Here is a 111270-nt window from a genome sequence, read left to right on the forward strand (position 1 = left end):
ACATAGATCATGGCCCCAGCCGCCAGGCCCAGGCCCCACGGCAGGGCGCCGGGCAGCACATCGACCACGCTGGCCCCGATCAGGCCCCCGACCGGCTCGACCAGACCAGACGCCAGCGCCGCCAGGAAGGACGGCCAACGCCCATAGCCCAGGGTCGCCATCGCCGCCGAAACCGCCAGCCCCTCGGGCATGTTCTGGATGCCGATGCCCAGTGCCGTGGACAGGCCCTGATGCATGTCGCCGCCGCCGAAGCTGACGCCCACGGCCGCGCCCTCGGGGAAGTTGTGCAGGGTGATGGCGATGATGAACAGCCAGATGCGCCGCGACAGGTCGCGCGATCCCGCCGGGCCGATGGCCAGCATGTCCACCGGCGCGAACCGGTTCATCAGGCCGATCACCGTCGCCCCGATCAGCACCGCCGCCGCCATCACTCCAGCCGCCGCCGCCTGACTGGCCCCGCCCGCCTGCAGCACGTCCACGCCGGGAATGATCAGCGAGAAGAAGGACGCCGCCAGCATGACCCCGGCGGCGAAACCCAACAGCGCGCTCTGGGTCTGAACGCCTGGCCTTTTGATGAACAGCAGGGGCGCGGCGCCGACCGCCGTCATCATGCCCGCCGCCAGACTGCCGAGACCACCCGCCGCAATGGGGGAAAGAGATTCCATCATTCGCCTGCATTGCGGCGCGATGCGGCAAGAGACAAGCCCGAATACTCGCGTTAGAGAAACCGTCATGTCCCAGGCCGTCGCCCTCCCCCCGAGCCCAAGCTGTGGAGCTGACGCTGCGTCGGCCCTGGCGGCCGCGCGGCGCGTCGTGGTCAAGATCGGTTCGTCCCTGCTGATCGACGCGGCCACGCGCCGGCCGACGCGCGACTGGCTGGCCGCCGTCGCCTCGGATCTGGCCGCGCTGAAAGCCGAAGGCCGCGAGGTCATCGTCGTCTCGTCCGGCTCCATCGCCCTGGGCCGCGGCCGACTGCCAGGCCTGGGGGCGCGGCTGGAGGACAAGCAGGCGGCGGCGTCCGTCGGGCAATCCCTGCTGATGGCCGCCTGGTCCGAAGCCCTGGCCCCGCACGGCCTGATCGCCGGCCAGGTGCTGCTGACGCGTGACGACACCGAACGGCGCCGCCGCTGGCTGAACGCCCGCGCCACGGTCGAGGCCCTGCTGGCCCACGGCGTCATTCCCATCGTCAACGAGAACGACACGGTCGCCACCGAGGAAATCCGTTACGGCGACAACGACCGGCTGGCGGCGCGCACGGCCCAGCTGGCGCGGGCCGATCTGCTGATCCTGCTGTCGGATGTGGACGGCCTCTACACCGCGGATCCGCGCCGCGACCCGAGCGCCGCCCACCTGCCCCTGATCGAGACGCTGAGCCCCGACATCCTGGCCATGGGCGGGGGCGCCAACGCCGATGCGGGCGTGGGGACCGGCGGCATGGCGACCAAGCTGGCGGCGGCCCAGATCGCGCGCTCGGCAGGCTGCGCCACCATCATCGCCTCGGGCCAATCGCTTGCACCACTGTCGGCCGTTCGCGAAGGCGCCCGCGCCACCCTGATCGCCGCGCCCGACGGGCCGATGGCCGCCTACAAGCAATGGATCGCCGGCAGCCTGTCGCCCGCCGGAACCCTGACGCTGGACGCCGGCGCGGTCACGGCGCTGAAGGCGGGTAAGAGCCTGCTGCCCGCCGGGGTCACCGGCGTGTCCGGCGGTTTCGAGAAGGGCGACTGCGTGCGCCTGACCGACCCGGACGGACGCTCGGTCGGGGTGGGTCTGGCCGCCTACGCCGCAGACGAGGCCGCGCGCATTCGCGGCCGCCGTTCCGACGAGATCGAGACCCTGCTGGGCTATCGCGGGGCCTCGGTGCTGATCCACCGCGACGACATGGTGCTGGACGACCGATGACCGATCTGAAGATCCGAATGCTCGACCCCCAAATGCTGGAGATGGGCCAGCGCGCCCGCGCCGCAGCCGCCGCCTTGCGCGAAGCGCCCGCCGCCGCCCGCACCCGCGCGCTGGAACTCCTGTCCGAAAAGCTGGCGGCGGCCGAGCCCGCCCTCCTGGCCGCCAACGCCCGTGACGTGGACGCCGCTCGCGCCAATGGCATGACCGAGGCACTGATCGACCGTCTGTCGCTGACGCCCGCCCGCGTCGTCGGCATGGCCCAGGCCGTCGCGACCATCGCCGCCGTGCCCGACCCCCTGGGCGTCGAGACCGAGCGCTGGACCCCCGCCAACGGCCTGGACATCGCCCGGGTCCGCACCCCCATCGGCGTGCTGGGCGTGATCTACGAGAGCCGGCCAAACGTCACAGCCGACGCCGCCGCCCTGTGCATCCGCTCGGGCAATGCGGCCATCCTGCGCTGCGGCTCGGACTGCCTGCAATCCTCCCTGGCCATCGCCGCCCTGATCGCCGAAGCCCTGGCCGAGGCCGGCCTGCCCGCCGACGCGGTGCAGTTGGTGGACACCCCCGACCGCGAGGCCGTGGGCCTGATGCTGACCGGGCTGGCCGGCGCCATCGACGTCATCATCCCGCGCGGCGGCAAGAGCCTGGTCGCCCGCGTCCAGGCCGAGGCCCGCACGGCGGTGCTCAGCCACCTGGAAGGCCTGAACCACACCTATCTGCACCACGCCGCCGATGTGGACGCCGCCCGCGCCATCGCCCTGAACGCCAAGATGCGGCGCGTTTCGGTCTGCGGCGCGACCGAGACCCTGCTGGTGGATCGGGCTGGGGCCGAACGCCTGCTGCCGCCAGTCGCCGCCGACCTGATCGCCGCCGGCTGCGAACTGCGCGGCGACGCCGAGGCTTGCGCCCTGGTCCCCGCCATGATCCCGGCGACCGACGCCGACTGGACCACCGAATATCTGGCGCCCATCCTGTCGGTGCGGATCGTGGACGATCTGGACGCCGCGACGGATCACATCGCCCGCTACGGCTCGGGCCACACCGAGGCCATCGTCACCACCGACACGGCCGCCGCCGAACGGTTCGCGGCGCGGGTGGACAGCGCCATCGTCCTGATCAACGCCTCGACCCAGTTCGCCGACGGCGGCGAGTTCGGCTTCGGCGGCGAAATCGGCATCTCCACCAACCGCCTGCACGCCCGAGGCCCGGTCGGCGCCGAACAGCTGACCACCTACAAATACGTCGTGCGCGGGCAAGGCCAGATCAGGCCGTAAATTTGCAGGCAGAGGGCTTTTCCATCAACCTCGACGCATGATCACCAGTCGCCTGACATCCAAGGGCAAGACTACCATCCCGCAGCCCGTGCGCGCGGCTCTTAACCTGCGAGACGGCGACGAACTGCAGTACGGACTGCAAGGCGACCAAGTCGTGCTCACCAAGGTAGAGCGGCCTCCGGAACCCTTCGCCGTCTTTAACGAATGGCACAGCGAAACTGACCGCCAGGCCTACGCCAAGCTTTGACTTCTTCCTCCCCGTTCGGGGAGGGTGGCTGAGCCGCAGGCGAAGCCGGGTGGGGGCGGCCCGGCAAAGCATCCCTGAACGAAAAGAGGCGGCTGTAGCGACCCACCTTGGCCGCATCGACGACGAGCGGCTGGCGCGGACGATGGGCATCATCCGCGCCAGACTTTGAGTCCCGCCTAGCCGCGTTGCGGCAGAGCGTAAGCGATGACGTAGTCGCCCTCCGGCGTCTCCATGAAGTGATGGCCGCCGGCCATGATGACCAGATACTGGCGGCCGTTCTGCTCATAGATCATGGGGTTGGCCTGGCCGCCTGCAGGCAGGACGTCGGACCAGACGGTCTTGCCTGTCTCGATGTCTATGGCGCGGATGAGGTCGTCGGTCGCTGCGGCGATGAAGATCAGACCGCCTGCCGTGACCACCGATCCGCCATTGTTCGGCGTGCCGATCTCCAGCGGCAGATGCGAGGCGATGCCCCACGGGCCGTTCTTGCGCGCCGTGCCGAACGGACGGTCCCACAGGGTCTTGCCCGAGCGCATGTCGATGGCGGTGATGCCACCATACGGGGGCTCCTTGCACAGCAGGCCGGTCCACTTCACCCGCCAGCCGGCGTTGACGTCGATGGCGTAGGGCACGCCGATCTGCGGGTCGCCTGCGCCTTCGCCCTTGGACAGGTTGCCGCCCCGTTCGGCCGCTTCCTTCTGCTGCAGGATGTAGCGAGGGTCGTCGCGCGGGAACCAGCCCAACTTGTCGGCCTCGGCGCGGGGCACCAGCCGGTTGTAGTTGGGCATGTCGTTGTAGTTGGCGACGATCACCCCGCGCGCCGGATCGACCGCCACGCCGCCCCAGTCCGAGCCGCCGTTGTAGCCCGGATAGTTGATGTAGTGGTTGGTCGAGGGCGGGGTGTAGTAGCCCTGATAGTTCGCCTTCTTGAAGTTGATGCGGCACATCATCTGATCGATCGGCGACATGCCCCACATGTCCGCCTCGACCAGGTTCGGCTTGCGCAGGGTGGCGAACAGCGAGAACGGCTGGGTCGGCGAACGCTGGCCCTGTTCCGTGCCGCCGGTCGTGGGAACGCGACGCTCCTCGACACCGTGCAGCAGTTGGCCGGTGGCGCGGTTGAACACATACATATCGCCCTGTTTGGAGGGCAGCAGCACGGCGGGCACGACGCCGTTGGCGGTCGGATAGTCGATCAAGGTCGCCTGCGAGCCGAGATCGAAGTCCCAGACGTCGTTATGCACCGTCTGATAATGCCAGCGCGGCTTGCCGGTGGTCACGTCCAGCGCGACCAGGGCTGTCGAATACTGTTTCTCCAGCGGACGGCGCGAGCTGGACCAGTAGTCGGCGGCCGAATTGCCCATCGGCAGATAGACCAGGCCCAAGGCCTCGTCGCCCGTCGCCGTCGTCCACATGTTGGGCGTGCCCGGCGTGTAGGTTTCACCCTCCGGCGGCAGGCCGCTGCGGTCGGGGCGCATCATGTCCCAGGCGAACCGAAGTGCGCCGGTCTCGACGTCGAAGCCCTGGATCGCGCCGGAAGCGTTCCAGCGCTTCTGGCCGTCAAGCACCTGATGTCCGGTGACGATGATCCCGCGCACGATGACGGGCGCCGAGGTGATCGACACCATGCCCGGATAGGGGTCGCCCATGCCGGTCTTGATGCTGACGGCGCCGTTCTGACCGAAGGCCGGGCACGGACGGCCTGTCCTAGCGTCGACCGCGACGATGCGCCCGTCCAGCGTGCCCTCGACGATCTTGGTCGCGCAGGGGTCGGCCGGATTGGCGTTGGCCCGCGCATGATAAGTCACGCCGCGGCAGGCGGCGGTGTAGGGAATCTGATCGTCGGCGACCTGGGGGTCGTAGGTCCAGATCTGCTTGCCGGTGGAGGCGTCCAGCGCGAACAGCTTGTTGCGGGCCGAGCAGAGATAGACGGTGTTCCCGACCTTCAGCTGCGTGGTCTCCGCACCCCACCGCTCGCCAGGCAGATCGCCGGTGCGGAAGGTCCAGGCCCGTTCCAGCTGGCCGACATTGTCCTTGTTGATCTGGTTCAGCGGCGAATAGCGCTGGGCGCTGTCGGTGCCGCCATAGGCCGGCCAGTCGGCGCCGGTCTTCAGCAGGGCCGGATCGTTGTAGCCGCCGCGCACGCCGGGAACCGGGCTCATCACCTGGGCCTGATTGGCCTGGGCGACCGCGAAACCGAAGACGACGGTCAAGACCGCAAGCCCGAGCGCCCCGAAGCCCGCCGTCTTGCCCCCGCCGCGCGACCGCAGCACCGGCAGGGTCGCCAGCACCAGGAACATCAGCACCAGCGGGCCGACCAGACGCGGCACCAGGGCCCAGCCGTTCAGGCCCTTTTCCCACAGCGCCCAGATCACCGTGGCGACGAAGACCGCCCCATAGACCCACGCCCCGCGAACGTCGCGATAGACAAGCAAGAGGCCTGCTGCGATCAGCGCCAGACCCGCGAGCAGATAGTACCACGAGCCGCCCAACATCACGAGTTGGACGCCCCCGACGGTCAGCGCCAGACCGATCATGGCCAGCAAAAGACCGAGAAGCAGCGTCAGCCACCCTCCCGGTCCGGTCGGGGTTGTCCATCGCGGCATGATCGCACTCTCTGGCTGCATATTGAGCCTCGGCAACGCTCGGGCTCCGCTCAGGTTCCTAATTGTCGCACCCAGGAACCAAAAGCCGTTGCGCTGCACACCGCTCACCAGAGCAACTTTTGACGACGAAACATCCGCAATTGGATGATTTTTTCTTTTTCAGCGCCCGAGAACCGCTCGCGGCAATAATATTTGCCTTGAACCGAGCGTTTGCGGCATATGCGCGGTATGCATAAGACCCTGAAGCAAGGCGGGACTTTCGTCGTCGAACCACGCCGCCTCTCGAAGGCCACAGCCGAACTGCGCGCGCGAGGCTTCGGCGAGATCACGATTCCGCCGTCCACCGAGACGGCCGGGAAACAGGCGTCGCGCTGCACCGACTGCGGCGTGCCCTTCTGCCAGAACGCCTGCCCGCTTCAGAACAACATCCCCGACTGGCTGCGGCTGTCGGCCGAGAACGAGCCGCGCGAGGCCTGGCGTGTAGCCTCCCTGACCTCGACCATGCCTGAGATCTGCGGTCGCATCTGCCCGCAGGACCGGCTGTGCGAGGGGGCGTGCACATTAAACCAATCCGGCTGGGACGCCGTCACCATCGGCTCGGTCGAGGCCTGGCTGGGCGATCAGGCCTTCGCCAACGGCTGGGTCGAACCGATCCGCCCGGCGGCCGAACGCGGCGAGACCGTCGGCATCGTCGGCGCCGGCCCGGCCGGCATGGCCGCGGCCGACCGCCTGCGCAGCGAAGGCTATCAGGTCACCGTCTATGACCGCCACGACCGGGCCGGCGGCCTGCTGATCTACGGCATCCCCGGCTTCAAGCTGGAGAAGCACGTCGTCCAGCGCCGCGTGGACCGCCTGATCGACGGCGGCGTCCAGTTCGTGCTGGGCTGCGAGATCGGCAAGGACGTGACCCTGACCGAGCTGCGCCAGCGCCACGATGTGGTCCTGCTGGCCATGGGGGTCTATCAGCCGCGCATCCTGTCGGCGCCGGGCCGGGGTCCGGATTCGACCGTCGCGGCCCTGTCCTATCTGACGCACCAGAACCGACGCGACCTGGGCGACGCCGAACAGGACGGCTGGCACGAGGCGCGCGGCAAGCGGGTGGTCGTGATCGGCGGCGGCGACACGGCCATGGACTGCGTCCGCACCGCCGTTCGCCAGGGCGCGGCCTCCGTCACCTGCCTGTATCGTCGCGACCGCGAGAACATGCCCGGCTCGGCCCGCGAGGTCGTCAACGCCGAGGAGGAAGGCGTCGTCTTCGAATGGCTGGGCGCGCCCAAGGCCCTGCTGTCCCAGGGCGACACCGTCACCGGCGTCCGCGCCGCGCGCATGCAACTGACCGAGGCGGCCCCCGGCCAGCGTCGCGACATCGTCCCGGTCCCCGGCGCCGACTTCGACATTCCGGCCGACATCGTCATCGAGGCCCTGGGCTTTTCGCCCGAGCCGTTCGCGGCGCATGAACCCGATCTGCGCCTGCGCGACGACGGCACGATCAAGGTCGGCTCCGTCAGCTTCGCCACCAGCCTGCCCGGCGTCTTCGCCGCCGGCGACGCGGTGCGCGGCGCCTCCCTGGTCGTCTGGGCCGTCCGCGAAGGCCAGGACGCCGCCGCCGAGATCGACCGCTACTTCAAGACCCGCACCGAGGAGGTCGCGGCATGACCGATTGGCTGAAGCAATACGAAGAGACCCGCGACCGGCTGGAAGCCGGCCACGCCTATGACCGCGCCTCCGAGCGTGACGCCTGCGGCGTGGGCCTGGTCTGCTCCATCGACGGCACGCCGCGCCGCGACGTGGTCGAATATGCGATCCGCAGCCTGAAGGCCGTGGCCCACCGCGGCGCGGTCGATCCCGACGGCCTGTCCGGCGACGGCGCCGGCATCATGTGCGAACTGCCCCAGGGCTTCTTCGCCGACCAGGTGGCCTCCATCGGCCAGTCCCTGCGTCCCGGCCCGATCTGCGTCGGCCAGGTCTTCCTGCCGCGCACCGATCTGGGCGCCCAGGACCGCGCCCGCGCCATCGTCGAGACCGAGGCCCTGCGCGCCGGCTTCTGGATCTATGGCTGGCGCCAGACGCCCATCGACCTGTCGGTGGTGGGAACCAAGGCCGGGGCGACCCGGCCCGAGATCGAACAGATCATGCTGGCCCCGCCGCTGGACGACGCCGGCCAGCCGCTGGACGGCGAGGCGCTGGAGCGCGAGCTGTATCTGTGCCGCCGCCGCATCGAGAAGACGGTCAAGACCGAGAACTTAGCCGCCGTCTATATCTGCACCCTGTCCGCGCGCTCCATCGCCTACAAGGGGATGGTGCGGGCCGAGCTGCTTGGGAACCTGTATCCAGACCTGGAGGATCCGCGCTTCGTCTCGGCCTACGCCGTCTTCCACCAGCGCTATTCGACCAACACCTTCCCCGAATGGAAGCTGGCCCAGCCCTTCCGCATGATGGCCCACAACGGCGAGATCAACACGCTGAAGGGCAATCTGAACTGGATGAAGTCGCACGAGATCCGCATGGCCGCACAGGCCTTCGGCGACCGTGACGGCGAGGTGAAGCCGGTGGTCCAGCCGGGCGGGTCGGACTCGGCCGCCCTCGACAATGTCATGGAGGTGCTGGTCCACGCCGGTCGCCCCGCGCCGATGGCCAAGGCCCTGCTGATCCCCGAGGCCTGGGCCAAGGACGACGTGGTCATGCCGCCCGAACACCGGGCCTTCTACGCCTACTGCAATGCGGTGATGGAGCCGTGGGACGGCCCGGCCGCCATCTGCGCCGCCGACGGCCGCTGGATCGTGGCGGGCAAGGACCGCAACGGCCTGCGCCCCCTGCGCGCGGTCGAGACCGTCGATGGTTTGCTGATGGCCGGGTCCGAAGCCGGCCTGGTGCCGATCCCCGAGAGCCGGGTGAAGCGCCGCCTGCACATCGGCCCCGGCAAGCTGATCGCCGTCGATATGAAGCACGGCCGTCTGTACGACGAGCACGAGGCCATCGACGCCCTGTCCGCCGCCCACCCCTATACCGAGTGGCTGGACAATATGGTCGATCTGGAGCCGATCATCGGCCCTGGACCCGAGCCGCGCTCGGCCTCGGGCGAGGCCCTGACCCGCCGTCAGATCGCCGCCGGCTACAGCCGCGAGGATCTTGACCTGCTGCTGGACGCCCTGGTGCGTGACGGCAAGGAGGCGGTCGGCTCGATGGGCGACGACGCGCCCCCGGCGGTGCTGTCGGCCCTGCCGCGCCCGCTGAGCCACTATTTCCGTCAGAACTTCAGTCAGGTCACCAACCCGCCCATCGACCCGCTGCGTGAAGCGGGCGCCATGAGCCTGAAGACCCGGTTCAAGAACCTGGGCAACATTCTGGCCGAGGAAGAGGCCCAGACCGACGTCTTCGTGCTGGACAGCCCGGTCCTGACCAACGGCATGTACGAGCGGATGGTCGAGACGGTCGGCGCCGGTTCGACCGTGGTCATCGACTGCAGCTATGACGTGCCGTCCCACGACGCCCGCTCAGGGGCCGGCCTGCGTGCGGCCCTAGACCGGATCATGGACGAGGCCGAGGCCGCCGCCCGCGACGGCGCCGCCCTGATCGTGCTGACGGATCAGGCCGGATCGGCCGAGCGCCTGGCCGCGCCGATGATCCTGGCCACGGCCGGGGTCCACGGCCGCCTGACCAAGGCGGGCCTGCGCTCCTACTGCTCCATCGTGGTGCGCACGGCCGAGACGCTGGACCCGCACGGGTTCGCGGTCCTGGTCGGGGTGGGCGCCACCACCGTCAACGCCTGGCTGGCCCAGGACCTGTTCCAGGAGCGTCTGGACCGGGGCCTGTATCCCGGCCTGACGCTGCGCGACGCCTGCCTGAACTACAAGGCCGGCATCGAGGCGGGCCTGCTCAAGACCCTGGCCCGCAAGGGGATCAGCGTCATCTCCGCCTATCGCGGCGGCTGCGAGTTCGAGGTGCTGGGCCTGTCGCGCGCCCTGACAGCCGAGTTCTTCCCCGGCGCCCCGTCGCGCATCTCCGGCATCGGTCTGGCCGGTCTGGAGCAGGCGGCGATGAAGCGGCACAAGGTGGCCTGGGGCGAGGCCCTGCCCTCCCCGGCCATCGGCGGCTTCTTCAAGATCCGTTCGGGCGGCGAGGCCCACGCCCACGAGGCCAAGACCATCCACCTGCTGCAGGACGCCTGCAACCGGGGCGACTACCGCCGCTTCAAGCAGTTTTCGGAGGCCGTCCGCGCCCAAGCCGACCTGTCCCTGCGCGACCTGCTGGACTTCCGCGAGGGCGTCGCCATTCCGGTCGATCAGGTCGAGAGCGTCTCGGACATCCGCCGCCGCTTCCTGACCCAGGCCATGTCGCTGGGCGCCTTGGGCCCCGAGGCGCACGAAACGCTGAACATCGCCATGAACCGCATCGGCGCCCGCTCGGTCTCGGGCGAAGGCGGCGAGGATCCGGAACGCTATCATCCGCGCGCCAACGGCGACGACGCCAACTCGGCGGTCAAGCAGGTGGCCTCTGGCCGGTTCGGCGTCACGGCCGAATATCTGAACCAGTGCCGCGAGATCGAGATCAAGGTGGCCCAGGGCGCCAAGCCCGGCGAGGGCGGCCAGTTGCCCGGCTTCAAGGTGACCGAGTTCATCGCCCGGATGCGCCACGCCGTGCCCGGCACCACTCTGATCAGCCCGCCGCCGCACCACGATATCTATTCGATCGAGGACCTGGCCCAGCTGATCTATGATCTGAAGGCCATCAACCCCGATGCGCGGGTGACGGTGAAACTGGTGTCCGCCTCGGGCATCGGCGCCATCGCCTCGGGCGTGGCCAAGGCTAATGCCGACGCCATCCTGATCGCCGGCCACAACGGCGGCACCGGCGCCTCGCCTCAGACCTCGATCAAACACGCCGGCCTGCCGTGGGAGATCGGCTTGGCCGAGGCTCATCAGGTGCTGACGCTGAACAATCTGCGCGGCACGGTGACGCTGCGCACCGACGGCGGGGTCCGCACCGGCCGCGACGTGGTCATCGCCGCCATGCTGGGGGCAGAGGAATACGGGATCGGCACCGCCGCCCTGATCGCCATGGGCTGTCTGATGGTGCGCCAGTGCCATTCCAACACCTGCCCCGTCGGCGTCTGTTCCCAGGACGAGCGGCTGCGCGAGAAGTTCACCGGCACGCCCGACAAGGTGGTCAACCTGTTCACCTTCATCGCCGAGGAGACGCGCGAGATCCTGGCCTCCATCGGCGCGCGGACGATGGACGAGATCATCGGCCGCACCGACCTGTTGCGTCAGGTGCGTCGCGGCGGGTCGCACCTGGACGACCTGGACCTGAACCCCCTGCTGGTTCAGGTGGACGAGGGCGCGGCCGGCAAATGGGCCGACAAGACGACGCGCAAGCCCATCGCCGACAGCCTGGACGCCCGGGTGCTGCAGGACGCGGTCCGCTTCCTGGATCGCGGCCAGACGCTGGAACTGTCCTATCCGCTGAACAACACCCAGCGCACGGTCGGCGCCGCCGTCTCGTCCGCCATCGTGCGGCGGTTCGGCCCGCAAGGTCCGGCCGGTCGGCTGAAGCTTCGTCTGGAAGGCATCGCGGGCCAGAGCTTCGGCGCCTTCGCCGCCAAGGGTCTGGAACTGCACCTGACCGGCGAGGCCAATGACTATGTCGGCAAGGGCCTGTCGGGCGCCGAGATCTCGGTCCGCACGCCGGAATGGCGCGAGGATCAGCTGATCTGCGGCAACACCACCCTGTATGGCGCGACCTCGGGCCGGCTGTTCGTGGCCGGCGCGGCGGGCGAGCGGTTCGCGGTACGCAACTCGGGCGCCGAGGCGGTGGTCGAGGGTCTGGGCGCGCACGGCTGCGAATACATGACCGGCGGCCGGGTGGTCGTGCTGGGGTCGGTCGGCTGGAACCTGGCGGCGGGCATGAGCGGCGGCGAGCTGTTCGTGCTGGACCAGCCGGGCTTTGCAGAACGGGCTCTGAACGGCGACCTGGCGGGCGTGTCCGACATCGACGCGGCGGCGGCCGAACGGCTGCGCGGCCTGGTCGAGGCGCACCTGGCGGCGACCGCATCTCCGCTGGCCCGACGTCTGCTGGGCGACTGGGACAACACGCTGCAAAGGTTCGTGCGCATCGTTCCGCTGACGGACATTGTCACCCGGTCGGAACGGCTTAAGACTTCCGCCTGACCTCGTTTTCTTCCTCTCCTCCCCGAGACGAATCCATGACCCGACACGCCGCCCTCGCCGCCACACTCGTCGCGGGGGCGGCGTCGCTGGCGTCTCCCGCCCTGGCCGCTCCCGCCTTGCTGGCGCACCAGACGCCGCTGGTCATCGACAATGCGGCGACGGCCTGGATCCTGACCTCGACGGCCCTGGTGCTGCTGATGACCCTGCCGGGCCTGGCGCTGTTCTACGGCGGCATGGTGCGCAAGAAGAACATCATCAGCGTCATCGCCCAGTCGGCGGCCGCCTTCGCCATCGTCTCGGTGCTGTGGTTCCTGGTCGGCTACAGCCTGTCGTTCGGCAAAGGACCTGACACGATCAACGGCTTCATCGGCGGGGTCCAGGCGGCCTTCCTGAACGGGGTGACGGCCCAGACCGCCCACAGCCTGCTGCCCGGCCTGCCCGAACTGCTGTTCGTCAGCTTTCAGATGACCTTCGCCATCATCACCCCGGCCCTGATCGCGGGCGCCTTCGCCGAGCGGATGAAGTTCTCGGCCAGCCTGCTGTTCTTCGCCCTGTGGCACCTGATCGTCTATGCGCCGATCTGTCACCAGGTCTGGGGCGGCGGCTATCTGGGCGGGCTGGGCGTGCTCGACTTCGCCGGCGGGGCGGTGGTCCACGTCAATGCGGGGATCGCCGGCCTGGTCTGCGCTCTGGTGCTGGGGCCGCGTCACGGCTTCGGACGCGACAACATGGCCCCTGCCAACCTGGTCTACAGCGCCATCGGCACCGGCCTGCTGCTGGTCGGATGGCTCGGCTTCAACGCCGGATCGGCCGGCGCCGCCGACGCCTTGGCCGCCACGGCCGCTTTCAACACCATTCTGGCCGCCGGCGCTGCGGCGCTCGGCTGGATGACCATCGAATGGTTCGACCGAAAGCGTCCGACCCTGCTGGGCCTCTTGTCCGGCGTCGTCGGCGGCCTGGTGGCCATCACCCCCGCCGCCGGCTTCGTCGACCCCAAGGGCGCCTTCTTCATCGGCCTGATCGCCGGCCCGGCCTGCTATGCGGGCGCGGTCTGGCTGAAGCACGCGCTGAAATATGACGACAGCCTGGACGCCTTCGGGGTTCACGGGGTCGGCGGCATCGTCGGCGCCCTGCTGACCGGCGTCTTCGCCACCACCACCGTCAACGCCCTGTCGGACGGGGCCACGGTGTGGAAACAGGCTGTCGGCCTGGGCGGCGTCATCGTCTGGAGCGCGGCCGGCACCTTCCTCGTCCTGATGATCTGCAAGTTCACCACGGGCCTGCGCGTGACTAAGGACGAAGAGGTCGAGGGGCTGGACTATACCCAGCACGGCGAGGCCATCCACTAACCGGCCCACAGGGCGCGGGAGGGGAGCGGTTGATCCCGCCCCCGTCCGCCCCCATCTTCATCTGTGACGGAAGGTCTTGCCGATTGCGGGGGACCGGCCGCTCGGTCGCTTTATTCGAGGACCCAGATGACGACGACGCGCACCATCCTGTTCGACAGCCCCTTCCTTCTGGGCTTCGATCACACCCGCGCCCTGATCGACCGCGCCGCCAAGGCGACGGCCGAAAGCTATCCGCCCTACAATGTCGAACAGATCGGCGAGGCTGGCGTGCGCATCAGTCTGGCTGTCGCCGGGTTCGCGCCCGACGAACTGGCCATCACCCTGGACGGCCGCCAACTGACCATCGCGGGCAAGCGCGACGACGCCGGCAAGGGGGAACAGGCCTTCCTGCATCGCGGCATCGCGGCGCGGGGCTTCGTGCGCAACTTCGTGCTGGCCGACGGGCTGGAGGTCGAAGGCGCCCGGCTGGAACACGGCCTGCTGCACGTCGATCTGATCCGCCCCGAGTCCGAACGCCAAGTGCGTCGAATTCCCATCACGGTCGGCTGAAAAGCATAGCCGTTCGAACCGCCCGGCGATCCGGGCGTTGTCAAACTGAAGGAGGCGGTCCTAATGACGCCGATGACGATGACCAAGGAAGATTTTGCAGGACTGGGCGCCCCCGACCTCGTCTATGTGCGAGAGATCAAGGCGGCCGACCTGCTTGAAGAAGCGGTCGAGATCAAGGACGTGGACCTCAATCCCGGCCAGTCCCTTTACGCCGTCCACAGCGCCGACGGTGAACGTCTGGCGGTCATGATCGACCGTGACACCGCCTTCGCCGCCGCCGTGGCGCACGAACTGGAGCCGGTTTCGGTTCATTGATTGTGAATGATGAGGCGGCGTGACGACCGCCGCCTCCATTAAGTTCAGGCAGCGGTCGCGGCCGTATCCTTGACGAAAAGAGCCCGGATCGCATCCGTCGTACGCGCCTGGCGCAATTGTTCGCGCAGTTCCGGCGACCGAAGTGCGCGCGACACCGCCGCCAGCGCCCGCAGATGTTCCGCACCCGCCTTGGACGGGGCGTACAGCCCAAAGATCAGGTCCACCGGACGATCGTCAACGGCGTCATAGGCCACGGGTGTATCCAACCGCACGAAGACCGCCGTCACCTGGCTGACTTCGTCCAGACGCGCGTGCGGCACGGCCACGCCGGACCCCAGCCCGGTCGATCCCAGCGCCTCGCGCTCCATCAGGGCGTCGAAAATACGGGATTCGTCGATGCCCAGGGCGTGAGACGTCGCCTCGGCCAGCGCCTGCAGCGCCTGTCGCTTTGACGACGCGCCGCCGCGCAGCACCACGCCCTTGGGCGCGAGCAGATCACCGATGTCCATCAGACAACCTCGATACACGCAGACGACAACGGCGCGGGCGCCCGTTTAGAGGCTCCCGCGCCGAAGTCAAACTTGGCTGTTCAGTTCACTGAGCCGTTGGTCTTGGTCTTGCCATTGGTCGCGCTGGCGATTTCAGGGTCGATCCAGCCCACATTGCCGTCCGGGCGACGATAGACGACCGCCAGGCCGCCATGGGCCGCATTGCGGAACAGGACGACGGGATAGCCCGTCATGTCCAGCTCCAGAACCGCCCGACCGACCGTGATGGTGCGGATTTCGTGCTCGGTCTCGGCGATGACCATGCCTACCGGCGGCGGACCGTCGTTCTCGCCGGTGTCGCCGAAGACATCGTCCTCCACGCTGTCGGGATCACGCAGCACGATGCTGCGTGCGACTTCACGGGCGGCGTTCTCGGTCTTCTCGGGCGACAGACCCTTAGGTCCGATGTGGTGGTCCTTTAGCCGGCGCTTGTAGCGACGGACCCTCTTTTCGAGCCGATCCAGCGCCTCGGTGAAGGCGGAATGGGCGTCGCCGCCCATGCCGGTCGTCACCAGGGTCTGGCCCGACGCGAGGCGGACCCAACAGTCCACCTTGAAGTTGTGGCCGTCCTTGGACACCACGACCTCGGCGTCTTCACCGCCTCGGGCGAAGTATTTTCCGACCCCGTCTTCGAGTTCCTGGGAGATGCGCGAGCCTAACGCTTCGCCGACATCCACTTGCTTGCCGCTCACTTGGACTTGCATACGCATAGAACGCTCCCGACCGGATTTGGTGTCAATCGGGATCACCGTTTTGTGGTTACGCTTCAGGCGGTCTTCATCATCCTGCGGCGCTCGACGGACGATGGAATTCTCAACGCTTCCCGATATTTGGCGACCGTCCGGCGGGCGATGTCGATGCCTGTTTCCTTCAGGATTTCCACAATCTTGTCGTCGGACAGGACGTCGCCTTCCAGGCCCTCGCCGTCGATCATCGACTTGATCCGGTGACGGACGGCCTCGGCCGAATGGGTCGACGCCCCGTCCACCGACTGGATGGCGGCGGTGAAGAAGAATTTCAGCTCAAACACGCCGCGCGGGGTGGCGATATATTTGTTCGAGGTGACGCGGCTGACCGTCGATTCGTGCATGCCGATGGCGTCGGCGACGGTCTTCAGATTCAGCGGTCTCAGGAACTCGACGCCGAAGGCCAGGAAGGCGTCCTGCTGGCGCACGATCTCCGACGACACCTTCAAAATGGTCTTGGCCCGCTGGTCCAGCGACTTGACCAGCCAGTTGGCCTGGGCGGCGCAGTCGGCGACGAAAGTCTTTTCCGTATCGGACCGCGCGCCCGCCTGAACCAGCCCATGATAGCGCTTGTCCACCAGCAGGCGCGGCAGGGTGTCGGCGTTCAGCTCGACGCGCCAACCTCCGGCCGGATCGGGCCGCACATGGACGTCGGGCACCACCGTCTGGGCCGGCTCTCCGCCGAAGCCGGCGCCGGGACGCGGCGTTAGAGCCCTCAACTCGGCGATCATGTCGGTCAGGTCTTCGCCGTCGACGTCGCAGACCTTCTTCAGGGCCGCCAGGTCACGCCTGGCCAGCAGGTCCAGATTGTCCAGCAGGGCCGCCATGGCCGGATCGAATCGATTGCGCTCGATCAGCTGCAGCTTCAGGCATTCCGGCACCGACCGCGCCATGACGCCCGTCGGCTCGAACCCGTGGCACACGGCCAGCACCGCCTCGATCCGCTCCAGCGGCACGCCCAGACGGTCGGCGAACTCGGCCAGCTCGCCGCGCAGATAGCCGCCCTCGTCCGTCGCATCGATCAGGGTCAGGGCGATCCCGTGATCGGAAGGCGAGAAGCCGGCCGAGGAGGCCTGGGCCTGAAGATGCTCCCACAGGGTGGGCTCGTGCGTGTCGGGCCGTTCGCCGTCGCCCTCGAACATCTGGCCGCCCTTGCCGGCGCTGGACCAGTCCGACAGACCCGGCTGGGCCTCGTCGGTCATCCGGTCGCTGGTGCGCTCGCCCGGCGCCGCGTCGCCATAGACATCGTCGGAGCCGGCGTCCATCGAGGCCACGGACTCATGCCCGACCCCGTCGCCGAAAGACATTTCGCCGTCGGACGCCGCCTCGACGCGCTCGACCGGCTCGGGCGTCTCGCCCTCCGGCTCCTCGCGTTGCAGCAGCGGATTGCGTTCCAGCTCGGCCTCGACGAAGTCGTCCAGCTCAAGATTCGACAGTTGCAGCAGCTTGATCGCCTGCTGCAGCTGGGGCGTGATGACCAGCCCCTGCCCCTGCCTGATCTCTAACCTTTGCCCGATCACGTTCGAAATCTTCCCGCCCGACCGCCGAGTGGCCCGGAACTTGCTGGGGCAGAATGTCGCCTAAACGGTTAACGCCAGACGAACGTCGTGCGATCGCCCTTCTCCCCTTGCGGGAGAAGGTGGTCCAAAGGGCCGGATGAGGGGTCGGTTCGGCCTCGAACATCTGCGATCAGATGACGGCGTGACCCCTCATCCGACCTCGCTGCGCTCGCCCACCTTCTCCCGCAAAGGGAGAAGGGAAATCAGATCAAATGTAGTTTTCGCCCAGATACACCCGGCGCACTTCGGCGTCGTGGACCGCCTCGTCAGAGGTGCCTTCGAACAGCACGGCGCCGTTCGAGATGATCGAGACCCGGTCGGTGATGTCCAGGGTCTCGCGCACATTGTGGTCGGTGATCAGCACGCCGATGCCCTGGCTGGCCAGATAGCGGATCACGGTGCGGATGTCGGCGATGGCCAGGGGGTCGATGCCGGCGAAGGGTTCGTCCAGCAGCATGAAGGACGGCCGCCCTGCCAGGGCGCGTGCGATCTCCACCCGCCGACGCTCGCCGCCCGACAGGGCCGTCGCCCCGGCATGGCGCAGGTGGTCGATGTGCAGTTCGTTCAGAAGCCGGTCGGTCTCGGCGCGGATCTGGTCGCGCGGATAGTTCAGCTCGACCACCGCCTTGACGTTCTGCTCCACCGTCATGCCGCGGAAGATCGAGGCTTCCTGCGCCAGATAGCCCAGGCCCATGCGGCTGCGCTGGTACATCGGCTGGCCGGTGATGTCCTCGCCGTCCAGCCAGATCGTGCCCGAGTCCGGCGGGATCAGGCCGGTGATCATGTAGAAACAGGTCGTCTTGCCCGCGCCGTTGGGACCCAGCAGGCCCGCGACCTCGCCGCGCTGCACCGTCAGGGACACATCGCGCACCACCTGACGCGGCCCGAAGGACCGGGCGAGGTTCAGCACCCGCAGACCCTTTTCCGCAGGCGAGACCACCGGCTGCGGCGTCGTCGCCGGCCGGTCGTCCAGGTTCAGGGCTGACAGTTCCTTGCGCGCCAAATGCTCAGGTCCAGACGGCCGACGGCCTCAGTTTGCGTTGGGGTAGAAGACGCCCTGCACGCGGCTTCCGGCGGCGCCGCGCGGCGCGCCGTCCATGCGGGCGGCCTCGGTGTTGATGTTGTAGACCAGGCGCGAGCCGGTCAGCACGTTCTTGCCCTGGGTCAGGACCACATTGCCCGTCACCACGATCTCGCCATTGCCCAGATTATAGACGGCGCGATCGCCGCGCATCGACTGATCCGGGGTCACGAAATAGACGGTTCCGGCGGCCTCCGCGCGCTCCAGATCGCCGCCCGCGCCGCTGACCAGGGTCAGGGTGTCGGCGCGAAAACGGTTGCCGCCCTGCGTCGCTTCGGCTCGTCCCCTGAGAATGATGCGGTTGGGGCCATATTCGACCGAGTCCGCGCCATAGGCCACGGGCTGGTTGCCCGTTTGTGATTGCGCGTCGCCGACGGCCGGCAGAGCCACGACCGTCACGGCCGCGACCGTCGCCAGAGTCTTTGAAATCTTCGTCATGATCATCCGCCAGACCCCTTGGGCGTCAGCACGCCCATCACCTTGTTGTCGCCCGCGCCGTCGAACACGACGCGCTGTCCCTGATCATAGATCGCATAGGACGATGCGTTGATGGTTCCAATAGGGCCGGAACCCTGAACGCCCTTTGAACCGGTGACGTTTCCGGTCGAGGTGTCGACCACCGCCTCGGGCGTGGTCAGGACGAAGCCGGTGCCGCCATCCGAGATCCGCACGTTCGGGCCGATCGTCACGGTCTTGGCCTGCTCGTTATAGGTGCCGCCGTCGGCGGTCAGCTCGGTCACTTTGCGCCCGCCCAGGTTCAGCTTCAGCGCCGGACCGATCAGGCGGAAATGGCCGGTGGCCGGATCGCGCACCGCCCCCTGGGCGCCGACGGTGAAGGCCCGGCCCTGGGCGTCCTGACCGTGGAACAGGGGACTGTCCAGACGGACTTCCTGGCTCTGGCTGGCCTTGCGCTCCACCCCCGACATCACGGTGCGGAACACGGTCCAGGTCAGGGCGCCGCCTGCCAGCACCAGGATGATGATCGGCAGCACCCGGCGATACAGCTTCACCCGCCGCGAGCGCGCACGCCAGCGGGCGCCGGCCAGGGCGACCCTGGCCTCGTCGGCCTCGATGCGGGACTGTTCGCCGGGTTCGGTCAAGCGCGCCTCAGCTGTGGGCGAAGATGTCGATCTCGTCCCAGCCGGCGAGGTCGAGCGCCGAACGGGTCGGCAGGAAGTCGAAACATTGGGCGGCCAGCTCGGCGCGGCCCTCGCGCGCCAACATCAGGTCCAGCTTGGCCTTGGCCGCGTGCAGATACAGGACATCCGACGCGGCGTAATCCAGCTGCGCCTGGCTCAGCGTCTCCGCGCCCCAGTCCGACGACTGCTGGGCCTTGGACAGGTCCACGCCCACCGTCTCGCGCACCACGTCCTTCAGTCCGTGGCGGTCGGTATAGGTCCGCGCCAGCTTGGAGGCGATCTTGGTGCAATAGACCGGCCGGGTCTCGACCCCGAGGTGCAGCAGGAACATGCCGATGTCGAACCGGCCGAAGTGGAAGATCTTGGTCACCCCCGGATCGGTCAGAACCCGCTTCAGGTTCGGACAGTCGTAGCCCGGCCGATTCAACCGCACGACATGGGCGTTCCCGTCGCCGGACGACAGTTGCACCACGCACAGCGGATCGCGGCGGAAGCGCAGGCCCATGGTCTCGGAATCGATGGCGACCTCGGACCCCAGGTCCAGGTCGTCGGGCAGATCGCCCTCGTGCAGGTAAACGGTCATGCTCTGGCTCTTACACGGCGAACGCGCCGCGCGAAACGGGCTACCGCATTGCCGAACCGCCTGCGTCCCCATTCGCGAAACGGCCTCAAGCAGTCGAGCGCCGCGCGCGAGACGATAGGCCACAAAAAGTGGCGCCGCGCGCGATGCGATAGGCCAAAAAGAATGAAAGCGCCGCACCGTTCGGTGCGACGCTTTCAATAATATGGTGCCCAGAAGAGGACTCGAACCTCCACGGCCGTTAAGCCACTGGCACCTGAAGCCAGCGCGTCTACCAATTCCGCCATCTGGGCCCCGTCGGCAGCGCCTTGCGGCGTTTCCATCGGGAAGGCGCGGACCTCTAAGGCAGCGAAACGACGGGGTCAACAGAGGTTTTTCGCCGCGTGTCGTTTTATTCCGCAAGCGGCGCTTCAAGCCTTGCCGCATCGCCTTTTCGATCCGCGTTCGGCGGCGACTTAACGCCTGCTAAGCCTGTTTTCTAACCCCGTCTTGAGCCCGGGCCGCCTACAACCGCCCCATGGCGGACCCCTCTCTCAGCCCCCACACGCCCGAACGCCGCGCCAAGCCGCGCGCGCCGTTTCGCCAGCGCCGCCGCGCCCACGAGCGGGTGTCCATTCTCGGTCAGCCTGTCGATCTGGTGAAGCCCGAGGAGGTGCTGCACCATGTGCAGCAGGCGGTGCTTCAGGGCGCAAAGAGCCTGATCGCCAACCATAATCTGCACAGCCTGTATCTGATCCAGAAGCGCCCGGAATTGGCCGGCTTCTACGATCGGGCCGATCTGATCGAGGTCGATTCCACCCCCCTGCTGTGGTTCTCGCGCGCGCTGGGCCTGCACAGCCGGGGCTTTCACCGCTGCACCTATCTGGACTGGCGCGATCATTTCTGGAGCGTGGCGAACCGCGAGGGCTGGCGCGTCATGTCCATCGGCGGTGCGCCCGGCGTCGGCGACGAGGCGGCCCGCAGGCTGACGGCCCGCTATCCCGGCGCCGACATCGCCATCCACCACGGCTTCTTCGACGCCCATCGCGACGGGCCCGAGAACGCGGCCGTCCTCGCCCAGATCAAAGCCTTCCAGCCGCACATCCTGTTCGTCGGCATGGGAATGCCGCGCCAGGAGCTGTGGATCGACGACAACTTCGAGCGCCTGCCCGATTGCGTCATCCTGTCGGTCGGCGCCGCCTTCGACTATGAGGCGGGCGTTCAGAGCGCGGCGCCCCGCTGGATGGGGCGGGCCGGAATCGAATGGGCCTATCGCCTGTTTCACGATCCGAAACGCCTGTTCGTCCGCTACTGCGTCGAGCCCTGGACCCTGCTGCCCCTGGCCCTGCGCGACATCCGCGACGCCCGCCGCCGCCGCGCCGAAGACCTGCCGGCCAAATCCTAATCACGTTATTCCTACTGGTCAGATAGGTTTTTATCGCCATGATCCGACCCCGCCCGCCGTGTTCTATCGACACGGACGCAAACCGGAACGGGGACGCCAGTGCCGCAGCAGAATGGACCGCATGTCGCCATCGTCGGCGCGGGTTTCAGCGGCCTTCTGACCGCCGTCAATCTGCTCAAGGCCTCGCCCGACGTGCGCGTCACCCTGATCGAACGACGCGGCGTCTTCGGTCCCGGCACCGCCTATGACACCGGCAATCCCGGCCATCTGCTGAACGTGCGGCTGGACAATATGAGCGCCTTTCCCGACCAGCCGGGTCATCTGGCCGACTGGCTGGCGGAACAGCCGTCATGGCGCGCCCAGGACGGCTTCATCACCCGCGGCGTCTATGGCGAATATCTGCGCTTTCTGCTGGACGAGGCGCTGGACGACGCGCCCGACCGGCTGACCCTGATCGGCGGCGAGGCCCGCTCCATCGATCGTCAAGGCGATACCTGGCATATCGCTGCCAGCGACGGAGAGGTCACGGCCGATCAGGTGGTGCTGGCCCTGGGCAATCTGGAACCCGCCTCGCCCCCCGGCGTCGAGGCCGAGGTTCGGAACTCTCCCGCCTATATCGAGAACCCCTGGCGGTTCGATCCCCAGTCGGTCGGCGACGCGCGCAACGTCCTGCTGATCGGTTCAGGCCTGACGATGGTGGATGCGGCCCTGACGCTGCGCCGACCGGGGCGACGGCTGACCGCCCTGTCGCGTCACGGCCTCCTGCCCCGCGCTCATGCCACCGTCCCGCCAGCGCCCTTCGTCGGCGCCTTCTCCGGCAGCCCCGCCCAGATCCTGCGACAGGTCCGCGCCGCCACGGCCGAGGCCGACTGGCGTGCGGTGTTCGACCGCCTGCGCCATTCCGCCCGCGACATCTGGCGCGGGTGGTCGCAAAGCCAGCGTAGCCGCTTCCTGCGCCATCTGCGCCCCCTGTGGGACGTGCATCGCCACCGCCTGTCGCCCGGCGCGGCCCGTGACATCCACTCCATGCTGGCCGGCGGCGAACTGACCATCCTGGCCGGCAAGCTGACCGAGCTGAAGACCACCGACGTAATCGAGGTCTCCTGGCGGCCGCGCGGGAAGAAGCGCGCCATCCGTGACCGGTTCGACCTGGTGGTCAACTGCACCGGCCCGCTGGGCGTTATCGGCAAGAGCACCGAGCCGATGATCCGCGACATCCTCGACAAGGGCTACGGCCGTCCTGATCCTCTTGGCCTAGGCTTGCAGGTGGATGACGACGGCGGTCTGCTGGACGGCGCGGGCGCACCGGCGCAGGGCCTGCACGCCATCGGCCCCCTGACGCGCGGCGCCTTCTGGGAGATGACCGCCGTGCCCGACCTGCGCGGCCAGGCCCGCGATCTGGCGCAAAGAATTCTAGGACGGGACATCCTGTCGGATCGGTCCTAGACCCAAACAACCGACGCGTTTAGCCTCCACACCCAGGCAATGGGAGGGAGGGCCGACATGCGGCGAGGACTGCGCACCGGCATGACCGGCCTGGCCCTGATGTTCGCCTTGGCGTTCGCCCTGGCCGGCTTCGCGCCTCAAACGGTCTCGGACTATCGTCTGGCCTCCGCCGACAAGGTGCGCATCGACGTCTTCGGCGAGGAGGCGCTGGGTGGCGAGTTCGTCGTCAACGCCGAAGGCAAGGTCGCCCTGCCCCTGATCGGCGAAGTCCAGGCCGCCGGCCTGACGGTCGCCCAGCTTCAGGACGCCGTCACTCAGGCCTTGAGCCAGGGCTATCTGAACCAGCCGCGCGTCATGGCCCAGGTCCTGACCTATCGGCCCATCTACATCCTGGGCGAGGTCAACCGGCCGGGCGAATACCCCTATGTCCCGGACCTGACGGTGCTGAACGCCGTGGCGACGGCCCAAGGCTTCACCTACCGCGCCAATGCGCGCCGGGTCTTCGTCCGCCGCGCAGGTTCACAGACCGAAGAGCCTCAGCCGCTGACCGCCGACACCCGCGTCTCGCCGGGCGACACCCTGAGGATCGGCGAACGCTACTTCTGAGCCGCCCTCAGATCGGCATCGCCATGATTTCCTTGTAGGCGGAAATCACCTGGTCGCGCACCGAGATCACCGTCTCCAACGACGCCTCGGCCGAGCTGAGCGCGGTCACCACGTCGATCAGATTGCCCTGCCCCTGGACCGATTTCGTCATCTGGGTCTCGGCCGCACGCGACTGCTGGGTCATGTCAGTCATGGCGTTCTTGACCAGGTCGGCGAAGCCGCCGTCGCCGGGCGCTTGCGCTGCGCCGGAAAGCCCGGTCGGCATGGCGCCGCCCTGGACGGCGGCATAGGCCTTGGCGGCCATCATCGGGTTCATGGCCTAGTCCTCAGCGTTTGATGATGTCGAGGGTGCGGCTGTCCATCGACCGCGCCGTCTCGATGACGTTCAGATTGGCCTCATAGGCGCGCTGCGCCTCGCGCATGTCCATGGCCTCGACCAGGGTGTCCACGTTCGGCCGCATCACATAGCCCTGGGCGTTCGCGGCCGGGTGCGACGGGTCGTAGTCCATCTTGAACTCACCCTGGTCGGGCCGGACCTCGGCCAGGGTAACCCCCGTCGCCCCGTCGACCTCGCGCGCCTGGAAGACGGGAATCTGGCGGCGATAGGGCTCGCCGCCCGGGGTGCGGGCCGTCGACTGGGCGTTGGCGATGTTCTCGGCGATGACGCGCATGCGCGACTGCTGGGCCTTCAGGGCCGAGGCCGCCACGGCCATGGTGCTGTTCGAGGGCGCGATGGGATCAGGCATGGGTCAGTCCTTCTTCAGCCGCCGGGCCGCTTGGCGGCCATGCGGATCATGGACATGGATTTCTGGTAGAAGCCGATGGCGGCGTCATAGGCCATGCGGCTCTCGGCCATCTTCAGCATCTGCTCCTCGACCACGACCGAGTTGCCGTCCAACGTGGTCTCCGAATCGGGCGACTTGGTCGGATCGAACCGCACAGGCGACCCCGCGGGCGCGATATGGGCGGCGTTGGTGCGCACCATCTGCAACCCCCCGCCCGACCGCATGGCGGCGGCGAAGTCGGTCGGCTGCTTCAGGTCGCGGCCGACGAAGCCCGGCGTATCGGCGTTGGCGACGTTCTCGGCGATGACGCGCTGACGCTCGTCCAGCCAGCCAAGCCGGCCCTTGATCTGCCCCAGCAGCGGTATGTCGGCGACGCCCATGGCGATCTCCCGTGCGACGCGGATGCGCGCAATGGGCAGAAAATGCCGCCTGCATGGTTAATAACCTCTTATCTCAACGCCTCGTTAACCGTGGTGGTTAACATTCGCCTTCTAAGCGCCGACTGCGCGGGGCCTCAAAGCGTCATGAATTTCCTCGATCTCGTCCGGGCGGTCTTCGGCCTGGCCTTCACCCTCGGCCTGATCGGGATCGTGGCCTGGGCCGCGCGCCGCTATGCGCCTCAGCTGCTGGCCAAGCTCAGCGCCGAACGCGGCGCCCGCCGGCTTCAGGTGGTCGAGACCCTGGTCCTGGATCCCGCCCGCCGCCTGGTCCTGGTCCGCGTCGATGACGAGGAACGGCTGATCCTGCTGGGCGAAGGTCGCGAGCTGATCGAACCGCGCCAGACCGGAGTGGGCAAGTGAGCCGCCGCAACACCCCTCTCCCTCCCCGCTCCGGGGAGGGTCGTCGCGCAGCGACGGGGTGGGGGCGGCCTGGCAAGGCCGCACTACCGGAGGCAGGACAGGTCCGTGATGCGTCGCCCTGCCGCCCCCACCCGGCCTCGCGCCGCTCGGCCACCCTCCCCCGCCGGGGGAGGGAGAGCATCTTCAACACCCCCACGGGCGCAGAGATCAAACGCGCGGCCCTGCTGTCGCTGTTCACCACCCTGGTGTGCCTGGCCTGGCCCGTCGCGGCCCTGGCCCAGCAGGCGGCTCAGAGCGGTTCGGCGCTCAACATCGACCTGGGCACCGGCGCCGGCCTGACCCAGCGCGTGGTCCAGCTGGTCGGGCTGATGACCGTGCTGTCGCTGGCGCCGTCCATCGTCATCATGACCACCAGCTTCGTGCGGATCATCGTCGTCCTGTCGCTGTTGCGCACGGCGCTGGGGATGCAGCAGTCGCCGCCGAACGCCGTCCTGGTGTCCCTGGCGCTGTTCCTCAGCGCCATCGTCATGGCCCCAACCTGGCAGGACGCCTATGATTCGGGCATCCGCCCGCTGATGGATCAGCAGATCGAACTGCCCCAGGCCTTCGATCTGGCGTCGGAACCCGTGAAAACCTTCATGCTGGCCCAGGTGGACCGCGGCGACCTCGCCCTGTTCACCCGCCTCAGCAACATCGAACCGCCCCAGAACGTCCAGGAACTGCCCCTGCGCGTGGTCACCCCGGCCTTCATGATCAGCGAGCTGAAGAAGGCGTTCGAAATCGGATTTCTCCTTTTCGTTCCGTTCCTTGTGATCGATCTGGTGGTGGCCAGCGTGCTGATGTCCATGGGTATGATGATGCTGCCTCCGGTGGTGGTGTCCCTGCCGTTCAAGTTGATCTTCTTCGTGCTGGTGGACGGCTGGCGACTGGTCGCCGGAAGCCTGGTCGAGAGCTTCCAGCGAGCGTCCGGTACCGGATAATCCCCCGGCCCATATGGCTTTCAGCGTCATAGACGCTTGCAAAGCCCGTCAAAATCCGTGTTGATCCCCCGGTCCTCGCCCTGAATCGGGCGACTAACACTGGAAACGCTTCTTATGACCACTCAAGCCGAACTGATCGCCGCCGTCGCCAAAGACGCCGGTGTCTCGCAGGCCGACGCCGGCAAGGTGCTGACCGCCATCGTCGAAAACATCCACTCGACCCTGAAGTCGGGCGGCGACATCCGCATCTCGAACCTGGGCGTCTTCGACACCGCCGCCCGCGCCGAGCGCGAAGGCCGCAACCCGGCCACCGGCGCGACCATCAAGATCGCCGCCTCCAAGGCCGTGCGCTTCCGCGTCTCCAAGCCTCTGAAGGACGCCGTCAACGGCTAAGCCCTTTCGGTCCTGCGATGCAGGATCGGCAAAGCTCGACGGGCGGGGGTCGCGATGCGATCTCCGCCCGTTTTCTTTTCAGGCGGCGGCTTTCGCTTCCGCTTCTTTTCTGAACGCCTGTTTGGCGCTGTTGACCCAGCCGACGAAGGTGTCCGCCTGGCTGGACAGGTTGGCGAAGTCGCCCGTCCCCGCCACGCCCGACAGACTGTCGTCCAGCGCGACGCGGATGGCTGGACCCGACCGCGCCCCGGCGACGAAGGGCGCATAGCGGCCGCTCAGCCTTTGCAGCGCGGCCCGGTCGCCGCTCAGCGAATAGCCCACGCCCGCCCGGATCAGCCAGCTTTCCTCGGCCGGCGTCAGCGCCCCCGCCGCCTTGTACCGTTCGCCCAGCCGCGCCTCATAGACCGGCGCCGCATCGGCCCATTTCTGCTGCTTCCAGAAGATGTCGGCCCGCACCTCGCGCGCCGGGTTCGACTGGTCGCGATCCAGCACCTCCTGCGCATGGTCGAACCGGCCCAGGTCCATCAAGGCGCGGGCCTCCAGCGCCCGGCGCTCGCTGTTCATCGCGGCGGGCAACAGGGTGGTGCGCGAGCCCCAGATGGCCTGCAGCGCCTTCTCCGGCTGGCGATCCATCAGATAGACGGTGGCCAGATTGGTGGCGACCTGGGCCTTGGCCACCCCGTCCAGCCGCTCGTCCACCTGGTGTTTCAGCAGTTCGGCGGCCTGGTCCAGCAGGTCGACGTCGATCAGGCGGCGCGACAGGCGGCGCACCATCTCGTCGCCGTCGGCCCCGATGGGCGTCAGTTCGCGGAAATCATAGAACAGCGCCAGCGCCTGCACCGGCTGCAACCCGTCCGCCGCCCCTTCCAGGAACAGGGCGCGGAAGGCGTTGGACTGGTCGGCCTGAACCTCGGCCGCGCCCGGCACGCCCGCCATCCGCTTGCCGGCCCCGCGCAACGCATCCAGCGCCTCGCGGTATCGCCCCTGTTGCAGATAGATGCCCGACAGCTTGCGCACGACCGCCATCTCGGTCGCGTCCCCGCGCCAGCGCCACTTCAACTGTTCCAGTTGCGCCGTCGCCTGATCCGGCGTGATCGCGCCCTTGTCCAGCTCCAGGCTGATGGCCCCCAGTTTGGCCGGCGTCGCGATCCCGTCCAGCGGGGCGCGCGCCACGGCCTTGTAGATCGCCAGCGCCCGGTCCTTGTCGCCGTTCAGGTCGAACATCCGCGCCTGCACCAGCCGCGCCGTCAGTTGATCGACCGCCGGGGCATCCTGGCTGAACACATAGGCCAGCAGCTGCTGGGCGGCGGGCAGGTCGTTCAACTGTATGGCCGCCATGGCGTGGGCCGCGCCGAACCGCGCGCGCCATTCCTTGGGGAAACTGTCGATTACCGAGGCCCCCGCGGCGAAGTTCCTGCGCGCCCCCTCCCAGTCGCCCATCTCCGAGGCGATATAGCCCAGCCAGACCTTGGTCGCCGGGTCGTTGGTCAGGGCGGCGCCCGAGAAATCGACCTGGGCCTCTTCCAGCCGTCCTATGCCGACGCGCGCCACGCCGCGCAGGCCCCGCACCTCCGGTTCGCCCTGCAAATTGGGCGCCTTGGCGATCAGGGCGTTCAGCACGCCGATGGCCTCATAGTTCAGGCCCGACCCGACCAGGAACCGCGCCAGCGCCATCCGCGCCTCGATCGGGGCGCGAGGATTGTCGCTCGCCGCGATGGTTTCCAGCCCCGCCGCGTCCTGCAGCCGGCGATAGCGATCGGAGAATCCCGCCTCGCCCGTTGTCGCCCAGGTTTCGTCGGTCAGCGCCGGATAGGCCGCCCGCTTCGGCGCGTCGGCCGCCTGGTCGCCGGTCTCCAGCCCCGCCGTCGGCGCCGACAGCGTCAGCCCCTTGGGCCGGCTCAGCGTCACCAGATCGCCCGCCGCCTCGATCTTCAGATCATCGGCCCCGGTCTCGACCGCCAGGCCTTGCGCCGTCGGGATCAAGGTCAGGTCGACCGTGCGGCGCCCGCCCGCATACCCCTTGCCGGGCGCCAGCGCCGTCACCGCCGCGAATCGGTCCCCGACCAGCGGATCGGTCAGCCAGATCGCCTTGGTCGCCCCGGCCATCTGCGCCACCAGCACCGGCGCGCCGTCGTCGGAACGATCCACCTCGACGCCCTCGACCGCCGCCTGGACCCCGCCGAGGGTGACGGTCCAGGTTCCGCCCTGGCCCTGCGCCGAAACGCCCAACCCTTCGGGCGCGGCGATCCGCATGGCCGTATAGCCTGGCCCCGCCGCCCAGTGCGCGTCCTTGGCCGGTCCCAGAGCCTTCGCCCCGGTCATGTCCATGCGCGCGGCCGTGTCGAACACGATCCACACCGCATCGCCCCGGCGGAAGACGGCGGCCCCCACGGGCGCCCCCCAGTCGAAGGTCAGGACGGTCTTCTGTTCGCTGGATTCGGCCCGCACCGGCACGACGGCCTTGGTCGTCTGCGGCGCGGCCGCGTCGCCGCCTTCCGGCGCCTTGCCGGGCGCATAGAGGTTCAGCCACACCGCACCGTCCGCGACGCCGGAGCGGGCGTCCGCCCCCTCCTCCAGCGTCAGGATCAGGTCCGTGCCGCCCGCCCGCGCCATGCGCGTCTCGACCGACTTCACCCCTGTGGGCGGATCGACCCTCAGGCGCGACACGTCGGGCGCGGCCGTCGTGCCCATCCGCACCACGACCTTGTCGCCCTCGCGGCTGACGCGTGAGCGCACCCCGATGACGCCGCCGAATTCGACGCGGGTGAAGGTGTCGTTCTGGCCGATGCTGATCGACAGCGGATCGCGCGACCGGCCGACTTCCTGGGCCAGCGGCGCCATGGGCGCAAACACGACGGCGCCCGCCGTGGCGGCGGCCACAGTCGTCTTCAGCATGCGCTTGGTCGGCGAGGCACCGGACATATCTCCCGACCCATGCCCCACAAGGCCTTTAATCGCGGTTAACCGACGTTGACCGTAGTTCTACGGATCTGACGCGTTTTCCTTTCGTCATCCTCCGGCGAGCGCAGCGAGACCGGGGGGCCCAGCGGCGCGCGCGAGCGCGAACCTGTCGCGGTTTTTATCTTTCGGCATGGTGCAGCGGACGCATCGCCTTCGGCGCCGCTGGGTCCCCCGGTCTGCGCCGCGAAGACGCGGCTTGCCGGAGGATGACGAAAGAAGAGGCGCCAGTGAACGATAGGACAACCGGTCCACGCGACAGGACCGCCTTCAGGGCGCATAAGGTGGTCCCATGACCGATTACCCTCGCCTCAGCACCCTCAAGACCGGCCTGGCCTGTCGTTGCCCCCGCTGTGGCAAGGGGCCTCTGTTCAAGGGTTATCTGACGCTTCAGACCGACTGCCCCGAATGCGGCCTCAGCTACGCCTTCGCCGACCCGGCGGACGGCCCGGCGTTCTTCGTCATGTCGGCGGTGGGGATCATCGGCATGATCCTGCTGATGGTGTTCGACTTCACCGTCCACCCGCCGATCTGGGTTCATCTGGTCGTCACCCTGCCGATCCTGATCGCCATGTGCCTGGGCTGCCTGCGCCCGTTCAAGGCCTGGCTGGTCGCCGAACAATACATCCACAAGGCCGCCCCGCCCGAGTTCTCCTCGAACGGCAAGCACGGCCCGTTCTAAGGGAAGCAGCCCCGCGACGCCTGGAGTTAGGCAGGCCGATCTGGAGCCACAGAGCAACGCAACTCTGTTTGTATATTCGGGCTATTTGGCCCTTAACTGCTTTCATGGTCGAAGCTGATCTCCCGCCCGCGTTACGGTCTCCTTGGGCGAGATTCGTCCTCCGCAACTGTGCACAAGAGATCCTGGGAATTGATGTAGAGCGTCGCTGGGCGGACGATCTTCTGACCCTTGGGATGACCTCGGACGCCGTTGTCGCTCTCGCCATCCTGCGCGATGAGGAGTGGCAGGAAGCTGCAACACTGGTCGATGCGATCCTTCGAGAGTTGTCCATCGACCCCACTGACAAGCCGGGCCTGCTGAGGATCATTCGATCCCAGATCGCTTTGGCCATCGAAAATGGAGCCGACCCCAAGGCGCAGGTGAGGGACGGCCTGCTGCTCGCTTCGGAGTTCTTCGATCTGCCCGGCTACAGCGGCGTGCTTGATGTCTTCTACTGGATCGATGACGAGTTCGACCTCGTGGAGTCTGGCATCAGGATCGACCCAAGCCTTCAGGAGCTTGGCCCTAAGAACTGGGCCTTAAAGCAGCTTCGCGAGCAAAAGTAGCTGCGTGCATATCAGACCTGAAGAACGGTCAACTCGGGCCAGCGTCCCTGTGCATTCTCGATGGTCCTAGCCCAACCCCTGGCCAGCGGCCGGTTCGGATTGGGCCGGATCGTCATCGCGAACACGTCCTCCAGCCCGAACGGCGCGGCGATGCTGATCGCATCGTCGGCCTCCAGCCGCACCCCGACCGCGAAGGTCGGCGCCACGAACCGCCCCAGGGCCTCGTCCGTCGATCCCAGCGCCTCATAGGGTTCGCCGAACCGATCCTGGAACCACAGATGCACCCGCGCTTGGTTGCGCACCTCGACCTGGCTGCGGAACGGTTCGTCGAAGGCGGCGGCGACGCGTTTGATGACGACGTCCTCGGCCTCGTAGGACAGGTCCGACCCGTCGAAATAGGCCAGGTCGTAATCCTTCACCCCATACCCCGCCGGCCGACCCGTCTTCACATTCCACACCGCCTGATAGACCGCCCCCGACACCAGCCGCCAATCCGGCAGATCCAGCGCCCGCACCGTCGTCAGCACATGCATCAGCCCGGCGTCGGCGCGCACGATGTCGGCCAGCCGCGCCTCCAGATCGCTCACCCCCGCACCGGCCAGCCGTGATCCAGCGGCCCGTGGCCGCCGCCCAGGCCGGGCGCGCGGCGGATGGCCTCGCCGACATAGGCCCAGGCTTCGGCCACCGCGACCTCCAGCGGCCGCCCCAGCGCCAGCCCGGCCGCGCAGGCGCTGGCCAGGGTGCAGCCGGTGCCGTGGGTGTGGCGGGTGTCGATCCGTTCGGCCTCCAGCACCGTTTCGCCGTCGCCGGTCATCAACAGGTCGATCACCGTCGGCCCCGACACATGGCCGCCCTTCATCAGCACCGCCCGCGCGCCCATCGCCAGCAGGGCCTCGCCCGCCCGCCTCTGGCCGTCCAGATCGTGGACGGCGAACCCGGTCAAGGCCTCGGCCTCGGGCGCATTGGGCGTCAGCAGGGCCGCGCGCGGGATCATCAGCGATTTCACCGCCTCGACCGCCGCATCGGGCAACAGCGGATGGCCGCCCTTGGCCACCATGACGGGATCGACCACGGCCGGGGCGTCGGCTTCGTCCAGCAGGGCGGCGACCGTCTCGACCACCTCGACAGAGCCCAGCATGCCGGTCTTGAACGCATCCGTGCCGATGTCTTCCAGCACCGCCCGCGCCTGGGCCGCGATCAGGTCCAGCGGCAACGGATAGACGCCGTGAACCCCCAATGTGTTCTGCACCGTGATGGCCGTGATGGCGGTGGCGGCGAACCCGCCCATCATGGTCACCGCCTTGATGTCGGCCTGGATGCCCGCGCCGCCGCCGCTGTCGGACCCCGCCAGGATCAGCACCCGGCCCATGTTTCTGGCGCTACCGCCGCCCGCGCGGCGGGCGTCTGCTTGAGCGCTCATGCCGCCGCTCCCGAAAACAGTTTCAGCCCGACGATGCCCGCCACGATCAGCAGGATGCACACCGCCTGCACCGCCGTCGCCGGCTCGCCATAGACCAGTATCCCTACAACGGCCGCCCCGACGGCCCCGATGCCGGTCCAGACCGCATAGGCCGTGCCGATCGGCAGCTTCTGCGTGGCGACCCACAACAGGACCATGCTGCCTGCCAAGGCGACCAGCACCCCCAGCGAGGTCCACGGCCGGCTGACGCCCACATTCTTGAGACCCGAGGCCCACAGGACCTCCAGCAGACCGGCGACGACCAGCGTCGCCCACGGATTGATCGACATCACCCAGGACATGACGACCAGATGGAACAGGCCGCCGTCATGAGCAAGCCGCGATCAGGCTCCGAGCGGCCCCTTGAAGATGAAGAAGGCGCCCAGGCCGATGAAGGCGAACCCGACCAGATGGTTCACCGTCAGCTTCTCGCCCAGATACAGCACCGAGAAGCCGGCGAAGACCAGCAGGGTGATCACCTCCTGCATCGTCTTCAGCTCCGCCGCCGAATAGACTTGATGGCCGATCCGGTTGGCCGGCACCGCCAGCCAGTATTCGAAGAAGGCGATGCCCCAACTGGCCATGACCAACAGCCACAGCGGCTTGTGATCGAACTTCAGATGTCCGTACCAGGCGAAGGTCATGAAGACGTTCGACAGGGCCAGCATGACGATGGGGGCGATGTAAGAGGTCAGGGGCATGGACGCGGACCCAGGTTGTTGCTTTCGCCGCCTCTACACCAGCCGCGACCAGACGTCGCGGGGCTTCAACCCGCCGCCATCACCGCCGCCTGGACCTTCAGCGCCTGCACCGTCTCGCGCACGTCGTGGACCCGCACCATCCGCGCGCCCCGCCGCACGCCTTCCAGCGCCAGGGCCAGCGACCCGCCCAGCCGGTCGGTCGCCAGGGTCGCCGTCTGATCGATCGCCTGGATCGTCCGCTTGCGGCTGGCGGCATACAGCACCGGGAACCCCAGATCGACCAGCGCCCCCAACCCCGCCGTCAGCGCCAGATTGTGGTCCAGCGTCTTGCCGAAGCCGATGCCGGGATCCAGCCAGATTCGCTCGCGCGCCACGCCCGCCGCCATCGCCGCCTCGGCCCGCCCGCGCAGATAGTTCCGCACCTCGGCCACCACGTCGTCATAGCGCGGGTCCGCCTGCATCGTCCGCGGTTCGCCCTTCATGTGCATCAGCACCACGTCGCACCTCAGCTCGGCCGCGACCGCCGCACTGTCGGGCGCCTGGCCCAGCGCCGTCACATCGTTCCACATCGTCGCCCCGGCCGCGACAGCGGCGCGCGCCACGGCCGGCTTCATCGTGTCGATGCTGATCACGCCGTCCCACCGCGCGCGGATCGCGGCGACCACCGGCGCGACCCGGTCGATCTCCTCGCCCTCGCCCACCGGCTCGGCGCCCGGTCGCGTGCTCTCGCCGCCGATGTCCAGCACATCCGCCCCCTCGGCGACCAGCCGCAGGGCCTGATCCACCGCGCCTTGCGTCGAGGCCCACCGCCCGCCGTCCGAGAAACTGTCGGGCGTCACGTTGACGATCCCCATCACCTGCGACAAGGCGGCCGTCCGCGCGGTTTGACTTTCATGGGCCATGGGACCAGCCTCTAGCCGTGATCACTCAGCCCGTCAGCCAGGCTCGACGCCTTTCTTACGCAGGACGCCTCGTCGCAGGCGACTGACCCGGAACGGCCGCGCGCCTTTCGCCCCGTTCCGGGCATCGATCCACCCCCTGAAAACCGCCAGCGCCCTCGCCGTCATGTCACGGCGTGCGGACGCTCGCGATCAAGCGAGAGACCTTCCATGACCCCCTCCACCGCCACATCCGCCCGTCCCGACATCTTCCTCAGCGCCGATGACTTCGACGCCCTGTCCCGCCTCGTGGGCGACATGCCCGGCGAGGGCGTCGCCGGACTGCTGCAACAAGAGCTTGAGCGCGCCATCGTCTGCACCCCCGGCGACCGCCCGTCCGGCGCCACCCCGCTTCACCGCTGGCTGCACTATATCGACAGCCGCTCGCCCGAGCCGCGCCGCATCCAGATCGTCCTGCCGCATCAGGCCGACATCGACGCCGGCAAGGTCTCGGTCCTGTCGCACGTCGGCGCAGGCCTGATCGGCCTGGTGGAAGGCCACACCATCGACTGGACCGACCCCTCGGGCGCGGAACGCCGACTGACGCCGGTCATGGTAGAGCACCCGGAAACACTCGGCGGCGACTAACGCCCGATCAGTCCGCCCAACGCCTCCAGATAGGCGGCGAAGGCCTTGCGGCCGGCGGGCGTGATCGACACGCGGGTCAGAGGCTTGTTGTTCACGAAGCTCTTGGCCACGGCGACATAGCCCGCCTCCTCCAGCTTCTTGATATGGACGGACAGATTGCCTTGCGTCGCCTCCAGCACCGTCTTCAACTCGGTGAAGTCGGCGGCCTCGGCGTCGGCTAAATAGACCATGATCCCCAGCCGCATGCGGCCGTGGATGACCTCGTCGATCCTGCCGAGATCGTTCAGCCCCATGGATCAGCCGGCGTCCGCATCGACGGCGCGCGTCTGCAAGGCCGCGCGCGTCATGATCCAGCCCGGCCCGGCGAAGAGGGCGAACAGGGCGGCGGTGCAGACATAGAGGTAGATCACCGGCTCGCGCACCAGCAGCCCCAGCGCCACGGCCGTGATCCAGCCCCCGATCGAAGCCGCCAGCATCCAGGGCTTCTTCCTGAGGTTCCAGGCCACGAACCAGGCCGCCGCCTGCAGGGCGAAGATCATCGCCGGATAATAGAGCCAGACGGCGAAATCCTTGTCCCGCGCCGCGCCGACGCCGAACACGATGATGATCGCCAGGTTCGCCATGCCCGCCCCGCTGAAGGCCGCATTCAGGGTCCGGGTCACGATGGGCCCCGCCGTCCCGATCTTGCGATCCTCTCGGATGGCCCAGGTCAGCACGATCAGGAAGGCCACGGTGATCCCGATCACGAAGGCCAGATTGGCCAGGCCCGGCCAGCGCACCCAGCCGACGGCCTGGCCGACGTGGAACAGGCACTGCAGCCCGTACAGCAGGCCGCCGGCTAAATAGGCCACGCCCAGCGTCAGGGTCGCCTTGGGATTGTTTCCGCCCTGAACGATGGCCTTCAGAAAGGCCAGGTCGGCTTCGGGCGTGCTGCGGGACTTGTCGGACATCGGCGTGATTCCTGTGCGACCGGCGCACGTTCTCGGATGAACGCCGCCGTCGGGGTTGGCAAGCTATTCGGCGGGGACCAGGGCGGGCGTCGGCTTGTTGCGCCACGGCACGCGTCGCCCGTTCAGCCAGCGGCCCATGAAACTGTGGCGGATCAGCAGTTCGTACGAGACCAGGCAGACGGCGAAGACGCCCAGCGAAACGCCGGCCAGTTTCAGCCCCCACGGGCCGGCCCAGTCCTGCACCCAGACCTGGGCCAGCATGACCAGCGGCAGGTGCACGATATAGACCCAGTAGGAGGCGTCCGAGAGGTAGCGCCGGACCGGGCTGCGTCCCGACAGGAACCGCAGGCACAGCCCCATGGCGGCCAGGGCCGAGGCATAGACCGCCAGGGCCGTCACGGCGGCGGCCAGCGCCTTGGCGCCGGTCGGCGCGGTCATCGGCGCAATGTTCGGTCCGCCCGCCAGGACATAGGCGGCGACGCCCGAGATCGCCGCCACGATCAGGAACAACGGCGACCATCTGGCGATCCGCCCCAGCAGGTCGCGCCGACGATCCAGCATGAAGCCCAGACCGAAGGCGAGGCCGAACCCGACCAGGGCCGAGGTGTGCGGGATCACGCCCGCATCCGGCGTCGGCACGGCGAAGAAGGCGATCCATTTCGGGTCCAGCCACAGGGCCAAGGCCAGCGGCGCGGCCAGCCCGACGGGCGTCCAGGGTCCGACCAGGCCCCCGGTGATCGTGTCCAATACCGGCCCCAACCGCCCCTTGCGATCCACCGCAGAGAAGACCGCGCGAAGGATCAGCACGGCGGCGTAGAACAGCGTCAGCACCCACAGGAACCACAGATGGGTCAGCGGAAAGTTGGTCCAGTCGTAGGTCGGCGGCGGGGGCGGCGGCGCGCCCGGCGTGACAAGACCGTTGGCATGGGCGTTCCAGACCAGGGCCAAGACGATCCCCGCCATGACCGGAAACCAGAAGGCCGCCAACGGCCCGGCGATCCGCATCGCCCGATCCTTGGCGAACCCGATCCAGCCCCGCCGCGCAAGCATCATATGGGCGAACAGGCCTGCGATCAGGAAGAAGGCCGTCATCCGAAACAGATGGATGGCGAAAAACAGCCACGCCGCGCCGATCGACCGACTGTCGTCCGCCACGATCCAGATCTGCTGCGGGAAGAAGGACAGGCTGGCGTGCAGCACGACGCCAAGCAACAGCGCACCGCCCCTCAACGCATCGAGCCCGTGCAGCCGCTCGGCTTGATCCCTTCCAGACACCGACATGACGCCCCCTCCTCAGATTGAGAGCACCATATGTCATAGACTTGTCTGTAATACAAACTTGTTCGTCACACCTACGCCGTCACCCTCGGGCTCGACCCGAGGGTGACGGCGTGGCCGCATTTCGTCAAAGGCGCCGCAGAGCCCGATCCGCAGCCGATCCTCGGGTCGAGCCCGAGGATGACGGCGTAGAGAGAGGGCATCGTCCCAAAGAAAAACCCGCCGGGAGATCGCTCTCCCGGCGGGCTTCTTCATTTAGACCTGAACCTCGGTTCAGTGAACCGTCGGCACGCTGGTCGCGGCGGGGGCGGCGACCGGCACCTCGATGTCGGTTCCGTCCGACACCGGCGTCACCGGCACCGAGACCGAAGGTCCGGCGTTGGGGAAGTTGTTCTCGTCGCGGTTCGGCGCGACGCCCTTCTCCAGCAGGTCCTTGATCTCCTCGCCCGACATCGTCTCGTATTCCAAGAGGGCCTGGGACAGTTTCTCGTGGTCCTCGGCCTTGGTGGTCAGGATGCGACGCGCATCGTCCCAGCCTGCGGACACCAGACGACGAACCTCTTCGTCGATGGTGCGGGCCGTCTCTTCCGAGACGTTCTGGCTGCGGGCGACCGAGTGGCCCAGGAAGACCTCTTCCTGGTTCTCGCCGTAAGCCACCGTGCCCAGCTTCTCGGAGAAGCCCCAGCGGGTGACCATGGCGCGGGCCAGTTTGGTCGCCTGTTCGATGTCCGACGAGGCGCCGGAGGTGATGTTCTCCTTGCCGAAGATCAGTTCCTCGGCCACGCGACCGCCGGCCATGATGGCGATCCGGTCGATCATCTGCTGGTATTTCATCGAATAGCGGTCGCCTTCCGGCAACTGCATGACCATGCCCAGCGCCCGGCCGCGCGGGACGATGGTCGCCTTGTGGACAGGGTCGGCCATCTTGACGTTCATGGCGACGATGGCGTGACCGGCCTCGTGATAGGCGGTCAGGCGCTTTTCTTCCTCGTTCATGGCCATGGAGCGACGCTCGGCGCCCATCAGCACCTTATCCTTGGCGTCTTCGAAGTCACGCTGGGTGACCATGCGACGATCCTTGCGGGCCGCCGTCAGCGCCGCCTCATTGACCAGATTGGCCAGGTCGGCGCCCGAGAAGCCGGGCGTGCCGCGCGCGATGGTCTTGGTGTTGACGTCGGCGGCGAGGGGCACGTCCTTCATGTGGACGCGCAGGATGCGTTCGCGGCCCGAGACGTCCGGATTCGGCACCACCACCTGACGGTCGAAACGGCCGGGACGCAGCAGGGCCGGGTCCAGCACGTCGGGACGGTTGGTGGCGGCGATCAGGATGATGTTCTCGGAGGCTTCGAAGCCGTCCATCTCGACCAGCAGCTGGTTCAGCGTCTGTTCGCGCTCGTCGTTGCCGCCGCCCAGGCCGGCGCCGCGATGACGACCGACGGCGTCGATCTCATCGATGAAGATGATGCAGGGCGCATTCTTCTTGGCCTGTTCGAACATGTCGCGAACCCGCGACGCGCCGACGCCGACGAACATCTCGACGAAGTCCGAGCCCGAGATCGAGAAGAAGGGCACGCCGGCTTCACCCGCGACCGCACGGGCCAGCAGCGTCTTGCCGGTGCCGGGAGGGCCCACCAGAAGCGCGCCCTTGGGGATCTTGCCGCCCAGGCGCTGGAACTTGCCCGGATCCTTCAGGAAGTCGACGACCTCCTGCAGTTCGTCCTTGGCCTCGTCCACGCCGGCCACGTCGTCAAAGGTTTTGCGGCCCTTGTGCTCGGTCAGCAGCTTGGCCTTGGACTTGCCGAAGCCCATGGCGCCCTTCGCCCCGCCCTGCATCTGGCGCATGAAGAAGATCCACACCCCGATCAGCAGCGCGATCGGCAGGATGCCCAGCAGCAGGCTCATCCAGATCGACTGGCCGCCCGACTTGGCGTCGATCTCGACGTTGGCCGCCAGCATCTGGGCCACCAGCTGTTCGTTGGGATAGACGGTCGTGGAGGTGAAGCGGTCGCCGTTCTTCAGCTCGCCGTTCACCTTGTCCAGACGGATGGTGACTTGCTTGACGTCGCCGGCGTTCACCCGCTGCACCAGTTCGGAATAGCTCATCACTTCGGGTTTGCCGCCGGGCGGCTGGCCCGCCACGCCATTCATGGCCCCGCCTTGGGACAGGGCGGCGTAGCCTGCCAGAAGCGCCAGGATGATCACGCCGGTGATCGCCAGATTACGCAGGTTCATTGAGGTCCTCGGTCGTCCGCGAACCCGAGTGGGTCGACGGTCTGGATGTGTCTGCCTGGGAAAATAGGAGCTTAATCAGCGTTACGCTATCGGGTGGCGGAAATCAGGTCGTCTTCGTGCGTCGTTTCGTCCAGCGCCAGCCTGAGCCGTTCCGCGACAAGCGCGCGCCGTTCGACCCCTTCGCCTGCAAGAACCGGCGCCAAGCCTGCGTCCCTGATCAACACAGGCCAGGCTCCGCGTGTCGCCGTCGGCAGGCGATTGATCCAGGCCCTGTCGGCCTCCGACAGGCTCGCCAGCCGCCCCCGCGCCGCCTCGACCGACCATCCCGCCTGTTCGGCGCGAAAGGCGAAACGCCCGTCCCACACCGCCTCGACGCCTGGCGCCAGCACCAGCGGAGCCGTCCCCCGCCGCCCCAGCTCGCCCGCCTCGCGCATCACCCGCACCCCATCACCGGCCGCCTCGACCCGCGCGCCGCACAGGGTCGCAGCGAATTCCTCGCCCGCCTTCAGCCGCGTCGTCAGAGCCTGAAGCCGCGCGCCACGCGGCGGCGTCCCCCCGCCACCGACGCAGACCAGAGCCGCCGCCAGCGCCCGCGCTCCGATGTCGCGGTCTGCGCGCACCATCGTCTCGCCGTCCATCGCCAGCCCGCGCCCCGCCTCGACACGCCCGTCATCCGACACATCCGGCGCCCGCCCCGCCAGAGCCTGCCGCGCCCGGCTGCGCCCGAACCTGGGATCGGCGTTGGCGGGGTCCTCGATCCAGTCCGCCCCATGCTGCACCAGCCAGTCCCGTAACACCCCGCGTCGCTCGCCCAGCAAGGGTCTCAGCAGCATCAACCCCCGCCCCTGCGGCCACGCCGGCGACGGCGACCATTCGCGCACCCGCCCCAGCGTCGAGCCCTGCGCCCGCATCAGATCGGCCTCGGCGATGTCGTCGGCGGTGTGGGCGAACAGCACGACCCGCGCCCCCGCCTCGCGCGCGGCATCGGCGATCAGCCCATGCCGCGCCGCCCGCGCCGCCGCCGTCAGCCCGGTCTTCGGCTTGTCCCCGTCCCAGCTCAGCGCGCGCCAGTCGGCCCCCGCCGCCTGCGCGGCCTCTCCAGCGAACGCCGTCCAGCCGCCGCTCTCCGCATTCAGCCGGTGATCCACAGTCAGGGCCAGCACGCGCCGCCCACGCGACTGCGCCCAGTCGGTCGCCAGCCGCAACAGGGCGATGGAATCCCCGCCCCCCGACAGGGCCAAGGCGACAGGCCGCTCCGTATCTCGCGTCAGTCGTGCATCCAGCCGCGCGAACGCTCGCGCCGTCAGATCATTGTCGGGCGTCAGGCGCACCCGCCCGTGGTCTTCAACTGCGCGGCCCGCGCCTTCTGCGGGTCAGAGGCGGCGGGCGCATAGCGGCGGGTGAACTCGCCCAGGGCCGCACAGCCCTGCGGTTTCCTCTGGGTCGCAAACAGGGCGTCGGCCAGTTTCAGCGTCGTGTCCGCCGCCCAGCCGATGCGCGGCCAGTCCTTCAGCGCGGCGGCGTAATAGGGCACCGCCCCCGCCTTGTCGTTGGCTGCGACCCGCAGGTCGCCCAAGCGCGAGTTGGCCTCGCGCGACTGCGGCGTATCGGGCCAGGCCGCGATCACCGTCTCCAGCGCCCGCTCCCCGCGCGGCCGGTCGCTGGACAGCAGGGCCACCGCCGCCGCCAGATCCCGCGTCGCATCGCCGGTCGGCGAGGTCGCCTCGATCGGCGCATTCAGCTCGGCCGCCGTTTCCAGCTTCTGGAGACGCGCCTCGGTCTCGGTCAGCCGTGCGGTCAGGGCCTGGTTGTCGCGCGTCGCCTCATCCAGCTGGAACGTCAGCCGCTCGTTGTCGCCGTTGATCCGGCGCACCGTGGCCTCCAGATCGCCCAGCCGCCGATCCATCAGGGCGAACTGCCCCTGCAGCGTCACCACCTCGGGGTCCGGCTCGACCAGCACGGGCTGACCGGCGGCGTTCCTCTGGGTCAGGGCGCGCTCCAGCCGGCGCACATTGCGGTCCAGCTGGTCCAGGCGGCGATTGTCCCACTCGGTCCGCTCCATGATGTTGGGCTGGGACTGTTGCGCGACGGCGGCGCCGCCGATCAGGACGACCCCACCCGAAGTAGCAAGAAGGGCGGCGGCGGCGAGAAGGTGAGCACGAGAGATCAAGAGCTTGGTCATTCGTCTAGCTTTCACCGATTTGGGGCCGCCGCAAGGCCGGTCTTCAGTGACCCAGCCCCAGATAGACGATGGCCGTCACGAACAGCCCCACCACGATGTTGCAGAACACCAACAACGCCGTCGTCCGCCACAGGGCCGAGAACCAGGACAACGAATAGGCGCACTTCATCTGGGCGAACATATGCACCGGCACGGCCAGCACCCCCAGGGTGATGACGATCTGCCCCAGCCACCCCGCCAGCGTCGCCGACAGCACCATCAGCATCAGCAGCATGGCCATGAAGGTCAGCGAATACAGGACATAGACCCCGTGGTCGTACAGGGTGAACCCGCGCTTCCACAGGAACAGCAGGGCCACGAACGGGATCGACAGCGGCACCAGCAGGAAGGCGAACTTGTACATCGTCTGCTGCAATTTATAGAACGCCAGGTCCGGGTTCTGCAGCTTCTTCAGCACCGTGGCGCCGACGCCGTGGCCTTCCTTGTTCGCGTCCTGGCCGACGACCTTCAGCTTGGTCTCGCCGGCTTCGCCGGTCGCCATATCCTTGATGCTGGCCTGCCAGCTTCCGGGCTTCAGCCCGTCGGCGCGGCCGTCACGCTGTTCGACCTCCAGCCGGGCCAGGGCTGTGCGTCGGTCGTCGACCAGCTTCTGTCCGGCGTTGATCGCCATCTGCATCGTCGGGGCAGGTTGGGCGGCGCTCTCAGCGCGCAGCTGGACCAGCGCCTTTTCGGCCTCGGCCAGACCGACCCGCTGGGCGGCGATCCGCTCGCTCATCTCCGCCGCCTCGCCGGTCTTGGATTCGGGGTGCGGCATGAAGCTGAGCGCGAAGAACATCACGAACAGGGTGAACAGGAAAATCGCCAGCGGCGACACATAGCGCGACCGTTTCCCCTCGACCCATTCGCGCGTCAGTCGGCCGGGGTTCAGCCACAGCAGCGGCAGGGTGCGCCAGATGCGGGCGTCGAAATGCATGACCCCGTGCAGCAGCTCTTCGCCCAGGTGCAGCAGGGTGCGGTGGACGTGGGTCGGCTGGCCGCACTCAGCGCAGAAATTGCCGCTGGTCTGCGCGCCGCAGTCGGAACAGACGCCGTGCGCGTGTTCCTCGCCCGCCTTGCCCGTCGGTTTCTCGATCGCCCCCGCGATCAGGCCGCCCGTGACGACGCCGCCCGCCCCTTCGATATCCATGTCCTGATCCCCCGATCCTTACGGCGACGTTCTTGCCGCCCGCCCGGCGTCAGGACAAGCGCGGAAACGAAAAGAGGCGCCGACCGGGATCGACGCCTCTCTCGATAATCAGCTGTCTTTCGCTGTTTAGCGCGGCGCGCCCGACACGATGGCGGTGTGGGCGTTGCGGTTGCGCGCGAACGAATCCTCGCTCGACCCTTCCGCGATAGGCCGCTCCTTGCCGAAGCTGATGGTGTCGATCCGACCCGCCGGAATGCCCCGGTTGATCAGATAGGTCCGCACCGACTCGGCGCGGCGCGCGCCCAGGGCCAGGTTGTATTCGCGCGTGCCGCGTTCGTCGGCATTGCCTTCGATGCGGATCGTCACCGACGGATAGCGTTGCAGCCACTGGGCCTGGGCGTCCAGGCGCGGCATGGCCTCGGGACGGACCTCATAGGAGTCCAGGTCGAAATAGATGCGGTCGCCGACGTTGACGACGAAGTCCTGCTCGGTGCCCGGCGCGGCCGAACCCATCTCGCCGCCGGTCACAGGGCCTGTCGGGGCGGTCGGATAGGCGGGGCCCGTCGGCTGCGTCGTGCCGTCGTTCGGACCAGGCACGCCGGTCTCGACCGGGGGCTTGCGGGTGCAGGCGGCCATGGCGGCGACGGCGCAGCCCACCATCGCCAGCTTGAGAATGCGGGAAGTCTTCATGAGGTCGTCTCCTGACGGTGTTTCTTATGCGAGGCCGCAGCCCTCAAGCTTGGCGATACTGTCTGCCTTGGGCAATTTTTCGGCGCCAGAGGCGATAACGCACAGTTCAGCTTTAAGGCTCCGACGTGATCGGCGTGGGGTTTACGACGGACAGGCGTCCGCCCCCTGGTTCGTGCCCAGATTGGTCGGCGGGCGGTCCAGCAGCGGCGACCAGGCGGGGTCGGTGCCGCGCCCGTTATAGCCCGCCTGCGACACCACCCGGCCCGACAGGTCCACGGTCCACAGACGCGTATCGCCGCCGCGCGTCTGACGCGCGAACATGACGTAGCGGCCGTTGGGCGCCCAGTTCGGACCTTCCTCGAAATAGCTGGACGACAGGATGCGCTCGCCCGATCCGTCCGCGTTCATAACCCCGGTCGAGAATTGGCCGCCGCCCTGTTTGGTGAAGGCGATCAGATTGCCGGTCGGGCTCCACGACGGCGCCGTATACAGGCCGCCCCCGCGCGAGATCGGCCGCTGGCCCGATCCGTCCGAGCGCATGACATACAGGCGCGCCGACCCCGAACGGTCCGAGGTGAAGACGATCTGGCTGCCGTCCGGGCTGAACGAGGGCGAGGTGTCGATGCCGGGATCGTTGGTCAGGCGCGTGATCTGACGGCTTCTCAGGTCCATCACATAGACGTCGGTGTTTCCGCCCCGGATGATCGAGAAGGCGATCTTGTTGCCGTCGTTGGAAAAGCGCGGCGCCAGCACCTGACCGTCGAACTCGCCCAGGCTCTCGCGCCGGCCGGTCGTCAGATTGTACAGATAGATGCGGCTGTAGTCCTTGCCCAGCGCCACATAGGTGATCTCGTCCGGCTGCGACAGCGAGAAGCGCGGCGACATGATCACCTCGTCGCCCTGGGTCAGATAGGTCGGGTTGAACCCGTCCTGGTCGGCGATGGTCAGGCGGTTGATCCGATTCAGCTGCGTGCCCTCTTCGGACACGAAGATCACGCGCGAATCGAAGAAGCCGCTCTCGCCCGTCATCCGCTGATAGATGACGTCCGAGATCTTGTGCGCGATCCGGCGCCACTGTTCCTGCGTCGCGGTGAACTGATAGCTGACCAGCTGGCACTGGCGGTAGGGATCATACAGGCGGAAGCCCACGTCCAGCCGCCCGTCGCCGCGCGTCGTCACCCCGCCGTACAGCACCGCCTGCGCCCCGATCTGGGTCCACTGCGAAAAGTTCGGCGCATTGGCCAGCGTCAGCCCCGTCTCGATGAAGCTGGACGGGTTCAAGGGCTCGAAGAAGCCCGACCGTTTCAGATTGCCGCTGACCACGTTCGAGATGTCCGACCCGTGCGTCCCCGCAAACGGCACGACCGCGATCTGAAGCGGCCGCAACACGCCCTGATCGATCTCGACCTCGACGGGCTGGCTCTGTTGAGGCGTCATTTGAGGCGTCTGGGCCGCCGTCGTCAGCGGTGCGGCCAAAGCCAGGGCGGCGGCGGAGGCCAGAAGAAGGTTCAGACGCATCAGATGCTCCCATAAGTCTCGAAGGATCGCCGCCCCTTATCGCCGGGCCGTTCGACTTTCGCCAGCTTCACGGGGAATAGGGCCATATTCGGGACGGCAGTCCGGGGGTTCGGCGGATCAGCGATTGCGGCACGCCCGTTCGGTGTTGAACGTCGGCCGATAGACGCCGCCGGGGAAGCCCTGGGGCACGTCGAACGGCGCGGTCTGGCGCAGGGCGCGCAGGGCGCCGTCGGCGGCGGCGCGATAGACGTTCGAGGACTGGGCGTTGATCAGGCTGGGCCCGCGCGTGATCCGCCCGTCAGCCGACAGGGTCAGCTCCACCTGGATCCGCAGCTGGTCCGCGCCGGGGATGTCGCAGGGCAGGATCCAGTTCGGATAGACCTGATTGAAGATGGCCGTGATCTGCGGTCCCGTCGCCTGGGACGCAGTCCCCGCCCCCTGCTGACCCGTCGCCGGGCGGCCGCGATTGTTGGTCGGGCGCGTCGGTCCGGCCAGGGCGTCCAGGTCCAGGCTCGGCTCGGGCCGTTGCGGCGCCGGACGGGCGGGCGCGGGCGTCGCCGGGCGCGGATTGGTCGGGGCCTTGGTCGGCGGCGCAGGCGTGGGCGGCTGGGGCCGGGGCGGCGTCGGGCGCGGCGGCGTCGGACGCGGCGTGGGGGTCGGCGTCGGAGCAGGCGTCGGCCGCGCCGGCGTGGGCCGTGGCGGCGTCGGGGTCGGACGCGGCACGGGCTGGGGCGGCGTCGGCTGGGGCGTCGGCGGAACCGGATCGGGCTGCTGCACCGGCGCGGTCGCGGCGTCATCGGGCGAGGGTTCGGGCTGCGGATTGTCGGCCGGTGCCGCCTGCACCACCTCCTCCGAGACGATGGTCACCGGCACAGAGGCCACCAGCGGCGTCTCGTCCTCGTCCACCTTGTGCGAAAACGTCACGAAGGCGAGCGCGATCACCCCGGCATGCAGGGCGAGGGATCCGAGGATCGCGGGGCTGGGACGACGCAAGGGGCTCAGGCCTCCGGCGCCGTGTCGGTGATCAGGTTCAGCTTGGTGAAGCCCGAGGCGCTCAACCGCGCCATCACCCGCGCCACCGCCTGATAGGGCGCGCGCCCATCGGCCCGCACGAACACCGGCCGTTCGGCCGCCTGTTCTGCGCCGCCGGCCTCGGTCAGCAGGCGCGCCGACAGGGCGTCGAACGCCGTCTCGCTGTCGCCGACGAAGATGGCACCCTGCTGGTCGATGCTGACCGACAGGGGTTCCGACTTGATCTCGACCGCGCTGGCCTCGGTCTTGGGCAGTTCGACCGGCACCCCGACCGTCAGCAACGGCGCCGAGATCATGAAGATGATCAGCAGCACCAGCATCACGTCCACCAGGGGCGTGACGTTGATCTCGGTCAGAGGGCCTTTACGCCCCCGCCGTCCCCGACGACCGCCGCCGCCGCTCGAACCACCGCCCAGGGCCATGGCTCAGCCGCCCCGCTTCAGGCTGAGGTCGCTGGACGCCACGGGCGGAGGCGGCGGGGCCGAGGGGCTGCCCAGGCGGCGCGCCACGGCGGCCTGCAGGTCGTCCGCAAACGCCTCCAGCCGATTCGAGAACTTGCCCGCGTCGATCGAGAACTTGTTGTAGGCGATATAGGCCGGGATGGCCGCCGCCAGGCCGATGGCCGTAGCGAACAGGGCCTCGGCGATGGCCGGCGCCACCGTCGTCAGATTGGTGTTGCCCGCCGCCGCGATACGGCCGAACGCATTCATGATGCCCCACACCGTGCCGAACAGGCCGATGAAGGGCGAGGCGGTCGCCACGACCGACAGCACGCCCAGACCGTTCTCGATGCGCTGGCTCTCGCGCGTGATCAGGCTGTTCATCGCCCGGTCGATGCGGGTCATCAGCAGGTCGCCCTGGTGTTCGTTCAGCGCCCCGCGCTGACGCGCCTCGCGCCAGTCCGACAGGGCGATCACCAGCATGCGCGGCAGGGCGTGGTCCGGCGCCGGCCCGGCCTGTGCCGCGACGTCCTCCAGCGACCGGCCCGACTGGACCGCCTTTTCGAAGTCGTCGGCCTGTTTGTTCAAAGCCGTGAACCGCACCGCCTTGTCGATGATGATGGTCCACGACCAGATCGAGGCCGCCGCCAGCCCGATCATCACCGTCTTCACCACCCAGTCGGCGGTCATGAACAGCTCGACGGGGTTCATCATCGAGGCGTCGATGGGCATTGTCATTCAGGCGCTCCGGGCGGAATCGAGTTCGTTCACGCCCTCTTCGACCCAGCGGACGTGACCATTGTGTGGCGTGCGGCCCGTTTAGCTCCGACCCGACCGCCCGTCATCTGACAGGCGCGTCATAAGGGTTAACAGAGGGTTATTCCGCGCCCGATCCACGCGTCGGATCGACCGCGACGGCCACCGGGGCGCCGACGCTGATAATCACGCCCTCGTGGCCTTCCTTGGCGATGGAATAGGTGGCGGCGTCGCGCAGCAGCTGTTCCTCGCACAGACGGTCTCCGGCTCGGCCCAGTTCGGCGCAGCCGCGCTTGGCCGCATCGGTCCAGCCCAGCACTCGGCGCGTCGCCGCCTCGGCCCGTTTGATCGCCGCCTCGTCTTCTGCGGCGGCCTGGGCGATCAGCGCCTGACGCGCGCCCTGCTGGTATTGCAGCTCGGCCTGGCCCGCCATCTTGCGTTCCCAGACCTTGTAATAGGGACAGCCCACCAGCCCGCCGCCGATCAGCAGCAGGAACAGCAGGACCGTGACGACCACCGCGCTGGTGGACATCTTGTAGGTTTCGGCAGCCATGACGTTTCCCCTCGTTTGAGCGAACTTTAATCGGCGCCCGCACTCGCCGCCAGCCACGGGGTCACCTTCTCGACCAGGCCCTTCGACGGTCGCCGCGGCCGTCCGTCCAGGTGGATGCAGACCGCCGTCACCTCGGCGCGGCACAGCACCTCGCCCGCCCGCTCGACGCTCTGGCGGATGATCAGCCGCACCCCCTTCACCTCTTCGTAGATCGTGCGCACCACCAGGGCGTCGTCGATCCGCGCGGGCTTGAGGTATTTGATGTTCATCTCGGCCACCACGAAGGCCAGCGGCTCGGCCTCCTCCAGCAGGTCGGCATGCCCCACCCCGATAGCGCGCAAGAAGTCGGACCGCCCCCGCTCGAAATAGCGCACATAGTTGGCGTGATAGACCAGGCCGGTGAAATCGGTGTCCTCGTAATAGACGCGCACCGGCAACAGGTGGTCGCGCCCCTCGAAACGGCCGGCGGTGGGTTGGTCGATGCTCATCCGTGCAGTCTAGCGCACCGGAGACGGCTGCGTAGGCCCCTGCATGAAACCGGGGCAATAGCGCTGTCGCATCTCGCGAAACTCGGTCGGCAGGGGATCGTCGCTGAACAGGATGCGGTTGGGGATCGACACGAAGCCCACCGCCGGACCGCCCGCGACCCGCCCCATATAGCCGCACACCGCCCGCCTCTGCCCCGCCTCGGCATAGCGCAGCTCGGCGCCGGGGCCCGCCTGTATGCGGATCTGGCGCGTGACCCGTGTCGAGGCCGGCTCGGGCGAGGGCGCGTTCGCCGGCCGCATGGCGACCCAGGCGGCGACGGCGCACAGGGCCAGAACGACCGCCGCCGCGATCATCGTCCACCGTTGTCGCGGGCTGCGATGCGGCGTCATCTTCATGCGGCGGGCGTATCCAAGGTGAAGTCCAGCGGCGTATCGGCGGCCGGCAGGCAGCTGCGATCCACCGGTTTCGACGGATCACGCAGGAAGTCGCGCGCCATCTTGCGGGTGCAGGGGCTGGCGTTGATGACGCCGTGGGTGGCGTTGGTCACGATCACCACCTGGCTGTGGGAATAACCCTTGGCGGCGGCCTCGGTCAGGGGCGGCGGACAGCCCGGATCGATTTCGGCGGCGACGAACAGGGTTGGGATGTCGGTCTGGACCGGCAGGTTCTCGATCGGATCGGCCGGCCGCTCGCCCACCGCCGCACAGACGTCGAACAGACGCGACAGCGACGGGACCAGCACCTCGGCCACCGGATCGCCCGCCGCGCCCGCAACCAGCCGCGCCTTGGACTCGAACGGCAGCTCCTCCTTGCACAGGTGCGCCATGTGCTGGCCCTCGAAATAATAGGTCCGGTCCTCGGCGATCTCGGCGACGGGGCTCAGGTCGCCGGCGATGATCTTGTCCAGATCGACCGGCAGCCCCCGCACCCCCGTGGCGCTATAGGTCGTGTCCATCAGAAAGGCCGCAAGGTCATCGATGGTAAACGTGCGCCCGTCCTTGCCCGTCAACGGTCCCGCCAGCCATTTGCGCGCCTCGACCTCGAACCGCGCCTGAAGGTCGGGATGCTGGGAGGCGCAAGCCGTCTGGGCCGCGCATTTGGCCAGGATGATCTTCACCGCCGCCGACACCTGTTCCGGCGTGCCGACGGCCCAGTTGCCCTCGGGCGGCCAGGGGCTGTCCATCACGGCGGCGCGCACGATCTGGGGCTGATGGGTGATCACCGCGGCCTCGATGCGCGGCCCGTACGACCCGCCCCACAGGTCGATCTTCGTCAGGCCCAGCGCCTGGACCATGTCCTTCACATCGTCGGCGATGGCGGCGGCGTTGTACTGGTTCAGATCGACGCCCTGCGCCTGATACCCCTTCAGACAGGCGATCAGCCCGTCGCGATCCGCGTCGGACGGCGGCCCGGCGTCGGTCAGTTGCACCCCCGGACAGTCCATCGACGGCCTGCTCGCCCCGCCCCCGCGCTGATCGAACAGGATCACGTCCTGATCCACGGCGAAGGCCTCGGGATTGCGGCGCAACGCCCCCAGCATCCGCCCCGCCCCAGGCGTCAACGCGCCACCCGGCCCGCCATGGAACATCACCATCGGCGGCAGCGCCTGTCCCGAAGCGTCCCTGAACGGCGCGCTGGCCTTGATGAGCACCACGGCGACGTCGATGCGCCGGTCGCTGACGCTCCCGTCACGCGCCTCGTCTACCGTCAGCATCCCGCACCGCACCTCGCGCAGACCCGTCGGCCAGTCGCTGGGGCAGGCCTTGTCGTTGAACACAGGCGCCGCAGCGCGGGCGGGCGGAGCCAGAACGGTCAGGCCGGCTGCGAGCGCCAGGACGGCCAAGGTGCGCAGGATCATGGGACGGCTCCGGTTCGCCCCCAGCAAACCCCCGCCCGCCCCGCTTGGCAACCGCCTATTGGAGATCAGGCCCCGACCGGCCCCAATCAGGCCGCATGCTTCTTGCGAGCGGCTTCCGTCAGCGCATCCGCCATCCGCTCGCGCCAATCCTCGCCCTCTTCGGCGAAGGCGCGAATGGTGTCCGGCGACAGCTTCAGCGCCACCTCCCGTTCGGCGTCGAGTTGAGCATAGAGGTCGGGCAGCACGTCCCGCAAAGGCTGCGCCTTGCCGAAATCCTCGTCCGTCCATTCCGGATTGTCTTGATCGTCAATCTCGACGTCTTCGTAATCGCTCTGATCAAGGCTGAGTTTCGGATCAGCCATAGCGTTTGTTCTCCTTGGCGTTCGCGCGCCGCAGACTGATGGCCCTCAACGTCCCGTCCCGGAAGGTAAAGGCCAGCATGTGCAGCCGCCCATCCAACATACCATAGGCCCGCCATCGTGGCTCGCCGTAATCCTGACGCTCGTCCGCAAGCACGAAGGCGGCGCGGAGATCGATTTCGCCGGCACGGGCCAACGACAATCCATGCTTCTCGCGATTGCTCGCATCCTTGCCCGGATCGAAGGCGACCTTCACTCGAACAGGTCGCCCGGCGTCGGGTTTCCGGGAACCTTGGGCGGCTCGCCCAGCCCCAGGTGGGCATAGGCCTTGGCGCAGGCCACCCGTCCGCGCGGGGTGCGCATGATGAAGCCCTGTTGCATCAGATAGGGTTCGATCACGTCCTCGACCGCGTCGCGCGCCTCGGCGATGGCGGCCGCCAAAGTGTCCATCCCCACCGGTCCACCGCCGTAGTTCTCGATCAGCGCCTTCAAGAACCGCCGGTCCAGACTGTCCAGCCCGGCCTCATCCACCTCCAGCCGCGCCAGCGCCCGCGCCGCCACCAGTTTGGAGATGGTCTCCGCCCCCTCGGCCGAGGCGAAGTCCCGCACCCGGCGCAGCAACCGCCCGGCGATCCGGGGCGTGCCGCGCGCCCGCGACGCGATCTCGCGCGCGCCGTCCTCGTCGATGGCCGCCCCCATCTTGCGCGCCGTGCCGCGCACCACCGCCGTCAGTTCTTCGGGGCTGTAGAATTCCAGCCGCAGCGGAATCCCGAACCGGTCCCTCAGCGGCGTCGCCAGCAGACCCGCCCGCGTCGTCGCCCCGACCAGCGTAAAGGGCGCCAGATCGATCCGCACCGAGCGCGCCGACGGCCCCTCGCCGATGATCAGATCCAGCACATGGTCCTCCATCGCCGGATACAGGATCTCCTCCACCAGCGGGCTCATCCGGTGGATCTCGTCGATGAACAGGACGTCGCGCGGCTCCAGATTGGTCAGGATCGCCGCCAGATCGCCCGCCTTGGCCAGGATCGGTCCGGATGTGGCCCGGAACCCCACGCCCAGCTCGCGCGCCACGATCTGCGCCAGCGTCGTCTTGCCGAGTCCCGGCGGCCCGAACAGCAGCACATGGTCCAGCGCCTCGGCCCGGCCCCGCGCGGCGTCGATGAAGACCTTCAGATTGCCCTTGGCCTGCGACTGGCCAACGAACTCCGCCAGCGTCTGCGGCCGCAGCGCGCGGTCATAGGCTTCGCCGGGGGCGGCGTCGGCGGCGACCAGTCTGTCATCGCTCATCGCACCGCTCCCCGACGCGACAGGCCTACAGCCCCTTCAGGACCACGTAGCCGACCACCATGGCGATCAGACCGACGGCGAAGACGATCACGACCTGCAGTTTCTTGTTCATTGTCAAATCCACTCTGACGTTTCGGGGGGGCGTCCGCATAGGCCGCGTCACGCACCCGGCTCAACCCCGCCGCCCTTGAACCTGGCCCGAAACCTGGGGAGCGTTCCGTTCTCACCGCCCCAACTCCTGCAAGGCCGCCCGGATCACGGCGGGCAGTTCGGCCTCGTCGCCCCCGTTTTTCGACTCAAGCCGAATCAGCGCCTGATCCACGGCCCGGCGCGCATTGACCTCGGCGACGCCCAGGCCCAGCAGGGCCGACACCGCCTCGCCGGTGATGGACGGCGCAGGCGGCGCGATCTCGACATGCATCCCCGGCGCGGTCGGCGCGAAACTGACGTCGCCCAGCGGCTTGCCCTTCAGCTCGGTCACGATCCTCAGCGCCAGTTTCGGCCCCACGCCGTTCGCCCGCGCCACGGCCGCCTTGTCCTCGCGCGCCACCGCCCCCGCCAGTTCGCCCGGCGGCAGCACGTCCAGCACCGCCAGCGCCGCCTTGGGCCCCACGCCCTGGATGGCCAGCAGGGTAGTGAAGGCCCGCCGCTCGTCGCGCGTCAGGAACCCGTACAGGCGCGGCCCCGCGTCCTCGCTCCACTGCGAATGCACATGCACCGTCGCCTCGTCGCCCGGCGCCGGCAACCGTCCCAGCGTCCGCGCCCCGCACGACACGACATAGCCCACGCCCGCACAGTCGATCAGGCAATCCGCCTCCCCGACCTCGGCCAGCACGCCCCGCAAACGCCCGATCACGCCGCCCCCCGATGCATCGCTTCCAGCAAGGCCCGTTTCCTCAGTTGCGCATGGGTGATGGCCACGGCCAACGCATCGGCGGCGTCCGCCTTCACGTCGCCCGCTGTCGGCAACAGCCGCTTCACCATGAAGGCGATCTGGCTCTTGTCCGCGTGCCCCGCGCCCACCACCGCCTTCTTGATCAGGTTCGGCGAATATTCCGCCACCGTCAGCCCCAGCTTGGCCGGCGCCAGCATCACCGCCGCCCGTGCATGGCCCAGCTTCAGGGTCGAGGACGGGTTCACGTTGACGAACACCTCCTCCACCGCCGCCTCCTCGCAGCCGTGGTCGGCGCAGATCACGCCCAGCGCCTCGAACAGATGCAGCAGCCGCTCGCTGAACGGCGCGCTCTCCGGCGGACTGACCACCCCGTGCGCCACCCACCTCAAGCGCGCGCCGTCGGACACGATTACCCCCCAGCCGGTGCGTCGCAGACCGGGGTCCAGGCCTATGATTCTGACAGGTTCGTTCGCCATCCGTTCCCCTCATGCCGCAAAGAGAGTTATCGGGCAATGAACGGTTTTCAGTCGTCGCGCGGGTCCAGGCTGTAGGCGACCACGCCGGGTATCGCGCACAGCTGCTCCGCCAGCCGCTTCAGCTGACTTTCCTCCGCCGCCCTTAACCGCCACGTCCGCCGCACGGTCCGCCCCTCGTCGATCAGTTCGAACGTGTCGTGCCGCACCTCCGCGTCTATCGCCCGCAAGGCCCCTTCGATGGCTGGCTCGGGCGACGCCTCGCGCCGCTCCCAGCACACTTCCGCGTCCACCACCGTTCGCGCCGGCAGCCGCCGGCTGATCAGCTTCAGCCCGATCAGGATCAGGGCCGTCACAACCGTCGCCGCCGCGCCCAGCGCATACAGGCCCGCGCCAAACAGAATGCCGATCGCCGATGTGATCCACAGCGACGCCGCCGTGGTCAGGCCGTGGATCGAGAAGCCGGTGCGGAAGATCACGCCCGCGCACAGGAAGCCGATCCCCGTCAGCACGCCGTGCGCCATCCGCGTCGGATCGGTGACGATGTTCTCGTCGGGCAGGGCGCGGAACGCCCAGTCCGCCTGCGACATGGCCGCAAGCATCAGCAGAGCCGAGGCCAAACTGACCAATATGTGGGTGCGCAGGCCGGCCGGTCTTCCGCGCCATTCCCGCTCGAAACCGATCACACCGCCCGCGATCACCGCGCCCAGGATCGGCGCCACCGCGCCTTCGAGACTGCCCAGATTCATCCTCGCTCAACGACGACGCGCGGCGGGATGTTCCTTGGACGGACAGTCCTGCGACACCCTGTTCGCAGGCCGGCCGTCAGCCGTGTTTTTCGATATAGGCTTCCGGGTCCTTGTTCACCGGCTTGACCCCGGTGATGTGCTCGGCCTCGAAGGCGGCGAACCTGACCGCCAGCGCATGGCGCGTCTCGATGTCCGCATTCATGCGGAAGTCGGTCAACCCCTGCCGCTCCTCCTCGCCCATGTGCTTGGAGTTGACCACGTTCGCCTCGCCCACGGCGTCGAACCAGGCCTTGGTTCCCACCTCGTGCTGCTCGACCGCCTTGACCGCATCGCGCAGCTTGTTGTGATCCTCGATGGCGTCTTCGGTCTCGCCTTCGACCGTGCCGTCCTCGGCGTCGTTGGCGCCCTCGCCCTGTTTCAGCAGCTCGGGATAGAAGAACCGCTCCTCGGCCTCGGCGTGCACGTCCAGAAACGCCGACAGCCTCAGCCACACGGCGCTCAGCGCATCCACGTCCTTGGGGTCGATCTGTTCGATGATCGCGAACAGCCGACGCTGTTCGGCGTGGTCGTCGAGGATCAGCTGGGTGATGTCCATGGGGCGCTCCAGGCGTAACGGTGAAGCCTCGTTACGCCTTCGCCGCCGCCGGGTTCCGTGCGAACGACTCGCGCCCTATTTCGGGTGATGGTCTCGCAGCGGCTCGTCGCCCAGGACCGCATTGGCTGCGGCGATCAGATCGTTCAGTTCACCATGCACGATGGCCCAGACGCGGCTTTCCGCGACGTTCTGATAGACGTGGCGAAAGACATTGCCGGAATCCTCGATCTGCCGCCATCGGATCGACGGATGATCGGCCTGCTGGGCGCCACGAAGACGCCGAGCCGCTTCCGACACGATCTCCAGACATCGCGTGACCGCATAGAAGGTCTTGCGATCCGCCGCGAACTCGGCGGCCGACAGGGTCGCGCAGAAGCTCTGCGCCAAAAGGCAGTTGTCCAGAATGGCCCGCCAGGCGAGCCTCTCCCTGCGATCCGGCTCAGAAAGCAAAGATCGCCTCGCGCTCCGCCTCACGGCGGACGGGTTCGATCAGCATCTCGCGATCCGACACGTCTGCGCGGCCCGCGAACAGGTCGCCGATGAACTGGGTGATGCCGACGTAGTCGTAGAGGTTCACGTCCGCCGCCGGGTCGATCTGGACCATGATGTCCAGATCGCTGTCAGGGCCTGCATCGCCACGTGCGACCGATCCGAACAGGGCGGCATGCGTGACGCCCTGACGACGCAGTTCGCCCTCGTGCTCGCGCAGGACGGCAATGACGGCGGCGCTGTTCATGACGACAGTTTAGCGCGAACGCCGTTTCGACGCGAGGGCGCCGGAAATCAGCCCGCGTACTTGGCCGCGTCCTCGTCCGAGACATCCTCGTTGGAATAGACCGCCGACACGTCGTCCTCGGCGTCCAGCGCGTCCAGCAGCTTGAACAGCGTCCCGACCGCGTCGCCGGTGACCGGCACTTCCGACTGCGGCTTCCAGACGATGGCCGTCGATTTCGGATCGCCCAGCACCTTGGACATGGCCTCGGCGACCTCGTTCAGGTCCTCGAAGGCGGTCCAGATCGTGTGGCCCGGCGCGTCTTCGTAGATGTCGGGCTTGACCAGGTCGCTCTCGACGTCCTGGGCGCCGGCCTCGATGGCGGCCTCCATCACGGCGTCTTCCGAACCGGCCTCGGCGGCATAGGTGATCTTGCCGACCTTGTCCCACATGAAGGCGACCGAGTTCATCTCGCTCAACGCGCCGCCGTTCTTCTTGAACGCCGCGCCGATGTTCGACGCAGCACGGTTGCGGTTGTCGGTCAGAGCCTCGACGATGATGCCCACGCCGCCCGGACCCCGGCCCTCGTAGCGGACCTCTTCCATCGTATCGACGTCGCCGCCCGAGGCCTTGTTGATGGCGCGGGTGATCACGTCCTTGGGCAGGCTCTCGGCCTTGGCGTTGTTGACCGCCAGACGCAGGCGCGGGTTCAGCGCCGGATCGGGCATGCCGTTCTTGGCCGCCACGGTGATGTCGCGCGACAGTTTGGAGAACAGCTTGGAACGCTGCGCATCGGCGCGCCCCTTGCGGTGCATGATGTTCTTGAATTTCGAGTGGCCGGCCATGGGATCGTCTTCGTGCGTTCTGGAACCTGAGCGGGCGGTCCTAAACCAACAGTGTCATCCTGTCACGATGGGTGACAGGGGTGGAACCTCGACCGTTTGCGCGTATTGATCCCCCGCAGACAGACGGAGCGCAGCCATGACCGCAGACGACACCATCTACGAAGCCCAAGGCTACATGGACGAAGACCTGCACGAGGCCGACATCGTCGAATGGTACGAGACCCGCCCCGTGACCGTCTCGACCGCCGTCGCCACCGGCGCCATCGCCACCGCCTTCACCCTAGGCGCCCTGACCGCCGTCGGCGCCCTGTTCCTGATCGGCCGCCTGGACGACTGACGGCCGGGGAGACCGGTCGCCGCAGTCAGACGGTCAGTCTTAGGGCCAAAGCCGCCAAGGTCACGGCGAGTACGGGCAAGGTCATGACCACCCCGACCCTGAAATAGTAGCCCCAGCCAATCTGCACGCCCTTCTTCGCCAGGACGTGCAGCCACAGCAAGGTGGCCAGCGATCCGATCGGCGTCATCTTGGGGCCCAGGTCGCTGCCGATGACATTGGCGTAGATCATCGCCTCCTTGACCGCGCCCGTCGCCGACGAGGCGTCGATGGACAAGGCGCCGATCAGGACGGTCGGCATGTTGTTGGCGATGGACGACAGGAAGGCGGTCAGGAACCCTGTCCCGAAGGCCGCGCCCCAGACGCCGCCTTGCGCGAACCGGTCCAGCAGCCCTGCGACATGGCGGGTGAGGCCGGCGTTCCCCAGCCCATAGACCACCAGATACATGCCCAGGGAGAAGATCACGATCTGCCAGGGCGCCTCGCGCAACACCCTGGTCGTGCTGATCACCGCACCCCGGCCGGCGACCACAAGAAGGATGGCCGCGCCCGCTGCCGCGACGGCGGAGACCGGGACGCCCCTGGGCTCCAGCACGAAGAAGCCGACCAACAGAAGAGCCAGCACGATCCACCCCGCGACGAAGGTCGCGCGGTCCTTGATCGCCGTCGCCGGAAGGGCGAGCCGGTCGATGTCATAGGCCCTGGGGATGTCGCGCCCGAAGACGATGAACAGGACGACGAGCGTCGCGGCGATGGCCGCCAGGTCCACCGGGATCATGACCGCCGCATAGCGGTCGAAGCCGATGTCGAAGAAGTCGGCCGAGACGATATTGACCAGGTTGGACACCACCAGCGGCAGGCTGGCGGCGTCGGCGATGAAGCCTGCCGCCATGACGAAGGCCAGGGTCGCTTTTGGGCCGTAGCCGAGCGCCAGCAGCATGGCGATGACGATGGGCGTCAGGATCAGCGCCGCCCCATCATTGGCGAAAAGGGCCGACACCGCCGCCCCCAGCAGGACGAACAGGACGAACAGCCTGCGCCCATAGCCGCCGCCCCAGCGACCGACATGCAGCGCGGCCCATTCGAAGAAGCCGGCCTCGTCCAGCAACAGGCTGATGACGATGATGGCGATGAAGGTCGCCGTCGCATTCCAGACGATGCCCCAGACCACGGGAATGTCGTTCAGGGTGACGACGCCCAGCAACAGCGCAACCGCCGCGCCCCCCATCGCGCTCCAGCCGATCTGCAGGCCCTTCGGCTGCCAGATCACCAGGGTGATGGTGACCGCGAAGATCAGAAGGGCGACGATCATGGGGCGGCTCCGTGGCGGCCGACCAACGACCGCAGAAACCCCTCTAGCTTGCACTCGTCGATATTTCCAGTATCTTGGAATAATGGAATCCGAACCCGCCATTCTCGCGCTCGCCGCCCTGGCGCAGCCCACACGGCTGGACGCCGTTCGGCTGCTGGTCCGCCACGAGCCGGACGGCCTGCCTGCCGGAGAGATCGCCGACCGGCTCGCCGTCCCGACCAATACGATGTCGGCGCATCTGGGCGTGCTGTCCCGCGCCGGGCTGATCACGGCGCAGAGGCGCAGCCGCTCGATCATCTATCGCGCCGATTTGGATCGGCTGCGCGAGGTCGTCCTGTTCCTGCTCAAGGACTGCTGCCAGGGCCGCGCCGAGCTTTGCAAACCCCTGCTGGCCGAACTGGCCCCCTGCTGCGACTGAGGCCCCAATGGACGTCGTCATCTATCACAATCCCGCCTGCGGGACGTCGCGCAACACCTTGGCGCTGATCCGCCATGTCGGGATCGAGCCGCACGTCATCGACTATCTGAAGACCCCGCCCAGCCGGGCGCTGGTGGCGCAACTGGTCGAACGGATGGGCGGATCGGTGCGCGACATCCTGCGCGAAAAGGGCACGCCCTATGCCGACCTCGGCCTGGAGGACGCCGCCCTGTCGGACGACCAGCTGCTGGACGCCATAGAGGCGCATCCGATCCTGATGAACCGCCCCATCGTCGTCACGCCTTTGGGTGTGAAACTGTGCCGCCCGTCCGAGGCGGTGCTGGACCTGCTGCCCCAGGAGGGGCTGAAGCCCTTCGCCAAGGAGGACGGCGAGGTCGTGGTCGACGCCGACGGGCGCCGCGTGGCCGGATGAGCCGCATTCGCGCCCTGCCCGATCCCGACCATCTGCCGGCCCTCGATCCGGCCTATCTCTCGACTACGCCCGCGCAAGGCCTGGGTCCGGGCGATCCCGCGCCGCGCATCCTGCTGCTCTACGGCTCCCTGCGTGAGCGGTCCTTCTCGCGCCTGTGCGTCGAGGAGGCGGCGCGGCTGTTGCAGCTCATGGGGTGCGAGACCCGCATCTTCGATCCGTCCGACCTGCCGCTGACCGATCAGGTGGCCGGCGACGACCATCCGGCCGTCCACGAACTGCGCGAGCAAGCCATGTGGTCAGAAGGCATGGTCTGGTGCAGCCCGGAACGCCACGGCCAGATTTCGGCGATCATGAAGCTGCAGATCGACCACCTGCCGCTCAACATGGGCGGCATGCGCCCGACGCAAGGGCGCACCCTGGCGGTCATGCAGGTCTCGGGCGGCTCGCAGAGCTTCAACGCGGTCAACACCCTGCGCCTGCTCGGCCGCTGGATGCGGATGATCACCATCCCCAACCAGTCCAGCGTCGCCAAGGCCTTCACGGAGTTCGACGACGCAGGCCGCATGAAGCCGTCGGCCTACTACGACCGGATCGTCGATGTGATGGAGGAACTGGTGCGGTTCACAGTCCTGACCCGGCCTCACGCCGCGCAGCTTGTGGACCGCTACTCCGAGCGAAAGGCCGAGCAGACGCCGATAGACCGGTCAAAGGATCTGTCCGCAATCGCCGGCGGTTCTTAGCCCCTCACCCCGCCCGCAGGTTCTCCACCACGGCCTTCAGTTTGGCCGGCAGCGGCTTGGGTCGGCGGGTTTCGGCGTCGACATAGACGTGGACGAAATGGCCGATGGCGGCGGGGACGTCGGCGCTGCGCTTGAAGACCGCAAAGCCGTAGGTGACGCTGGAGGTGCCGATCTTGTCGACCTTGATCCCGACCTCGATCACGTCGGGGAACTTCAGCGACGAGGTGTAGCGGCAGCCGGAATCCACCACCAGGCCGATGGATTCCGTCAGGGCGTCGGCGATCAGCAGATGGGCGTTCACCGCCGAGTCCACGAACTCGTAGAATTTGGCGTTGTTGATGTGCCCGTACTGGTCGTTGTCGGCCCAGCGCGTCGAGACCATGTGAAAGGCCTTGTAGGTCGCGCGGTGGGCCAGGGCGCCCTCGTCTCGTTTCGGCATCGTCATCTCCCTCGGCGACGCGAACCGTCGCTCTCGATCACGACGCTCTAGCTTGGACGACGTTGCGTCAAGCGCCTATCGGTAAAAGCCTGATCACGAACGCGCTGGTCTTTTCGGACATGAGGACAAGAGCATGAGCATCCCGACCCGCGCCGCCATCCTGTCCCGCATGGGCGCCGCGCCCCCTTACGCCGACAGCCGCCCCCTCTCCGTCGATGCCGTGACGCTGGACCCGCCCGGTCCCGGCGAAGTCCTGGTCGCGATCAAGGCGGCAGGCCTGTGCCATTCGGATCTCAGCGTCATCAACGGCGACCGCCCCCGCCCTCTGCCCATGGCCCTGGGTCACGAAGCCGCAGGCGTGGTCGAGGCCATGGGGGAGGGCGTCACGGATCTGGCCGTCGGGGACCACGTCGTCATGGTCTTCATGCCCTCGTGCGGCCATTGCGATCCCTGCGCCGGCGGCCGCCCCGCCTTGTGCGAGCCGGGCGCCGCCGCCAACGGCAAGGGCGAGTTGCTGTCCGGCGCCCGCCGCATCTTCCGCGAGGGCAAACCGGTCAACCACCACCTCGGCTGTTCCGCCTTCGCCGCCCACGCCGTCGTCTCGCGCCGCTCGCTGGTGAAGATCGACCCCGCCCTGTCGTTCGAGGAGGCGGCCCTGTTCGGCTGCGCCGTCCTGACCGGCGTCGGCGCCGTGGTGAACACCGCTGCGGTGAAGGCGGGCCAGAGCGTCGTGGTCATCGGCCTGGGCGGCGTCGGCCTGTCTAGCGTCCTCGGCGCCCTGGCCAGCGGAGCCTCTCCCGTCGTCGCCGTGGATCTGTCCGAGGACAAGCTGGCCCTGGCCCGCACCCTGGGTCCGGTCCAGACCGTCAACGGCGCCGATCCCGATGCGGTCGATCAGGTCCGCGCCCTGACGAACGGCGGCGCCGACTTCGCCTTCGAAATGGCCGGCTCGGCCCGCGCCCTCGACACCGCCTGGAGGATGACCAAACGCGGCGGAACCACCGTCACCGCCGGCCTGCCGCCCGCCGACGCGGCCCTTGCCGTCAACGTCGTCTCCCTGGTCGGCGAGGAGCGCACGCTGAAGGGCTCCTACATCGGGACCTGCGTCCCCAGCCGCGACATCCCCCGCTACGTCGCCCTCTACCGCCAGGGCCGCCTGCCGGTGGACCGGCTGATGAGCGGCGTCATCCCCCTGGACGACATCAACGCCGGCTTCGACCGCCTCCACGCCGGCGAGGTGGTGCGGCTGGTGGTGCGGCCCTGACCACCAGCCCCGTGCTCACTCCGCCGGTTTCGGCGGCGCGTTCTTCACATACTGGTCCATCCAGCGGGTCATCTCCCACAGAGTATGGCCCACCGATTCCCGTGCGCGATAGCCGTGAGCTTCGAGCGGCAGGGTGACGTAACGTGCCGTCGCCCCCAGCCCCTTCAGCGCCGCATAGAAGCGCTCGGACTGGACCGGGAAGGTGCCCGAATTGTCGTCCGCCTCGCCGTGGATCAGCAGGATCGGCTCGTTCAGCTTGTTGGCATAGGTGAAGGGCGACATCTCGGTATAGACCTCGGTCGCCTCCCAATAGTTGCGCTGCTCGGCCTGGAAGCCGAACGGCGTCAGGGTGCGGTTATAGGCGCCGGACCGCGCGATGCCGGTGCGGAACAGGTCGCTGTGCGCCAGCAGGTTGGCGGTCATGAAGGCGCCGTAGCTGTGGCCCCCGACGGCGATCCGGTCGCGATCCGCCACCCCCATGCCGACCACCGCATCCACCGCGGCTTTCGCGTCGGCGACCAGTTGTTCGACATAGGTGTCGTTCGGCTCGGCCCCGTCCTTGCCGATGATGGGCATGGAGGGGTTGTCGAAGATGGCGTAACCTTGCGTCAGCAGGAACAGGTGGCTGGACCCGCCCGGCCGCACGAACCGGTTCTGCACATCCACCGTCTGGCCCGCCACCGCCGCATCGGTGAACTCGGCCGGATAGGCCCACATCAGCATGGGCAGGGGCCCGTCGCGATCCTTGTCGTAACCCGCCGGCAGATACAGGGTCCCCGACAGCTTGACCCCGTCGGCCCGCTCATAGGTCACCAGCTGGCGCGTCGCCCCGGCCAGCTGTGGCGCCGGATCGGGGAACTGGGTCAGTTGCGTGGTCTGTCCCGTCGTCAGGTCGCGGATCTGCAGGTTCGGCGGATCCAGCCGCGTCTCGCGCTGCGTCACCACCCGCTTGCCGTCCGCATCCAGGAAGCCGACCACCGCCTCGTAATCCGTGTCGGCCGAGGTCCACAGGCGCTCGCTGCGCCCCGTCGCCGGGTCCATGGCGGCCAGGAAGGGGAACTCGCCCTGCGGCGTCGCCCCGGCGCCCGACATCAGTATCCGCCCCTGAGGATCGAAGCGGATCACCGGCCGGCCCGCCGCATTCGGCTGGGTCACCGGCTGGCCCGGATTGTCGTAGCGGGCCTGATAGTTCCGCTCCAGCAGCACACGTCCCTCGCCGGGGTTGGACGGATCGACCACGAACCGCGTCTCGTGCCGGGTGTTGAACCAGCGGCTGTTGACGATGGCCAGGTCGTCGCGACCCCACACGATCCCGCCGAACCGCTCCTTCAGATCGATCAGCTTGACCGGCGCGTCCGTGAACGGCGCCGCCTGCATGAAGACCCGGTCCCTGAACTCGGCCTCGCGCTTGATGTCGCCGCCGTCCAGCGCCTCGACCCAGGTCAGGGTCGCCGGCGCATCGGCCCGCCATCCCACCGAACGCGGCCCCGGCGCCACGGCGTCGAAGGCGGTCGGCACGTCGTCGCGCAACGGCAGATCGGCGATGGTCCGCACCACCCGCCCGTTCATATCGGTCACCACGATCTCGGTCGGGAACAGGTCGTCCGGCACCACATAGGAATAGGGCCGCTTGGCGATCTCGTGCAGCAGATATTTGCCGTCCGGCGACACGGCGCTGTCCAGATAGACCGCCGGCGCGCCAATCGTCCGTGCACGGCCGTTCAGCGGAACCAGGGTCAGCTGCGAGGTGAAATAATGATCGAACAGGGCCTCGTCGCCGGGGTTGGACAGCAGGTCCTGATAGGTCCGCACCGGCGCCACCCGCCCGGCCGTCTCCTCGATGTTCGGCCCCGTCGGCGCCGCCGTCACGTCGGGCGCAGGCCCCCGTCCGGCCGGCACCGCCTCGACCAGCAGGCCCGAACTGTCGGGCAGCCATTCATAACCGGACCCGCCCGTCATATTGACCACCGGCTCGGTCAGCTTGCGCGCCCGCGCCGAGGCCACATCCACGACCCACAGCTCCAGCCCCGTCGGCCGGTCCAGCACGAAGGCCAGAGATTTCGCATCGGGCGAGAACCGCGCCGCCGTAAACCGCGCCTCTGCCGGCAGGGCCACGACCCGCGCCTGCCCGCCATCCACGGCTTGCAAGCTAAGCCCCGTCAGCCACGACACCCGGCTCTCCGCCAGGCCGTTGTTGCGCGGATTGATCCGCGCCCCCGCCAGCCGCAGCATCGGCTCGGCCAGGGCCTTGATGCTGGGCAGGTTCGACCGATCCAGCAGCACCAGCGTCCGACGATCCGGGCTCAGCATCGGCGCCGGCGTCGGCTTGGCGTCCAGAATGTCCGCGATGGGCGAAGGCGGCTGCTGATAGACCGAAACCGCCGGGGCCGCCGTCTGGGCGCCCGAGCTTTGAGCCAAGGCCGCACCGGCCACGCCGCTCATCAACACCGTCGCCAGCACAAGGCCGGCGCCACGAACACGCATCATCATCGTCTGAAGTCCCCACAAAACCCGAACCCCAGACCTAACCCCGCCTGCGCGCCCGTGCCAACCCGTTTCAGGGTTACAGTGTCACATGGACGCTGGCGGATCATCAGATCGCGATCTTTCCGAAGGCAGACGCATGGCGCCCCCTCTGGGCACGCTCAGCTTCACGACGCCGGGATCAGTTCAATCAGGTCGAGGTTGGACTCGTACTGCGGCCAGGGCAGGACCAGGCGCCAGCGGGCCTCGCCGATGCGTTCCAGCACGGCGACCAGATCGCGGTCGGCGTTGCGACCGTAGGAGTTGGCGGCGGTTTCCTGGGCCAAAGCCATGGAGCCGAGCAGGACCATGTGGCGGTCGTCTTCGGGGAAGAACAGGCCCGAGGGGCGCTGGGAGCCGGTCAGTTTGGAGAACTTCAGCCCGCGCGGCGTCTGTTCGATGCGGCAGGCGAACCAGCCATAGACGACATAGCCCAGGCCGTCCTCGCCGCCCTGGGAGCCCAGTTTGACGGTGCGGCAGCGATAGTCGCCGGGCGGCGGCGTAACGCCGGGACGGGCGGCCTTGGGCGAAATCAGGTCGCCCAGGCCGTTCAGGTCGCCCGAGCCGGGCTGACGCTTCGCCTGCTGCAGGGCCAGGGTCCAGGCGGCGTCGACGCGGCGATAACGGTCGCGATCGGCCGAGGTGATGACGCCGCGCCAGTCCATCAGCGCGGCGGCGCCCGACGCCGTGCTGGGCGGCAGAGGCGGGGGCGGCGGGGTCGCGGCGCAGGCGGCGACGGCGCAGAGGGCGGCCAGAGAGGCCAGACGGCGGATCAACAGACGGGACGAAACGAACCGGGCGAACTGACGCATCAACGCTTCCCTTGGGGGCGACCTTGCGGGCGAAGTGGCCCTCTTAGGCCCTCTGGCGCCGGTCGGCGTCAAGGCCGGCGGAGGCGGACGCTTCCCCCAGCACGTCGTTCAGCGCGGCCGCCAGGGCGGTCAGGTCCAGCGGCTTGGCCATATAGGCGTCGAAGCCGGCGGCGGCGCCGCGCGTGCGGTCCTGGGGCGAGACGGCGGCGGTCAGGGCCAGGACCGGCACGTGGCGCGTCATTGGATCGGCGTCCAGCCGCGCCTTGACCTCATAGCCGTCCATATCCGGCAGGCCGATGTCGAGCAGGATCACGTCGGGCTGAAGCGCGCGGGCCAGCTCCAGCCCCTCCGGCCCCGTCGTCGCGGCGTGCAGCGTCAGACCCAGTCCGATCGCGGCCTGTCGCATCAGGGCGATGTTGGCGGGGTTGTCCTCGACATAGAGCACCACCGCCTGTTTCGGCGTCGCGGCGCCCATGACGCCCGCGGTGGGCAGGCTGAGCGAGAAGATCGTCCCGCCCCAAGGCTCGCGCTGCTGGGTGAGGGCGCCGCCCATCCGCTCGGCCAGCCGCTGGACCGAGGCGACGCCCAGGGCGGTGCCGCCGCGCGCATCCTGACCGTCCAAGGGGTGGAACAGGCGGTCGGACCCTTGGCCCGTCGGGGCCGCGCCGGCGTCATGGACGGCGACGATGACCTGCGCGTCGTCGCGCCTCATCTCCATGCGGACGGTCCCGCCAGCCGGCGAATGGCGCACGGCGTTCTCGGCCAGACGGCGCAGGATGCGACAGACCTGGCCGGGGTCGGCCATGACGCACAGGCCCGACGCGGGCGGCGGACAGGCCAGCGCAACGCCCGCCTCGCGCGCCTGCGGTTCGATCCCGTCGCAGACCTGGCGCAGGGCCAGGCGCATGTCGACGCGGTGGATGGAGGGCGAGGCGCCGGCGTCGCCGCAGGCCACGAAGGCGTCCGCCTCTTCGATCAAGGCCAGCAGCACTGCGCTCGCCGCCTCGATCTGGCGCACGGCCTGGGACTGGCGTGCGGTCAGGGGGTCGGCCTCGGCGTTGACGCGCAACAGTTGGGAAAAGCCCATGACGGTGGTCAGGGGGGTGCGCAGTTCGCGCCCCAGGGCCTGCATCACCTCGCCCTTGGTGCGGTCCTCGGCGGTCAGGCGCTCGACCTGCGCCTCGGCGGTCGTCAGGGCGCGACGCAGGATCTGGGTCTGTTGGACGATGCGGGTTTCGAGCCGGTCGTTCTCACGGCGCAGACGCAACGCGACCGCATGCGCCTGAAGCCAGAGCCATATTCCGGCGCAGGTCCCGGCCAAGGCCAGGGACAAGACGAGCAAGACGATATCCATGACGCCCTCCTACGCGCCAGAATGGCGCGCAGGAGTTGCATTCAGGTAAACACGCTCGCGTAAGTTGTTTCAGTCTTCCGAAGCCGCAGCCGTTTCCGGCTTGCGACGCGGGGCGCGACGACGCGGGGCCGCCTCGCCTTCGACTTCCGGGGCCGACGCGGGGGCTGCCGAGGCGGGGGCGCGGGTCAGGAAGCCCGGCAGGGCGGTCGGAGCGTCGCCCTCGTCCGCAGCGATGGCGGCGGCGGTGCGGCGCGGGCGGCGGGCGGGACGATCCTCGGCGGCAGGGGTTTCGACCTTGCTCTCGACGACGGGGGTCTCGACGGCCGGGGCCTCGCTGACGGTCTCGGCGTCGGAGGCGTCGGCGTGGACGGGGGCGCCGTCTTCCGCGCCCTCCTGATTGTCGAAGCGACGGTTGCGTTCCTCTCGGCGACGCTCCCAGCGTTCGCGACGGCTCTCGCGGCGACCGCCCTCGCCCTCGGCGCGGACTTCATCGCCCTCACGCGGCTCGCGGGGTTCACGCGGTTCACGCGGTTCGCGAGGCGGTTGGGCGTCGCGGTTCTGGGCCGGGTCGCGGTTTTGATCGCGGTTTTGATCGCGGTCACGATTTTGGTCGCGGTCACGGTCGCGATTCTGGTCACGGTCCCGATCACGGTTCTGCGTCTGATCGCGATCACGGTTGTAGTCGCGGTCACGATTTTGATCGCGGTTCTGGTTCTGCTCGGTGCGGTCGGACGCTTCCTGCGCCTGGCGGTCGGCGGCCTGTTGAGCGGCGACGAAGGCGGCGGCCTGGGCGCCGGATTCATCCTCGAAATCGATGTCGAAGCCCTGGTTCGACTGTTCGCGCGCGGCGATGTCCGAGAAGGACCGCTGCGGCTGAAGCGCGCGCAGGACGCGGTAATAGTGTTCGGCGTGCTGCTGATAGTTTTCAGCCAGCACCCGGTCGCCGCCGGACGAGGCGTCGCGGGCGAGCTGCTGATAGCGCTCATAGACGGTCTGGGCGTTGCCCCGGACCTTGATGTTTTCGGGGCCTTGCGAGTCCCAAGAACGATTCGGATTGGCGCTGTTGGCGTTTGACGCGCCCGCCTTGTTCCGATTGCGTCCGCGCTGACGCTTCATGCCCTTGAAATCTCTCATTCGCGCTACCGTGTGCAGGGATGGAGCCCAGGCCAGCGGCCGGTTCCGTCCGTTTCGTGGTTCCGTTTCGATCGGGGCCGATCCCCGATTGTCGAACTGTCGGAAGGCCTTGCCGCCCGCATGGTGCGCCGGTCCTTTCGGGACCGACCGTCATGATCGGCTCAAGCGCAAACAGCCGGATAGAGGCCCGTAAAGCTGCGTTTGAGTGGGAGACTAGCGAGACTTAACCCGTGCGCGCCGCCTTTCCAAGGGTTTTCGTCAAAGCGTCGCACCAAGGGCCTAACAGCCCCGCTTTGCCACGGCCCTGTGCTGGGCTAGGCATGACCTTTGAGACGACGACGAGGCTATCCCATGCGTGTTCTGGTTCTGGGCGGCGACGGTTTCTGCGGCTGGCCCACGGCCCTGCATCTGTCGGCCGCTGGGTGGGACGTGACCGTCGTCGACAACCTGAGCCGTCGCAACATCGACAACGAGCTGGAGGTCCAGTCCCTGACGCCGATCCGCACAATGGGCGAGCGGATCAAGGCGTGGAAGGACGTGTCCGGCCGCGACATCGGCTTCGTCAACATGACGGTGGGCAAGGAGTTCGACCGTCTGGTCGCCCTGATCCGCGACTATGCCCCCGACAGCGTCGTGCACTTCGCCGAACAGCGGGCTGCTCCCTATTCGATGAAGTCGGCGCGGCACAAGCTGTACACCGTCGACAACAACATCAACGCCACCAACCACCTGCTGGCCGCCATCGTCGAGAGCGGGCTGGACGTGCATTTGGCCCACCTGGGCACCATGGGGGTCTATGGCTACGGCACCGCGGGCCTGCGCATCCCCGAGGGCTATCTGAAGGTGACGGTGGACACCGATCACGGCCCGGCGGAACAGGAAATCCTGTTCCCGCCCAATCCGGGCAGCATCTATCACATGACCAAGACGCAGGACGCCCTGCTGTTTCAGTTCTATGCCCGCAACGACAACCTGCGCATCACCGACCTGCACCAGGGCATCGTCTGGGGGACGCAGACGGTCGAGACCAAGATGGACGAGCGGCTGATCAACCGGTTCGACTATGACGGCGACTATGGCACGGTACTGAACCGATTCCTGATGCAGGCGGCGGTGGGCTATCCGCTGACGGTCCACGGATCGGGCGGCCAGACGCGGGCCTTCATCCATATCCAGGACACGGTGCGCTGCGTCGAGCTGGCGCTGAAGAACCCGCCCAAGCGCGGCGACCGGGTCAAGATCCTGAACCAGATGACCGAGAGCCGCCGGGTGCGCGACCTGGCCGCCATGATCGCCGACAAGACCGGCGCCGTGATCCAGAACGTCGCCAATCCGCGCCAGGAGGCCGACGAGAACGACCTGATCGTCGCCAACGATCAGTTCCGCGACCTGGGGCTGAAGCCCATCACCCTGGCCCAGGGCCTGATGGACGAGGTGACGGAGATCGCCCGCCATTACGCCGACCGGGCCGACCTGACGCGTGTGCCGTGCGTGTCCGCCTGGAACCAACGCCGGGCCGAGGCGCTGGAAAATGAGGCGCGTCCACCATCCGCCGCGCCGGTTTCCAAAGTTCTGACGGCCTGAGTAACGTGATGCCCGACGCCCCCTCTTCGCTCAACCTGCTGGTCTTCGGCGGCGGCTATCTGGGACGGGCGACGGCGCTGGAGGCGATCCGGCGCGGCGGCCGGGCGACCGCCACCTCGCGCGATCCCGAACGGCGTCGCGCCTTGGCAGCCGAGAGCGTCACGGCCATCGACCCGACCGATACGACCGCGCTGAAGACGGCGCTGGAGGCGGCGACGGCCGTCCTGATCACCGCAGCGCCCGACGCCCACGGCTGCCCCGGCCTGCGCGCGCTTGGGCCGCTGGCGGGCGACGCCTGGCCCGACTGGATCGGCTATGTCTCCTCCACCTCCGTCTATGGCGACCGGGCCGGGGGCTGGGTGTTCGAGGACGGGCCGTTGAACGCCGCCAATCTGGAGGGCGCGCGCCGCGTGCGGGCCGAGCGCGACTGGCTGGACGGCGCGCAGGGCATGGGGCTGACGGTGCAGATCTTCCGCCTGCCCGGCTTCTACGGGCCGGGGCGCAGCGTGGTCGAGCGGCTGCGGGACGGCACGGCGAAACTGGTGCGTAAGCCCGGCCAGGTCTTCAACCGCATCCATGTGGACGACATCGTCTCGGGCCTGTTCGCTTCGATGGCCCGGCCGCGTCCGGGCGCGGCCTACAATCTGACCGACGACGAGCCGTCGCCGGCCGATGTGGTGATGGAATGGGCCGCCGACCGGATGCGCCTGCCCCGCCCGCCCCAGGTCGACTGGACCGACGACAGCGTCAGCGAGGCGATGCGGCGCTTCTACCTGGATTCCAAACGCGTCTCGAACGCCCTGGCCAAGGCCGAACTGGGCTGGCGGCCCGCCTACCCGACCTGGCGCGAGGGGCTGGCGACGCTGCTGGATGCGCCGCCGCCGTTGCGACTGGTGAGCTAACCCCGAGAAACGGTCGCGCGCTCAAGCCGCGAGCGACCGCGTCGCGAGCATAGCGCGCTTAAAAGGGCAGCAAATTCCGCTGACGGCTGTAGCTCATGGTCCCGACGTTGGCGCCCAGGCGCAGGCCGACGCCGGTGCGGATGGGGGCCAGGACGATGCCGTCGGCGCGCTGATAGTTCACGCCCATGCCGGCGACCAGATAGGCCGAACCCTCGACGCCTGGATAGCGGCGGTAGATCATGTCGGGGTGGTACAGGCCATAGACCAAGGTGAAGACCCGGCTGGCGTTGCCGCCCCAGTCCCAACCCACGGACGCGCCCTGCCAGAACACCTCCTGCGAGGCCGACAGGTCCTTCATGTGCAGGGCGCCGCGCCCGTAACGCGCGCCGACGACCACGGCGCCGGAGCCCTCTTCGCCCGCGATATAGGCGGTCGGGCGGTCGCCCTGGTCGGCGAAGACGCGCTCGATGGCGCCGCCCACGACCTCGGCCGCGATGCCCAGCTCGCGCGAACCGGCCGAGACCAGTTCGTCGAAGCTGTAGGCCTGGGCGTTCTGGTCCGAGCGGATCGGATAGTTGGGATCGCGCGCCGGCGCCGTGGCGCAGGCGCCGACGGCCGAGGCGCCTGCGGCTGTGGCCAGGCCGGAAAGGATCATTTGGCGACGATGCATGGGGGGACGCTCCGAGAGGCGGCGAGAGGATGGCCGGCTGGCGCGCCGGTCTTGGCTTCACCGTCCCCGACCTTTGCGGCAGCCTTGCGGCTTCAAGGTTAACGGGGGCTTACGGACAGCCTTCGATCAGGCCGCAGAGCGCTTGCAGCGGATCACCAGCCAGGCGACCCCAATCAGCACCGCGAGCGTTCCGAACGCCTTCGCGGCCGTCAGCGGATCCTCGACCACGAAGATCACGAACAGGGTCGTGTTGATCACGAGGGCGACGATGGCCGGCAGCGGATAGAGCGGCATCTTCCACGGCCGCTCCAGATTCGGCTCGCGGACGCGCATGACGATGACGGCGGCGTTCACCAGCACGCTCATCAGCGCCAGCAGGGACGTCGAGAACGTCAGCAGCGTCTCATAGACGCCGATGGTCGCCAGAAGGCCGCCCGCCAGCACCGTCGCGATCAGCGCCAGGCGCGGCGTGCCGTTGGTGGCGACGCGGGTCAGGGCGGACACCTGATATTCCCGCGCCATGGCGAACAGGACGCGCGGGAACACCATCACCATCGCATTGATGATCGTCACCAGCGACACCAGCGAAATGGCCGTGACGATGGGGCCGGCCACATCGCCGAACACCCGACCGGCTGCATCCGCCGCAACGAGATTCGACCCCGCCATCTCGGCCGGCGTCAGCACGTTCAGATAGACCAGGTTCGCCAGGACATAGATCACCGTCACCACGGCGATGCCCGAGAAGGTCGCACGCGCGATGGTCCGGCCCGGATCGACGACCTCCTCGCAGAAATAGGAGGCGCTGTTCCAGCCGTAGTAGGTGCCGGAAATGGCCCGCAAGGCCATGACGATGCCGCCGAACGTCAGCGCCGCCGCCGTCGCCGGCGCGATCTCGGTGGCGACGGGCGCGCCTCTGGGCGCCAGGAACAGGCCGATGATCAGCACGGTGAACAGGGCGGCCTTGATCGCGCTGCCGATCTCCTGCGACCGGCCGCCGACCTTGGTGCCCAGCCATTGGACGCTACCCACCGCGACGACGATCAGCAGGGCGAGGATGCCGATAGGGACAGTCGTGGCGATGCCCAGTCGGTGCAGATACTCGCCGAAGACCACGGCGATGAAGGCGATGCCGCCCATGTTGCCGAGCCAGTCGCAGACGCCGACAGCCAGCCCCGTCACAGACCCGAAGGCGCGCCGGGCGAAGATATAGGGACCGCCCGTCTTGCGGATCGAGGCGGCCAGTTCGACCGTCGACATGGCGTCGATACAGGCGACCAGGCCGGCGACGCACCACAGAGCGATGATGACCGTGGGGTTCTGCACCCCTTCGGCGACCACCCCCGGCGTGCGCAGAATCCCCTGCCCGATGACGCCGCCGACCACGACGGCGACGCCGAACGTCACGCCCAGCACGCGCAGCAGATGGCCGCGATCAGGTTGGGCCGCCTGAGGTTCCGTCGTCATCGCCTATGTCCCCCGCGCCGCCCGAAAGACGGCGCTGCGATCCTTATGCCCGCAGCTTGCCGCCCTGCTTTTCCACCGCCGCCACGACCTTGGCGGTCAGGGCTTCGATCTCGGCTTCGGTCAGGGTCGCCTCGCGGGGCTGGATGACGACTTCCAGGGCGACGGATTTGAAGCCCTCGTTCACGCCCTTGCCGCGATAGACGTCGAACACACGGACATCGGCGATCAGCGCCTTGTCGGCGCCGGCCGAAGCCCGGACCAGGTCGCCGACCGGCTTGGCGTCCTCGACCACGAAGGCGAAGTCGCGGGTCAGGGGCATCAGGGCCGACAGGTCGGCGGAACCCCGCGCCTTGCCGCCCTTGCCCCGAGGTTCAGGCACATTGTCCAGCACGATCTCGAAGCCCAGCATCGGACCGTCGGCGTCCAGGGCCTTCAGCACGCGCGGGTGCAGTTCGCCGAACTCGACCATCACATTCTTGGGGCCCAGCTGCAGCCGGGCCGAACGGCCGGGGTGCCACCAGTCGCGGTTCTGGCCCTGGGCCAGTTGCAGGGAGGCGACCGGCGCGCCGATCTCTTCCAGCAGGGTGGTCAGATCGCCCTTCATCGCGAACAGGGCGTCTTCGCCGCTTCCGGCCCAGTGACGGGCGGCGTGGGGCGCGACCAGGCCGGCGATGACGGTGCGCTGATCCTTGGGGCCGTCGGCCAGATAGATGGGGCCGATCTCGAACAGGGCGGCGTCGGCGAAGCCGCGCGCGGCGTTCCTCGCCGCCGCCTGGATCAGGTTCGGCAGGGCCGAGGGGCGCATGCAGTCCAGATCGGCCGCAATGGGGTTTTCCAGCACCAGCTTGTCGTCGCCGCCGCCGAACAGCACGGCGATCGATTGCTTGGTGAAGGACCAGGTGACGGCCTCGGCATAACCCAGGGCCGCCAACGCCCGGCGCGCCGTGCGGACGCGGGCCTGACGGGGGCTAAGCACGCCACCGGCCGGTCGCGCGACGGGCGGCAGGGGGGTGTCAGGCAGGCTGTCGAAGCCCTCGATCCGCGCCACTTCCTCGACCAGATCGGCACGGCCCTCGACGTCGCGCCGCCACGACGGCGGGGTCACGATCCAGGGCTCGGCCTGATCGGCAGGGCCGGCGGTGACCAGGAAGCCGAGCTGGCCCAGGATGGTCCCGATCCGGTCGTCGTCCAGGTCCATGCCGCTGAGCCGCTTCACATAGGCGGGGTCGAAGGCGAAGGGCGCCGGGCTAGCCGGGGGTTCGCCGACGAAGACGATCTCGGACGGCTCGCCGCCGCACAGGTCCAGGATCAGGCGGGTGGCCAGCTCCAGCCCCGGCGTGACCGAGACCGGATCGACGCCGCGCGCGAACCGGTACTGGGCGTCGGAATGGATGCCGAGCGCACGGCCGGTCTGGGCGATGACCAGCGGATCGAACCAGGCGCTTTCGATGAAGACGTCGGTCGTGGTCTCGTCGCAGCCGGTGCTCTCGCCGCCCATGACGCCGCCCAGGCCGATGGGGCGCTCGCCCCCGGCGTCGGCGATGATGCAGTCGGTGGCCGAGGCCGCATAGGTCTTGCCGTCCAGGGCGATCAGATGCTCGTGCTCTCCACCCTCGATATGGGCGGTCTCGGCCGAGACCTGCCCGGCGCGCACCACGATCTCGGTCCCGACCAGCTTGGCCACGTCATAGACGTGCAGCGGCCGGGCGCGATCGTAGGCGATCAGATTGGTCACATCGACCAGACGGTTGATCGAACGCAGGCCGATGGCGGTCAGGCGTTTCTGCAGCCAGGCCGGCGACGGGCCGTTCTTCACGCCCCGGATCACCCGACCGGCGAAGACCGGGCACATCTCGGGCGCATCCAGCCGCACGGTGATCGGCGACGGGAAGGCCCCGCGCACCATGGCGATGTCGAAATGCTTCAGCTTGCCGACGCTAGCGGCCGCCAGATCCCGTGCGATGCCGGCGACGCCCAGCCAGTCGGGACGGTTCGGCGTCACTTCGAAATCGATGACGGGTTCCGCGCCGAACAGGCCGGCGACCGGCGTCCCCACCGGGATCTCCGGCGGCAGTTCCTGAATGCCGTCGCTCTCGTCCGACAGCTCAAGCTCGGACGCCGAGCAAAGCATGCCGTTCGACACCACGCCGCGCACCGGCTTCTCGACCAGGGTCACGCCTAGGCCCGGCACATAGGCGCCGATGGGCGCATAGATGGTGGTCAGGCCCGCACGGGCGTTCGGCGCGCCGCAGACGATTTCTTTCAAGCCATCTACCGTCTCGACCTGACAGACCTGCAACCGGTCGGCGTTGGGGTGACGCTCGGCCGACAGGATTTTGGCCACGGTGAAGGGCGCCAGCTTGGCGGCGGGATCGATAACCTCCTCGACCTCCAGCCCGGCCATGGTCATGGCCTCGGCGATCTGATGGACGTCCGCCTCGGTTTCGAGGTGGTCCTTCAGCCAGGACAGGGTGAACTTCATGCTTGCGGCGCCACGACCGACGGCACGGCCGCCAGTTGCTCAAGGATTTCATCGGAACCCGTGAAGCCGACGTTGTAAAACTCGCAGCCGATGAAGGTGCAGTCATGCATCGGAACGGTCCCGAGCGCCTTGGAGCCCATCGGCTTCAGGAGCAGATTGCGCATCTCACCACGCGGATTGCCGAAGTTGGTCTCATCGAAGGTCGTGCCCGGACCGACCAGCATGATGGCAGGTCCGTCAAAGCGGCATCCGACGAAGGTGCGCCCCACCACGGCGCCTTGCGCGAGACAGGTCACGTACAGGTCGTGCAGGCTCATATCGACGTTCTCGAACGTCTTCAGGCTGAAATCGCTGGCGAGGTTGACGGGGCGGTTGATCGGAAGACGGGCCATCAAACAAAAGCCTTTTCATGCGGAGTGCGCGTAGCGGACGTTATGTCGGTCATCATTCAGCTCAGCCCGCTCGCCGGATTAGGAGCGGCGAACGCCGAGAAGCCGTAGTGCGCCAGCCAGCGCGTATCGGCGTCGAACATGGGGCGCAGGTCGGGCACGCCGTATTTCAGCATGGCCAGGCGGTCCACGCCCATGCCGAAGGCGAAGCCCTGATATTCGTCCGGATCGATGCCGCAGTTGCGCAGCACATTGGGATGCACCATCCCGCAGCCCAAAATCTCCAGCCAGTCCTCGCCGGTGTTGAACACCAGTTTTCCGCCGGATCGGTCGCAGCGGATGTCCATCTCGGCCGACGGTTCGGTGAAGGGGAAGTGGTGCGGACGAAACCGCGCCTGCACCTCGTCCAGCTCGAAGAAGCGGGCGATGAAGGTCTGAAGCGTCGTCTTCAGGTGTCCCATATGGATGTCGCGGTCGATCACCAGGCCTTCGATCTGGTGGAACATCGGCGTGTGGGTGGCGTCAGAATCCTTACGGAAGGTGCGGCCCGGCGCGATGATGCGGATCGGCGGCTTCTGGGACATCATGGTGCGGACCTGCACCGGCGAGGTGTGCGTGCGCAGCACCTTGCGCTCGCCCGTCTCGGGATCGGGCTTCAGGAAGAAGGTGTCGTGCATTTCCCGCGCCGGATGTTTGGGCGGGAAGTTCAGGGCGGTGAAGTTGTGGAAGTCGTCCTCGATGTCCGGGCCTTCGGCGACCGCAAAACCCATCTCGGCGAACAGGGCGATCATCTCGTCCATCACCTGCATGGTCGGGTGGACGCCACCCTTGCGACGCGGACGCGCCGGCAGGGTCAGGTCGACGCGCTCGGCCTGCAGCCGGGCGTCCAGTTCGGCGGCTTCCAGCTCGGTCTTCCTGGCCGTGATGGCGGCAGACACCCTGTCACGGAGCCCGTTGATCATCGGCCCCTGTTCACGGCGTTCGTCGGGGCTCATGGCCCCCATACCCTTCAGCAGTCCGGAGACGGAGCCGGACTTGCCCAGGGCGGCGACGCGCACCTCTTCGAGGGCGGCCACGGTTTCCGCGCCGCCGATGGCGTTGATCAGGTCGAGTTCGAGTGTGGCGAGATCGGTCATTTGACCCGTGCCTTAGCGGGCGAAAGCCGTTTCGTCACCCTTCAAGGGGCGGATGCGATGGCCTGAAGTTCTGACGCCGGCGCCTTGTTGGCCGCGACGATCCAGGCGGGCGGTTCCGGCTCCCAGCGGATGGGGCGGCCGTCGGTCGCCATCCAGCGGTGCAGCCACGAGATTCCGTTGGCGCGGACATAGGTATCGGCGTGGCCGTAGATCGGATGGGACAGCGCCTCCTCCAGCGGCACGAAGCGATAGCCGCGCGCTAGATACAGGGCGTGGATCTGCGGATAATAGGCCTGGTTCAGGGTGTTGGCGTGCAGCAGCAGGATCTGGGCCGGCTCGCGCCCGCCGGCGACCTCGGCGCTGTAGGGTTCGAAGAACTCCAGCACCGTGGTCATGTGCGCCACATAGGCTTGGCCGATGCACCGCATCAGGGCCTTGTCGCCCAGTTGCTCGGCCTTGCGATAGACGTCGGCGAACATCCAGTCGTTGTTATCGATGGTCACCGGCGCGACCGTATAGCCGCGCTGGGCCAGGCCTGCGGCGATGGCATCGTGCTTCTCCGGCGTCTCGCCGGTGAACAGATAGGGATGGCGGAACCAGCGCAGGCGCTGCCCCCGCGCCTCCAGCACTTCACGGACGACCGGCGACCCGGCGTCCACATCGGCCAGATAGGCCTCGGCCGTCGTGCGGTGGATGTTGATGTGGCTGAAGGTGTGGTTGCCCAGGTCCAGTCCGCCGTCTAGCCAGATGTTCAGGATGCGCGGCAGGGTCGCGTCGCGTTCGGCGTCGCACATCCGGCCCGCATTGACGAAGGCCGCGCCGTGGGTGTCCAGCGGCTTCAGCATGGCGACGAAGTCCTGGGTGATGGCCATCATCCGCGCCGGATCGCACAGGGTCGCCTCGTCCGCCTGGAACGGAAGATCGTCGAAGGTGACGGCGACGCGTCGCTCCAGCGCGACGGCGGGGTGGGCCAGGGCCAGAGCGAGAGCCAGGCTGCAGATCAGGGTGCGCATCATGGCGCGAGGCTAGCGGCGAAGCGCGCGTGGGGGAACGTTCATTCGAAATTGTGCGATTTCCATCCGCTAACGGATCGACTGTCGAAAACCCGCCGCGAAAGGTTCATGAACGGCAAAGCTGGCGTTAAATATCAGCCGCTAAGCAGGCCTCCGAACGGGTGGGGACCTTGATGCCGCGTATCGGTGACTTCGTTGATTTGATCGCGCCGGTGGCGCCGTCCACGCCCGGCGCGGATGTGTTCGAGCGGTTCCAGACCGAGCCCAACACGCTGGCTCTGGCCGTCGTGGACGACGACGGCCGCCCGGTCGGCATCATTGAGCGCAACGCCTTCACCCTGCGGATGGCGGCCGAGTTCGGGCGCGCCCTGTACGCCAGGAAACCGGCCGAAAGCCTGATGGACCGCAACGCCCCCGTGGCCGATGCGGCGACCAGCGCAGAGGCCTTCTTCCAGGCCTATGGGGCGGCGGAACTGGGCGCCCTTTTGAGCGGCTTCGTCGTGGTGGCGGACGGCCGCTACGTCGGCGTCGGCACGGCCCTGCAGGTCGTTCAGGCCGGAGCGGCGCTTCACCGCCAGCGCGCCGAGGAGATGAGCGCCCTGGCGCGCGACCTGGCCCTGGCCGAGGCCGAGGCCGTCGCCTCCAGTCGGGCGAAGTCCGAGTTCCTGGCGGTGATGAGCCACGAAATCCGCACGCCCCTGAACGGGGTGCTGGGTGTCGCCGCCCTGATGGACAAGAAGCTGGAGCAGGAAGAACTGCGCCCCTACGTCCGCACCGTCATCGATTCCGGCCAGAGCCTGCTTCGGCTGCTGACCGATGCGCTGGACATGTCGCGCGCCTCGGCCGGGATGCTGACCCTGGAGGAAGAGCCGCTGAACCTGTCGGCCGTCGCCTTCGACATCGACGCCCTGTGGCGCGCGCGCGCCGAAGAAAAGGCGCTGAGCCTGACGGTTCGCACCGACTTCGAATCCAGCCCCTGGGTCCGGGCGGACGGCATGCGGATCAAGCAACTGCTGAACAATCTGGTCGGCAACGCCCTGAAGTTCACCCAGTCCGGCGGCGTGGTCGCCACCCTGGCCAGTCGGATGACCCGCGACGGTCTAAGGGTCGAACTGACGGTGGACGACAGCGGCCCCGGCGTGCCCGAGGCGGCGGCGGCGACCATCTTCGACCCCTTCAACATCGGCAAGGCCGGGCGCGAGGGCGCCGGGGCCGGCCTGGGCCTGGCCATCTGCCGCCAGATCGCCGAGCGTATGGACGGAACCATCGGCCTCAGCATATCGCCGCTGGGCGGGGCGCGGTTCCACGTCGTCCTGCCGCTGAGCGCCTGCGCGGCCGACGAGGCGGGCGCGACCCCGACCATGGCAGAGCCGACCCCGCATGAGACGCTTCATGTGCTGGTCGTCGACGACAACCCGACCAACCGTTTCGTCGCCGGCAAGCTGCTGGAGATGTTCGACTGCACTGCGGAGATGGCCGAGAACGGCCGCGAGGCGCTGGAGGCCGTTCAGAACCGGCGCTTCGACCTGGTGCTGATGGACATCAAGATGCCGGTCATGGACGGGGTCGCCGCCACCCGCGCGATTCGCGCCCTGCCCGGCCCAGTCGCCCGACTGCCCATCCTGGCCCTGACCGCCAACGCCGACGAGCGCGACGAACTGGACTATATCGCCGCCGGCATGAACGGCGTGGCGCAAAAGCCGATCCAGCCCGACGCCCTGTTGAACGCCATCCGCCTCGTTCTGGCCGGCGCCGAAGCCGAGGCCGAGGCTGACCGCTTGATTGAGGCAGCCGCCGCCTGAACCCACCGGCCCGAACGAAGAACGCCCGCCCCGGAAAACCGGAGCGGGCGTCATTTCTTGCGCTACGCTCGCGACGCGGTCGCTCGCGGCTTGAGCGCGGCCCTTAAGCCGAAACCCTTAAGCGAGGGCGGCGCGAACCTTCTCGGCGACGGCCTTGAAGCCGGTCGGGTCAGCGGCGATCGAGGCCAGGACCTTGCGGTCCAGTTCGATGCCGGCCTTGTTCAGGCCGTTGATGAACTGGCTGTAGGTGAAGCCTTCCAGACGGGCGGCGGCGTTGATGCGCTGGATCCACAGGGCGCGGAAGTTGCGCTTCTTGGTGCGACGGTCGCGATAGGCGTATTGCCCGGCGCGATCGACGGCGGCCTTGGCCGTACGGATGGTGTTCTTGCGGCGGCCGGAGAAGCCCTTGGCCTGCTCCAGAACCTTCTTGTGCTTGGCGTGCGAGGTTACGCCACGTTTTACGCGAGCCATGTCGCTATTCCTTCAAATTCTTTGGGATGGAGATCAGTCGTACAGCGCGCGCCGATCAGGCGTACGGCATGTAGGATTTGATCTTCTTGGCGTCGGCGTCGGCCATGACCTTGGTGCCGCGGTTCTGGCGGATGTATTTCGAGTTGTGGCTGATCAAGCGGTGACGCTTGCCTGCAACGCCCGACTTCACCTTGCCGGTGGCCGTGAATTTGAAGCGCTTCTTGGCGCCTGACTTCGTCTTCAGTTTCGGCATTTCAGTCTCCTTTTTGGAGGGCTACCGCCCTTCGGGCTGCTTGAGCCGTGGGGAGGTGGTCTTCCAGAGTTTAAGAACCGCCCAGGCATGCCTGTTCGCCCGGCGGTTCGGTACGCGAAGGCGCGGCTTGTAGGCGAAGACGCCTGCCGACGCAAGACGTGAGTCAGGACAAGGACTTGGCGGCCATTTCGTCGGCGGCCTTGCCCCGTTGGATCGCCCGTCCGGCATTGATCGCCATGACCGCCGCCGGGATGGTCAGCAGCGCCCCGACCAGGAAGGGCCAGTCGTGCCCCAGGCCGGAAAACAGCGCGCCGGCGATCATCGGCCCGAAGATCCGCGCCACCGAGCTGGAGGCCATGTTCAGCCCCAGCATGGCCCCCTGCCGGTCGGGCGGAGAGGCGCGGCTGATCATGGCCGAGATATTGGGCATGGCCATCGACATGCCGCACGCGCCCAGCGCCATGACCATCGGAATGACCCAGCCCTGAACGATGGGGATGGACAGGGCGCCCAGCTCCAGCCTGGTCGCTGGGAACCAGGCGACGGGCGCCAGCACCTGCAGCACCAGCGAGCTTCCGAACAGCAGCATGCCGACAGCCAGCACGCGCGATTCGCCGAACCGCCGCGCCAGCTTTCCGGCGAAGAACCCCTGGTTCAGGGTCGAGACGATGCCCACGATCATGAAGCTGAGCCCCACCTCGCGCGCCCCCCACTGATAGCGGCTCTCGGCCCACAGGCCGAACACGCTCTCCATCGCCGAAAAGCCCGCCATATAGATCAGGGTCACCACCAGCACCCGCGACACCACATCGTTGTCGCGCGCATCCTTCAGCCCCGCCAGGAAGGCCGGGCGCGGCGCGGCGGGATCGGCCTTGGCCCGGCTCTCGCGCAGGAAGACGATCACCCCCACCGCCGCCACGGCCGCCAACGCCGCCGCCAGGAAGATCGGCAGCTGGTATCCAAGACGCCCCAGCTGCGGCTGGGTCAGCAGCCCGCCCAGACCCGGCCCGACGATGAAGCCCAGGCCGAAGGCGGCCCCAATCAGCCCCATCCGTCCCGCCCTCTGCTCCGGCGGCGTCACATCGGCGACATAGCCTTGGACCGTCGAGATGTTTCCCGCGCCCAGGCCGGTGAACAGCCGCACCGCGATCGCCAGCCAGATGTTGGGCACGAAGGCCAGCATCAGATAGCCCAGCGCATTGGCGATCAGGGTGATCAGCAGCACGGGCTTTCGCCCGATCCGGTCCGACAGCCGCCCCCAGAACGGCTCGGCGAAGAACTGGCCCAGCGAATAGGCCGAGAACATCAGCGTGATCTGCCACGCCTCGGCCTGCAGGCTCTGGGCGAAAAAGGGCAGCAGCGGCACCACCAGCCCGAACCCGACCAGATTGATGAAAACCGTGGCGAACAGCACGGCCAGCGCCGGGGTCTTCAGCTTGGGCGGGGTCGTCGGTGTCGCGGTCATGAGCAAACGCTTAGCGCGACGTGCTGCGCCTAGCGAGCGGTTGTTGAGCTCGCCCGCATCTCGTTGCGTTGGAGCGTTCCGACTTACCGCTTGCTTAAATCGAACACTGATATATCTCTACTTATGGTTGTATTTTGCAGCCAAGGAAAACGACACATGGGTATTTTTGATTGGCTGAACGTAGGCGGCCAAGTGGTCGACCTGGCGTCAAATATCGCAGGGCTTCTGTCCGAGGATTCGGATGAGGCCAACGGCGCGAACTACGATCTTGGGTCCGTCGTATTCGCCCTCGACCAAAACCAGCACACCTGGGTCGGCAATCCGACGGCTAACGACATGCTTATGATGATGTCCCAGACGCAGTTGCAGGCCGGCAGCGCTCAACCTGGCACCGCCACGACGCCGGTGCTGATTTCCGCCAACGGCGGCAACGACATCAGCCAGCCAATGCAGTTGTATCAGAGCGGCGGAACGTTTGCGGTCGCACCGATCAGCAGCACGTCGGACACGCTCACCAATGCGATCAGCTTTGCGATTCGCTCGGTGGCGATCGCCTCGACTGTTTCGATCGTCAACGGCGTGACGGCCAATGGCGGCCGGCAAGCCGACGGCACCTGGGCCTTCACGATCAAATCCACGGGCCCCACATTGACTGGTGGAACGATCACGGTGACCGACCAGAACAATGTCACCGCGTCGGCTCAAGTGACGTTCACCAACCCCGGCACGGCCCAGGACACCAGCGACGGCACAGCCATCCTGCCCGAAAGCCTGCTTCTTTCGCCGACCATAACGGCGCTGGAAATCGTGTTGGAGATGAGCAGCGCCGACGTTCGCGCCCTATCGAAAGCATCGGCCAGCAAGCCTTTGAAGGACATCCCCGTCTTCAAAAACCTGAAGCCGCGTTAGACCCTAACCGGCGTACAACGCTTCGGGATTTCTCGACGCTGCGGAGCCTTGCTCAAAAAGAAAGGACTGGACGCCTCGCGCGTCCAGTCCTCGTTCTTTTGAAGTCTCAGGGCCTTGATCGCCCCAGGCCATGGATCGCGATCAGCGCGGGGCGAGGATCATGATCATCTGGCGGCCTTCCATCTTGGGCGAGAACTCGACCTTGGCGATTTCGTCGAAATCGGCCTGGACCTTGTTCAGCAGCTTCATGCCCAGTTCGGGGTGCGCCATTTCGCGACCGCGGAAGCGAAGCGTGACCTTGACCTTGTCGCCCTCGTCGAAGAAGCGGTGCATGGCCTTGGTCTTCACCTCGTAGTCGTGGGTGTCGATGTTGGGGCGCAGCTTGATTTCCTTGAGCTCGACGACCTTCTGGCGCTTGCGCTGCTCGGCCTTCTTCTTCTGCTCCTGGAAACGGTGCTTGCCGTAATCGAGGATCTTGACCACCGGCGGCTCGGAGGTGGAGACGATCTCGACCAGGTCCATCCCGGCTTCTTCGGCGGCTTCGAGCGCGGAAGAGGTGGGCATGACGCCCTGTTTCTCGCCGTTCTGGTCGATGAGCAGAACGCGAGGGGCGCGGATATCCTGGTTCATACGCGGCCCGTCTTTCACGGGTGGCGCTTGCATGGGACGGCGAATGGGCGTCGTTTCCTTATGTGGTCAGAGAAGGCGTGTGTCTTGATAAGCGGAATGGCGCAGCTTGCGCCACGCTCCCCTCAAGGCCGCAATATGCGCCCGGAAGGCCGGTTTTTCAAGGCTTCGCGGGCGGGGCGCCGATATAGGCGTCGTGCAGCGCCAACACCGCCTCGAAGACGTGATCCACGCTGAGATCCTCGATGGGCGCGAACTGGCCGCGCGTCTCGTTGGACGCCGCCGTGCGCGTCTTTGGCCCCCACGGACCATACAGCCACCACTCGGTCGGACCGAACAGGCCCAGCGTCGGCCGTCCCAGCGCCGCCGAGACGTGCATCAGGCCTGAGTCATTGCCGACGAACAGATCGGCCCGGTCGATGGCGGCGGCCGAGGCCAGGATGTCGCCCTTGCCGACGAAGTCGATGCCGCGCGGTCCCGCCGCCTCCAGCGCCGGGGTCGCCGGCGGTCGGTCGCCGGGTCCGCCCACCGGCATGAAGCGCCAGCCGTCGAAGCGCGCCTCGGCCTTCAGCTTCTCGACCAGGGCGCCCCAGCGGTCGGCGGGCCAGCTCTTGCCCGGCTGATGGGCGATGGGGGCCAGGGCGATGATCCGACCGGGACCGGCCCCGTCCGCCAGCTGAGGATCGATGACGGCGGCGGCCTCAGACCGCGCCTGATCGTCCAGGAATATCTCGGGATCCAGCGGCGTCTGCGAGCCCATCAGGCGCGACACCATCTCGACCTTGCGCAGACCGGTCTCCCAGGAGCGATTATAGACGATGCGCCGCTTGGCCGGGACCAGATAGCTCAGCGCCGACCCCCGGATGTCGATCACCAGATCCCAGCGCGTGCCGACCGCCTGTTTCCACAGGTCGAGCCAGTGGCCGGACATCTTCTTCTTGTCGAGCACGATGGTGCGCACCACGCCCGGCGCATTGCGGAAGAAGGGCGCCGGCGGCCGACCGCAGGCGACGGTGATCTGCGCCCCCGGAACCTGGCGCGCGATCTCGCGGATCACCCCCGACGAGATGACGCAGTCGCCGATGCGGTTGGAGGTGACGAACAGAACTTGGGGCGCGGACATGCGCCTGTAGTTCCGCCATCGCGCGTCGCGGTCAAGGGTGACGGCGGCGGAAAGTCCAGGCAGAACGGCGGCCATGACCGACATCCAGCACCTGTCCCGCCCCGACGGCGAAACCCTGGCCTTCAAACGGATCGAAGGCGACGGCCCGACCGTGGTCTGGGTCGGCGGCTTCCGCTCGGACATGGAGGGGACCAAGGCCCTGGCCCTGGACGCCGCAGCGCGCGAGCGCGGCTGGAACTTCATCCGCTACGACCATTTCGCCCACGGCCAGTCGTCGGGCGACTGGCGCCAGGCCACGATCGGCCGCTGGCGCGAGGATGCGATCGCCCTGATCGACAGCCTGTCGGGGCCGGTCATCCCGGTCGGGTCGTCGATGGGCGGCTGGGTCTCGCTGCTGGCGACCCTGGCGCGGCCGGAACGGATCAAGGGGCTGGTCCTGATCAACCCGGCCCAGGACTTCACCGAACGGCTGATGTGGCCCGGCCTGGCCGACCACGAGCGCCAAGCCATCCTGCGCGAGGGCGAGACCCTGATCGTCGAGGAGGGCTTGGGCGAATACGTCCTGACCCGCCGCATGTTCGAGGAGGCGCGGGACTGGCTATTGCTGGACGGCGTCATCGACATCGCCGCGCCGGTCCACATCCTCCAGGGCCGCGCCGACGACGTGGTGCCCTGGCGGCATCAGGTCGAACTGGTCGAGCGGCTGACCGGGGGCGACGTGCGGCTCGACCTGATCGAGGGCGGAGACCACCGGCTTTCGACGCCGACCGACCTCGACCGCCTGGTCGCGGCGGTGGAGGGGATAAGGCAAACATGATCCTCCCCCGAGCAGCGTAGCGAAACGGGGGAGGGGGACCGCCGTCAGGCGGTGGAGGGGGCGACCCCAAACACCGGCCTTTGGCCCGCCCCCTCCACCATGCTTCGCATGGTCCCCCTCCCCCGCTGCGCGGGTGAGGATCGAAGAGTCAGCCCTTACCCGTCAGCGCCCCATACAGATCCGTCCGCCGATCGCGGAAGAAGCCCCAGGCTGCGCGATACTTGTCCAGCTCATCCAGGTCGAAACGGTGCACCAGCACCCCCTCCTCCTCGGCGCCCAGTTGCTCGACCAGTTCGCCCTGCTGATCGGCGATGAAGGAGTGGCCGTAGAAGGTCTGCCCCGTCTCCGTGACCGTCTCATGACCGATCCGGTTGGCGCCGACGACCGGCACGGCGTTGGACACGGCATGGCCCTGCATGGCGCGCCGCCAGGGCTCGGCCGTGTGAAGCTCGGCGTCATGCGGCTCGGTGCCGATGGCGGTCGGATACATCAGGACGTCCGCCCCCATCAGCATCATCGCCCGCGCCGCCTCCGGGAACCATTGATCCCAGCAGATGCCGACCCCGACCTTGCCGAAGCGCGTGTTCCAGACCTTGAAGCCGGTGTCGCCCGGCCGGAAATAATACTTCTCCTGATAGCCGGGGCCGTCGGGGATATGGCTCTTGCGATAGATCCCCAGAGCCTCGCCGTCCGCGTCCAGCATGACCAGCGAGTTGTAATACTGGGGCCCGTCCCTCTCGAAGATCGAGACCGGAATCGCCACGCCCAGCTCTTTCGCTACCGGCGACAGGGCGGTGACGCACGGATGTTCGCGCCATTCATAGGCCTGGGTGAACCAGTGCTCCTCCTGCGAGACGCAGAAATACGGCCCCTGGAACAGCTCCGACGGCAGGATCACCTGCGCGCCCCTAGACGCCGCCTCGCGCACGAGGTCGACGGTCTTGGCGATGTTCGCCTGCATGTCCTCGCCATACGAGGTCTGGATGCCGGCGACGGTGATGTTGCGGGTCATGCGGGCTCCTGCTGGGAAATGCAGTGGAACGAGCCGCCGCCGGTCAGGATGGCCTTGGACGGCAGGGGAATGATCTCGCGGTCGGGGAAGGCTTCCTTCAACGCCTTGCAGGCCATGTCGGCTGCAGCGTCGTCGCCATAGGTCGGCACCACCACGGCGCCGTTGGCGATCAGGAAGTTCATGTGGCTGGCCGGAATCGGACGTTCGTCCTCGTCCAGAACCAGACCCGGCGACGGGATCCTCAGCACACGGAGCGTGCGCCCCGCCGCGTCGGTCATGCCCGACAGATCGCGCGCCGTGGCGTCATAGACCTCGGCGTTCGGGTCGTTCCGCCCCCAGGCGACCGGGCAGGCGACGACGCCCGGCGCGACGAAGCGCGCCAGGTTGTCGACATGCCCATCGGTGTGGTCGTTCAGCAGACCGTCGCCCAGCCACAGCACGGCCTTGGCGCCGATGGCCGTTTCCAGCGCAGCGGTCCCGACCGCCTCGTCCTGGTTCCAGGCCGGGTTGCGGTTCGGGTTCAGCAGGCACTGGCGCGTGGTCAGGACCGTCCCCTCCCCGTCGTGATCCAGCGACCCGCCCTCCATGACGAAGTCGTTCCAGGTCAGGGCCACGCCCGAATGTTCGCCGATCTGGCCGGCGACCAGATCGTCGCCCGGCATGTCGTATTTCCCGCCCCAGCCGTTGAACCGGAACGCCGCCGCCGTCTTCGATCCCGCGCCGAAGATCGGCCCGGTGTCGCGCAGCCAGATGTCGCCGAACTCGCCCGCCACGACCTCGACATTCTCCACCCCGGCGAACCGCGCCTGGGCGTCCGCCAGCACCTCGGCCTTGCCGACCATCAGCTTGACCTGCTCGCGCCCCGGCCCGGCCAGCGCCCGCACCAGCCCCTCGACCTCGTCCTGCGCCTGTTCCAGCGCCTCGAACCAGTATTCCGCATGGCTGGGCCAACCCACCCACATGGCGCGGTGCGGAGCCCATTCTGCGGGGATGAAGGCGGTCATCGGCGAACTGATCCTGTCTAGAGTTCCGGCGGGACGTCCGGGACGAAACGCGAGCCGCGGCATATGGCCCCTCCCGCCCCCGACTTCAACGCCGGGCCTGGACGCCAAAGAAAAAGGGCGGCCCGCGAACGGACCGCCCTTCGTCGTTTCAGTCTGTCGTTCGCTTAGAACTTCAGGCCGACCGTCATTTGCACGGTGCGCGGCGAACCGAGCGAGTAGGTGCGGGCCAGTCCGCCACGCAGCGGGACGCGGGGATCGCTGCTGACGACAGCGGCGAGACCGTTGTTCCCTTGCGAGATGTTGCCCAGATAGTCTTCGTCGAACAGGTTGGTCACGTTCAACTGAACATAGGCGCCCTGGATGGAGATGTTCGGCAGGTCGTAGCGAACGTCCAGATCGGCGACGACATAGGACGGCGCCACTTCATCGTTGACGTCGGTGGCGAAGCGATCGCCGACATATTTGGCTTGCAGGCCGACGTGGAAGTTCTCGGTCGGATCCCAATCGACGCGGGTCGAGAAGGTCCAATCCGGCGTCTCTACGACCTTCTTGCCCTGGGTTTGCAGGAACTGCGGGATTTGCAGAGCCGCAGCCGGAGCCGTCGGGCAGGCCGGGGTGGAACCGGCGACCTGGTTGGCGCTGGTGCAGGCGAAGTTGCCGAGGAACAGGTTATCCTGCAGTTCGCTGTCGTTGTACGAAGCGGACGCATTGATCGTCCATTGCTCGTTGAGGACATAGCCGATCTGGGCATCGACGCCCTTTTGCTTCACGGCGCCGACGTTGCGGTCGACGCTGAAGCCGAAGGTCGGCGAGGTGATGTCGTTGTCCAGCGACGAGACGATGCGGTTTTCGAACTCGGTGTACCAGACGGCGACCGAACCGATGACGCGGTCCGAACGATAGCGGTAGCCGAGATCGTAGGTCTTGGTCGTTTCCGGCTGAACGGCCGAGAAGTCGATGGCGTTGGTCGTCGGGTTACGAACGGGTTGGTACAGGTTGTCCGTGCGCGGAACCGAGATGCCTTCGGCATAGCTGGCGTAGACGCTGTTGCCACCGCCGAAGCGATAGACGGCGCCGAGGTTAGGCAGAACGTCGTCGAACTTAACCGTCGCCGCGTAAGGTGGGATATAGGGCGTGGTGCCGGTCGAGGCGAAGGTGACGTTGCCGTTCGCGAGCGTGCTCGCCACAGCTTCGGTCGTGCATCGCACGGTCGAGCTGCCGTTTTGCGAGTAGCAGTACTGGTTCAGCTCGCGTTCGAAGAAGGGCGCGCGGACACCAAGGTTGATCGTCAGGGCGCGGTCCAGGAACTCGCCGACATATTCAACAGCGACCTGGTTCAGCTGGGCGATCGAGAAACGATCACGGCTGCGCAGGATGGATCCGTCACGACCGACGATGCGCGCATCCTTGTCGCCCCAACGCTCCTGACCCGCGAACGGATTGCTCGGCTCGCTGTCGCGACCGAAACGGATCGCTTCGCCGGTCTGGCGGTGACGTCCGTAATCCAGGGTATAGGCGGCGCGCAGACGCTGGGTGTCGGTGATGTTCCAGATCAGCGAGCTGGTCAGGCCGTAACGGTGGGTGTTCGTGTTGCTCGGCGTATACAGGCCCACGTTGTCGCAGCTGTCGCCGTCGCCGTTCAGATCCACGCCGGTCGCGTTGAAGGCGGCGGTGGCGCACTGGGCGTTGGTGATGGCCGACAGGCCGGTCGCGCTGTTGTTGTTGGTGCGGTTCTGGTCGAGGCGATCGTCACGCTCCTGGAAGAGCGTGTAGCCGCCGCCGTTGGCGATCGTGTATTGGAACGAAGGGTCGATCGTCAGGCGGATTTTGTCCGTCAGGCCGTAGCTGAACTGACCGCGGATGTTGCCCGTGTTGGACGGGTTGATGCGCAGGCCGTGGTAGTTGGTGCAGCTTCCCAGCGCCGTGGAACCGTCGCTCAGAACACGCTGGCTCTGGGTGTTTTCATCCTGAACCGTTCCGCCGACGCCGAGCGGAGTGACGCAGGCGATGTCGTTCTCAAGGAACGAGTTGTTCTCGAACTGCGCCTTGGTGATCAGGTTGTTGTACTGGTTGTTGCGGTTGATGTTCCAGTGCGCGGCGATGCTGGCGAAGTTGCCTTCGCCCAGATCCTGGTACAGCTTTCCGTTGAACTGGGTCTTCTCCAGTTCGCCCGAACCCTTGAACTTGTCGTAGTTCGTATAGGAAGCCGTGAGGTAGGCCGTCGTGCCCCAGGGACCGAACTCACCGGAATCAACCCGTGCGAACATGCGCTTGTAGTTGAACGAGCCGATCGCCGTATTGATCTGCAGGCCCCGGACATCCAGCGGCGTGGAAGACCGATAGGCGATGGTGCCGCCCGTGGCCGAAGCCGTCGGGCTGTCGACGTCGGCAGTGCCCTGGTTGACCGTCGCGCGCTCGATCAGTTCTGAATCAAGCAGCTGGTTCGTATAGGCGGCGTAGTTGCCGGTATCGTTCAGCGGCATGCCGTCGAAGGTGATGGACACGCGGTTGCCGTCGAAACCACGCAGACGAATGTTGCCGCCCGAGTTGCCGTACGGGTCGGAGTTTACGAAGTTCAGGCCGGGAACCAGGTTCAGGCTTTGCAGGATGGTCTGACCCGACGCCTGCGTCGAGATGAACTCTTGGTTGATGCTGGAGCGGGTTTTCGGAGCCGTCTCAGCAGTCACGCCTGCGATGGCGCGAGGCGCGCGAGTGCCGGTGACGACGACTTCCTGGACTTCGGTGGCTTCCGTGCCGGTCGATTGGGCGGAGGCGCCGCCTGCGAAGGCGAGCGAGCCGACGAGGGCGGTGGTCGCCCAGATCAGGCTTTTGCGAGTTATCATTACATCTATCCCCAGATGGACGGCGCGAATGGCCTGGGCGGCAAGCGGCCATCGCCTGTCGCAATCCAGCCCCCTCTAGGACTCATGTTGAACCTTGGGACGACAGTTATGTAACAGCAATATGACAGCGCCCTGGGAGTGGTCTTGGCGCCACACCTTTCGTGCCGGCGTCGGGCGCTCAGTCCGAGATGCGTTCGAAGACGTCCACGATGCCGCGCGCTGTAGGAAGGATCGCATGAGGCTCGTGGAAGTTTCCGTTGACCTGGCTCTGGGCGATCACATGGGCGCGGAAACGGGTGAACAGTGCGGTGTCGGGCGCTTTGGGCGCGGACCAGAAGGCGTCGATCGGCTGCTGGTCGGTCAGCCCCTCGAAGTCGAAGAAGGCGTCGCCCATCACCTTGACCGGCGTGTGGAAGCCCAGGGCCGACAGGGCGGCGCTGGAGTTGTTGACTACCATACCCTGCGACGCGCGGCACAGGGCGGCCAGGTTGCCGCCGTCGATGAAATCGACGCGACCGGCCAAGCCGTGCTCTTGCGCCAGTCGCGTCGTCACGACGCGCAGATTCACAAGACCCGGATCCAGCGGGTGATTCTTGACGACAAGTCGTGTGCCAGCGGGAGCGTTTGCGGCGAAACTCGCGATAACAGCCTTCAGAAAAGCTTGGTTATCGACGTATTGCGAATATCGCAGAAGTTGGGCGTCGCCCTCGCGCTGCAGGCAGGCGATGAAGAAGTCCCCGCGCGCCTTTATGACATCGGCGTCGTAATTCTCGACCCTGCGGAACGCCAGGCCGACATAGCGACGGATATGGCCGAGGCACTGTTTCAGCGGCGAAAAGACGTAGGGTGCAGCGTAACGGGGGAACAGCGCGCCGCCGATGATCTGGGCAGCGTGATAGGCGCTGATATTGGCCACATGGTGCGGCAATATCTTGCCGATGGCGATCGGTTCAGGAACTGGCGGCGCGGGCTCGGGATAACCATCGCGGAAGCGCGGCAGGGCGCTGGAGCCGTTGACGCCATTCCGCTCGACCGTCACCCAATCGGGGCGGAAATAACCGTTCTCCAGCACCCAAACCCTGCAGCCCAAGTCATCGCAGGCCGACAGGATGGCGCGATTGTAGGGACCTGCCTCACCGAACAGGACGAGGTCGGTGAACTCCGGCGCGAGGGTTTCGAGACGATCAACCCACTGTTCGGGCGCATCCTTGAAGGCGACCCCGCCCTGACGCCGCCAGTTGAGCGCGTCGCCGGCGTTGAAAATCATGCGCCTGACGCTGGCCCCGCGCTCTTCGAGTACTGCGGCCAAGGCCATGCCGAACGAACCGAACGGAGCGGATACGATAAGAAAACGGCGGCCGGCCAGCGGCTTGGTGCGATCCAGGTTCGGGAATGCGGAGACGACCGCCGAGGGCGAGATCTGCGACGGACGCGACCGGTGCAGCGCATCGGGCCGCGCGGTCTCGGCCCTCAGCCGGTAACGCCGACGCCGGCGCGCGGAAAGAAGCCTGGAAGGCGAGCGCAGATCGGCCATTAAGCCAGACCATGCTCTGAAAACGCGCGACCGTCGAGAAGGCGCGTCGCGGCCCCTTCACAATCATGACGTTTGCGGACGGAGATCATCTCCGCCCTTTTGTCGCGGCGAGCCGATGGGATCAATCGAAATCGGCGCCACCCACGACGTTGATCCAAGCGGGGCTTTTGGCTTGGCTTTTCAGCATCAAAGCCGCCGCCACCCAGAGGATGACGACGGCTCGATGTCTTCTGATCGACAACTTTCATCGTTCTTCGGTCGCCGGCCCGGCATGCCAGGCCGGCTTCCTGAAGAGACTTAGAAGTTGATGTCGATGGTCGCGCGGCGGTTGAGCGGCTCTCGCACACCGTCGGCGGTCGGCTTGGCCAGGTTGGTCTCGCCCTTGCCGTCGAGGGCGATGACGCCGCCGTTGACGCCTGCGGCAACCAGCGAGTCCGCGACGGTGCGCGAACGGCGGTTGGACAGACCCAGGTTATAGGCGGCCGAACCCGAGGTATCGGTGTAGCCGACGATCACGACGCGCGTCGGACGACCCGACTTGGCGTAGTTGGCGGCCTGCGTCACCACCGAGCGGGCTTCCGCGGTCAGGTCCGAGCGATCCCAGTCGAAGTAGACGACGAACTGGCGAGCGACCGGGGTCTGAGCGACCGGCGGCGGGGGCGGCGGCGGCGGAGGAGGCGGCGGGGGCGGAGGGGGCGGAGGAGGCGGCGGCGGTGCATCTTCCGCACCGAAGCTGTAGCGCAAACCCAGGGTCACGGTGTGCGACTGATCGTAGTCGCCGTCCCATTCGCCGAACTGCGTGGCGCCGGCGCCCGTGCCGACCGTCGTCGAGGCGAAGCCAGCATCGCCCGTCAGGTAGCGGTAGGTCAGGTCGATGTTGGTGCGGTCGCCCACAGCCCACGCCAGACCGGCGATCGCCTGAGCGGCGAACTTGGTCGAGTCGTCATCGGCCGTGAAGGTCGCGCCGCGGTTGGCGCGCAGGTTGCCCGTCAGGTCAGTCTTGACGCGGTTCACACCGGCGCCCAGACCGACGAAGGGACGGATGCCCCAGGCTTCGTAGCCGAAGTCATAGATGACGTTCGCCATCAGGGTCATCGATTCGATGTCGCCTTCAGGAGAGAAGCAACCGCCCGTGGCCGGGGTGAAGTTGCAGAGACCCTGCGTGCCCGACACGGCGCGAACCGTGCCGACGTCGCCCGAGCGGTAGCCGCCTTCGAGTTCCGCACGCCAGTTGGGGTTGAAGCGATAGCCGAGACGGGCGAACGCCGCCCAGCCGTCGTTCACTTCATAGTTCCACGACGCGCCGGTCGTGGACGACTCGGCGTTGATGTCGTCGATCATGTGGTAACCGGCGTCGATGGCGCCGTACCAGCCATTGGGTTCTGCCGATGCGGCTCCGGCTGCGAACAGCCCGGCTGCGGCGACAGAGGCGAGAAGTTTAAGCTTCATAGCTTCCTCACTGTGTGAATTGCGCGAAGCTGCGCATTAGCACAGCGTTCCCGAGCCGAACGGCATGGCTGGCGTCCGGTTCCGCTCTCGGATTAGGATTGTGACGACTGTGGCGCCGTTTCAACACCTTGGGCGCCGGCGAAAGGGAACGATTATGGCGATGCGGTTCGACGGACAGGTGGCGATCGTGACGGGCGCGGGCGGCGGCCTGGGGCGCGAGCACGCCCTGGCGCTGGCGGCGCGCGGGGCCAAGGTGGTGGTCAACGACCTGGGCGGCGCCCGCGACGGCTCGGGCGGATCGGCCAGCGCCGCCGAGGCCGTGGTCGCCGAAATCGAGGCGGCGGGCGGCGAGGCCATCGCCAACGCCGCCTCCGTCACGAACTATGCGGCGGTTCAGGCCATGGTCGATCAGGCGATGGCGAAATGGGGCCGGATCGACATCTTGGTGAACAACGCCGGCGTCCTGCGCGACAAGAGCTTCGCGAAAATGGAGATCGAGGATTTCCGCTTCGTCGTCGATGTGCACCTAATGGGGGCGGTCAACTGCACCAAGGCGGTGTGGGAGATCATGCGGGGGCAGAACTACGGCCGGATCGTGATGACCACCTCGTCGTCCGGCCTGTACGGCAACTTCGGCCAGGCCAACTATGGCGCGGCCAAGATGGCCCTGGTCGGCCTGATGCAGACCCTGTCGATCGAGGGGGCCAAGAACGACATCCGCGTCAACTGCCTGGCGCCCACCGCCCACACCCGCATGACCGAGGATCTGGGCGCGGCGCTTCCGCTGGAAGCCCTCTCCCCTGCCCTCGTCACGCCGGGCCTGCTGTATCTGGTCAGCCGCGACGCCCCCATCCGCGCCATCCTGGCCGCCGGCGCCGGCGGGTTCGAACGCGCCTATGTCACCCTGACCCAAGGCGACTTCATTACCGGCGAGGATGCGCCGGAACAGGTCGCCGCCCGCTTCGACGCCATCTCGGACCGCACCGGCGAGATCATCCCGGAAATGGGGGCTGCCCAGGGCATGATCGAACTGACCAAGGCCCAGAAGGCGCACTCTTCTTAGAGGGCCTATCGCGCTGCGCGCTACTTGAGGCCAGTTGTCGATACGACGCTTGCGTTGACGTGGCGGCAGGCGCCTAACTTCCTTCCAGAGGAAACCGGCCTCAAGCAGCGCGAAGCGCGATAGGCCAAACAAAAATGGGCTCAAGTAGCCCGAAGGGCGATAGGCCCAGGAGAAAAGCTCATGCGCGAAGCCGTCATCGTCTCCACCGCCCGCACCCCCATCGGCCGGGCCTATCGCGGGACCTTCAACGACACCCAGGCCCAGCAGCTGGGCGCCCATGCGGTGAGGCACGCGGTCCAGCGCGCCGGCGTCGATCCTGCCGAGATCGAGGATGTCGTCATGGGCGCGGCCCTGCAGCAGGGCTCGACCGGCACCAATGTGGCGCGCCAGATCGCCCTGGCCGCCGGCCTGCCCTCGACCGTTCCGGGCATGAGCCTGGACCGCCAGTGCGCCTCGGGCCTGATGGGCATCGCCACGGCCGCCAAACAGGTGGTGTTCGACCAGCAGAAGATGGCGGTCGGCGGCGGGCTGGAAAGCATCTCCCTGGTCCAGAACCAGCACATGAACCTGTACCGCGGCAAGGACGAGGCCCTGCTGAAGCTGGCGCCCCATATGTATATGTCGATGCTGGAGACGGCCGAGGTCGTGGCCCGGCGCTATGGCATCGACCGCGACCGCCAGGACGAATATGCGCTCCAGTCCCAGCAGCGCACGGCGGCGGCGCAGGCGGCGGGCCGTTTCGACGCCGAGATCGTGCCGATGACCACCTCCATGCTGGTCACGGACAAGGCGACCGGCCAGACCTCATCGAAAGAGGTGACCCTGTCGAAGGATGAAGGCAACCGGCCTGAAACCACCCTGGAAGGCCTGAAGGCGCTGAAGCCCGTGTTCGGCGCCGGCGAGGAAATCCAGCAGGGCGAATACATCACCGCCGGCAACGCCTCACAGCTGTCGGACGGCGCTTCGGCCTGCGTGATCATGGAGGCCGGCGAGGCGGTGAAGCGCAACCTTCAGCCGCTGGGCGTCTATCGCGGCATGGCCGTCGCCGGCTGCGAACCCGACGAAATGGGCATCGGCCCGGTCTATGCGGTGCCCAAACTGCTGAAACGCCACGGCCTGACGGTGGACGACATCGGCATCTGGGAGCTGAACGAGGCCTTCGCCGTCCAGGTCCTGTATTGCGCTGAAACCCTCGGCATTCCGATGGACCGACTGAACGTCTCGGGCGGCGCCATCTCCATCGGCCACCCCTACGGCATGTCCGGCGCCCGCATGACCGGCCACGTCCTGATCGAGGGCAAGCGCCGCGGCGCCAAATACGGTGTCGTCACCATGTGCATCGGCGGCGGCATGGGCGCGGCCGGCCTGTTCGAGATTTTTTGATTTCGTCTTTCGTCATCCTCCGGCAAGCCGCTTGCGGCGCAGACCGGAGGACCCAGCGGCGCGCGAGAGCGCGAACCTGTTGCGGACTTTGCGTCTAGGATCGTGCGGCGCACAAATCGCCTACGGCGCCGCTGGGTCCCCCGGTCTCGCTACGCTCGCCGGGGGATGACGAAAGAATAGACCACCAGGTCAAGGCAGAGGGTTACGACGGCCTTAAACCCGTTCGCTGATCTTGATCGCCGCCTTGCACCCGACCTTGATCACCCCGCTCAGCAACCGATAGGCCGGCGCCTCGCGGCTGCCGTGTTCGATGGCGTGGTCGTGGTGGGCCAGCTCCTCGTCCCGGAACTGTTTCAGCTCAGCGGCCAGGGCCGGATCACGCTCGCCGATCTCGGCGATCTGGTCGGCATAGTGTTTCTCGATGACGCTCTCGACCGCCTCGGTGCAGGCGTGGGCCGCCTTCTCGCCCATCAGGGCCGTACCGGCGCCGAGCGCCGAGGCCGCGATCCGCCACAAAGGCGTCATCACTGTGGGCCGCACCTGCCGCTCGTTCAGCAGCCGGTCGAAGCGGGCCAGATGCACCGCCTCCTGGTCCTGCATCTCGCCCAGGTCGCGGGCGATTTCGCCCCTGCCCTTGCGCCCTTCGAACACCGCCTTCTGCGCGCGATAGATCAGGACAGCGGCGTATTCCCCGGCGTGATCGACCCGCAGGATCTCGTCCATCCGCGCCTTGTCGGCGCCGCGTCCAGGACGGGGAAGAGGAATGGAGCCGTTCATTAGGTCAGGCCTTTTCGATACGGGGCGCGCGGGCGTCCTTGGGGCGTTTGGCGGCCAGCAGGCTGAACACCGCAAGCGCGGAGGCGACGAGGGCGTTCCATCCGGCCATCGACAGGCCCAGCCAGCTCCACGCCACATCGCCGCAGCCGATCACCTTGACCACCGGCCCTGTGCCCATGGCCAGGGCCGTCAGACTGTCTAGATCGACCGACCCGCCGACCGACGAACAGGTCGCGGGCAAGGCCCACCATCTGTATTCGCCGCCCATGTGGAAGATGGCCGTCACGGCCCCAGTGGCGAAGACGGCGGCCAGCAGGAAGGCGGCGATGCGTGGGGTTCCCCGCCGACTGCCGCTGATCAGGGTCCAGGCCGTGGCGACCGCCGCCACCGCGACCGCGCCCCAATAGGCCTCGCGCTGCTTGAGGCACAGGTTGCAGGGCTCCAGCCCGCCGAACCGCTCGAACGCATGGGCCGCGCCCAGCATGGCCAGCGACGCGGCCAGGGCGAAGGCGGTCCACCAACGGGTCAGAAGGCGATAGGCGTCGATCATTGCGAAAAGTCTTACCCCTCCCCAAGCCTTACGTCGACTTACAGAAGCTTCACGGCGACGATCAGTCCGACCAGGCCCACGATGCCGATCACGCTCCACAGCGCCAGCCGCTTTTCGACCTGCTCCAGCATGGCCGGACCCCAGCGTTTCAGGATCCACGCCTCCAGGAAGAACCGCCCGCCGCGCGTCACCACCGACGCCGCAATGAAGACCGGAAAGCTGAACGCCGCCAAGCCCGAGGCGATGGTCACCAGCTTGTAGGGGATCGGCGTCAGCCCCTTGATCAATATGACCCACAGCCCCCACTGATCGAACCAGGCGCGAAACTGAGCCAGCCCGTCCGAATGGCCCAGCAGCCGCATCATCGCCAGACCCAGATCGGTCAGGAAATAGCCGATCGCATAGCCCAGGATTCCGCCCAGCACCGAGGCGACGGTGCAGACGCCGGCATAGAAATAGGCCCGATCCGGCCGCGCCAAAATCATGGGCGCCAGCATCACGTCGGGCGGAATGGGAAAGAACGAACTCTCTGCAAACGACACCACAGCCAGGGCCTTCGTCGCATGGCGGCTGCGCGCCAGATCGAAGACGCGGTCATAGAGTTTGCGCAGCATATGGGTCCCTTCGGCGGCGCTTGCTCCCTAGCAAGCGCCATCCGCTCCGTCACGGCGCGACGCGGCTCAGGTGCGTTTGCCGAACGGGCGGCTGGGGACAATGCCCGGGTCATAGACCGGCCGGTCCCAGGTCGCTGCGGGCGCCGGTCGCGTGGGCGCGGCGTTTTGGGCCATGCCGCGACGGGCCTCCTCGAACAGGGCGTCCAGCCGCGCCTCGTCCAGGCTCGGCGCCTCCACCTCCCACCCGCCGCCGCCGCGGGGATCGGGTCCGTATGCGTTGTCGCCCGGCTCGCCGGGCAACAGCGTCAGCACGACAAGCACCACGCTGCAGATCTGACCCACAAGCAGAACGAGACCGGCCCCGCCCAGGCTCGCCATCAGGGCTGGCACGGCCTGGGCGGCGTCCACGCCTTGGGCCGCATGCTGAATCAGGCCTCCAAAGGCGCCGATCACCATGACCAAAGCCACCACGTTGGGCGCCAGCAGCATCAGCCACCAGGCGGACTTGCCGCTGTCGTGAAGCCGCCGCACCAGAACGGCGTAGTTGGGGATCAGCAGGCCCAGCGTCATCAGACACAGCAACCCCACGCCGCCCAGCGCCAAAGCCCCGCCGACGCCGGGGTCGTCGGCCCTACCCCCCAATGTCGTCAGCAACAGCACGAAGCCTGCGGCTGCGGACTGCACGATCATGAAGCCGAAATACTCACGCCGGGACGCGCGTCCCCGGAAGTCGGCATAGCGAAGAAGCGGTCGCAGCAGGATCGACATGACGGCTCGCGAGGGGTGGAAAACCAACGCTATCTTACCGCGTCCGCGTAAAATACGCCTGAACGGCCAAGGTTAAGGGGAACATCCGTCGCGATGCGGGGATTGTGCGACATCGCATCGCTCGCGACACAGGCCCCAGCGCCCTACGGAACCCCCATGACGCCCACCCCCTCCCCCGAACAGCAGGACGACGTCAGCCACAACGTCACCCGCCTCTTGCGGCGGCTGGCCGACGACGGCGGCGACGCGGGCCTGACCCTGCACGAAATCCGCGACCGGCTGGACGAGCGCGCCTATGGGCTGCTGATCTTGCTGCTCTCCATCCCCTGCCTGGTGCCCGGCCTTTACGGCGTGCCGCAAGTCGTCGGTCTGATCGTCATCCTGCTGGCCGGCCAGATGCTGGTCGGGCGCGAGGAGCCGTGGCTGCCGCGCTGGTTCCTGAACCTGCGGTGCAAGGGCGCCTGGTTGAAGGCCATGGCCGATTTCGCCGAGTCGAAACTGGGCTGGATCGACCGGCTGTCGCGCCCCCGCCTGCGTCGCTTCGCCGACGGGCCGGGTGAGAAGCTGGCGGCCGTCTTCATGATCCTGGCGACGCTAACCATCGTCATGCCCCTGACCAACACCATCCCCTCGGTCGCCCTGGCGTTGCTGTCGGTCGGCCTGATCCAGCGCGACGGCCTGTTCGTTATCGCCGGAGCCGCCGTCACCACCGTCTGGCTGACGATCTTGGGCGCCTTGGGAGCCGGCCTGCTGATGGGCGCGGAATGGGCGACGCGCTGGCTGCCGGGCTGACGCTTCTTCGAGGCAAGCGCCGCCTTAGATGTCCAAGATTTAACGGGCGCTCGGCCGGCATCCAGTGAATGGTGAAGCGGTCGACCGACGGTCGATCCTTCTGAAGCTTCTTTCACGGCGCGTCATGGCTCTGCATCCTCGTTTCTCTCGCACCTTGACCGCCGCCGTCGGCGTCGGCGTCCTGCTGGCCGCTGCTGTGCCCGCGGCCGCCCAGGACTACCGTCAGTCCTTCCATCCCGATCAGCTGAAAGGGCCGCCCGCCGGCGCCCCGAATGAGGTTCTGGTGCTGGGCACGCCGCACCTGTCGAACCTGGGTGAAAGCTTCAGGGCCGAAAGCCTGGCGCCCCTGCTGGATCGCCTGGCGGCGTGGAAACCCACCGCCATCGCGACCGAGGATCTGTCGGGCCTGCAATGCGACAGCCTGCGTCGCTATCCGGCGCGCTATGCCGAGACGGTCAACACCTATTGCTGGGATCCCGCCCCCGCCGCCCTGGCGACCGGCCTGGACGTGCCCGCCGCCAACGCCGAGGCCGAGCGGCTGCTGGCCGAGTGGCCCGCCCAGCCCACGGCGGCCCAGCGGCGTCATCTGGCGGCGGTGTTCCTGGCGGCCGGCGAGCGGGGATCGGCCCTGGTCCAGTGGCTGCGACTGGCGCCGGAAGACCGCATCACTGGCGACGGCCTGAACGAGGCCCTGGTCGCCGTGCTGAACCGGATCAAGGACCGGGCCAATGAGACCTATCTGATCTCCGCACCGCTCGCCGCGCGGCTGGGGCTGGAGCGGCTCTGGAGCGTCGATGACCACTCCGCCGACACGCCCGACCCGACCGACTCCGTCGAGAAGAAGGCCTATGCCGACGCCATCATGGGCGCGTGGAATAATCCCGCCAGCCAAACCCGCCGAACGCAGAACGCGGAACTCGGCGCCGCCCTGGATCAGCCGGACGGCGTGCTGCGCATGTACCGCGTCTATAATGCGCCGACGACGCCGACCCTGACCTATCAGTCCGACTTCGGCGCCACTCTGGTCGAGCCGTCGCCGCAGGCCTTCGGCCGCCGCTACCTCGGCTATTGGGAGACCCGCAACCTGCGGATGGTCGCCAACATGCGCGACGTGCTGGGCCGCTATCCCGGCACGCGGATGCTCACCATCGTCGGCGCGTCGCACAAGGGCTACTACGAGGCCTATCTGGACCAGATGCACGACGTCCGGCTGGTCGATCCCGAACCCATACTGCGCTGATCGCACGCGGGGCTGCGGGGTCGTCGTCATCACGACCCCGTGGCTTCGTCTTGGCTCCGTCGTCTTCTGTGACTAGGTTCCGCGCCAATCGGCGGCCCCTTTCGGTTAAGCCCGCCTCAAAAATCTGTGCGGGAGACGCGCCATGAACGACATGACCCAGGCCCAGGTCGAAAAGCTCGACCTTGAAAACCCCCTCGGCGTCGACGGTTTCGAGTTCGTCGAATTCACCGGCCCTGAGCCCAGGGCGATGATTTCGCGCCTGGAGCTGATGGGCTTCACCCAGACGCACGTGAACCCCAGGACCGACGTGGTCCGACTGAAGCAGGGCGACATCAGCTTCCTGGTTCACCGCAAGCCCCAGGATCGTCCGGAGAGCCAGGCCGCGACCTTCGCCAAGGATCACGGCCCGTCCGCCAACGGCATGGCCTTCCGCACCACCGACGCCAAGGCCGCCTATGAGGGCGCGGTCGCACGCGGCGCCAAGCCGGCGCAGGGCGTCTCGGGCGGCGCCCTGGGCGGCGACTATCCCTACATTCTGGAAGGCATCGGCGGCAGCCTGCTCTATGTCATCGACCAGTATGGCGACGCGGGCTCGCTCTATGACACCTGGGACGAGATCGAGGGCTGGGAGGAATCCGAGCGCAAGAATTCGATGGGCCTGGAGATCCTGGATCACCTGACCCACAATGTCCGCCGCGGCGAGATGCGCACCTGGTCCGGCTTCTACGGCTCGGTGTTCAACTTCGAAGAGCAGAAGTATTTCGACATCAAGGGCAAGGCGACCGGCCTGTTCTCGCAAGCCATGATCGCGCCCGACCGCGCCATCCGCATCCCACTGAACGAAAGCCAGGACGACAACTCCCAGATCGAGGAGTTCCTGCGTCGCTACAACGGCGAGGGCATCCAGCACATCGCCCTGACCACCGAGAACATCTTCGAGACGGTCGAGGCCATGCGCGAACGCGGCGTCGATTTCCAGGACACCATCGAGACCTATTTCGAACTGATCGACAAACGCCTGCCCAACCACGGGCACGACGTGGCGCGGATGCGCAAGAACCGCATCCTGATCGACGGCTCGGACGAGGACGGCCTGCTGCTGCAGATCTTCACCCAGGACACCTTCGGCCCGATCTTCTTCGAGATCATCCAGCGCAAGGGCAACGAGGGCTTCGGCAACGGCAACTTCCAGGCCCTGTTCGATTCCATCGAACTGGACCAGATCCGTCGCGGCGTCATCAAGGTCGACGCCTGAATGCAGATGCGGCCGCCGACGTGGCTGCCCTGGCTCGGCCCGGTCCTCGCGGCCGGCGCCGGGGCCCTGGCCGGCGAATACTGGCTGGGCGGCGGCTTCTGGATGGTCCTGATCGCCGCCCTCCTCTGCGGCTTCGCCCCCATCGTCGGCTACCAGGTATGGAAGCGGCTGCACCACCGGGGGTGAGTTCCGGACGGGGCGTCGCCGAGATCGGCAGGAGCCCGTCTCGTTTATCTCAGCGGCGTCTCCGCGACGACTGCGGCGAGATCCTCGTCGATGAACGGCGCCAGATACGTCCTGACGGGCTGCCGGAAGCAGGCATCCCACGGTTGGGTCTTGAAAAAGTAATTCCAGACATTCGCCCCGCCGGGGCTTGAGGCGAAGGCTTTGAACGCGACCAGGTCAGGAACGAACAGGCTTTGTGCGATCGGCTCCGACACGCACCGGATGGCCTCTTCGATGACGGGATCAGGCGCGGCTTTGACGCGTGCGATCAATCGGTCCGAAAGCCGGGCATCTCGATCGTATAGATTCAGATTGCGTTCGGTCAGAACGTCGACGGCCAGCCGGCTGGCGGCGATGTTGATGCTCCAGCTGTAGTCTGAGATATAGGCCTCGCGAGGGAACAAGGCCGCCGCCGCCGCGCGACGCTCCGGCCCGGGATCCTGCGGCAAGGCCGGCGGGATCGAAGCCACCTGAAGGCTCAGGACGGAGACAAGCGCTGTGATCATGATCCATGAGTATCGGCCGTCGAGACTGTCATCAATAGGTCGATTTCGGTCTTGGATTTCGGCGACGGAGTCAGATGTTGGCGGTCAGGACCGAAGGCGGACATCTACGATGCCGCTTGAGGTCGAAAGCGGACCTTCACTGACATGAAGCTCCCTATTCGAAGGACGCCCTGACGAACTGATCCAACTCGCCCGCAGGCCTGTAGGGCTCGCGGCGGAGGGTTAGCGAACGTGCGTGGAAGTCCGGATCATTCCGTGTCGCAGCCTGAACTTCGCCCCCTTCAGAGACATGGCTGAACGCGTAGAGGGACACCGCGAGATTGTCGAAGGCCGCCTCGTTGGAACGATAACGGCCTGGTCCCCCATTGGCGCGCTGGCAAATCCGCAGCACGTCGCTCGCCGCCATGGAGAAGACGCGCGCGTTCGCGAACTGCGTCTCGATGTGTCGCGCCTCGACGGTGACGCCGTCCAAACGCCCACTGCGGTATTCAAGCAGGATCGGCGTCTCGTTCATCTCCAGATTCTGCCGATCGACGTCTTCTTGTCCCCCATCGCCTGGCGCAGAGCGGCGATGTCCTCCTCCGACACATATTCGGCCATGGCAGGCAGGTCGCGAAACATGGCGTCGAGGTCCGCCGCGCCGACAGGTTTCATGAGGGGGCCAGGCGAACCATAGACGTCCGTCAATGCCGCCACGTCATCCGGCGAAAGACCAAACTCCAACCGCCCGATCCCGACTTTCGGCGTGACCAACCAATCAGCGCTCATGGGGGCAACTCACCTGAAGATCCGGTTCAATCGCCCGGGAAGCCGTGACGAGGAACGCCGCCAGGAGACCATTACCGCCTAGATGCGCGTACAACGAGTGCGATGTTGGGTTCAGGTCCTGTTACGCTGATGAGCCCAAATGTCCGCAATGGTCGTGCAGCCTTGGAATTCGGCGCCGAAAGCGGACGTTGGCCTCCGGGCAGGAAAACGGACGCGCCGAACTGCGGCTAGGGGTGGGCAGCGGACGTTGGCAGGCCCGCTCTCGGACCTGCCGCCCATGCGTATTCGTTCAGGTCAGACGCACCGACACTCCGCCGTCCACTAGCATGGGGCTACCTGTCATGAAGGAGGAACGGTCTCCCAGCAGAAACAGCGCGGCCTGGGCGATCTCTAGAGGATCCGCCATGCGCTTCATCGGGTGCAGCCCGGTGACGAAGGCAAGAACATCTGGATTCCCTTCGCCGCCCATCGGAGTGATCGTCCCTCCTGGAAGCAGGGCGTTCACTCGGACGTTCGCACCAGCATAATCTGCGCCGAGCGATTGGGTCAGCCCGATGAGCCCGGCTTTGGACGCGGCATATGCCGCCATGCCCGGCAAGCCGCCATTGCTGAAGCCGACGAATGAGGAGGTAAAGACGATTGAACCACCCCCACGCCGGGCCAAGACCGGTACTTGAGCTTTGGCTGCGAGAAAGGCGCTCGTAAGATTGGTGGCGACCACGTCGTTCCAGTCGGCGAGCTCCATCTCCCCTACTGGCGCCATAGGCCCGACCATCCCGGCATTATTGAAGGCGCCGTCGAGCGTGCCGAACTCGCGGACTGCAAGATCAACCAAGGCCTGCGCATAACCTTCCTCCCGCACGTCACCCGCTAAGTAGACAGCGTGCCCGCCCTCAGCGCTGATGCGGTCGGCGATGATTTCGAGATTGTCCCGACGCCGCGATCCAAGAATCAGTCGGGCTCCCTCCACGGCGAACAAGCCTGCAGCGGCCTCCCCGATCCCACTGCTCGCGCCCGTAATGATGATCGTCTTGTCCTTCAGTTCCATAGGGCGTCCTTCACGGTTGATGCTGGCCGCAGGGATGCAGCAGGCCGGGCTGTGGTAGCGGAAAGGACTGGATCACTCTGGCGGGTTTCGGCCGTGCACCTGCTCCGGCGCGCTTGGTTCCAGTGGCTGAGGAATGTCGGCGACGGGTCGAACTCAGTCCTGGTCTTCGCCGCCGAAAGCGGACGTTGGCCTCCCAGCCGGAAAGCGGTCGCGGTAGATGTCAACTAAGGGTGGGAAGCGGACATCGATCTGTTAGGCTCACGTTATGGGAATTTCGAACACCTTTACTGCAACCCGATCCACCCGATGGAAGGCGTTAGTTCGCCGATATAATAAGCTCTTGAGCATGGCGGTCTGGTTCGCGTGCGGCCTCACTGCACTGTTGTATGCAGCCCTCCCCGTCTTCTACGCCGAGAGCCCATGGGCCGGTATGTTGGTTCGGCTTGTTTTCGCGAGCGGGGGCATTTGGGGGCTTTTCGTAGGGGCAAACATCGCCCGACGAAGCCTGATCCGGCGGCACCGCATCCGAGATGCAGGGCACTGTCCCGGTGCTTGGAGTCGTTCAGGGCAGCGGATTGGCTAAACGTCCGCAATGGGTCGGTTTGGGACGTAAGCAGTCAGTCCGAATGCGGGCCTGCGCGTTCAGACTCCCAAGCAGCACATCACGAACACCCGCCTGTGCCGAACGAGCAGAGATCAGCGACGGGCACCCTTTCGCGCTGCGGGCCGTCATATCGGCGACAGTCAAAACTCTGATTTTTCAACGCTTCCGATTTTCTTAAGCCAATCGACCTGACAGGCCCACGCGGTGCGTTAAACTGCAACAGACCGGCGTCTCCGAGGGAAGTGCACACATTGCACCCTGTTTTTCGGCGCCCCGAGGGTTTCACGATGCGCGCGGCCTATTCCGGACTGATTGCACTCTTTGCACTGTGTTTTTCCTCGGCTCACGCCCAGGACGCCGCGCCGCGCTGGTCGCTCGCCATCCACGGCGGCGCGGGCGTGATCGAGCGGTCCAGCCTGACGCGGGAGCAGGACGCCGCCTATCGCGCCTCGTTGCAACGCGCGCTGGACGCCGGTTCGGCCGTCCTGACGCAGGGCGGTTCGGCGCTGGACGCGGTCCAGGCCGCCGTCGAGATCATGGAGGACGATCCCCTGTTCAACGCCGGGCGCGGGGCGGTCTTCACGGCTGCGGGCCGCAACGAGCTGGACGCCGCCGTCATGAACGGCTCGGACATGACCGCCGGCGCCGTCGCGGGGCTGACTGCGACCCGTCACCCCATCGCCGCCGCCCGCGCGGTGATGGAACGCTCGCCCCACGTCATGCTGATCGGTTCCGGCGCCGACGCCTTCGCCGCATCCGTCGGGCTGGAACAGGTCGATCCGTCCTGGTTCTTCACCGAACGGCGCTGGCAGGGTCTGACCAAGGCCCTGACCGAGGCCGGCCAGCCCGTCCCCGAACGCCCCGCCGGCGCGCCCGCGTCCCCACCTGCCTCGGGCGACCAGGGCGCCGAGATCGCCCCGCCCCTGAACGAGAAGAAGTTCGGCACGGTCGGCGCCGTGGCCCTGGACAGCCAGGGACGCCTCGCCGCCGCCACCTCGACCGGCGGCATGACCGCCAAACGCTGGGGCCGGGTCGGCGACGTGCCGATCATCGGCGCCGGCACCTACGCCTCCAACGCCGACGGCTGCGCCGTGTCGGCGACCGGCGACGGCGAATATTTCATCCGCGCCACCGTGGCCCGCGACATCTGCGCGGGCATCGCCGCCGAGGCGGCCTTGTCACCTGAGTTGCGGGCCGAGCGTCAAGCACGGGCGGCTCGATGCCAGCCGAGTTCCTCCAACGAAATTTGCCTCGCTCATCCACGCAATCCTGATTTTCTCGTCATCGACCGCGAGCTTCAGGAGGTTGCGGCCATGGGTGGCTCTGGAGGCGTTATCGTCCTGACCCGCAACGGTGAAGCTTGGCTGCACATGAACACCTCGGGCATGTATCGCGGCGCCGTCTCCTCGACCGCCCCGGCCCGCGTCGCCATCTATGCCGACGAACCCTGATTTCAGACGATTCAGACGTTTCAGACTCTCTTTTTCCAGACCGAGCCCATGCCTGCATCCGACGATGAACTGACCCTGATGGCCCAGGAGGAGCTGGACGCCGCCTGCGCCATGCCCTTCGTCGAGCTGAAGAAGATCACCCCCTGGGGCGACAGCTACGAGGGCTTCGCGCCGTCTGGCCGCACGGTCGAGGTCGAGCGCCGCTACCTCTGGGCCGTGGATCCCAAGGGCGGCGTCATCGTCGAGGTCGAGGTGCGCGACGCGGCCGCCCGCACCGGCGCCGAGGCTCGCGCCCTGCTGACCCCCACGACCTGACCGACGGTGGTCGACGCTCGGTTTCCAACCCCGTGAATTCGGTTTAGGCCTTTGTCCATGAAACTCGCCTCGCTCAAGCACGGCCGCGATGGCCGCCTCGTCGTCGTCTCCCAGGACCTGAACTGGTTCACGGACGCCTTCCTGATCGCCCCCACCCTGCAGGCCGCGCTGGACGACTGGGACCATTGCGGACCCAAGCTGCTGGCCCTGGCCGAAAGCCTGGAGCACGAGGCCGTGCCGCGCGGCCGCTTCCACGAGCGGGACGCCGCCTCTCCCCTGCCCCGCGCCTATCAGTGGGTCGACGGCTCGGCCTATGTGAACCACGTCGAACTGGTGCGTAAGGCGCGCGGTGCCGAAATGCCCGCCACCTTCTGGACCGATCCGCTGATGTATCAGGGCGGTTCCGACAGCTTCCTGGCGCCGCGTGATCCCATCCCCCTGGCCGACGAGGCCTGGGGCTGCGACCTGGAGGCCGAGATCGTCGTGGTCGTCGGCGACGTGCCCCAGGGCGCGACGCGCGAACAGGCGCTGGAGGCCATTCGCCTGGTCGGCCTGGTCAACGACGTATCCTTGCGCAACCTGATCCCGGCCGAACTGGCCAAGGGTTTCGGCTTCGTCCAGTCCAAGCCCGCCAGCGCCCTGTCCCCCGTCCTGGTCACGCCTCAGGTCCTGGGCGAGCGGTGGAAAGACGGCAAGCTGCACGGCGCCCTGAACGTCCAGCTGAACGGCCAGGACTTCGGCAAGGCCGACGCCGGCGTCGACATGACCTTCGACTTCGGAACCCTGATCGCCCACCTGGCCAAGACCCGCTCGCTGGGCGCCGGGACCATCATCGGCTCGGGCACCGTGTCGAACAAGGACGCCGACGGCGGCCCCGGCAAGCCGGTGTCCGAGGGCGGCCTGGGCTATAGCTGCATCGCCGAGGTCCGCACGGTCGAAACGATTCTGCGCGGCGCCGCCGAGACCCCCTTCCTCAAGCACGGCGACACGGTGCGGATCGAGATGCTGGACGACCGTCACCACTCCATCTTCGGCGCCATCGAACAGACCGTCGGGCCGCTTTCCAGCGACGTGTGACCGGATTAGGCTGACCGCGTCGGCCTCGGGGGAGGCCGCATCCGGTCTTTGGGGAGAGACGACGTGCCGCCTGAAAAACTGATCCCGCTGCTCATGATCCCGATCATGCTGGTGGTCGTGCTGCTGAAGAACCGCAGGAAGCGGGTGCTGAAGCCGCATCTGCTGTGGATCATGCCGGTCATCGTCCTGCCGCTGATCGGCCTGGGTCTGTGGGGCATGACGCAGAACCCCCAAATGGCCCACGCCCCGTTCGGCCCCGCCGCCTGGGCGGTGCTGGCGCTCGGCGCAGTACTGGGCGGCGTCGCCGGCTGGTATCGCGGCAAGACCGTCACCATCGAAAAGGAGCCGGACGGCGCCCTGATGGCCCAAGCCTCGCCTCTGGGTCTGATCCTGCTGGTCGTGCTGTTCGCCGGCCGGTCGCTGCTGCGCGACCTGGTCGAAAGCCACGCCGCCGAATGGCATCTGAACGCCATGGCCGTGACCGACGCCTTCCTGGTCTTCGCCATGGGCCTGATCGTCATGCAGCGCGTCGAAATGTACATCCGCGCCCGCCGCATCCAGGCCGGCGGCAAGGACGGGCATGTGGAGGTCGCGGCATGATTGCAGGCCTGTTGCTGGCGCTCGCACAAGAAGCCGCCGTGTCGGATCTGGCTTGGACGGCCACGAAAAAGGACGGCTTGGAAGCTGCGTCTATTGAATACGACGTCGGGGTGACTCTCTCGGCGGCTTGCCGAAATGGGCGGTTCGTATTTGCGTTGGGAGGACTGCCGACGACGGGCACCGTCGAAGCAACCCGGAAACTCGATGTCAGCCTTCGCGACCAGACGCTGGTATCGTCGACTTGGTCAGTCGCGCCAAACAGCAACGGCTCGGTCGTTCTGGCGGCGGCCCCCTCGATCTACGCGCGACACCTTCGCTCGTCGGAGAGCTTCACCGTGCGCATTCCTGCAGAAGGTGACATCCGAGCCCAACGCTACCAACTCGCCATCCCGCGAGATCATGCGCCGCTCGACGCGGTAATGAGGGCCTGCGACGTCGCCTTGGAGAACGCTGCCGATGCAATCTATGATCCCCGCCCCTTGGATGTCGTCTGGGCCGTCCCCCCAAGGATCACTCCGCCGCCGACCTTGCCATCGGCCAACTATGCGGAAGCGTTAATTCAGTGTTCCGTCGATGAAGGCGGCAAACCCGAAGATTGCGCTCTTCTGGACGAAAACCCTGCACGCTCAGGCTTCGGCCGTCATGCCTTACGGATGATAACGAGCGGGCGGGTGGAACGTATCGACGGAGCGCCTATCCAGGCGGGCGGCGTCTTCACGACAAGAATGACCTTCAGCATGACTGACCACTGAAGGAACACTAGACCCGCCTCACGTCTCTGTGGCATGAGGCGGCCTCTGCGGGCGTGGTGGAATTGGTAGACGCGCTGGATTCAAAATCCTGTTCCGAAAGGAGTGCCGGTTCGACCCCGGCCGCCCGCACCACCTTCTTGAAAACCTGATCAGCCCAGTTGGCGGTGGAAGAACCCCGCCACGTCGGCGAGAACCGTCGCCTTCTTGCGGAACAGGGGCGAGAAGGTCGCGATCAGGTCGGCGTGATCCAGCCCGGGATAGAGCTTGGCTTCGGACCGTCCGCCCACCGCCCGCATACGATCGTTCAGGATGATCGTGTCCTCGTCATGCACCACCGTATCGGCCGTGCCGTGGACCAGCCACAGCGGCGGGGCGTCGGCGCGCACGAAGGTGACGGGCTGGGTCAGGGTCGGGTCCGGCGCGCGGCCGAAGGCGTTCTTGGACGCCGCCACGTCGAACGGCAGGAAGTCGTAGGGCCCCGCCAAACCCGCCGCCGCCTTGATCAGGTCGGGCCGACCGACGGCGGCCATATAGCGCCGGTCCAGCGCGATCATCATCGCCAGGTGCGCGCCCGCCGAATGGCCCAGCACGCCCAGCCGCGCGGGATCGCCGCCATATTGAGCCGCCACATCCGCCGCCTTGGCCGTGGCGGCGGCGGCGTCCTCGATGAAGGCCGGGAAGACGACCTGGGGCACGACGCGATAGTCCGGCAGGGCCACGACGAACCCGCGCGCCGCCAGAGCCTGTGCCGCCCAGCCGTACTGGCTGCGCGAGCCTGAATCCCAGCCGCCGCCATAGAAGAAGACCAGGGTCGGATACGGTCCCGGCGCGATCGGGGCATAGAGGTCCATCTGCTGGCGCGGGTCTTCGCCATAGGCGACGTCGCGCGCGACGCGGCGCACCCCGCCATCTCTCGGCCCCAGGGTGTTGAGCAGGCCCAGCGGCGAGCAGGCGGCGGCGAGAAGCCCCAGGGCGGGCGCGAAAAGTCCACGGCGGGTCATGCGGAGTGCTCCATCGCGCTTCAATACGTTCGCTCCACCCGATCGGTCGTCGTCGCCTTGACGAATACCGCGCCCCTACCTGGCGTTGGCGATCAGCCGACCGCAGTCGGCGTCCTCGGCCAGGCCCGGATCGACGAAGGCGAACAGGGCCGTCACCGGCGCCACCACTGCACCCAGCAGGCCCGCCAGCCCGCCCTGGGACACCATCTCGCGCACGTCCACCCCGACCTTGGGCGCGGTCAGAGGACCGGACACCGTGATCGGCGCCCACAGGCGCAGCAGGCGCGGCTTCTTGGACTCGCCGTCGATCTTCAGGTTCAATGTCTCGGCGCCCAGGTCGATCGTGCCCTTGCCCTGGGCCAGCACGACATCGGTGTCGATGATGAAGGTCCGGGCCGTCGCCGTGCCCCCGCTGACGTTGAAGTCGGCGACCGCGCAGCGGATCTGGCTTTCCGACTGATCGCCGCTGAGCAGTTTCAGCAGGCCCGCGCTGGCGTTGATGCCCAACAGTTCGGCAAACGCCGCCCGCATCTTACCGTTCGGCACCACCAGGCTGAGCGAGCCCTTGGACGCCGCCGCAAAGTCATGGATCGAGGCGCCCGACCCCTCCAGCTTCGCGCGGCCCAGGGCGCGCCCGCTCAAGGGAACCGAACCATTGCGCGCCGGGATGATTGATTCCAGCGGATAGCCGGCCAGCCGCAGATCGACGGTGCTGTAGGGCGTGGTCTTGGTCGCATCGATCCGCGCCGTGCCGTTCATCTCGCCCCGGTTGAAGTTGAAACTGATCGGATCGAGCTTGAGAATGCCGTCCTTCAGATCGGCCCCCAGGTTCACGGCGCGCACGTCGAAGTCGTTCGCCTTCACCGCCGCCGCCCGATAGGTCAGCGTCCCGTCCATCGTCTGCAGGCGTTCGGTCTGAAGCTTGGCGTCGGGCAGCAGCTTGCCGCCGACCACGACGGGCGCTTCGGTATCCGTGCCGGCCGCATTGGTCCGGACGCGCGCGCCCAGCACGGCGGCCAAGTCGTCGATGTCCAGCCGGCGCGAGGTCAGCTGCGCATCCACGCGCAGGCGCTCGGCGGAATCGATCCGCACCTCGCCCGACAGGTCGGACGCGCCGACCCGGCCGTCGAAATCCTTGAAGGTCCATATCCGCTCGTTGCGGTTCAGGGCGCCCGACAGCCGATAGGCCGGCGTATTGGGCAGGGTGACGCCGGTCAGCAGATAGAGATCGGACAGATTGCCGCCCTCGATCGTCATCGTCGCATCGAACCGGCCCAGGTCGAACGGCCGCGTGATCGCCCCCTTGGCGTTCAGCGATGAACCCGCCCCGGTCACGTTCGCCTCGAACCGATAGGGTCGATCGCGCCGAATATTCATGAAGGGCCCGCCCTCGATCTTCAGCGTCAGCGGCGATCCCCTGACATCGCCCCGTCCGTCCAGCACGAAGCCGGCCGCGCCGCTGGCCGCCTCTCGCGCGTTGACGGCGGCCTGCAGCGTCAGACCGCGCCGCTGCTCGTCGAAGGATAGCTGACCGTCGGTGATGATCAGTTGCTGGATGACCGGCAGCTTCAGTCCCTCGCCGGTGTCGGGCTTGTTCGGATTCAACGTCCAACTCTTGCGACCGTCCTTGGCCGAGATCAGCACCACCCTGGGCCGGGTGAAGCTGAGCAGAGGCATCTCGATCTGGCCGGCCAGCAGCTTTCTCAGCCTGACCGAGGCGCGGATTTCATCGACGTCGGCCGTGTCGCGATCCCGCGCCCAGTCCGGCCCGCCGACCTTGAGCCCCCGCACCACGGCGGACGGCGTCCAGCTGAACAGGTTGACATCCAGATCCCCCGTCAGGACGATCTGGCGATCATATTTGACCGAGGCCCAGCGCCCTATGGGACCCCGCAGCATGTTCCAGTCGAACAGGGCCAGGAACAGCACGACGACCGCGACGAGGACCAGAACGACCCCGGCCGCCCATTTCTCCGCCGATCCGGGCCGCCGCGCCGCCGCATAGACGGGGTCGTTGTCGCGAACCCAGTCGCGCCAGGACCGCAGGCGCACGCCCGCAGGGACCAAGGCCCTTTGATGCACGTCAGCCCGAAAAGTCCGCCAATTCCGTGGGTTCGACAATCGCTCGTCTCCGTCAGCCACACAGAAACGCATCAGCCCCCATTTGGCGCCGCAACGTCAACCCGCCATTGCGTGTCGTCTATTTGACGTGAACCTGTCGCATAATCTTTACAAACAAAAATATCGGCGCATATTTCGTCAGAGTCCTGATCTTAATTCAGGCCATGGAGGATGCCCGGATGACCCGTTTTCTCACGCCTGCCCTGATCGTCGCCGCCCTGGCGGCCGCCGCGTCGCCCAGTCTTGCCCAGCAGACGCAAGCCCGCGAAACCGTCCGCCCCGCCGCCTTGCGGGCGGTCATGGTGTGCAAGACCGACACGGCCACGCGTCGCGCCTATCAGCGCGAGTTCGGAGCCGCGCCCGTCTTCATGACCGCACAGGAGGCCGTCGCCGCCCGCGAGAACGGCCAGCGCTGGTCCACGCCGCGCTGCATGACCGAGCATCAGTACAATCGACTGGTCGCCTCCACCCAGACGCGCGCGTCGCTCTGAGCCCCAGCCCCATCTGATAAGAACCGAGCGCATAAGATTAGGGGCGCGGCCTTTCGACCGCGCCCCTTTCTGTCATTCCAGACTGACGCGGCTTACTGCGCCGGCGTCAGATATTTGTTCAGCCAGCCGAACACTTCGTTGTGCCATTGCAGGCTGTTGGCCGGCTTCAGCACCCAATGGTTCTCGTTGGGGAAGACGATCAGGCGGCTGTCGATGCCGCGACGTTGCAGCGCCGTGAAGGTCGACAGGCCCTGGGCGGTCGGGATGCGGAAGTCGCGGTCGCCCTGGACGACCAGCATCGGCGTCTTCCAGTTCTCGACATGGTTGGCCGGGTTGAACTTCTGATAGCCCTCCGGCTTGTCCCACGGCGTGCCGCCGTATTCCCACTCGGTGAACCACAGCTCCTCGGTCGAATAGCCCATGCCGAAGGTGTCGAAGACGCCGTCGTGGTTGACCAGGCACTTGAATTCATTGGACCAGTTGCCGGCGATCCAGTTGATCATATAGCCGCCGTACGACGCGCCGAGCGCGCAGGCGTTGTCGCCGTCCAGGAAGCTGTATTTCTGCTGCGCCGCCGCCCAGCCCTTCTGCAGGTCTTCCAGCGGGCGGTCGCCCCAGTGCTGGCTGATCGCGTCGGTGAAGGCTTGGCCGTAGCCGGTCGAGCCGTGGAAATCGATCATCACCA

General features: G+C 67.5%; 116 protein-coding genes and 2 tRNA genes (2 of these 118 cut by a window edge). 40 read left to right on the top strand and 78 right to left on the bottom strand.

Annotated features, from left to right (window positions below; genetic code table 11):
* Window positions 1–665, bottom strand: partial view of a ZIP family metal transporter gene (locus ACP7BH_RS13545; protein ID WP_425986028.1) — the 5' portion only. The gene continues 115 nt to the left of window position 1, outside the view; the window shows 665 of its 780 coding nt (coding positions 1–665); the start codon lies at window positions 663–665; its stop codon lies off the left edge, out of view.
* 67 nt (window positions 666–732) lie between these two features.
* Between ACP7BH_RS13545 and proB the strand changes: the two genes are divergently transcribed.
* Genes proB through ACP7BH_RS13560 form a run of 3 tightly spaced genes read left to right on the top strand, consistent with a single transcriptional unit; the run spans window position 733 to window position 3423 of the window.
* Window positions 733–1902 carry a glutamate 5-kinase gene (gene proB, locus ACP7BH_RS13550; protein ID WP_425986030.1) on the top strand — a complete coding sequence of 390 codons (1170 nt, stop codon included), beginning with the start codon at window positions 733–735 and terminating at the stop codon, window positions 1900–1902.
* The gene (locus ACP7BH_RS13555; protein ID WP_425986032.1) at window positions 1899–3176 is read left to right on the top strand and encodes a glutamate-5-semialdehyde dehydrogenase; all 1278 of its coding nucleotides are present in this window, start codon (window positions 1899–1901) and stop codon (window positions 3174–3176) included. The genes proB and ACP7BH_RS13555 overlap by 4 nt, the downstream gene beginning before the upstream one ends.
* A 37-nt stretch (window positions 3177–3213) precedes the next feature.
* A complete protein-coding gene (locus tag ACP7BH_RS13560; protein WP_425986034.1) occupies window positions 3214–3423 on the top strand; it encodes an AbrB/MazE/SpoVT family DNA-binding domain-containing protein in 210 nt (69 codons plus the stop codon).
* 176 nt (window positions 3424–3599) lie between these two features.
* On the opposite strand, the gene ACP7BH_RS13565 is transcribed toward ACP7BH_RS13560, so the two are convergent.
* Window positions 3600–6029 (bottom strand): membrane-bound PQQ-dependent dehydrogenase, glucose/quinate/shikimate family, encoded by a 2430-nt coding sequence (locus ACP7BH_RS13565; protein ID WP_425986036.1) that lies wholly within the window; start codon window positions 6027–6029, stop codon window positions 3600–3602.
* 228 nt (window positions 6030–6257) lie between these two features.
* Between ACP7BH_RS13565 and ACP7BH_RS13570 the strand changes: the two genes are divergently transcribed.
* The 5 genes from ACP7BH_RS13570 to ACP7BH_RS13590 all read left to right on the top strand — a co-directional run bounded on the left by ACP7BH_RS13570 (window position 6258) and on the right by ACP7BH_RS13590 (window position 14409).
* Window positions 6258–7685: an NAD(P)-dependent oxidoreductase gene (locus ACP7BH_RS13570; RefSeq protein WP_425986038.1), complete on the top strand. Its 1428-nt coding sequence runs from the start codon at window positions 6258–6260 to the stop codon at window positions 7683–7685.
* A complete protein-coding gene (gltB, locus tag ACP7BH_RS13575) occupies window positions 7682–12196 on the top strand; it encodes a glutamate synthase large subunit (protein WP_425986040.1) in 4515 nt (1504 codons plus the stop codon). Before ACP7BH_RS13570 ends, gltB begins: the two co-directional genes overlap by 4 nt.
* A gap of 35 nt (window positions 12197–12231) precedes the next feature.
* Window positions 12232–13545, top strand: coding sequence for an ammonium transporter (locus tag ACP7BH_RS13580; protein ID WP_425986041.1), 1314 nt, complete (start codon window positions 12232–12234; stop codon window positions 13543–13545).
* A gap of 126 nt (window positions 13546–13671) precedes the next feature.
* Window positions 13672–14094: an Hsp20 family protein gene (locus tag ACP7BH_RS13585; protein WP_425986043.1), complete on the top strand. Its 423-nt coding sequence runs from the start codon at window positions 13672–13674 to the stop codon at window positions 14092–14094.
* A gap of 63 nt (window positions 14095–14157) precedes the next feature.
* Window positions 14158–14409 (top strand): DUF1150 family protein, encoded by a 252-nt coding sequence (locus tag ACP7BH_RS13590; protein ID WP_135194761.1) that lies wholly within the window; start codon window positions 14158–14160, stop codon window positions 14407–14409.
* A 44-nt stretch (window positions 14410–14453) separates the two neighbouring features.
* On the opposite strand, the gene ptsN is transcribed toward ACP7BH_RS13590, so the two are convergent.
* The 8 genes from ptsN to ACP7BH_RS13630 all read right to left on the bottom strand — a co-directional run bounded on the left by ptsN (window position 14454) and on the right by ACP7BH_RS13630 (window position 20355).
* Window positions 14454–14918 carry a PTS IIA-like nitrogen regulatory protein PtsN gene (gene ptsN / locus ACP7BH_RS13595; protein ID WP_425986045.1) on the bottom strand — a complete coding sequence of 155 codons (465 nt, stop codon included), beginning with the start codon at window positions 14916–14918 and terminating at the stop codon, window positions 14454–14456.
* A gap of 80 nt (window positions 14919–14998) precedes the next feature.
* The gene (gene hpf, locus ACP7BH_RS13600) at window positions 14999–15661 is read right to left on the bottom strand and encodes a ribosome hibernation-promoting factor, HPF/YfiA family (protein ID WP_425987075.1); all 663 of its coding nucleotides are present in this window, start codon (window positions 15659–15661) and stop codon (window positions 14999–15001) included.
* A 62-nt stretch (window positions 15662–15723) separates the two neighbouring features.
* Entirely contained in the window at window positions 15724–17223 is a 1500-nt protein-coding gene (rpoN, locus tag ACP7BH_RS13605; protein ID WP_425986047.1) for an RNA polymerase factor sigma-54, read from the bottom strand.
* Between the two features lie 247 nt (window positions 17224–17470).
* Entirely contained in the window at window positions 17471–18265 is a 795-nt protein-coding gene (lptB, locus tag ACP7BH_RS13610; RefSeq protein WP_425986049.1) for an LPS export ABC transporter ATP-binding protein, read from the bottom strand.
* Between the two features lie 27 nt (window positions 18266–18292).
* Window positions 18293–18781 (bottom strand): LptA/OstA family protein, encoded by a 489-nt coding sequence (locus tag ACP7BH_RS13615; protein WP_425986051.1) that lies wholly within the window; start codon window positions 18779–18781, stop codon window positions 18293–18295.
* Between the two features lie 2 nt (window positions 18782–18783).
* Window positions 18784–19443 (bottom strand): LPS export ABC transporter periplasmic protein LptC, encoded by a 660-nt coding sequence (gene lptC / locus ACP7BH_RS13620; RefSeq protein WP_425986054.1) that lies wholly within the window; start codon window positions 19441–19443, stop codon window positions 18784–18786.
* A 7-nt stretch (window positions 19444–19450) separates the two neighbouring features.
* The gene (locus ACP7BH_RS13625) at window positions 19451–20065 is read right to left on the bottom strand and encodes a ribonuclease D (RefSeq protein WP_426043346.1); all 615 of its coding nucleotides are present in this window, start codon (window positions 20063–20065) and stop codon (window positions 19451–19453) included.
* Between the two features lie 203 nt (window positions 20066–20268).
* Window positions 20269–20355 (bottom strand) — tRNA-Leu (locus ACP7BH_RS13630).
* Window positions 20356–20579: 224 nt separating this feature from the next.
* Here ACP7BH_RS13630 and ACP7BH_RS13635 point away from each other — a divergent pair.
* The 3 genes from ACP7BH_RS13635 to ACP7BH_RS13645 all read left to right on the top strand — a co-directional run bounded on the left by ACP7BH_RS13635 (window position 20580) and on the right by ACP7BH_RS13645 (window position 23498).
* Window positions 20580–21446 carry a WecB/TagA/CpsF family glycosyltransferase gene (locus ACP7BH_RS13635; RefSeq protein WP_425986058.1) on the top strand — a complete coding sequence of 289 codons (867 nt, stop codon included), beginning with the start codon at window positions 20580–20582 and terminating at the stop codon, window positions 21444–21446.
* A gap of 99 nt (window positions 21447–21545) precedes the next feature.
* Entirely contained in the window at window positions 21546–22892 is a 1347-nt protein-coding gene (locus tag ACP7BH_RS13640) for an FAD/NAD(P)-binding protein (protein WP_425986060.1), read from the top strand.
* A 57-nt stretch (window positions 22893–22949) separates the two neighbouring features.
* Complete coding sequence (locus ACP7BH_RS13645; RefSeq protein WP_425986061.1) at window positions 22950–23498, top strand: polysaccharide biosynthesis/export family protein; 549 nt, start codon at window positions 22950–22952, stop codon at window positions 23496–23498.
* 7 nt (window positions 23499–23505) lie between these two features.
* Here the strand turns inward: ACP7BH_RS13645 and fliE are convergent, their stop codons facing one another.
* From fliE to flgB, 3 genes are read right to left on the bottom strand one after another with little or no spacing between them, the layout of a single operon-like run.
* Entirely contained in the window at window positions 23506–23814 is a 309-nt protein-coding gene (gene fliE / locus ACP7BH_RS13650; protein ID WP_425986063.1) for a flagellar hook-basal body complex protein FliE, read from the bottom strand.
* A gap of 10 nt (window positions 23815–23824) precedes the next feature.
* A complete protein-coding gene (flgC, locus tag ACP7BH_RS13655; RefSeq protein WP_409716660.1) occupies window positions 23825–24244 on the bottom strand; it encodes a flagellar basal body rod protein FlgC in 420 nt (139 codons plus the stop codon).
* 14 nt (window positions 24245–24258) lie between these two features.
* Window positions 24259–24663, bottom strand: a complete 405-nt coding sequence (gene flgB / locus ACP7BH_RS13660) for a flagellar basal body rod protein FlgB (protein ID WP_135194750.1) — start codon at window positions 24661–24663, stop codon at window positions 24259–24261.
* A gap of 144 nt (window positions 24664–24807) precedes the next feature.
* Between flgB and ACP7BH_RS13665 the strand changes: the two genes are divergently transcribed.
* The 3 genes from ACP7BH_RS13665 (at window position 24808) to ACP7BH_RS13675 (ending at window position 26456) form a co-directional block, all read left to right on the top strand.
* Complete coding sequence (locus ACP7BH_RS13665) at window positions 24808–25083, top strand: FliO/MopB family protein (RefSeq protein ID WP_409716658.1); 276 nt, start codon at window positions 24808–24810, stop codon at window positions 25081–25083.
* A gap of 179 nt (window positions 25084–25262) precedes the next feature.
* Window positions 25263–26063 (top strand): flagellar type III secretion system pore protein FliP, encoded by an 801-nt coding sequence (gene fliP, locus ACP7BH_RS13670; protein ID WP_135195594.1) that lies wholly within the window; start codon window positions 25263–25265, stop codon window positions 26061–26063.
* 114 nt (window positions 26064–26177) lie between these two features.
* Window positions 26178–26456 (top strand): HU family DNA-binding protein, encoded by a 279-nt coding sequence (locus tag ACP7BH_RS13675; protein WP_087120554.1) that lies wholly within the window; start codon window positions 26178–26180, stop codon window positions 26454–26456.
* 78 nt (window positions 26457–26534) lie between these two features.
* Here the strand turns inward: ACP7BH_RS13675 and ACP7BH_RS13680 are convergent, their stop codons facing one another.
* Window positions 26535–29351: a tetratricopeptide repeat protein gene (locus ACP7BH_RS13680; protein WP_425986065.1), complete on the bottom strand. Its 2817-nt coding sequence runs from the start codon at window positions 29349–29351 to the stop codon at window positions 26535–26537.
* Window positions 29352–29706: 355 nt separating this feature from the next.
* Here ACP7BH_RS13680 and ACP7BH_RS13685 point away from each other — a divergent pair, with 355 nt between their 5' ends.
* Entirely contained in the window at window positions 29707–30096 is a 390-nt protein-coding gene (locus tag ACP7BH_RS13685; protein WP_159846369.1) for a DUF983 domain-containing protein, read from the top strand.
* Window positions 30097–30329: 233 nt separating this feature from the next.
* Complete coding sequence (locus tag ACP7BH_RS13690) at window positions 30330–30701, top strand: hypothetical protein (protein ID WP_425986067.1); 372 nt, start codon at window positions 30330–30332, stop codon at window positions 30699–30701.
* Between the two features lie 11 nt (window positions 30702–30712).
* Here the strand turns inward: ACP7BH_RS13690 and ACP7BH_RS13695 are convergent, their stop codons facing one another.
* From ACP7BH_RS13695 to folP, 5 genes are all read right to left on the bottom strand, one after another.
* Entirely contained in the window at window positions 30713–31234 is a 522-nt protein-coding gene (locus ACP7BH_RS13695; protein ID WP_425987076.1) for a nucleotidyltransferase family protein, read from the bottom strand.
* A gap of 50 nt (window positions 31235–31284) precedes the next feature.
* Window positions 31285–32121 carry a bifunctional hydroxymethylpyrimidine kinase/phosphomethylpyrimidine kinase gene (gene thiD / locus ACP7BH_RS13700; RefSeq protein WP_425986069.1) on the bottom strand — a complete coding sequence of 279 codons (837 nt, stop codon included), beginning with the start codon at window positions 32119–32121 and terminating at the stop codon, window positions 31285–31287.
* Window positions 32118–32462, bottom strand: a complete 345-nt coding sequence (locus tag ACP7BH_RS13705; RefSeq protein WP_425986071.1) for a DMT family transporter — start codon at window positions 32460–32462, stop codon at window positions 32118–32120. Before ACP7BH_RS13705 ends, thiD begins: the two co-directional genes overlap by 4 nt.
* 42 nt (window positions 32463–32504) lie before the next feature.
* Window positions 32505–32861, bottom strand: a complete 357-nt coding sequence (locus tag ACP7BH_RS13710) for a DMT family protein (protein ID WP_425986073.1) — start codon at window positions 32859–32861, stop codon at window positions 32505–32507.
* Between the two features lie 65 nt (window positions 32862–32926).
* Entirely contained in the window at window positions 32927–33763 is an 837-nt protein-coding gene (folP, locus tag ACP7BH_RS13715; RefSeq protein WP_425986075.1) for a dihydropteroate synthase, read from the bottom strand.
* A gap of 207 nt (window positions 33764–33970) precedes the next feature.
* Here folP and ACP7BH_RS13720 point away from each other — a divergent pair, with 207 nt between their 5' ends.
* Window positions 33971–34387 (top strand): GreA/GreB family elongation factor, encoded by a 417-nt coding sequence (locus ACP7BH_RS13720; protein ID WP_425986077.1) that lies wholly within the window; start codon window positions 33971–33973, stop codon window positions 34385–34387.
* Here ACP7BH_RS13720 and ACP7BH_RS13725 read toward each other — a convergent pair.
* From ACP7BH_RS13725 to ACP7BH_RS13850, 26 genes are all read right to left on the bottom strand, one after another.
* Window positions 34384–34680, bottom strand: coding sequence for a winged helix-turn-helix domain-containing protein (locus tag ACP7BH_RS13725; RefSeq protein ID WP_425986079.1), 297 nt, complete (start codon window positions 34678–34680; stop codon window positions 34384–34386). The two genes, ACP7BH_RS13720 and ACP7BH_RS13725, sit on opposite strands and share 4 nt — an antisense overlap.
* Before the next feature lie 3 nt (window positions 34681–34683).
* A complete protein-coding gene (locus tag ACP7BH_RS13730) occupies window positions 34684–35337 on the bottom strand; it encodes a hypothetical protein (protein WP_425986081.1) in 654 nt (217 codons plus the stop codon).
* A gap of 63 nt (window positions 35338–35400) precedes the next feature.
* On the bottom strand, window positions 35401–36618 hold the full coding sequence (locus ACP7BH_RS13735; RefSeq protein WP_425986083.1) for an acyltransferase family protein: 1218 nt from the start codon (window positions 36616–36618) through the stop codon (window positions 35401–35403).
* 270 nt (window positions 36619–36888) lie between these two features.
* Window positions 36889–38847: an ATP-dependent zinc metalloprotease FtsH gene (ftsH, locus tag ACP7BH_RS13740; protein ID WP_425986084.1), complete on the bottom strand. Its 1959-nt coding sequence runs from the start codon at window positions 38845–38847 to the stop codon at window positions 36889–36891.
* 86 nt (window positions 38848–38933) lie between these two features.
* A complete protein-coding gene (tilS, locus tag ACP7BH_RS13745; RefSeq protein ID WP_425986086.1) occupies window positions 38934–40178 on the bottom strand; it encodes a tRNA lysidine(34) synthetase TilS in 1245 nt (414 codons plus the stop codon).
* Window positions 40169–41029, bottom strand: coding sequence for a tol-pal system protein (locus ACP7BH_RS13750; RefSeq protein WP_425986088.1), 861 nt, complete (start codon window positions 41027–41029; stop codon window positions 40169–40171). The genes tilS and ACP7BH_RS13750 overlap by 10 nt, the downstream gene beginning before the upstream one ends.
* Before the next feature lie 43 nt (window positions 41030–41072).
* Window positions 41073–42215 carry a DUF3667 domain-containing protein gene (locus ACP7BH_RS13755; protein WP_425986090.1) on the bottom strand — a complete coding sequence of 381 codons (1143 nt, stop codon included), beginning with the start codon at window positions 42213–42215 and terminating at the stop codon, window positions 41073–41075.
* A gap of 126 nt (window positions 42216–42341) precedes the next feature.
* A complete protein-coding gene (pal, locus tag ACP7BH_RS13760; protein WP_346494213.1) occupies window positions 42342–42905 on the bottom strand; it encodes a peptidoglycan-associated lipoprotein Pal in 564 nt (187 codons plus the stop codon).
* 141 nt (window positions 42906–43046) lie between these two features.
* Complete coding sequence (gene tolB, locus ACP7BH_RS13765; protein ID WP_425986092.1) at window positions 43047–44423, bottom strand: Tol-Pal system beta propeller repeat protein TolB; 1377 nt, start codon at window positions 44421–44423, stop codon at window positions 43047–43049.
* A 117-nt stretch (window positions 44424–44540) separates the two neighbouring features.
* Window positions 44541–45416 (bottom strand): hypothetical protein, encoded by an 876-nt coding sequence (locus tag ACP7BH_RS13770; RefSeq protein WP_425986093.1) that lies wholly within the window; start codon window positions 45414–45416, stop codon window positions 44541–44543.
* Window positions 45417–45421: 5 nt separating this feature from the next.
* Window positions 45422–45877: an ExbD/TolR family protein gene (locus tag ACP7BH_RS13775; RefSeq protein WP_425986095.1), complete on the bottom strand. Its 456-nt coding sequence runs from the start codon at window positions 45875–45877 to the stop codon at window positions 45422–45424.
* Between the two features lie 3 nt (window positions 45878–45880).
* Window positions 45881–46633, bottom strand: a complete 753-nt coding sequence (tolQ, locus tag ACP7BH_RS13780; RefSeq protein WP_425986097.1) for a protein TolQ — start codon at window positions 46631–46633, stop codon at window positions 45881–45883.
* Window positions 46634–46772: 139 nt separating this feature from the next.
* Entirely contained in the window at window positions 46773–47204 is a 432-nt protein-coding gene (locus ACP7BH_RS13785) for a hypothetical protein (RefSeq protein ID WP_425986099.1), read from the bottom strand.
* 26 nt (window positions 47205–47230) lie between these two features.
* On the bottom strand, window positions 47231–47692 hold the full coding sequence (gene ybgC / locus ACP7BH_RS13790) for a tol-pal system-associated acyl-CoA thioesterase (RefSeq protein WP_425986101.1): 462 nt from the start codon (window positions 47690–47692) through the stop codon (window positions 47231–47233).
* 9 nt (window positions 47693–47701) lie between these two features.
* On the bottom strand, window positions 47702–48088 hold the full coding sequence (locus tag ACP7BH_RS13795; RefSeq protein WP_425986102.1) for a hypothetical protein: 387 nt from the start codon (window positions 48086–48088) through the stop codon (window positions 47702–47704).
* Window positions 48085–49551 (bottom strand): alpha/beta hydrolase, encoded by a 1467-nt coding sequence (locus ACP7BH_RS13800; RefSeq protein ID WP_425986104.1) that lies wholly within the window; start codon window positions 49549–49551, stop codon window positions 48085–48087. The genes ACP7BH_RS13795 and ACP7BH_RS13800 overlap by 4 nt, the downstream gene beginning before the upstream one ends.
* Before the next feature lie 86 nt (window positions 49552–49637).
* Complete coding sequence (locus tag ACP7BH_RS13805; RefSeq protein WP_425986106.1) at window positions 49638–49913, bottom strand: BrnA antitoxin family protein; 276 nt, start codon at window positions 49911–49913, stop codon at window positions 49638–49640.
* Entirely contained in the window at window positions 49906–50166 is a 261-nt protein-coding gene (locus ACP7BH_RS13810; RefSeq protein WP_425986108.1) for a BrnT family toxin, read from the bottom strand. Before ACP7BH_RS13810 ends, ACP7BH_RS13805 begins: the two co-directional genes overlap by 8 nt.
* Window positions 50163–51200: a Holliday junction branch migration DNA helicase RuvB gene (gene ruvB / locus ACP7BH_RS13815; RefSeq protein WP_425986110.1), complete on the bottom strand. Its 1038-nt coding sequence runs from the start codon at window positions 51198–51200 to the stop codon at window positions 50163–50165. The genes ACP7BH_RS13810 and ruvB overlap by 4 nt, the downstream gene beginning before the upstream one ends.
* A gap of 223 nt (window positions 51201–51423) precedes the next feature.
* Complete coding sequence (ruvA, locus tag ACP7BH_RS13820; RefSeq protein ID WP_425986112.1) at window positions 51424–52056, bottom strand: Holliday junction branch migration protein RuvA; 633 nt, start codon at window positions 52054–52056, stop codon at window positions 51424–51426.
* A complete protein-coding gene (gene ruvC, locus ACP7BH_RS13825; protein WP_425986114.1) occupies window positions 52053–52571 on the bottom strand; it encodes a crossover junction endodeoxyribonuclease RuvC in 519 nt (172 codons plus the stop codon). Before ruvC ends, ruvA begins: the two co-directional genes overlap by 4 nt.
* Before the next feature lie 47 nt (window positions 52572–52618).
* A complete protein-coding gene (locus tag ACP7BH_RS13830) occupies window positions 52619–53317 on the bottom strand; it encodes an MgtC/SapB family protein (RefSeq protein WP_425986115.1) in 699 nt (232 codons plus the stop codon).
* A gap of 76 nt (window positions 53318–53393) precedes the next feature.
* Complete coding sequence (locus ACP7BH_RS13835; protein WP_425986118.1) at window positions 53394–53912, bottom strand: hemerythrin domain-containing protein; 519 nt, start codon at window positions 53910–53912, stop codon at window positions 53394–53396.
* Between the two features lie 75 nt (window positions 53913–53987).
* A complete protein-coding gene (locus ACP7BH_RS13840; protein WP_425986120.1) occupies window positions 53988–54386 on the bottom strand; it encodes a DUF86 domain-containing protein in 399 nt (132 codons plus the stop codon).
* Window positions 54352–54648, bottom strand: coding sequence for a nucleotidyltransferase family protein (locus ACP7BH_RS13845; protein ID WP_425986122.1), 297 nt, complete (start codon window positions 54646–54648; stop codon window positions 54352–54354). Before ACP7BH_RS13845 ends, ACP7BH_RS13840 begins: the two co-directional genes overlap by 35 nt.
* 47 nt (window positions 54649–54695) lie before the next feature.
* A complete protein-coding gene (locus ACP7BH_RS13850; RefSeq protein WP_346494241.1) occupies window positions 54696–55469 on the bottom strand; it encodes a YebC/PmpR family DNA-binding transcriptional regulator in 774 nt (257 codons plus the stop codon).
* Between the two features lie 136 nt (window positions 55470–55605).
* Here ACP7BH_RS13850 and ACP7BH_RS13855 point away from each other — a divergent pair, with 136 nt between their 5' ends.
* Complete coding sequence (locus ACP7BH_RS13855; RefSeq protein WP_425986124.1) at window positions 55606–55806, top strand: hypothetical protein; 201 nt, start codon at window positions 55606–55608, stop codon at window positions 55804–55806.
* Window positions 55807–55831: 25 nt separating this feature from the next.
* Here the strand turns inward: ACP7BH_RS13855 and ACP7BH_RS13860 are convergent, their stop codons facing one another.
* Window positions 55832–57115, bottom strand: coding sequence for an arsenic transporter (locus ACP7BH_RS13860; RefSeq protein ID WP_425986126.1), 1284 nt, complete (start codon window positions 57113–57115; stop codon window positions 55832–55834).
* A gap of 82 nt (window positions 57116–57197) precedes the next feature.
* Between ACP7BH_RS13860 and ACP7BH_RS13865 the strand changes: the two genes are divergently transcribed.
* Genes ACP7BH_RS13865 through arsH form a run of 3 tightly spaced genes read left to right on the top strand, consistent with a single transcriptional unit; the run spans window position 57198 to window position 58706 of the window.
* A complete protein-coding gene (locus ACP7BH_RS13865; protein ID WP_425986128.1) occupies window positions 57198–57533 on the top strand; it encodes an ArsR/SmtB family transcription factor in 336 nt (111 codons plus the stop codon).
* Between the two features lie 7 nt (window positions 57534–57540).
* On the top strand, window positions 57541–57966 hold the full coding sequence (arsC, locus tag ACP7BH_RS13870; protein WP_425986130.1) for an arsenate reductase (glutaredoxin): 426 nt from the start codon (window positions 57541–57543) through the stop codon (window positions 57964–57966).
* Window positions 57963–58706, top strand: a complete 744-nt coding sequence (gene arsH / locus ACP7BH_RS13875; protein ID WP_425986132.1) for an arsenical resistance protein ArsH — start codon at window positions 57963–57965, stop codon at window positions 58704–58706. The genes arsC and arsH overlap by 4 nt, the downstream gene beginning before the upstream one ends.
* A gap of 4 nt (window positions 58707–58710) precedes the next feature.
* Here the strand turns inward: arsH and ACP7BH_RS13880 are convergent, their stop codons facing one another.
* Window positions 58711–59145: an acyl-CoA thioesterase gene (locus ACP7BH_RS13880; protein WP_425986134.1), complete on the bottom strand. Its 435-nt coding sequence runs from the start codon at window positions 59143–59145 to the stop codon at window positions 58711–58713.
* Window positions 59146–59278: 133 nt separating this feature from the next.
* On the opposite strand from ACP7BH_RS13880, the gene ACP7BH_RS13885 reads away from it, so the two are divergent.
* Window positions 59279–60409 carry a zinc-dependent alcohol dehydrogenase family protein gene (locus tag ACP7BH_RS13885; protein ID WP_425986136.1) on the top strand — a complete coding sequence of 377 codons (1131 nt, stop codon included), beginning with the start codon at window positions 59279–59281 and terminating at the stop codon, window positions 60407–60409.
* Between the two features lie 15 nt (window positions 60410–60424).
* Here ACP7BH_RS13885 and ACP7BH_RS13890 read toward each other — a convergent pair whose 3' ends face one another.
* The 4 genes from ACP7BH_RS13890 to ACP7BH_RS13905 all read right to left on the bottom strand — a co-directional run bounded on the left by ACP7BH_RS13890 (window position 60425) and on the right by ACP7BH_RS13905 (window position 66232).
* Window positions 60425–62899, bottom strand: a complete 2475-nt coding sequence (locus ACP7BH_RS13890; protein WP_425986138.1) for a prolyl oligopeptidase family serine peptidase — start codon at window positions 62897–62899, stop codon at window positions 60425–60427.
* A 161-nt stretch (window positions 62900–63060) separates the two neighbouring features.
* Entirely contained in the window at window positions 63061–63744 is a 684-nt protein-coding gene (locus ACP7BH_RS13895) for a DUF4893 domain-containing protein (protein ID WP_425986140.1), read from the bottom strand.
* A gap of 43 nt (window positions 63745–63787) precedes the next feature.
* Window positions 63788–65098, bottom strand: a complete 1311-nt coding sequence (locus ACP7BH_RS13900) for an ATP-binding response regulator (protein ID WP_425986142.1) — start codon at window positions 65096–65098, stop codon at window positions 63788–63790.
* Between the two features lie 69 nt (window positions 65099–65167).
* Window positions 65168–66232, bottom strand: a complete 1065-nt coding sequence (locus ACP7BH_RS13905) for a DUF4167 domain-containing protein (RefSeq protein ID WP_425986144.1) — start codon at window positions 66230–66232, stop codon at window positions 65168–65170.
* 351 nt (window positions 66233–66583) lie between these two features.
* Between ACP7BH_RS13905 and ACP7BH_RS13910 the strand changes: the two genes are divergently transcribed.
* Both ACP7BH_RS13910 and ACP7BH_RS13915 read left to right on the top strand, forming a co-directional pair.
* Window positions 66584–67816, top strand: a complete 1233-nt coding sequence (locus ACP7BH_RS13910) for an NAD-dependent epimerase/dehydratase family protein (protein WP_425986147.1) — start codon at window positions 66584–66586, stop codon at window positions 67814–67816.
* Window positions 67817–67824: 8 nt separating this feature from the next.
* Window positions 67825–68718, top strand: coding sequence for an SDR family NAD(P)-dependent oxidoreductase (locus tag ACP7BH_RS13915; RefSeq protein WP_425986148.1), 894 nt, complete (start codon window positions 67825–67827; stop codon window positions 68716–68718).
* A 58-nt stretch (window positions 68719–68776) separates the two neighbouring features.
* On the opposite strand, the gene ACP7BH_RS13920 is transcribed toward ACP7BH_RS13915, so the two are convergent.
* From ACP7BH_RS13920 to ACP7BH_RS13945, 6 genes are all read right to left on the bottom strand, one after another.
* Window positions 68777–69388 carry a DUF1134 domain-containing protein gene (locus ACP7BH_RS13920; RefSeq protein ID WP_409718860.1) on the bottom strand — a complete coding sequence of 204 codons (612 nt, stop codon included), beginning with the start codon at window positions 69386–69388 and terminating at the stop codon, window positions 68777–68779.
* 126 nt (window positions 69389–69514) lie between these two features.
* Window positions 69515–70855, bottom strand: coding sequence for an APC family permease (locus ACP7BH_RS13925; protein ID WP_425986150.1), 1341 nt, complete (start codon window positions 70853–70855; stop codon window positions 69515–69517).
* Between the two features lie 43 nt (window positions 70856–70898).
* Window positions 70899–73337, bottom strand: coding sequence for a phenylalanine--tRNA ligase subunit beta (gene pheT / locus ACP7BH_RS13930; protein WP_425986152.1), 2439 nt, complete (start codon window positions 73335–73337; stop codon window positions 70899–70901).
* Window positions 73334–73729 (bottom strand): hypothetical protein, encoded by a 396-nt coding sequence (locus ACP7BH_RS13935; RefSeq protein WP_425986154.1) that lies wholly within the window; start codon window positions 73727–73729, stop codon window positions 73334–73336. Before ACP7BH_RS13935 ends, pheT begins: the two co-directional genes overlap by 4 nt.
* A 56-nt stretch (window positions 73730–73785) precedes the next feature.
* Complete coding sequence (pheS, locus tag ACP7BH_RS13940; RefSeq protein ID WP_425986156.1) at window positions 73786–74862, bottom strand: phenylalanine--tRNA ligase subunit alpha; 1077 nt, start codon at window positions 74860–74862, stop codon at window positions 73786–73788.
* 41 nt (window positions 74863–74903) lie between these two features.
* Window positions 74904–75878: a polysaccharide deacetylase family protein gene (locus tag ACP7BH_RS13945; RefSeq protein WP_425986158.1), complete on the bottom strand. Its 975-nt coding sequence runs from the start codon at window positions 75876–75878 to the stop codon at window positions 74904–74906.
* A gap of 170 nt (window positions 75879–76048) precedes the next feature.
* Here ACP7BH_RS13945 and ACP7BH_RS13950 point away from each other — a divergent pair, with 170 nt between their 5' ends.
* A complete protein-coding gene (locus ACP7BH_RS13950) occupies window positions 76049–77677 on the top strand; it encodes a response regulator (RefSeq protein ID WP_425986160.1) in 1629 nt (542 codons plus the stop codon).
* Window positions 77678–77794: 117 nt separating this feature from the next.
* On the opposite strand, the gene rplT is transcribed toward ACP7BH_RS13950, so the two are convergent.
* The 3 genes from rplT to ACP7BH_RS13965 form a co-directional block, all read right to left on the bottom strand.
* Window positions 77795–78148, bottom strand: coding sequence for a 50S ribosomal protein L20 (gene rplT, locus ACP7BH_RS13955; RefSeq protein WP_135193771.1), 354 nt, complete (start codon window positions 78146–78148; stop codon window positions 77795–77797).
* A gap of 55 nt (window positions 78149–78203) precedes the next feature.
* Window positions 78204–78401: a 50S ribosomal protein L35 gene (gene rpmI / locus ACP7BH_RS13960; protein ID WP_135193772.1), complete on the bottom strand. Its 198-nt coding sequence runs from the start codon at window positions 78399–78401 to the stop codon at window positions 78204–78206.
* A 163-nt stretch (window positions 78402–78564) separates the two neighbouring features.
* A complete protein-coding gene (locus ACP7BH_RS13965; protein WP_425986162.1) occupies window positions 78565–79866 on the bottom strand; it encodes an MFS transporter in 1302 nt (433 codons plus the stop codon).
* 156 nt (window positions 79867–80022) lie between these two features.
* Here ACP7BH_RS13965 and ACP7BH_RS13970 point away from each other — a divergent pair, with 156 nt between their 5' ends.
* Complete coding sequence (locus tag ACP7BH_RS13970; protein WP_425986164.1) at window positions 80023–80775, top strand: hypothetical protein; 753 nt, start codon at window positions 80023–80025, stop codon at window positions 80773–80775.
* Window positions 80776–80916: 141 nt separating this feature from the next.
* Here ACP7BH_RS13970 and infC read toward each other — a convergent pair whose 3' ends face one another.
* Window positions 80917–81438, bottom strand: coding sequence for a translation initiation factor IF-3 (gene infC / locus ACP7BH_RS13975; RefSeq protein ID WP_135193774.1), 522 nt, complete (start codon window positions 81436–81438; stop codon window positions 80917–80919).
* Window positions 81439–81562: 124 nt separating this feature from the next.
* Window positions 81563–82600, bottom strand: a complete 1038-nt coding sequence (locus ACP7BH_RS13980) for a glycosyltransferase family 9 protein (protein ID WP_425986166.1) — start codon at window positions 82598–82600, stop codon at window positions 81563–81565.
* Here ACP7BH_RS13980 and ACP7BH_RS13985 point away from each other — a divergent pair.
* Window positions 82599–83342, top strand: coding sequence for an alpha/beta fold hydrolase (locus tag ACP7BH_RS13985; RefSeq protein ID WP_425986168.1), 744 nt, complete (start codon window positions 82599–82601; stop codon window positions 83340–83342). The two genes, ACP7BH_RS13980 and ACP7BH_RS13985, sit on opposite strands and share 2 nt — an antisense overlap.
* Before the next feature lie 148 nt (window positions 83343–83490).
* Here the strand turns inward: ACP7BH_RS13985 and aguB are convergent, their stop codons facing one another.
* The 5 genes from aguB to ACP7BH_RS14010 form a co-directional block, all read right to left on the bottom strand.
* Window positions 83491–84354: an N-carbamoylputrescine amidase gene (aguB, locus tag ACP7BH_RS13990; protein ID WP_425986169.1), complete on the bottom strand. Its 864-nt coding sequence runs from the start codon at window positions 84352–84354 to the stop codon at window positions 83491–83493.
* Complete coding sequence (locus tag ACP7BH_RS13995; RefSeq protein WP_425986171.1) at window positions 84351–85358, bottom strand: agmatine deiminase family protein; 1008 nt, start codon at window positions 85356–85358, stop codon at window positions 84351–84353. The genes aguB and ACP7BH_RS13995 overlap by 4 nt, the downstream gene beginning before the upstream one ends.
* 164 nt (window positions 85359–85522) lie before the next feature.
* The gene (locus ACP7BH_RS14000) at window positions 85523–88201 is read right to left on the bottom strand and encodes a TonB-dependent receptor (RefSeq protein ID WP_425986173.1); all 2679 of its coding nucleotides are present in this window, start codon (window positions 88199–88201) and stop codon (window positions 85523–85525) included.
* 178 nt (window positions 88202–88379) lie between these two features.
* Window positions 88380–89735, bottom strand: a complete 1356-nt coding sequence (locus ACP7BH_RS14005; protein WP_425986175.1) for a capsular biosynthesis protein — start codon at window positions 89733–89735, stop codon at window positions 88380–88382.
* A gap of 297 nt (window positions 89736–90032) precedes the next feature.
* Window positions 90033–91184, bottom strand: a complete 1152-nt coding sequence (locus tag ACP7BH_RS14010) for an OmpA family protein (RefSeq protein WP_425986177.1) — start codon at window positions 91182–91184, stop codon at window positions 90033–90035.
* 154 nt (window positions 91185–91338) lie between these two features.
* Here ACP7BH_RS14010 and ACP7BH_RS14015 point away from each other — a divergent pair, with 154 nt between their 5' ends.
* Window positions 91339–92247: an SDR family NAD(P)-dependent oxidoreductase gene (locus ACP7BH_RS14015; RefSeq protein ID WP_425986179.1), complete on the top strand. Its 909-nt coding sequence runs from the start codon at window positions 91339–91341 to the stop codon at window positions 92245–92247.
* A 180-nt stretch (window positions 92248–92427) separates the two neighbouring features.
* On the top strand, window positions 92428–93630 hold the full coding sequence (locus ACP7BH_RS14020; protein WP_425986181.1) for an acetyl-CoA C-acyltransferase: 1203 nt from the start codon (window positions 92428–92430) through the stop codon (window positions 93628–93630).
* Between the two features lie 213 nt (window positions 93631–93843).
* Here the strand turns inward: ACP7BH_RS14020 and ACP7BH_RS14025 are convergent, their stop codons facing one another.
* The 4 genes from ACP7BH_RS14025 to ACP7BH_RS14040 form a co-directional block, all read right to left on the bottom strand.
* On the bottom strand, window positions 93844–94407 hold the full coding sequence (locus ACP7BH_RS14025; RefSeq protein WP_425986183.1) for a demethoxyubiquinone hydroxylase family protein: 564 nt from the start codon (window positions 94405–94407) through the stop codon (window positions 93844–93846).
* Window positions 94408–94411: 4 nt separating this feature from the next.
* Complete coding sequence (locus ACP7BH_RS14030; protein ID WP_409718806.1) at window positions 94412–94957, bottom strand: disulfide bond formation protein B; 546 nt, start codon at window positions 94955–94957, stop codon at window positions 94412–94414.
* A 38-nt stretch (window positions 94958–94995) separates the two neighbouring features.
* Window positions 94996–95571, bottom strand: a complete 576-nt coding sequence (locus tag ACP7BH_RS14035; RefSeq protein ID WP_425986185.1) for a YqaA family protein — start codon at window positions 95569–95571, stop codon at window positions 94996–94998.
* Window positions 95572–95637: 66 nt separating this feature from the next.
* Window positions 95638–96339: a DUF805 domain-containing protein gene (locus ACP7BH_RS14040; protein ID WP_425986187.1), complete on the bottom strand. Its 702-nt coding sequence runs from the start codon at window positions 96337–96339 to the stop codon at window positions 95638–95640.
* 156 nt (window positions 96340–96495) lie between these two features.
* On the opposite strand from ACP7BH_RS14040, the gene ACP7BH_RS14045 reads away from it, so the two are divergent.
* From ACP7BH_RS14045 to ACP7BH_RS14060, 4 genes are all read left to right on the top strand, one after another.
* Complete coding sequence (locus tag ACP7BH_RS14045) at window positions 96496–97131, top strand: exopolysaccharide biosynthesis protein (RefSeq protein ID WP_425986189.1); 636 nt, start codon at window positions 96496–96498, stop codon at window positions 97129–97131.
* 124 nt (window positions 97132–97255) lie between these two features.
* The gene (locus ACP7BH_RS14050; RefSeq protein ID WP_425986191.1) at window positions 97256–98371 is read left to right on the top strand and encodes a DUF5694 domain-containing protein; all 1116 of its coding nucleotides are present in this window, start codon (window positions 97256–97258) and stop codon (window positions 98369–98371) included.
* Between the two features lie 142 nt (window positions 98372–98513).
* On the top strand, window positions 98514–99626 hold the full coding sequence (hppD, locus tag ACP7BH_RS14055; protein ID WP_425986193.1) for a 4-hydroxyphenylpyruvate dioxygenase: 1113 nt from the start codon (window positions 98514–98516) through the stop codon (window positions 99624–99626).
* Entirely contained in the window at window positions 99627–99812 is a 186-nt protein-coding gene (locus ACP7BH_RS14060) for a hypothetical protein (RefSeq protein WP_135193789.1), read from the top strand.
* Between the two features lie 44 nt (window positions 99813–99856).
* On the opposite strand, the gene ACP7BH_RS14065 is transcribed toward ACP7BH_RS14060, so the two are convergent.
* The 4 genes from ACP7BH_RS14065 to ACP7BH_RS14080 form a co-directional block, all read right to left on the bottom strand.
* Complete coding sequence (locus tag ACP7BH_RS14065; RefSeq protein WP_425986195.1) at window positions 99857–100321, bottom strand: hypothetical protein; 465 nt, start codon at window positions 100319–100321, stop codon at window positions 99857–99859.
* A gap of 190 nt (window positions 100322–100511) precedes the next feature.
* On the bottom strand, window positions 100512–100871 hold the full coding sequence (locus tag ACP7BH_RS14070) for a hypothetical protein (protein ID WP_425986197.1): 360 nt from the start codon (window positions 100869–100871) through the stop codon (window positions 100512–100514).
* Complete coding sequence (locus tag ACP7BH_RS14075; protein ID WP_425986198.1) at window positions 100868–101110, bottom strand: hypothetical protein; 243 nt, start codon at window positions 101108–101110, stop codon at window positions 100868–100870. The genes ACP7BH_RS14070 and ACP7BH_RS14075 overlap by 4 nt, the downstream gene beginning before the upstream one ends.
* 304 nt (window positions 101111–101414) lie before the next feature.
* A complete protein-coding gene (locus ACP7BH_RS14080) occupies window positions 101415–102173 on the bottom strand; it encodes an SDR family oxidoreductase (protein WP_425986200.1) in 759 nt (252 codons plus the stop codon).
* 891 nt (window positions 102174–103064) lie between these two features.
* Here ACP7BH_RS14080 and ACP7BH_RS14085 point away from each other — a divergent pair.
* From ACP7BH_RS14085 to ACP7BH_RS14110, 6 genes are all read left to right on the top strand, one after another.
* Window positions 103065–104228 (top strand): isoaspartyl peptidase/L-asparaginase family protein, encoded by a 1164-nt coding sequence (locus tag ACP7BH_RS14085; RefSeq protein WP_425986202.1) that lies wholly within the window; start codon window positions 103065–103067, stop codon window positions 104226–104228.
* A 48-nt stretch (window positions 104229–104276) separates the two neighbouring features.
* Complete coding sequence (locus ACP7BH_RS14090; RefSeq protein ID WP_425986204.1) at window positions 104277–104543, top strand: hypothetical protein; 267 nt, start codon at window positions 104277–104279, stop codon at window positions 104541–104543.
* A gap of 57 nt (window positions 104544–104600) precedes the next feature.
* Complete coding sequence (locus tag ACP7BH_RS14095) at window positions 104601–105620, top strand: fumarylacetoacetate hydrolase family protein (RefSeq protein WP_425986206.1); 1020 nt, start codon at window positions 104601–104603, stop codon at window positions 105618–105620.
* Between the two features lie 63 nt (window positions 105621–105683).
* Window positions 105684–106220 (top strand): DUF1453 domain-containing protein, encoded by a 537-nt coding sequence (locus tag ACP7BH_RS14100; protein ID WP_425986208.1) that lies wholly within the window; start codon window positions 105684–105686, stop codon window positions 106218–106220.
* Entirely contained in the window at window positions 106217–106972 is a 756-nt protein-coding gene (locus tag ACP7BH_RS14105) for a hypothetical protein (protein WP_425986210.1), read from the top strand. Before ACP7BH_RS14100 ends, ACP7BH_RS14105 begins: the two co-directional genes overlap by 4 nt.
* Window positions 106973–107019: 47 nt before the next feature.
* Window positions 107020–107104, top strand: a tRNA-Leu gene (locus tag ACP7BH_RS14110).
* Between the two features lie 17 nt (window positions 107105–107121).
* Here ACP7BH_RS14110 and ACP7BH_RS14115 read toward each other — a convergent pair.
* Window positions 107122–107973: an alpha/beta hydrolase gene (locus ACP7BH_RS14115; RefSeq protein WP_425986212.1), complete on the bottom strand. Its 852-nt coding sequence runs from the start codon at window positions 107971–107973 to the stop codon at window positions 107122–107124.
* A gap of 75 nt (window positions 107974–108048) precedes the next feature.
* On the bottom strand, window positions 108049–110025 hold the full coding sequence (locus ACP7BH_RS14120) for an AsmA family protein (RefSeq protein WP_425986214.1): 1977 nt from the start codon (window positions 110023–110025) through the stop codon (window positions 108049–108051).
* Window positions 110026–110273: 248 nt separating this feature from the next.
* Between ACP7BH_RS14120 and ACP7BH_RS14125 the strand changes: the two genes are divergently transcribed.
* Window positions 110274–110585 carry a hypothetical protein gene (locus tag ACP7BH_RS14125; RefSeq protein ID WP_425986216.1) on the top strand — a complete coding sequence of 104 codons (312 nt, stop codon included), beginning with the start codon at window positions 110274–110276 and terminating at the stop codon, window positions 110583–110585.
* Window positions 110586–110677: 92 nt separating this feature from the next.
* On the opposite strand, the gene ACP7BH_RS14130 is transcribed toward ACP7BH_RS14125, so the two are convergent.
* A protein-coding gene (locus tag ACP7BH_RS14130) for a prolyl oligopeptidase family serine peptidase (RefSeq protein ID WP_425986218.1) crosses the window boundary here: on the bottom strand, window positions 110678–111270 show its final stretch. The gene runs 1519 nt beyond the window's last position; 593 of the gene's 2112 nt are visible here — the last part of the coding sequence; its start codon lies off the right edge, out of view; its stop codon occupies window positions 110678–110680.

The sequence above is a fragment of the Brevundimonas sp. TWP2-1 genome, assembly GCF_049897645.1.
In the GTDB taxonomy this organism is placed as follows: Bacteria; Pseudomonadota; Alphaproteobacteria; order Caulobacterales; family Caulobacteraceae; genus Brevundimonas.

Coding starts and splice junctions, on each gene's coding strand:
- proB (WP_425986030.1), top strand. CDS start 733: ATGTCCCAGGCCGTCGCCCTCCCCCCGAGCCCAAGCTGTGGAGCTGAC.
- ACP7BH_RS13555 (WP_425986032.1), top strand. CDS start 1,899: ATGACCGATCTGAAGATCCGAATGCTCGACCCCCAAATGCTGGAGATG.
- ACP7BH_RS13560 (WP_425986034.1), top strand. CDS start 3,214: ATGATCACCAGTCGCCTGACATCCAAGGGCAAGACTACCATCCCGCAG.
- ACP7BH_RS13565 (WP_425986036.1), bottom strand. CDS start 6,029: ATGCCGCGATGGACAACCCCGACCGGACCGGGAGGGTGGCTGACGCTG.
- ACP7BH_RS13570 (WP_425986038.1), top strand. CDS start 6,258: ATGCATAAGACCCTGAAGCAAGGCGGGACTTTCGTCGTCGAACCACGC.
- gltB (WP_425986040.1), top strand. CDS start 7,682: ATGACCGATTGGCTGAAGCAATACGAAGAGACCCGCGACCGGCTGGAA.
- ACP7BH_RS13580 (WP_425986041.1), top strand. CDS start 12,232: ATGACCCGACACGCCGCCCTCGCCGCCACACTCGTCGCGGGGGCGGCG.
- ACP7BH_RS13585 (WP_425986043.1), top strand. CDS start 13,672: ATGACGACGACGCGCACCATCCTGTTCGACAGCCCCTTCCTTCTGGGC.
- ACP7BH_RS13590 (WP_135194761.1), top strand. CDS start 14,158: ATGACGCCGATGACGATGACCAAGGAAGATTTTGCAGGACTGGGCGCC.
- ptsN (WP_425986045.1), bottom strand. CDS start 14,918: ATGGACATCGGTGATCTGCTCGCGCCCAAGGGCGTGGTGCTGCGCGGC.
- hpf (WP_425987075.1), bottom strand. CDS start 15,661: ATGCAAGTCCAAGTGAGCGGCAAGCAAGTGGATGTCGGCGAAGCGTTA.
- ACP7BH_RS13615 (WP_425986051.1), bottom strand. CDS start 18,781: ATGACGAAGATTTCAAAGACTCTGGCGACGGTCGCGGCCGTGACGGTC.
- ACP7BH_RS13625 (WP_426043346.1), bottom strand. CDS start 20,065: ATGACCGTTTACCTGCACGAGGGCGATCTGCCCGACGACCTGGACCTG.
- ACP7BH_RS13635 (WP_425986058.1), top strand. CDS start 20,580: ATGGCGGACCCCTCTCTCAGCCCCCACACGCCCGAACGCCGCGCCAAG.
- ACP7BH_RS13645 (WP_425986061.1), top strand. CDS start 22,950: ATGCGGCGAGGACTGCGCACCGGCATGACCGGCCTGGCCCTGATGTTC.
- fliE (WP_425986063.1), bottom strand. CDS start 23,814: ATGAACCCGATGATGGCCGCCAAGGCCTATGCCGCCGTCCAGGGCGGC.
- flgC (WP_409716660.1), bottom strand. CDS start 24,244: ATGCCTGATCCCATCGCGCCCTCGAACAGCACCATGGCCGTGGCGGCC.
- flgB (WP_135194750.1), bottom strand. CDS start 24,663: ATGGGCGTCGCCGACATACCGCTGCTGGGGCAGATCAAGGGCCGGCTT.
- ACP7BH_RS13665 (WP_409716658.1), top strand. CDS start 24,808: ATGAATTTCCTCGATCTCGTCCGGGCGGTCTTCGGCCTGGCCTTCACC.
- ACP7BH_RS13675 (WP_087120554.1), top strand. CDS start 26,178: ATGACCACTCAAGCCGAACTGATCGCCGCCGTCGCCAAAGACGCCGGT.
- ACP7BH_RS13680 (WP_425986065.1), bottom strand. CDS start 29,351: ATGCTGAAGACGACTGTGGCCGCCGCCACGGCGGGCGCCGTCGTGTTT.
- ACP7BH_RS13685 (WP_159846369.1), top strand. CDS start 29,707: ATGACCGATTACCCTCGCCTCAGCACCCTCAAGACCGGCCTGGCCTGT.
- ACP7BH_RS13690 (WP_425986067.1), top strand. CDS start 30,330: ATGACCTCGGACGCCGTTGTCGCTCTCGCCATCCTGCGCGATGAGGAG.
- ACP7BH_RS13695 (WP_425987076.1), bottom strand. CDS start 31,234: ATGCATGTGCTGACGACGGTGCGGGCGCTGGATCTGCCGGATTGGCGG.
- thiD (WP_425986069.1), bottom strand. CDS start 32,121: ATGAGCGCTCAAGCAGACGCCCGCCGCGCGGGCGGCGGTAGCGCCAGA.
- ACP7BH_RS13705 (WP_425986071.1), bottom strand. CDS start 32,462: ATGTCCTGGGTGATGTCGATCAATCCGTGGGCGACGCTGGTCGTCGCC.
- ACP7BH_RS13710 (WP_425986073.1), bottom strand. CDS start 32,861: ATGCCCCTGACCTCTTACATCGCCCCCATCGTCATGCTGGCCCTGTCG.
- folP (WP_425986075.1), bottom strand. CDS start 33,763: ATGGCCCATGAAAGTCAAACCGCGCGGACGGCCGCCTTGTCGCAGGTG.
- ACP7BH_RS13720 (WP_425986077.1), top strand. CDS start 33,971: ATGACCCCCTCCACCGCCACATCCGCCCGTCCCGACATCTTCCTCAGC.
- ACP7BH_RS13725 (WP_425986079.1), bottom strand. CDS start 34,680: ATGGGGCTGAACGATCTCGGCAGGATCGACGAGGTCATCCACGGCCGC.
- ACP7BH_RS13730 (WP_425986081.1), bottom strand. CDS start 35,337: ATGTCCGACAAGTCCCGCAGCACGCCCGAAGCCGACCTGGCCTTTCTG.
- ACP7BH_RS13735 (WP_425986083.1), bottom strand. CDS start 36,618: ATGTCGGTGTCTGGAAGGGATCAAGCCGAGCGGCTGCACGGGCTCGAT.
- ftsH (WP_425986084.1), bottom strand. CDS start 38,847: ATGAACCTGCGTAATCTGGCGATCACCGGCGTGATCATCCTGGCGCTT.
- ACP7BH_RS13750 (WP_425986088.1), bottom strand. CDS start 41,029: ATGACCAAGCTCTTGATCTCTCGTGCTCACCTTCTCGCCGCCGCCGCC.
- ACP7BH_RS13755 (WP_425986090.1), bottom strand. CDS start 42,215: ATGGATATCGAAGGGGCGGGCGGCGTCGTCACGGGCGGCCTGATCGCG.
- pal (WP_346494213.1), bottom strand. CDS start 42,905: ATGAAGACTTCCCGCATTCTCAAGCTGGCGATGGTGGGCTGCGCCGTC.
- tolB (WP_425986092.1), bottom strand. CDS start 44,423: ATGCGTCTGAACCTTCTTCTGGCCTCCGCCGCCGCCCTGGCTTTGGCC.
- ACP7BH_RS13775 (WP_425986095.1), bottom strand. CDS start 45,877: ATGGCCCTGGGCGGTGGTTCGAGCGGCGGCGGCGGTCGTCGGGGACGG.
- tolQ (WP_425986097.1), bottom strand. CDS start 46,633: ATGACAATGCCCATCGACGCCTCGATGATGAACCCCGTCGAGCTGTTC.
- ACP7BH_RS13785 (WP_425986099.1), bottom strand. CDS start 47,204: ATGGCTGCCGAAACCTACAAGATGTCCACCAGCGCGGTGGTCGTCACG.
- ybgC (WP_425986101.1), bottom strand. CDS start 47,692: ATGAGCATCGACCAACCCACCGCCGGCCGTTTCGAGGGGCGCGACCAC.
- ACP7BH_RS13795 (WP_425986102.1), bottom strand. CDS start 48,088: ATGAAGATGACGCCGCATCGCAGCCCGCGACAACGGTGGACGATGATC.
- ACP7BH_RS13800 (WP_425986104.1), bottom strand. CDS start 49,551: ATGATCCTGCGCACCTTGGCCGTCCTGGCGCTCGCAGCCGGCCTGACC.
- ACP7BH_RS13805 (WP_425986106.1), bottom strand. CDS start 49,913: ATGGCTGATCCGAAACTCAGCCTTGATCAGAGCGATTACGAAGACGTC.
- ruvB (WP_425986110.1), bottom strand. CDS start 51,200: ATGAGCGATGACAGACTGGTCGCCGCCGACGCCGCCCCCGGCGAAGCC.
- ruvC (WP_425986114.1), bottom strand. CDS start 52,571: ATGGCGAACGAACCTGTCAGAATCATAGGCCTGGACCCCGGTCTGCGA.
- ACP7BH_RS13830 (WP_425986115.1), bottom strand. CDS start 53,317: ATGAATCTGGGCAGTCTCGAAGGCGCGGTGGCGCCGATCCTGGGCGCG.
- ACP7BH_RS13835 (WP_425986118.1), bottom strand. CDS start 53,912: ATGGACATCACCCAGCTGATCCTCGACGACCACGCCGAACAGCGTCGG.
- ACP7BH_RS13845 (WP_425986122.1), bottom strand. CDS start 54,648: ATGAACAGCGCCGCCGTCATTGCCGTCCTGCGCGAGCACGAGGGCGAA.
- ACP7BH_RS13850 (WP_346494241.1), bottom strand. CDS start 55,469: ATGGCCGGCCACTCGAAATTCAAGAACATCATGCACCGCAAGGGGCGC.
- ACP7BH_RS13855 (WP_425986124.1), top strand. CDS start 55,606: ATGACCGCAGACGACACCATCTACGAAGCCCAAGGCTACATGGACGAA.
- ACP7BH_RS13860 (WP_425986126.1), bottom strand. CDS start 57,115: ATGATCGTCGCCCTTCTGATCTTCGCGGTCACCATCACCCTGGTGATC.
- ACP7BH_RS13865 (WP_425986128.1), top strand. CDS start 57,198: ATGGAATCCGAACCCGCCATTCTCGCGCTCGCCGCCCTGGCGCAGCCC.
- arsC (WP_425986130.1), top strand. CDS start 57,541: ATGGACGTCGTCATCTATCACAATCCCGCCTGCGGGACGTCGCGCAAC.
- arsH (WP_425986132.1), top strand. CDS start 57,963: ATGAGCCGCATTCGCGCCCTGCCCGATCCCGACCATCTGCCGGCCCTC.
- ACP7BH_RS13880 (WP_425986134.1), bottom strand. CDS start 59,145: ATGCCGAAACGAGACGAGGGCGCCCTGGCCCACCGCGCGACCTACAAG.
- ACP7BH_RS13885 (WP_425986136.1), top strand. CDS start 59,279: ATGAGCATCCCGACCCGCGCCGCCATCCTGTCCCGCATGGGCGCCGCG.
- ACP7BH_RS13890 (WP_425986138.1), bottom strand. CDS start 62,899: ATGATGATGCGTGTTCGTGGCGCCGGCCTTGTGCTGGCGACGGTGTTG.
- ACP7BH_RS13895 (WP_425986140.1), bottom strand. CDS start 63,744: ATGCGTCAGTTCGCCCGGTTCGTTTCGTCCCGTCTGTTGATCCGCCGT.
- ACP7BH_RS13900 (WP_425986142.1), bottom strand. CDS start 65,098: ATGGATATCGTCTTGCTCGTCTTGTCCCTGGCCTTGGCCGGGACCTGC.
- ACP7BH_RS13905 (WP_425986144.1), bottom strand. CDS start 66,232: ATGAGAGATTTCAAGGGCATGAAGCGTCAGCGCGGACGCAATCGGAAC.
- ACP7BH_RS13910 (WP_425986147.1), top strand. CDS start 66,584: ATGCGTGTTCTGGTTCTGGGCGGCGACGGTTTCTGCGGCTGGCCCACG.
- ACP7BH_RS13915 (WP_425986148.1), top strand. CDS start 67,825: ATGCCCGACGCCCCCTCTTCGCTCAACCTGCTGGTCTTCGGCGGCGGC.
- ACP7BH_RS13920 (WP_409718860.1), bottom strand. CDS start 69,388: ATGCATCGTCGCCAAATGATCCTTTCCGGCCTGGCCACAGCCGCAGGC.
- ACP7BH_RS13925 (WP_425986150.1), bottom strand. CDS start 70,855: ATGACGACGGAACCTCAGGCGGCCCAACCTGATCGCGGCCATCTGCTG.
- pheT (WP_425986152.1), bottom strand. CDS start 73,337: ATGAAGTTCACCCTGTCCTGGCTGAAGGACCACCTCGAAACCGAGGCG.
- ACP7BH_RS13935 (WP_425986154.1), bottom strand. CDS start 73,729: ATGGCCCGTCTTCCGATCAACCGCCCCGTCAACCTCGCCAGCGATTTC.
- pheS (WP_425986156.1), bottom strand. CDS start 74,862: ATGACCGATCTCGCCACACTCGAACTCGACCTGATCAACGCCATCGGC.
- ACP7BH_RS13945 (WP_425986158.1), bottom strand. CDS start 75,878: ATGATGCGCACCCTGATCTGCAGCCTGGCTCTCGCTCTGGCCCTGGCC.
- ACP7BH_RS13950 (WP_425986160.1), top strand. CDS start 76,049: ATGCCGCGTATCGGTGACTTCGTTGATTTGATCGCGCCGGTGGCGCCG.
- rplT (WP_135193771.1), bottom strand. CDS start 78,148: ATGGCTCGCGTAAAACGTGGCGTAACCTCGCACGCCAAGCACAAGAAG.
- rpmI (WP_135193772.1), bottom strand. CDS start 78,401: ATGCCGAAACTGAAGACGAAGTCAGGCGCCAAGAAGCGCTTCAAATTC.
- ACP7BH_RS13965 (WP_425986162.1), bottom strand. CDS start 79,866: ATGACCGCGACACCGACGACCCCGCCCAAGCTGAAGACCCCGGCGCTG.
- ACP7BH_RS13970 (WP_425986164.1), top strand. CDS start 80,023: ATGGGTATTTTTGATTGGCTGAACGTAGGCGGCCAAGTGGTCGACCTG.
- infC (WP_135193774.1), bottom strand. CDS start 81,438: ATGCAAGCGCCACCCGTGAAAGACGGGCCGCGTATGAACCAGGATATC.
- ACP7BH_RS13985 (WP_425986168.1), top strand. CDS start 82,599: ATGACCGACATCCAGCACCTGTCCCGCCCCGACGGCGAAACCCTGGCC.
- ACP7BH_RS13980 (WP_425986166.1), bottom strand. CDS start 82,600: ATGGCCGCCGTTCTGCCTGGACTTTCCGCCGCCGTCACCCTTGACCGC.
- aguB (WP_425986169.1), bottom strand. CDS start 84,354: ATGACCCGCAACATCACCGTCGCCGGCATCCAGACCTCGTATGGCGAG.
- ACP7BH_RS13995 (WP_425986171.1), bottom strand. CDS start 85,358: ATGACCGCCTTCATCCCCGCAGAATGGGCTCCGCACCGCGCCATGTGG.
- ACP7BH_RS14000 (WP_425986173.1), bottom strand. CDS start 88,201: ATGATAACTCGCAAAAGCCTGATCTGGGCGACCACCGCCCTCGTCGGC.
- ACP7BH_RS14005 (WP_425986175.1), bottom strand. CDS start 89,735: ATGGCCGATCTGCGCTCGCCTTCCAGGCTTCTTTCCGCGCGCCGGCGT.
- ACP7BH_RS14010 (WP_425986177.1), bottom strand. CDS start 91,184: ATGAAGCTTAAACTTCTCGCCTCTGTCGCCGCAGCCGGGCTGTTCGCA.
- ACP7BH_RS14015 (WP_425986179.1), top strand. CDS start 91,339: ATGGCGATGCGGTTCGACGGACAGGTGGCGATCGTGACGGGCGCGGGC.
- ACP7BH_RS14020 (WP_425986181.1), top strand. CDS start 92,428: ATGCGCGAAGCCGTCATCGTCTCCACCGCCCGCACCCCCATCGGCCGG.
- ACP7BH_RS14025 (WP_425986183.1), bottom strand. CDS start 94,407: ATGAACGGCTCCATTCCTCTTCCCCGTCCTGGACGCGGCGCCGACAAG.
- ACP7BH_RS14030 (WP_409718806.1), bottom strand. CDS start 94,957: ATGATCGACGCCTATCGCCTTCTGACCCGTTGGTGGACCGCCTTCGCC.
- ACP7BH_RS14035 (WP_425986185.1), bottom strand. CDS start 95,571: ATGCTGCGCAAACTCTATGACCGCGTCTTCGATCTGGCGCGCAGCCGC.
- ACP7BH_RS14040 (WP_425986187.1), bottom strand. CDS start 96,339: ATGTCGATCCTGCTGCGACCGCTTCTTCGCTATGCCGACTTCCGGGGA.
- ACP7BH_RS14045 (WP_425986189.1), top strand. CDS start 96,496: ATGACGCCCACCCCCTCCCCCGAACAGCAGGACGACGTCAGCCACAAC.
- ACP7BH_RS14050 (WP_425986191.1), top strand. CDS start 97,256: ATGGCTCTGCATCCTCGTTTCTCTCGCACCTTGACCGCCGCCGTCGGC.
- hppD (WP_425986193.1), top strand. CDS start 98,514: ATGAACGACATGACCCAGGCCCAGGTCGAAAAGCTCGACCTTGAAAAC.
- ACP7BH_RS14060 (WP_135193789.1), top strand. CDS start 99,627: ATGCAGATGCGGCCGCCGACGTGGCTGCCCTGGCTCGGCCCGGTCCTC.
- ACP7BH_RS14070 (WP_425986197.1), bottom strand. CDS start 100,871: ATGAACGAGACGCCGATCCTGCTTGAATACCGCAGTGGGCGTTTGGAC.
- ACP7BH_RS14080 (WP_425986200.1), bottom strand. CDS start 102,173: ATGGAACTGAAGGACAAGACGATCATCATTACGGGCGCGAGCAGTGGG.
- ACP7BH_RS14085 (WP_425986202.1), top strand. CDS start 103,065: ATGCGCGCGGCCTATTCCGGACTGATTGCACTCTTTGCACTGTGTTTT.
- ACP7BH_RS14090 (WP_425986204.1), top strand. CDS start 104,277: ATGCCTGCATCCGACGATGAACTGACCCTGATGGCCCAGGAGGAGCTG.
- ACP7BH_RS14095 (WP_425986206.1), top strand. CDS start 104,601: ATGAAACTCGCCTCGCTCAAGCACGGCCGCGATGGCCGCCTCGTCGTC.
- ACP7BH_RS14105 (WP_425986210.1), top strand. CDS start 106,217: ATGATTGCAGGCCTGTTGCTGGCGCTCGCACAAGAAGCCGCCGTGTCG.
- ACP7BH_RS14115 (WP_425986212.1), bottom strand. CDS start 107,973: ATGACCCGCCGTGGACTTTTCGCGCCCGCCCTGGGGCTTCTCGCCGCC.
- ACP7BH_RS14125 (WP_425986216.1), top strand. CDS start 110,274: ATGACCCGTTTTCTCACGCCTGCCCTGATCGTCGCCGCCCTGGCGGCC.